Here is a 115,343-nt window from a genome sequence, read left to right as displayed (position 1 = left end):
AAAGCAGCTTCACGGCAGACTTGTGTCGCCTGCTTCGGGCGTCCGGATGTATTGCGGTTTCGGGCGGACTGGAGGTAGCCTCCGACCGGCTTTTGGCGCTGATCAAGAAGGGCGTGACGGTGGCTCAGGTCGCTCAGGTAACCAATCACTTTACCCAATCGGGCATCATGGTGCATGCCTATCTGATGTACGGCTATCCGACTCAGACTGCGCAGGAGACCGTTGATTCAATGGAGATGGTACGGCAGTTGTTTGAGTCAGGCGTACTGCAGTCCGGATTTTGGCATCGTTTTGCAATGACTGCACACAGCCCGGTTGGGCTGGATCCGAAGGCTTTTGGAGTGCAACGAACTGAACTTTCCGTGGGGACTTTTGCCAACAATGAGTTGGAGTTTGATGACCCGGTGGGCCTGGATCACGGGCGTTTTTCAGAAGGGCTCCGGAAATCGCTTTTCAATTACATGCATGGAGTGGGGTTTGATATTCCGCTGAAAGATTGGTTTGACACCAAAATTCCGCCTACTTCCATTCCCAAGAAATATATTGAAAGACAGATCCAAAGTGAGTCAGCGCAAAGCTATAGGGATCAAAACCGCATCGTTTGGATTGGGGCACAACCCGAGCTTATTGAAGCGGATCCGGGACTTTGTGACTTGGTTTTCTCCGGGAAAAAGGAAGATTTTGCCCTCGAACTTCCGATTGAGCTGGGAGAGTGGGTCTGTTGGTTGCTGGCCAAAGTCAGCTACGATCAGGCGCTCAATACACTCAAACCAATCCGCGAAAGCTATGAGGCCGATTTGGGAGAGTTTGATGAAATGCTTGAATCCGAAGTTTGGGAGATCTTGCGGGAACACGGGCTGCTGGTGTTTTAAGATTTGGGATTTAAGGACGAAGCAATATTCCCGATTTTCAACCTGCTGAGGGTACGTTCACCAATACCAGACATCCCAACTATCGACTTTTCATCTGTCTTAATTTTTCTAAATTCCCTAACGGAAAGACCTGTGTTTTGTAGCGCCTCCATTTCTGGTGCGTCTTTTGTCAAACTAGTATTCGAAACTAAACTGAAATCAACATGAAACGAATTCTGATGTTATTCTTTGCGGCGGCGATGGTCTCGCCTCTGGTTGCGCAGCAAGTACAACAAATTCCCCTGATCGAAGTCGAGGGCTATGCGGAGCGAAAGACAGCTCCTGATGAAGCGATTTTCTCCATCTCACTTGAGGAAAAGGCGATGAAAGTCAATGATGCGGTTGATGTCTTGAACAAGAAAACCGACAACCTGTCCAATGCCTTGAAAAAGGGCAAAATCAAAGATTTTAAATTGGTCGCTGACAACTACGCGGTGGACGTCAATCGCATCTATCGGTCAGGGTCTCAACGCGACAGCGGGTATGTGGCTCGGCAAAGCCTTCGGATCGTGACTTCTGCATCTAATGAAGATCTGCATAAGATCGTAGAAGCCATCCAAAGCGCTGGCGACATGAGTTATAACCTGATTTTTGGGGTGTCCGATGCGACTAGAAAATCTCTGGAAAACACCTTGCTGACTGAAGCCTTGCAGGACGCGGAAGCCAGAGCAAATCTGATCGGGTCGACCCTCAATTTGAAAGGACTTCGGGTATTTAATGTGACTTTGGAGCAGAACTATAGTCCTCAACCCATGTACCGGTCAAACGCAAAGATGGCGATGGCAGATTCGGAAGAAATGCTGGTGCAGCCTGATGAGCAGTCCCTGACTAAGAGGGTGTATGTGAAATATACGTATTAAGAAGGAAGCCTGACTTGATCGGGACTAGCTGTTTGAGTTCTTGCCGTGAGCGTCGCTGCTCACGGTTTTTTTGTGCTTCAAGTCAGAATTAATAGACCAAAAAACCTATGAAAATCAAAATTCCGACGGAAAGTCCAAGTAGAAATACCTCGTAGGCTCTTCGGATCAGTTTGTATTTTCGGTTCAGGACTTTGCCCTGATAGTAAAGAGAAATGGCCATATGATCCATGATGGAGGCTTTGTCGCCCAGGATTTGATGAGTTTCGGTCAGGTAGTTCTCCATCGTATATTTTGCACTTTCACCAAAAAACAGCAGACTGGATTTTGGCTTGGCGCCCTCGCTACCTTCCTTGCCAATGATAGATGGCTTGGCGGCCTGTACAGCCAACATCGTAGAAGCTAGGATTACACCCAAAAAAAGAAGCACTGGGCCGATGGTCAGGATGGAATCGATCTCCAACCGATGCGACACGGTGCCATATCCCAAAACTGCAATCGTAGATGAAATCACCAGCGAGTTGATGGTGATGATGATGTTGGCCTTGTTGTCGGCAATTTGAAGCAGATTGCAGTTGTTTTTAAACGCGACACGAAAGTAGGTTTGTTTTTCGCGCTGGGTTTTGTCTTTTTCCTTTTTATGCTGCGTAATCGGAGGTTCCATGGGTAGGGTATTTCCCTTGAATTTAAGGAATAATTTAAATCGTTGTCCTCAAAGATGTCCCGGAAAACATTTAGCCGCCTATTTTCCGGAAATCAAAATTGACTTTCAGATGGGATTTCTTGAAAAACTTTATGATTTTCAGGTCTTTGCCCCATCCATCTCCCGACGCCATGCACCAAGACTCCCTCGCAGTGTCCAAGTTTGGTCTGATTTCATTCCGTTTCGCGTTCATTTATTTCCTGATCTATTTCAATCCGCTCATTTATTTCAATGCGGTGCCGGGATTGTATTGGATTCCTCAGCTCGCCATCCTTCCTTTTGATGCGCTGACTTTTTTTCTCAACGACCACCTGTTTCAGATTCGTCCGCAACTCAATCAGATGGGTGGAGGGAGTGGAGATACCAGTTTTGCCTGGGCTCAGGTAGCGACTTTTCTTACTATAGCTGGGGTTGGAGCATTGATTTGGTCTGTTCTGGAGTGGAAAAAGCGAAACTACCTGACACTTCACTATTGGCTGTGCCTGATCCTGCGCTATAGTCTTGCCGGGATTGCATTCTCGTATGGGATTCTGAAAGTCTTTGCGATGCAAATGTACTTTCCCAATCTCAGCCAGTTGGCGACGCCACTCGGTGATTACTTGCCGATGCGCCTCTCGTGGATGTTTATCGGATACAGTGAACCGTATCAGATTTTTTCCGGGGTCGCCGAGGTGATGGTTGCACTGCTGCTGATTTGGAGACGGACAGCGCTGCTTGGAGCCCTGATGGCCGTCGGCGTCTTTGCCAATGTGGTTATGCTGAACCTCAGCTTCGATATTCCGGTGAAAATCTACTCGATCCATCTCCTGATCGCGAGTATGTTTTTGGTGTGGCAGGAGCGGGAGCGGCTTTTTGCCTTTTTTATCCTGAATAAGTCCGTTTTGCCGGCAACTCTTTATGAAAAGAAAATGGTGGAACGCTGGCAGAAAACCGGCCGGTTTGTGCTCAAAGTGGCATTTTTTCTTTCCAGCTTCTGCTATACCACTTATAATTACTACAACTATTTCGTCCAATACCACACGGATGTTTCCAAAGTTTTGGAGCCGATTCAACCTGGAATCTATCATGTGGAGCTTTTTGTGAAAAATGGCGATACTATTCCCGAAAGCTTAGTAGACTCGCTCCGTTGGCGGGATGTGATCTTTGATTACAACGGTGCCGGAAGCCTCGCTGCCAATGATTCCAGTCTGCGCATGCGGTACGGCAGGGCGTATTTCAATTATCTGCCGGATAGCTTGGGCAAGCAGGTGGAATGGAGAGTCATGAATTGGGACAGCCTGCCTGCTGCAACTTTTGCAATGGATTTTCCATCGGAGGATCGAATGATTTTGAGCGGCGAAAAAGGAGGTGACTCCCTTCATCTGGTTTTGAAAAAATTGAAAAGGCACTTTCCCCTTACCGAGCGGCAGTTTCACTGGATCAGTGAGTCTAATCGGTGACGAGGTGAGGTGGGCTGAAGTATAATTGTTACATCCAGCATCTTCGTGAAATTCCATGTTTCAAAACCAGCAGCTGACTCGGGCGAAAGGCAGGCCATAAGATGTTACGTTACCTAATATGGCATCTTCCTGATATCTCAATTCTATCGGCTACAACTTCCACCAAATCTGTACTGTTAATGACAAAAGTTCCTTCATCCGATTGTTCAAACAATTTGCAGAAAAGTGGTTTATCGAGATAAGTGACCGTTACATCTCTTAACGCTTGCGCATTTTCTATCAGTTTTGAGATTGGCCCGTACTGTATGGCTGTAAATTCAGAGGTTTCCTTTTGCTCCTCATCGTCCAGCTTTATTTCATCTCTTATGTCGGTATACTCTTGCTCGATTGCCTCGATAAACGCCGTCGTTGGTAGCACAATTTTATAATAGCTAACGACTAGCCCTTCGTAGTCAAACCTGCCGAAATTGAGGCCGGTGTTGACGCTCATCAGATTAGCGTCTACTTCCTCTTCATTAATATAAACTTTCATCTATTTCCGCGACTGGATCGGGATGACTTGGTGCCAAACTGTTTGAGGCCGGTCGGGCGGATACCCGTTTTCCAATCTGTATTTTTTCCGCTCTTGGGTAAAGTCCCACCAGTTGAGATCTTGGCGTGGGTTCTTTGCAAAAGCCACAACTAACCGAAACTGATCCTCGACACAGGGATCGGTCGCGTATCCTTTTTTTCGCTCAAAAGCCTCCAGGAGTTTCGCACCATCTTCGCTTTTGAGCTCGTCCAAGGAATAAAATCCCAGAAAAATCAAATCCTCGGCAAACTTAATCCCCACAGAAGGAATCGTTTGAAATTCTGCCAAAGCTCGGATTGTTTTCACCCGCTCTGAGGTTGCATCCAGGATCATTTCCAATTCGTCCAGCGCATAGTCCGAAATTTCTGAGATCTTGATCTTGGCATTTCGCAGCGCCTGGCGTTCGGAGGGATAGAGGTTCAACGTAGGGATTTTGGTTGTTTTCACCTTGAAAAGCTAGTGAAAAAAATTACTAGCAAGGAATTTCCATTGACCGAGGGGCAGTTTCACTGGACTTGAGCGTCGAATAGGTCAATGGATCTGCTGGCCTAAAAGGAAAATGACTTGAGAGCAAGACCTAACACTTGGTGGCTATTACAATTGGAATAGGTTTATCGATCATTCAGGAAGGATTTCAGCAACATTTGAAAGTCTGCTGATGAATTGACCGCGTCGTAGGTGTGCGTTCGTATTTTTAGCAGCGGTAGGAAAAAATTTTGGATGAAGTCATGCTGGTGGATGATCAACGTAGGTTTGCCAAGCGCCATGGCGATAGCGAGCTCCAAGCAGGCATTGGGGTTGAGTAGGGTGATATCGGCGATGATGAAGTGTGAGGCGGTGAGGTCCTTCCAGATGGCCCCCATTATTTCCGGATCTAGGTTATCATAGCCCACCCGGTATTCTATGTTCAATCCACCACAAACCGCTTTGATGACTGCCTCGGTGGCTTTGCTCCAAGTTCGGAAAGCAGTTACATGAAATAGTTGTTTTTTCCCTGTTTGGGTAGGATATGACCCGGCAAAGGGAGGAGAAAAAATCATATGTTTTTCCCCCGGATTGAGGTTAAACAAGGATTTACCAACCAGCTCGAGCAGCGTGGCATCGTCCTCATTTGCATCGATAGCCTGCAGGAGGGCTTTGGTTTTTTCGGTAGGCTGAACCGAAGAAATCCGCTTTAGATAGGCGGACGACTGGTGTAGAATGTTTTCCTTCGAAAGTCTAGGCTTTCCATAGGTAGCGATTTGAATGGCTTCAATGAGTCTAGGTACATCGTCCTCATTACCATAGAGGTAGCAGGGATGGATGTCAATATCGAAGGGGGCAATCTGTCCGGCTTTCAACAGGATGACTATGGGCTTGCCTAGCGCCAACGCCCAGCCGCATTCGAATGCCGCAACGGCAGTTTGGGACGCTGCTTCCAACACGTTGTTTTCCACTTCAATATTCCCCTTTGCCCATCCCTTCGGATCGGACTTTTGAGGATCGTAGTCGCTGAAATCAAAGATCGCCAAGCCGGATTCCCGCAGTTGAATCCATCGGTCATCCAAGCTGGTGGTATTCGATTTTTGCGTAGCCAACTGTAAACCACATTCGGAACAGGATCTTTCCAGAACGTTCTTGGCACCATGCGTTCCGCTGAAGAAAACTTGGTTTACATGCAGGATGACATCGTAAGTCGGAAAAGAACTCGGCGAGAAATAAAGCAGCTTTCTCTGTTCAAACTGCCCGATATCATAAGCAATCTGGCGCAAGCCGAACTGTTGGTGCTGTATCAGTTGCTTAAGCGTGTAAGCCGATCTGAGCAAGTTCATGGTGTCCTCTCGAGCCGCCTGAATACGCTCGAATTCTTTTTTATCTTCTCCCTTCAGGTTTTCATCGAGGGCCATCATGCGTGTAGCCAGTTGCGGAAAGAGCGCTACAAATTGTTTGATCATCCGGTTATTTTCAAATTCGGGAGCAATAGGCAGAAGATTCACAGAACCAATGAATCGCTGATTACTTTCATCCAAACTTTGCATGGCAATTTCCTGTTGCCATTCCGGACCGGCTAGCTGCTCCATGACGACGGTAATCTGAGCGTAAAACTGTTGGAGCTGAGGATAGAAAGGTCGCATCTCTTCCGGAATATTTTTTTCAACAAGCCTCAATACTGCAGGGAGAAATAGTTTGAACAGGTCAGCAATAACAGGCATCTCCATTTCGGATAAGCCTGCGATTCTGAGTGCGACCAAATTAAACTTGTTGAAAAAGCGGGTGAGAACGACATTTATAGAATGCCCCGCTTCCAGCTGAAGGTTCATTTCGGAAATGCCGGTTTCCATTTCCTTTTTTACGTCCTCGGCAGTCACTGATTCCGGAAGATTCTCGAAATAATCCTTCATGTCAAAAAGCCCCTTGACCATTTCATCTAGAGATTCGTTTATCTCCGGGGTCGCATAACTGCGCGAGCTTTCCACTAGGTCTTGAACAAATTGGAGGTAACCATCAAAATCCAAGGATTCATCTTCCAGCTTTTTTTTAATTAAGGAGATCGACTCATAGATGGCATGCTCTGAAAAACCATCTTTCACCAGTCGATCCTTGTAGCGGCCGATGATTTCGGGAATGTCTAAATTCCCGTCTAGCTGGACGGGGCTTAGCTCTTCAGGCTGAATTGAGGCTAGATAGACTTGGATGGAAGTGGCGTGTTCTTCACTCATTTGTTCGAGTGCCGGGGTATAATCCGGGTCAAAGTACAAGACTAATGCAACTAACACATTGAAATAATAAGCATACTCCGGCTCAGAAAAAGACGGTTTTAATTTGCTCAACTCTTCCGCTGTTTTTAGCCAGTCCGCGTGGACAAAGCCGTTTTCCTGAAATTGTATGAATCGGTTTGCCAGCAGTTGTTCGGCTGCATTTTTACCGACGTGGTCCTCCGGATAGGTTTCCGTGAATTGGACCAGCATCTGCAAGCTTTGCAGTTGAAGAATCAGGGTTTCAAATAGGGCATCGTTGACTGGATTAGAGGTGTATTCCCATTTGGCCAAGTCTTGGAATGAATCCGTGATGGTCTTCAAAGCCGCTAGGTATTCTTGTTGGTGGATTCGCTGAGAGACATCCTCCAAAAACTGATGACAGCGCAAGCCCATGGAGTTTGGCGCATATAGGTTTTGATAACCCTGCTGAATATCCTTTCTCAGGGCCATCACTTCAGCTTCATTGGGAAAGTTGAGGTAGTTTTTCAGATAGATTCCGGTCAGCTCCAGAAAAGCGAGCTGGAGTTGAAGCCTGTCCTGACGGCATAGTACGCCATATTTGCCGAGATAATTAATCGTCTGAACGAGCAAAGGTTCATGCTCAGGCAGGGAAAAATCTACCTGACGAGTTTGTTCCAATAAACTCTCAAGTGGCATCGGCTGGTCCATAGGGAAAGATACAAGAAACCGATTTTATTTTTGTCTAACTAGTCAGACCTAAGATGTAAAAGGTTATTGTTTAAGTAGGAATCAATGCCTTCAGATCATCCAGCGTATTTGCATCGCCTATTTTCTTGTCTTTGCGCCAACGCAGAATCCTGGGAAAACGGACAGCCACGCCGCTTTTGTGACGGTTGGAAAAAGCAATTCCTTCAAAAGCCAGCTCAAACACAAGAGTTGGTTCTACGCTACGGACCGGGCCAAACCGCTCTAATGTCGTCCGCTTGATGATGTTGTCTACTTGGGCAAACTCCTTGTCTGTAAGTCCCGAGTAAGCCTTGGCAAAAGTCACCAACTCATTCTCTCCTTTTTCATTCCGCTGCCAGAGCCCAAACGTGTAGTCGGTAAAAAGATTTGTTCGTCTGCCATGACCTCGCATCGCGTACGTCAGTACTGCGTCGATGGTCAGCGGATCGATCTTCCACTTCCACCAGTCTCCCTTTTTTCGACCCACTTGATAGGGAGCAGATTTCTTTTTGAGCATTAGTCCTTCGCTGCGTTTTTCTCTAGCTAGTTCCCGTTCAGCTACGACTTCTTCCCACGAGGTGAAGTTTTTTTGTTCTGAAAGCTGCAAGACCGGATGACTCGTGTCGTTAACCAAAGCCTCCAACAATTCCCTTCGATCCTGATAGCTTAGGTTTCGAATGTCTTTTCCGGCAAACTCCAAGAGGTCATACGCTTTGAAGATCACGGGTACTTTTGCAAGCACGGCTTTGCTGACATTTTTTCTGCCGATTCGGGTTTGTAGGTCGTTGAACAGGCCGACTTGGTTTTCCACAAAGGCTAAAATCTCCCCGTCTAAAACCGTTCCTTCGGGGAGGACATTGGCCAATTGAGCGATTTCAGGATACTTTTCTGTGACCAATTCCTCACCTCTAGACCAAATGAAGATTTCTTTTTTCCTGACAATCACCTGCCCGCGTATCCCGTCCCATTTGTGTTCTACTGCCCAGTCTGAGACGTCACCCAGTTCATGTACTTCATTTTCGAGTGCGTAGGCGAGATAAAAGGGGTAGGGTTTGGAGACGTATGCCTGTTCGTTTCTTCCAAAGACCAACTCATCAAACGTCGTGTCCCCGGGACTCCAGTTGCCCATCAGCCGGTAAGCCAATTCGTCGTCGGGAACTGATGTAACTTGGGAAAGTGCCTTGGTCATCAGCTTCTGACTGATCCCGATCCGGAAGGATCCCGTCAGAAGTTTGGTAAATACAAATCGAGAATAGTAGTCCAGCTGCATCCACATGTCCTGTACATATTCTTTTTTTTCGGGATCGGTTTTGGATTTCAATTGTACCAGCTCTTGGAGAATTTTGCTGAGAGACTTGTCGCTGGTGTGTTCATCGTTTGGCACGACAAGGGCAATTGACTCCGCGAGGTCTCCCACGATATGATAGCTTTCCTCAAACAGCCAAAGCGGAATCTCCGCAAGTTCGGCGGCATAAGTTCGGAGTAACGTCGTGTTCACTGGCCTTGGAGGTCGTCTGTGAGATAGGATTGCGATGGTCCATAGCTTGTCCAGTTCGGATGCTTGCGCAAAGTACCCAGCCAAGGCAGCGACTTTCTGGTTTGTCTTATTGGTAGCATCCAGCTTTTCGATCAGTTCTGCGAAAGATTTCATGCGGATGGGATGGGTTCAGGTGTCGCGATTTCCTCTTTTTCGCCCTCGTAATCCGTGTTTTCTATGCTTGCGTCATAGCCGAGTTCTCGCAGATATCTGCTGAAAATATCGGTATAGCCATGTGTGCAGATGACCCGGCTGGCGTCGCTCGCTTTGATACTTTGCAACAATCCCTGCCAATCGCAATGATCGGAGAGTACGAATCCCTTGTCCGTAGCCCGACGTGATCTCGCACCACGAAAAGCCATCCAGCCGCTGCAGGTGCCTGTTTCGAAAGGGACGAATTTTCTCATCCAGGGAGAGCCGTGGGCACTGGGAGGGGCGACGACGATGTTTCCCCGAATTTCCTTTGCAGAAGTGTTTGGAGTGATCAGCTTGGTTGGGGGCATTTCCAATTGCGGGCGGAGTACCTCCGTCATATTTTCCACTGCACCATGGGTATATATCTCCCCAATCGATGTGTCGAGATACTTCAGAATCCGCTGGGCTTTACCCAGTGTATAGCCAAAGAGGACGGAGGTTTTGCCGTCCTGTTGATTGCTTTGCCACCAGGCATTGATTTCCCCGAAGACCGTAGCTTGGGGCTTCCACTTAAAGGCAGGCAGGCCAAAGGTGCATTCCGTAATCATCGTATTGCATCGGATTGACTCATACGGTGTGGCTACTCCGTCGTCTTCGCTCTTATAGTCCCCTGTGAACACCCATACTTCACCTTTGTACTCCACACGCACCTGAGAGGAGCCAATGATATGCCCCGCCGGATGAAGGCTAAAAGTGACCCCGTTGATCTGAATGGGCTCATTCCAGCCAATTCCCTGAGTATTAATTGCTCCAAGTCGATGGCGGATGATCGGGATGTTACTGTGATGGGTCAGGTAGTTCCTGTGTCCAAATCTAGCGTGATCAGCATGCCCGTGCGTGATGATGGCCCGGTCTACCGGCTTCCATGGATCAAGATATACCTTAGCCCTCGGACAGTAGATTCCCTTGGAATCGAATACTAATAGATCGGAGGAGTTCATTGACAGCTGATTGAGTTTCCGAGGACTGAATACAAGGATTATTCCAGAGACAAGTGTCGGGAGCATTGCCTTTTCCGATCAGTAACAATTCTACCGGCAAAAAGTCTGGAAGCGATGCCTATTTCTCCGGAAGATTGGGGTCTCTTCAAACAAGATTTTGACATAAAACGAACAGAAAGTGGATGGTCATCGCACGTGCAAATTCGAAAGCCATTGATTTTATGTCGGAAGCGACGCTTCTTGGTTTGTATGGTGGATGCTCGGTGGCAAGGTGATATGTTTGGATCAAAAAGTTTCAGATACTGCCAGGTAAAAGCCACTGGATTGCTCTCCAAATCCATAATCGAGTGTCAGGTTTGTTCGGGAATACTTGTCCACCATCACCCGCAAGCCGAGTCCATAGCCTGCTTTTACGGAATCAAAAAGTTTCAAGTCTTGAGCGACATTGTTTGTGGTAGTGCCGTTGACAAATACCACTCCGCTCAATACACCACCACATCTAGAGATGGGGAATCGGTATTCTGTCTCTGCGTACATATAGTCTTTCCCCCTGAAGCGCCCCTGTGTGTAGCCTCGGGAGCTTCTGCCGCGTTGGTCGTAGGCAGTGGAGGGTAAGTTCATATATGGGAAGTCTCCTTCTGGTGTGAAATTTCCCATGGCCCAAATTGCAATGAGGTGTGCAGGGTTTCTTTTGGATAGCCCATGATAGCTTCTCCACTCTCCCATGAACATATTGGCGTTGTTTTTATTTCCGACTACCTTAAAGGCACCGCGATAGCCGAGCGAAAGAAAATGTCCCTTGTACGGCTGAATCATGTTGTCTCGCGTATCGATGATAAAACTGGCAAACAACGCCGAAGAAAAATATTTCTCGGTCGGAAATCCGTATTTGGTGTTGTAGAGATAGTGGGAGGTAAGCCGCATTGAATCACCTTCAGAAAGGTTCAATTTCAGATCCTTGATTTTAGAATAGGAATCAAAATTGTAGCCTAACCCTACATACATATCATCTTTGATTTTTACTCCGACGGACTGATGTAGCCGGCCAAAGTTAAAAGTCATCGGCTGGGTGAGAGAATCCTGTGTGGTCTCGATTCCTGCCAAATTGAATTGATAGTCCAAGATTCCGCCTTCGGGGGCATTGGTACCCAATCCATAGGTGGACTGAGAAAAGATCAGATACCGCCAGTCCCCGGAGTAAAAAAATTTCTCGTTCTTCGAATAGACGTTGTTTTTGAGCATTAAAATATACTGATTCTTGGTAGTAGCCTGAACACTTCCGCTGATCAGCGAATACTGTTCACTGCCATTCATCTTGAAGGCATATTGCCCTCCAACGCCGACCATAAAACCTGTGGCAGGGTTAGAACCGATAATTGGTAGCAAGAGTAGCGAGCTTGCATCTTCTGGTTTTTCTTTGGGAGGTTTGTTCCTTGCCTGTCGGATTAGTTGGGGGAGATCTTTGGTCTCACAGACGGAATCGGCCGAAATTAGCTCCTGAGACCAACCGTCTTTATAGAAAGACAATAAAAACAGCGCAAGAACCAGGAATTTTTTCATAACGTAAAAATAGAAAAAGCGAATTTAAATATTGAAAATAATGCCGTTTGGACAATAATTGACTAAGGTAAAGTTTATCCTTGTTCATCAAATTCTTTTCTGAGGGCAGTGCGTCGATAGGGGGAGTAATTTAATTTACGCTTAAAAAATAATACCTGACAATTCTCAAATGAATCCAGATAGATTTTATCAAGTTAGACTGTAAGAGTTATTGTTTTGCCGCTTGAACCGTGGTTTCTGGCCAATCTTTTTTTGAAGGTTAGGGCATGAAAACACCGATAAAATCATTACTTAATCGAGCTCATGTTGGTCACCAAATTATCCTAAGGACCTTTTTTCAAAGAAATCGCTCCGCGTCCCGGCCTCGCCTCATACATTACAAAAGAGCCTTTTTCGTCGTTTTCAATCTCGAGAACCGTATTTTCCTCATTTTGAAGAAATTGGACGGACTTCCAATCAGCAGAAATATAGGTCTTCAGCGTCAATGGCACGGCGTAAACAGACGGATCAAGATCTGAGGAAAGAGTCAGGGTGATCAGGTCTTTTTCGACTTCGGCGCTGACCTGGGTTGCTTTTCGCTCCCGAAGGTATTTGGTCACATCCCGAAAGGTTGCAATCCAAAGATCTTGCTCATTGGCTTTCATGTAGGAGAAATACTCCACAAGCTCTGGACGGGTCTTTGGCTCCCACCCCAGATTTTCCACGCCGTGAAAGACCAACACGAGCCAGTTGTTGTCGTGAGTCATGACCGTATCGACCCAGGCTTTCATCTGATTGATATCGATGCGGCTGACCGGGCCGCGCTGCCACTGTACGTATTCTTTGGAGGATTCGCCTGGATTCATCTTGCTTCCGCGGTTGATCTCCTCCAGCCAAGGTTCCGGCATGCGATTGCGAAGTGCCGGATAGATTTTGTGCGCATACTCCATGACCCGTTCATTTTCGGTTCCATAGGGCCCTTCGGCGCTGAAGATTGATTCCGGGCCGATGAATTTGAGTAAGTCGGCTTTGCTTTGCTCCAACTCATACAGCATGTTGACCTCATCCAAGGCCGCCAGTCGCGGATGGGTGACCGTGTGCGAGGCGATCTCATGGCCTTGGGCGAAATAGGACTTGTACTGCTCCCAGGTCGTGGTGTCTTCCACATTGTTGTGAAAGACCACGTCGTCGGTGTCCTTCATCGTGCCTTGCCGGATTTTTGCGTAGCCTTCGTCGATCAGCGCATGCGCTTCGGCTATTTTTCCCTGCTCAAAGAGCGAACCTGCCCGGGCATGGTAATCCTCCGCCTCACTGGTGCCGGTATAGGCGATCAGGGATGCCCGCTCAAAAAAGTTGCTCGGATCCGTTTTGATTTGGGCGGTTTCGGCGATGATTTCCTGCGGATCTCTGCCGATGAATTTGCCTGTGCCAGAGCCTTCCACTTTTCCGGTGATGATATAAAAGGTAGCCGGCAGGCCCAAGCTATCCATGATGGGTTTGGCGATGGTGAGTTGGTTGACTATGCCATCGTCGTAAGTCACGGAGATCGCGCCTTTTTTATTCCCCTGAAATTTGGCGATCTCAGTGTGGCCGACCATCGGGTCGACCGGTGAGCATGCCAAAGCAAATAGCGCTAAAGGGATAAAGTTAAAAGCAGGTTTCATGATGGGTCTGGATGATCATCAGGCTAAATTGCTGAAAAAGTGCAAGTAGCATAAGACCGCTGATCAAGTTTTGTGAGGATGTGGTGATCGTATTGCTGGTGGTCTGCGATTGGAAATTCCATCCAGTATTGTGCTAAACGGTAAGGATAGGAGGGTGGAATAGCATTCCGATAAGTATCGGAACCCACCCAGCGTCTTGCGAACTCCAAAGCCAAAATAGAATTGACTAGGCCGAGAGAGGGACAACGCCTTGCACTGAAGTAGAATTCCTCATTTCGAAACGGTTGTTGTTTTGTCCCGAACAATTAGACCCGTCCGCAATATTTTGGGCATCCTATTACTAATTTTGTAATTCTGGCAGAAAAAATGCTTACTACTACTCCTACCTTACTTCACTTATTTACATAAGTTTTCATTTCTTCCCAATTCCTGAAATAGTGCCCAAATTCTCATCCAGAGCCCTTTTTCTATTACTATTGCTTTTGAGCATGCATGTGGATCTTTTTGCCCAAGATGAGAACGACACCTCCAAAATCTCAATAACTAGAAAGGCACTTGATAAAGGAATGGACTTAATCACCAGATCCAATCGAGATACGGTGCTGGTAGAAAATGCAGAAACGAAATTCCTTCCTTTTGGAGGAATGATCATCCGGAATATCTCCGTGGAAACTGTAGGTTTTGATTTTTCCATTTATGGACAGCAGAAGCCAATTGTCCAGAAGGTGGGTAGAATCGCAAATAAGCTACACACCGACACGCGTGAAAAAACTATCCGACAACATCTGTTCATAAAAGAGAACACACCATTAAATCCTTATAAAGTCGGAGATAATGAGAGATTCCTTCGAGATCAACCATTTATTCTAGAAAGTAGAATAATACCCAAACGGGTAGGTGATACTGATTCTGTGGATTTGGTTGTCATTACCCGGGACATTTTCAGCATAGGTGGATCCATCGGAGGCAGTTTTCCTAAAGCCCCGCTGATTAAATTATATGATGCCAATGTAGATGGACGAGCTCAGGGATTTGAGGTTGATTTTCTATATGATATAGACAGAACACCTCGGGCTGGAATAGGCGCTGCCTACACCAAGAGTAGCGTGATGGGAAGTTTGGCGGATTTGGCACTTTATTACACACAGTTGAATTCAGGCCTGAGTTTGGGTGAAGAAAAAGAATATTCCTATGGAATTCTACTTGAAAGACCGCTCGTTTCTCCCTATTCCAAAATGGCAGGAGGAGGCGGATGGAGTCAGAATTGGTCACGCAATGTAGATTCTAGGCCAGACTCACTTTTTCTAAACTATAAATATGATGTGAGCAATCTTTGGGCAGGTTACAATTTTGGATCAGACAAAAAGCTGCAAGACAGAAGCAGGAAATTTGTCGCACTGCGTTTGTTTGATGGCTATTTTACTACTTCCCCCGAGCAGGAAAAAGTAGCAGATGAGGCAAGATACAACAACAGTTCAGGGATTTTGGCTGAGTACACACGCTATCAACAGAATTTCTTCAAGACTCAATATGTTTATGGATTTGGGCGAACTGAAGACATTCCCTATGGATACAATCTATCCACTACGGTAGGATATACTAAGACAATGGGGATAGAAAGACCCTACGCAGGCCTTAATTTAAATTATAAAGGAGCTGCAAAAAGTGGTAGTTTCTACGAAGTGCTGCTGAATGCGGGAGGCTACGTCCGCAACAGAAGTATGGAAGATATAGCTATTCAGACTGGAGGGACTTTCTATACGCAAGCCTATTCCATCGGAAAATATAAAATCAGGAATTCGGCTTCCGGATATTACACCCAGCTATTTGACCGCGTGACTAATGATTGGTTGACGATCGGAGGCAATACCATTCCGGGTCTTCGGGTAGAGGAAGTTGACGCCACTCAGCGGCTATCTCTTGGATTTGAATCCAGCCTATTTACGCCTTGGTCGCTGATAGGATTTCGGATAGCACCATTCAGTTCTTTTTATTGGGCAAAATTGAGATGCTCAACCTGCATAGATAAATACCAAAACTTCACGGGAATAAGTCTAGGTGCACGGATTAGAAATGAAAACCTGATATTTGGAACCATGGAAATAAAGGGCACTTTTATACCAAATGATGACGAAGGAAATTCAAAATTTGCCTTCAGCTTCCGCAAAAATCTACGGTTTAGAAAGACAGATGTCTATGTGACTGCTCCGAGTCTGATTATTTACAATTGATACTTAAACGTTCTTTTCTTACCAAAGAATCGGATGTTGCCAATCTTGGTGTAATTCTTATATGAAGGATTGAATTGACGCAATGACTAGCCTGTCGAAAAGTCGTTTGCCCAGATTAATATCTTGGGTGTAACAGATCTCTGATGAGTTTTTCAGACGTTTTTGCCTTCAGGTTTTCGATTTTTTTCATCTTGAAGTATCCACAACTGTTAGCCAGTTCTCCTGTTTTGAAATCTTCCAGAACAGTTGAGTGTAGCTACAAACTCACCCATCGTCCTCGTGAACTTGAAAAGTTAAAGAGAGTAGACTGTGCCTAGCGGGGGATTTCACGTTTTTCGCCATTTAAAAATTGGTAGCGATAGAAGGGTGGAATTACAAATTTCACCCAGCGTCCTCCTGAACTTCAAAGCGGAAAAGAGTAGACTACGCCGAGGTGGGGGAGAGGTGCATCCTATCGAGGTAACTCGGGTAGGGACCTTTACTCGATTACATACTGCTTATGGATTTGTTTCGTCTGTTGCATGCCAGCCTGCAAAAGGCTTGACTGTCGCACAGTTCGGGCCTCCATCCTTACCTGTTCCTGGAACACTGGTTTGCAGCATCGATTCGCCGGTTAATGAATCAATGTCCTTCCAAGTGATTCCCGTCAAAGGGATTTTAAGCCGTCTCGACCAAGGTGTGTCGGATTGGCCAGCATAGGTTCCGATGTCGATGTATACAAACCTATTATCTCCGGAGCCTTGAACAAAACTGCCCGACAATTTGGGAAATGTATCTTTTGATCTGTCGCCCTTGACTTTAATTGTGAAAGTAAAAGTTAAATCGTTGAATGTGGGGATTTGCTTCTGCATTGTTTCATAGTTATTGCCAGATCCCTTTTGCAGGCCAAAAACTACCGACGACGTGGGTTTAGTAAGAATGATTTGAAGTGTTATCTCAGATTCCATTCTATCAACATGGTTAGTAAAACCCGTCACAGCATCGGTTTTTCATTTAGATGGCTATAACGTCTAGCTATAAGGCGTGGCGGCACACCAAAATATCAAATTATTGTCAAACGGGCCGGCTGCGTTATAGACTTTGTTAGCGGTTGGGCAGCTTACTCAACTCCCAATATTTTTCTAAACTCCTTTTCGAGATCATTAGTTATTTTTTCAATGTCTTTCTCAAGAAAACCATTAACATTGTCTCTTAGGTCTGTAAATCCTTTGTCCTTTGATTTTATTGCTTGAATTTGCTTGTCGACTAATTTAAAAGACTGTAAAAAACTCTGTGTGTCCTTATTAATTTTGTCAAGTTCATTATTCAAATTGTCAATGATTGAGCATAGGTCTTTACTCAAATAAAGTCTATTCCTATGAAAATAGGAACTGAAATCTGGAACAATATTGGACCAACTTGTAATTCTTGATTTTAAATCCGCTTCTTCATGTCCAGCGGCTAATTCAACGTTGAAGAAATGAATTACAGCCATCTTGTAATTAAAAAGTTTGTCATATAGTTCGCGTATTACAATGGCTCTTTCTTTATGTAACGAAGCGTATTGAATTTCATGTGAGATATTTATTCTTTCAAGATTGCTCTTGTGTGTTTCAATACTCTTTGTCAAATAGGTCTCAAATATGCTTTTAGAAAAATACTTGATTAGTCCATACGCAACTGGTGTCGCGAGGGCAAATAGTCCCAGGTATTTCAATAATTCGTCCATGTTTTCTTGTCGAGCTGCCTTACCGCTAACGCCTAGCTATAAGACGTATGCTTTTAAATACCTACATCTTTGTCCCACGTTGCTGACGAAATTTAACAGCACACATGTTAAGAACCTACAATACAGCATATGTTTTATAGCTGATTTTAGCGGCTGCCGTGTTCACCGCTCCGATAATCTTCAGTCCTTTCTATTTGTCCGTCTTTGTCGTAGTAGACCCAAACGCTGTCCTTTAACCAGGTGTCGTCTGCGGGAAAGGGATTCTCATCTGTCACCGTGTCGTCACTTTTGTAGAACTCTCTTCTTTTTGTTATTCCGTCTTTATAGTTGTACGTCACAATTCTGCGTCTATGTCCACCTTTATTGTACTCATATGTTGAACTTGCATTCTCACCTATTGATGAACCAATAAACATGAACAAAAATGTCGGAATCGGTGTCGCGAAAATTAATGTCACCCAGTCCGATTTTGATTTTACTTTTACCTTCTTCCAGTAAAAGAGTCCACCGAGAAGAATTCCTCCAATTATCCAGAACCAAGGAAAGATGAAAACATAACCCATCGATGCACTTTGGTCAGAATAGATATTCCAAAAGAAGAACAGAGTAATTGTAGTGTAAGTAATTGCAAATATTCTCAGTCCCATATTTTCTTGTCTGTCCGTCCCAACACGGTTGCCGCTAACATCCGTATAAGTCCCACTCCTTTCCCGAGTGTCGTGTATATTTATTTTGGGCGAAGGATTTTCCTTCGCTATGGAATAGGGATGGTATTTTTCCCAAGAGGATTTATTTATTCCACTCAATCACTTCCATCTCACTGAGTTCTGGGCCGCCGCCCCGGTTGCCGGAACCGGCTTGGACGTAGATCTTTCCATCCAGAAATACCGTTCCGGTGCCGTGTCTGCCTTGAAGCAGGTTCGGAAGGGTAGACCAGGTGTTGGTGCGGGTGTCGAGGACTTCCACCTCGGAGTGGGCTGGGACTTGGACTCCGCTTTCACCGTTCATCACGACCAGGTAGGGGCCGATGCCCAGGTTCGAGTTCCCGGCACGTTCGGTAGGGATTACCGCATCGATGGTAGTCCAGGTACTTGTCTTGAAGTCATAGTAATCCACTTCTTTGATAGTCGTGTCGATCACCCGGTTGTTTTTGGCATTGGAAGTCCGGCCACCGGCCAGATAGAGACGGTCACCAACCATCGCTGCACTTACGTGATCTCTAGGTCTTGGTGCGTCGGCGAGCGTAATCCATTTTCCTGTCTTGGGATCCAGCTCGTCAAACCAAGACACAAAACCATCCCAGTGTCCATCCTGGATGCCGCAAATAAGGTAGATCTTATCGTCTCTCACGAATACTCCGGCAGAGCCTCGCAGGCGGTCGGTTGGAATAGCGGGGCCTTCTCTCCAGGTCTTGGTTTTTGGATTGAAGATCCAGGCATTTGGAATCGGAGTTTCGTGGGGGTAACCGCCGGTGAAGGCACCGATGACCCAGATTTCGTCCTTGTACGTCACAGCCTGAAAGTGGCTGATTTCCATCGGTGCGTCGGCTACTTTTGTCCAGGTGTTGGTTTTGAGGTCATATTCTTCGACTGGTCTTTCTCCACGTCCACCGAGGGAATAGAGCTTGCCGTCGCATTCCACGAAAGAGTTTTCATGGCGCGGAGTCGCCTCGTTTGTCGGTGTGATGACTGTCCAGGTATCCTGCGAATAGGCGGGAAGGCTGAAAAGAAAGAGAAGGGCGAAGAGTAGGTTTTTCATGGGAAAGATGATTTTGGAAATGGGATTTCGGTGAGTAGAATTCAGATTGGTTTTATGATTGGCAGATTTGTAGAAACTTAAAGAATGATTTCTTTTCCAATTTATCAATTCCAACTTTTTAAAATGGATGTATTGTGAAAGAGCTACTTAAAAATCGATTTAAAAGTTCGCCCTGAGTAAAATCCAACTCTGCGAAACTCTTCCGAGGAAGAGCTATACTTTCACTTTGACTAATCAGATAATTAGATCTTTGACTTCGATGGAAGCCAATTATCGATCGGCTTTAAGAGGTCGCTCTACAGCAGAGTTTTTGGCGAAATTGGGAATTGTAGAAGAGGAATCTGATGAAACTATGTATTGGCTGGAGTTGATTTCTGAATCAGGATTGGCCAATGCTGAATTGGTTGCCCCTCGTTGGAAGGAATGTAATGAGCTTTTGGCCATAGTGGTATCTACAATCAACACAACCCGGAAAAATCAAAAAACCTCAAAATCATAGGGGTATGGTTTGATTTTCGGGAGGGACGTGCCGAAATCCGAAATCAAAAATCCGAGATTGATTACATTCCCAAACCCCTCAAGCTTGGTTGAATTATCCTCCTGATCCTGGGCTATTCCGTTTTTCGAAACGTCATGTTTCGGGTTCGCCCGGCGGAAGCTTTCAGTCCTTCTACCTCTCCGGCGCTGTTGCGGGTGAATTCAGCCCGTCCAAAGAACCAGGTGTCTCCAGAAAACACGTTCTTTTTGATTGGGGTAAAGTAGATCTCATGGTGTCGGGAATGGGTGGCCACCAGGTTGCTGTCAATGATCACGAACTGGTAGGCCGTGGACAATTCGTCGCTGTAGTAGGTGCCAACAAATTCCGAAAGGTCCACTGATCCGGGATCGAAGGCCTCTATTCTTTTGCCCTCGTCGCTGTCATTTTCTGAGTAAGACACCTTTAGAGTTTGGCTGAGAGCGTTTGTCTCTTCGAGAAATTCAAGGGTTATTTCCAGTTCTTCCAATTTGAACTGAGTATCAGAAATTGGGACGAGAGGATAGATTTCCTCTCCCGTGGCTTGGATATGGAGCTGGTCATCTTTTTCTGAGACGGAGAGAATATCCCCATTTTTCATCTCATAGTCTCCAAGGTGTTTGGTTCGAACTTCCGGACTGAGCGTTTTGACAGCAGTCGAATCGGGTTTTTCTTCAGCTGTTTTTTCCTCTTTTTCCGTCAGATTTTCCAGGAAAAGATCAGCCACTTGGTGCGCAAATTTGCCCGACTCGAAGGAAGCATCGTTGCTAAAAACCGATACGGCAAGGTTTTGATCAGGATACCTTGCGAAATAAGTGCGGTAGCCCGCATCTGCACCGCCATGGGAGATCTCGGAGACTCCTTTGTATTCCCCTATAAACTGCCCCATCGCACCTCCGAAGGTTTCTCCGTTGTTTAAATGTGCAAGCGTATTCAGTTTGTCAATGATGCTCTGATCGCCGACTTGGGGATTGGAGAAATTTTCAGCCCATTTGCTCAAGTCCTCTACGGTGGTGAATAAGCTGGTAGCGCCGACATTGGCATAGCTCAGAACGCTTTTCTTATACCCCGAGCTGTCGGGATAATAGGAATAGGCTCGATTGGGGACGATTTTCTCATGGTCATCATAGAAGAGCGTGTGATTCATCTGAAGCGGTTGGAAGATCTTTTCTGAACAAAACTCCGCAAACGTCTGCCCCGAAACTCGGGCGACCACCTCGGCCAGAAGCGTAAAACCGGTGTTGCAATACAGGAATTCTTCTCCCGGATCAAAGTTGAGCTCCTGCTGTTTGCTGATGAGTTTGAGCACCTGTTCTTTAGTGATCACATCGTCGAGTCTCCATCCTGCGATGGCGAGGAGATTCCACTGGTCGCGCAGGCCGCTGGTATGCGTTGCCAGATGTCTCAGCGTGATGGTTTTTCCAAAATCCGGGACTTCCGGAATGTACTTTCGGATGTCGTCATCCATCGAGAGTTTACCTTCTTTTTCCAGCATCAGTGCGGCAAACGCGGTGAATTGTTTCGACACAGAGGCGATGTGAAAGATCGTGCTTGTGGTCACTGGGATTCCGTATTCTAAATTGGCCGAACCGTAACCTTTTTTGAACAGGATCTTTCCATCCTTGACCACCGCCACGGCGACTCCAGGCGTGTCAGAATGATTCCATTTTTCAAAGATCCGGTCGGCTTCTTTTTCCGAAGTCGGTCTACATGCCGAGATGCAGACGAGCAAAATGAGAACGAATCGTAAAGCCATGGAGAAAATTCTGGTTTTAGTTTGCTTTGGAAAAGATTGGAATTGAAAAAAGAGGTTTGTTCGGGTTCTCAGCGAATTATTCCGCCAACGGAGCCAGTTCAATTTCTCGGCAATACTTACAATGGAATCCTATTCAATTGCATCACATAAAATAGTCGATTTCTCACGATTCTGGAAATCAAATCAGCGGATTGCCAAAAATCAAAGCCGGGAAAGCCGATCCTAATTTGCGGGCAGCGATGTCTTCCGCCGAACTGCAGAAATGGAGAATAGTATTTGACCGGTTTGGATTGTTCGGATCCTCAGGCTATCATTAAAACCAAATCCTCACGATCTTCCATGCGCTATCTTACCTCCCTGTTTTTTATCGGTTTCATGTTTTTGGGACTGGTTGGTTTTGCTCAAGAACTCAAACCAAAACGCGTGGTGGTAATAGGCATCGACGGACTCAGCGTCGACGGCTACAAGACCGCCAAGCATCCGAATCTTGACGAACTCATGAAGGACGGCGTGCTCTCGATGGATACGCGTCCCGTGATGCCTTCCGTCACGATGCCAAACTGGACGAGTCATCTGACATCGGGCGGCCCCGAGCAGCACGGCGTCACCGGCAACGAATGGAGGGTTGACAACCAGAAATTTCCGCCGATTGAGATTGATGAGGCTGGGTACTATCCTTCCATTTTCAAATTGCTGAAAGATCAGGTTCCCGGAGTGAAAACCGCCTTTTACTATAATTGGGCCGAACTGATCAATTCCTTCAACAAGGCTTATTTGGATGAAGTCAACTTTGAGGAAAATGACGGCTATGCGGTCAATTACGGCAAAGCGTATGATTTCATCGTGGAAAATGAAGACGATCCAACGCTGGTTTTTCTCTATACTGTGCACGTCGATCATGCCGGACACAGCTACAAATGGATGTCACCGGAATACATCAAAGCAATCGAGGATGCTGACGCAGAAATTGGAAAATTGATCGGTAAGATGAAGGCTTCGGGTCACTACGATGATACCAACTTCCTGCTGATCTCCGACCACGGAGGAAATCCCGCTTCGGGACATGGTGGGTTGAGCATCGAAGAGATGCAGGTGCCTTGGGGGATCACCGGACCTGGAATTGTGAAAAACCGGAAGATGGACGAGCCGAACAGCAATGCCAACACGGCTGCGGTGATTGCGTCAATCTTTGGTTGCAGAGATCTTTCTGTCTCGACGATCGGCAAGGTACCGGGGTCGATCTTTGAGAAAAAGTAACGGATTTTTCTCTCTAAAACTGCTTCGGCTTCTGGCCTTTGGATGCCAATTCGGCGATTTCGTCAATCCGGTTTTGCCGGGTTTCTAGCCGCTTGGCGAAGACGAGCCATGTCAACATCATCTTCCGCACGGACTTGCTGAGGCTTTCGAAAAACTCCTTTGCTCCGGGTTTAGAAACCAACGCTTCCTCCAAATCTCTCGGTACAATTAAATCCTCAACCTGATCCAAGATGGTCCAAGAGCCATTCAGCTTCGCAACCGCCACCGCATCCAATCCTGCCTGAGTCATCAATCCGGACTCCATCAGCTTATCGATCTTGTCCTTGTTGATCTTGGACCAGGTGCTTTTTGCCTTTCGCTTGCTGAAAAACTGGTGGGAAGTCTCGTGGTCGATCTTGATTTTTTTGCTGTCGATCCAGCCATAGCAAAGCGCAGCGTCGACGGCGTCGCTCCAGGTGAGGGAAGGCTTTTGCGTGGCTTTGCTGTAGAAGACAACCCATACCGAAGACTTTGAATTGTGATTCTGTTCCAGCCAAGCCCTCCATTCGGTCGTATTTCTAGGGCAGAATACTTCGGGTTCTTGCATTTGACTAATGTGAGAAAAGTCTGTTAGCTTCGAGCAAAGGGCTAGATTTGTTTTTTTCTCATGAGTTTATTTGACATGAAAAATGCTCCTTCTGGAGAAGCAGTATCACCTCGTTTTTAATTTCAAATCTCAAACTTCGAATCTCAAATCCCCCTTACTTTCCCAAATCCAAAATGTCCCGAATCTTGTTGATTTCGGCCATCTCGTCGAAAAGTCCTTTGCTGTCTTCTGCCGCAATTTTGTCGCGAAAGGCAGTCAGGTTAGCGATGTAACCGTCCATTGCGTTGAGGATATTTTCTTTGTTTTCGGTGAAAATCGGTGCCCACATCGCAGGGCTGGATTTGGCTAGGCGGACGGTTGAGGCGAAGCCCGAACCGGCCATGTCAAAGATGTTTTTATCATCTTCCATCTTTTGCAAGACTGTCTCCCCAAGCATAAAAGAAGAGATATGTGAGAGGTGCGATACAAAGGCGAGATGGCGATCATGCTCCTCGGGATCCATAAACCGGAGTTTCAGATTCAGTGCTTCGAAGAGTTGGTAGGCCTTTTCTTTCAGATGTAAATCTGTCTTTTCCAGCTCGCAGATGATCAGGACTTTTTTGTCCAAGAGGTCAGCGGATGCGGCTTTGGGTCCGGAATATTCCGTGCCCGCAATCGGGTGCGCAGCCAAATATTGGCTCCGCTTCGGGTGATCGGTCAGCAACGCGCAAAGCTTAGCTTTGGTAGATCCGACATCGAAAACCAGTGTATTTTCATTGACCTGTTCAAGTGTTTTCAGCACCAAATCTCCCAAGGTATCCGCTGGCGTAGCCAGGATCACCAAATCCGTATCCGCGTCCGGTTTTTCCTTCGCCTCGGTGATGATGCCCAAAGTCAGGGCCTCGGCCAGATTTTTTTGGTTGGCATCTGTGCCGGTGATGATCAGTTCGGGGAATTTCTGTCGGGCACCAAGGCCAAATGAACCTCCCAGGAGGCCAAGTCCGATGATGTGTAGTTTCTTCATGACAGGGTTTTATTTGATACGGTTGATCGCCTCCAGGATTTTGAACTCGGGCATGCAAAGAGAGAACCTGACGTAGTTTTCTCCCTGCGAGCCGAAGATTTTTCCCGGAGTGATAAAAATGTTCTTTTCGTATAGCATCCAATCGACCAATTCCTCGGCGGATTTTCCCTCGGGCATTTTGCACCAAACGAAAAGCCCGGTGGCCTTAGGGTCGTAGCTCAGTTCCAGCTTTTCGGCAAGCTTCCAAATCAGTTTTCGACGGTTGTCGTAGATCTCGTTCTGGTCGGAAAACCAATTTTTCCCCAAGTTCAAAGCCGCAATAGCTCCTTTTTGGAGGCCGAGAAACATGCCCGAGTCCATGTTTGATTTTACCTTCAAGACAGCTTCGACCCAATCTGCCCTTCCGCAAAGCATTCCCACGCGCCAGCCGGGCATGTTAAAGGTCTTACTAAGTGAATTGAGTTCCAAGGCCACTTCGTTTGCTCCAGGAATCGCCAAAATGCTCAGCGGTTCAGGATTCAGGATATGGCTATAGGGATTGTCATTGATTAGGACGATTTGATGCTTTTGTGCAAAAGCGACAAGTTCGGTCAGGATTTCTCGAGAACCTGGCGCGCCGGTCGGCATGTGCGGATAGTTGATCCACATCAGCTTGACTCTGCTCAAGTCTAGCTGCTCTAACGCCTCCAGATTTGGTTTCCCTTTTCGCAGTAGATCCAAGTCATAATAGATCGGTTCGGCCTGAGCCAAATTAGTTACCGATGAGTAAGTCGGGTAGCCGGGATTGGGAATCAATACCTGATCTCCGGGGTTTAGAAAAGCCATGCTGATGTGCATGATGCCTTCTTTGGAACCCAAAAGAGGTAGGATTTCCTTGCCGGGATTGAGTATAACCCCATACTCTCTGGAGTAAAATCCCGCCATAGCGATCCTCAATTCCGGTATTCCCTGGTAGCTTTGATAACCATGGGCTTGGGGGTGTTCTACGGTGCTTTTCAAGGCATCGATCACTGTACGGTCGGGCGCCCTATCCGGAGACCCGATTCCCAGATTGATTACTGGTTTTCCGTCTGCGATCATTTGATTGACTTCCCGAAGCTTTGCCGAAAAGTAGTATTCTTCGACCGTGTTGATTCTAGTGGCGAATCCCTTCATTATTTCCTTCGTGTGTATTCACCAAAAATTTTCAAGTCCCCAAATTGCTGGGTTGCCGAGTCCATGGCCTCCCGGTATAGGTCATAGTCTGCAAATTCTGCGTCTATGAAGAACGCATATTCCCAAGGTTTTTCAATCACGGGAATGGACTGGATTTTACTCAAATTGAATTGTTTTTCCGATAAATAGGTCAGCAGTTTGGCCAATCCTCCTGCCTCATTGTGAATGGTAATCTTAAAGGAGACCTTGTTCGGAAGGCGTTCGGTTTGAACCTTTTCCTTTTGCAGAATAATAAATCGAGTGAAGTTCTTTTTGACGGTTTGAATATCCCGCGCCAAGATCTCCAACCCATAGATGTCTGCCGCTATTTCGCTGGCGATCCCAGCCAGTCCGGTCAGTTTATTTTCCGAGATCCTTTGGGCCACAGCAGCAGTATCCACGTCGTCAAACTGGCGAATGTGCGGGTACTTGGCTAAGAAAGTCTTGCATTGCAATAGCGCCATTGGATGCGACCGAACTTCGAGGATATCCTCGATTTTCTGTCCGGGAAGCGCCATCAGCTGATGGGCAATCGGCAGGTAATATTCGTCGCGGATATACAGCCCGTAGCGATCAATCAGATCGTAGTTGGGTAAGATGGCTCCTGCAATGGAATTCTCGATTGCCATCACACCGAAGTCAGCATCTCCGTTTGCGACGAATTTAGCCAAAGACTCAAAAGTATTGAAAGGGATGATCTCGCTGTCTGCGCCGAAGTTTTCCAGTGCGACTTTATGGTGAAAAGATCCCGGTACGCCCTGAATGGCTATTTTAAGGCTCATAATTCTGCGAGGTTTTCTGTTTGAATCCCTGCCAAATTACAGTGCTTCCAAAAACTTGGGTAGGACTTGTTGACCACGTCAGGATCTTCGATGATGACTTCGGTTTTGGTGAGCAAGGGCATAAACGCCATCGCCATGCGGTGGTCGTCGTAGGTGTGAATCTGCACTTGGTTGGGCATGGTCACGGATGGAATCACCTGATAGACTTCCGGTTCGATCTCTTTCAGTTCTGCGTTGAACTTCGCCAATTCCTTCTGCAAGGCGAAGATTCGGTCGGTTTCTTTGATCTTCAAACTTTCCACCCCGGTAAAGATTGCGTTTTGTCCGAGGATTGCACAGGTGACGGCGACGGTCTGAGCCAAGTCAGGACAGTGGGTGAAGTCCCAGTTTTTAAGTCCAGTGACTGCTTGTTTTTTTAGCAAAACACCGCCGTTTTCGAAAGTGCTTTTGATCCCAAGATGGCTCATGATCTCGACAATGGCGGAGTCACCTTGCAGGCTGTTTTCTTTTAATCCTTCCAAAAATAGCGCCCCTGAATCCGCACAGGCCAGTAAGCTGAACCAGTAGCTTGCGCCCGACCAGTCACTTTCCACCGCAAAAGCAGTCGGCTGATAGGCTTGAGGAGCGATCTTGATTTTGTTTTCTTCCCAGGTGTAGTTGATGCCAAATTGGGCCATCAACTCCAGAGTCATTTCGATGTAGGTCCGGCTGCCGACTTTTCCTTCCAGCTCGATCTCCAATCCTTGAGGAAGTAGCGGTGCAATCATCGCCATGGCCGAGATGTATTGGCTGGAGACGTCGCCCCGGATTTTCACTTTGTTTGACTTTTGCGCAGGCAAGCCGTGAATCGCAAGGGGAGGATACCCTTCAGCGTTCAGATAATGAATGTCAGCACCGATTTCTCGCAGCGCATTCACGAGCACCCCAATCGGTCGCTCGCACATACGGGCTGTTCCGGTCATGACTTTTTTCTGATTCGTCACCGTGGCAAAAGCCGTCAGAAAACGCATGGTCGTGCCGGCGTCCAATACGTCAAACACGGCCGGATTGCTGCTGAGCAATCGGATCATCGTCTGCGTATCGCGGGCTTCAGCGAGATTGGTGATTTTGTTTTCCCCCTCGGTCAAGGCATCTATCACCAAAGCGCGGTTGGATTCACTTTTGGAAGAGGGAAGGGGTATTGTGGTCGGGTTGAAATCGCTTTTTTGGCTTAGGCGAAGTGAAGTCATGGTGTGCGTAGTCAAGGCTTTGGCCGTTTATAGGTTGTGATAGTGGATGATCGCAGTGCGGATTTCCTCGCGGTTGACTGGGATATTGTACGTACAATCGCCGATGGAAGTCAGCAGTGAAAACATCAAAGTGCTGCCTTCATTTTTTTTGTCCTGCAGACAAAGGTCAAGAATCGGATCAAGTTCATTTACTTCAAAATCCACCTTTCCGTAGATCTGAAGCATCGTTTTCGTCAGCTGATCCAATTCCTCATAGCTGAATCCTACTTTCTGAAAAGAGAGGAATCCTTCGCAGATCATCCCCAGCGCAATGGCTTCGCCGTGGAGCAGATGATTGGAGGTGTCGAGAAAGTAAGACTCGAACGCATGTCCGATGGTATGTCCGAAATTCAGGATTTTGCGCAGCCCGGCTTCTTTTGGGTCGGCTTCTACGACGGCTTTTTTGATGCCGACAGAGTGGTTGATCAGGCTTTCCCAATCTTGACTCTCCCAGTCTTTGATTTTTAGCTTCGAAAAATAGGCCGCATCCCTGATCAATCCATGCTTCAGAATTTCTGCGTAGCCAGATCGGAGTTCCGACTGCGGCAAAGTTGTTAGGAATTCCTGCGCGACGATGACAGTCTCGGGTTCGTTGAAGACTCCCAGGTGATTTTTCAGTCCCTGGAAATCGACGCCGAGTTTGCCGCCTACACTGGCATCGACCTGCGAAAGCAGGGTAGTGGGCATGTTGACGAATCGGACGCCTCTCTTGTATAGGCTGGCGCAAAAGCCCCCCATATCGGTGATCACTCCGCCGCCAAGATTGAGCATCAGAGCCTTACGGTCCAATGCCGCCGCGGTCATTTGACTCCAGATCTGGGAGCAGGTGTCGAGGTTTTTGTTGATTTCTCCCGCTGAGACACTGATGAAAATAGCATCCTGTGGCAGAATCGAGGAAATAATGGGGAGGCAATTGGATTGGGTATTGGAGTCGGTCAGGACTACCAACCTAGAAAAAGACAATTCGGCTAAAACGCTAGCGAGCGTCTGCCGGACTTCTGAGGCAAAAATGACAGGATCCAACGTGCAGCAAGATTTTGATACGAGGTGAAAGGTAAGGAAAGCAGTCGCCAAGCGGGACTGCCTTCCGAGATTTGAGAGCAGATTTATTTTTTGATGGCTTCGCCTTCACGCAGTTGTTTTTCCTGGCGTTTTACAGATTCTTCGTGAATCGTATAAAGCAATTCCTTCATGAATTTTTCACTCAGATGCTTGGCAACGCCCTTTTGGGTACGGCTTTCCATCACGTCTTTCCAGCGGTCAGACTGAAACACTGACAAATGGTGCTCACGCTTGTGCGCGCCGATTTGATCGATGATTGCGAATCTTTCCTGAAGAATATCCAGCAACTGGTCATCCATGTGATCTACCGCTCTGCGGAGATCCTGCAGTTTTTCGTCTGGTTTCATCATTTCCAGTGATTCCTTGAAGTCAATCGAGCTGATTATTTCCTTCAATCTCGCTGGAGTCACCTGCTGCTTGGCATCCGACCAAGCCTTATCGGGATCGTGGTGAGTCTCGATCATCAAGCCGTCCAGTCCGAAATTCATGGCGCTTTGAGCTACTTCGAGCAGACCGTCTCTTCTTCCTACAATATGAGAAGGGTCATTGATGACTTCCATTCCCGTCCACTCACGCTTCAGGTGAATCGGCATTGACCAGTTTGGCTTGTTTCTGAAACGCTTGTCGTACGCATCAGAGAACCCGCGGTGGATTGCCGCCAGTTTGTCGATGCCGACCGCATGCATTCTTTCCAGTGCTCCGATCCAAAGTTCCAGATCCGGATTCATCGGGTTTTTGATCATGACGGGGATATCGACGCCGCGAAGAACTTCAGCGATTTCCTGAACTGCGAAAGGATTGACGGTAGTTCGGGCGCCGATCCAAAGTACATCCACTTTATGCTTGAGTGCGAGTTCAGCATGGGAAGCGTTCCCAACTTCGACGGTGATTGGGATATTGAGGTTGTGACGGACGATTTCCATCCACTTCAGACCCTCTTCACCGACACCTTCAAAAGACCCCGGTCTGGTTCTCGGCTTCCAGACACCGGCTCTGAACAGCTGAGGAATCATGTTTTCTTCCTTCATTTCCTTGCAGATTTGTTCGATCTGTTCCGGAGTTTCGGCGGAGCAAGGCCCTGCGATGATCAGCGGGGTGGTCAATCCTAATCCCCAATCTTTGATTTGTTTGTGCGGCTTCATAGTTCTGAGCGTTTGAAATGAAAAAAGCCCGACTCTTTCGAATCGGGCTTTTGTGTGTTTATTTTCTTTTAGTTTTTGGCTAGGCAATACACAGCTCCGATTCGATTTTGGCTTCGAAAGTAAAAGTAAAAGAAGGTAAAATAGATCGCTGCTGTAAGTAACATGCCTCAAAAATAAACGGTGACTTTTTAAAAACAAAATTAATTTTTCGATCAACTTTTGATGAAATAGCAATGCTGAATCATTTTCCTTGATTTTTTTTCAATTTTCTTAAAAAATCAACCCGAAACAGAATAATGTTCTAAAATTATCTTGATATTATTTATAATATGCTGTTTGAAAAATTTTTAAATTCTTTCATTTTATGCTTTGATCAAATTGAAGAATGAAAATTGGTGGGGTCTCAATTTGGGGGGCGTCCCTGGTTTTCGACAATTAGCTATTTGTATCGGGTTTTGATGGTAGATGCTCGTTAAAGCTCTGTTTGTATTGTGTAGAAAAACGACTGGTATTCTGGACTTTTCTCAGTTCAAATGCCCCGCAAATCCCCTGTCCAAGTTGATTTTTTGATATCTTTGCGACCTTATTTGAGCGCTATGCCCGTTTTGCCCAATATTTCTTTCGAGAATTTAGAAGTAGCATTTGCTTCTAAAAGCACTGCAGAACTCAGGAAAATGTACCTGATTTTTGCCACACTCAACAGTAATCTGATTTCCGATTTGGGCATCGGCTTGGCCAATCTGGCTTTTAAACTCAAGCTTCCCGTCAAGGGAATCATGAAGCGGACGATGTTTGGGCATTTCTGTGGAGGAGAAACGATTGCCGAGAGCTTACATGCCTGCGCACATCTGGCTGATTTCGGAGTAGGTTCTATTCTCGATTTCTCGGTAGAGGGCAAGGGGGATGAAGCGTCTTTTGACAAAACATGTGAAGAGATCTACCACACATTGGTGGAATCTGCCAAGACCAGCTACATGCCGTTTGGGGTTTTCAAGGTGACAGGTTTGGGGGATTACCATATTATGGAGAAAATCCAGGCCGGGGAGAAGTTGACAGAGGCTGAGCAAGCGGCTTTTGAAAGAACGCGCGCACGGGTAGATAGACTTTGCAAAGCCGCTCATGACCTGGGATTGAAAATCCTGTCAGATGCAGAGGAAAGCTGGTTTCAGGATGTGATCGACGATCTCACGTATGAGGCCATGGAGAAATATAACCGCGAGCGCGGTGTAGTTTACAATACCTATCAGATGTACCGGCATGATTCTCTTAAGAGACTGAAAAAGGCGCATGCGGAGGCTTCGGATCGTGGTTATATCTTAGGGGCGAAGCCGGTGCGAGGTGCCTATATGGAAAAGGAACGGGAAAGAGCGCAGGAATTGGGATATACGGATCCGATCCAGCCTAATAAGGCCGCTACCGACCGGGACTATGATGCTGCGATCAACTATTGTGTAGAAAAATCGGTTTGGCTGGTGTGTGCGACTCACAATGAGAAAAGCACTCTCAAGCTCACCGAATTGATGAATTTACATGCGATTGACCCGAATTCTGAACGCATGTATTTCTCCCAACTCTATGGTATGAGTGACAACATTTCATTCAACCTAGCAAAAGCAGGATATAACGTCGCTAAATACATGCCCTATGGTCCGGTGGAAAAAGTAATGCCTTACCTGACCCGAAGAGCATCGGAAAACACCTCGATTGCTGGACAAAGCAGCAGAGAGTTTGAGTTGATCAAGCGGGAAATGAAAAGGAGGAAAGAGAGTAGGGAGTGATCAGTCTCCGTGGGCGGTATTCAGTGGCAGTCTCAGAAGGCAGTGGAACACCCTTCGACTCCGCTCAGGGTGACAATCCCTTCGACTCTGCTCTGGGCTACAATGGTGTCAGGCTGATCGGAGTCGAAGCCTTGGTTAGCAATGATCAATCGCAGGCAATAATAATAGAGTACCAAAAAATGATCTGATTGACTTTATGATTTACGACTTCGGTCTTCTGTCATCGGTCTTCCAGCTCGAATTAAAAAGAACTTCAAATTTCAATTAAATACAATGCAACTTTTGAGCGAACAGGAAATTGAACGCAGAAAAGACCGGGAAGAACTGATGGCCTTGGGGATCAATCCCTATCCGGCCGAGGCATTTCCGATCAATGTCACCGCGGAGGACATCCATAGAAACTACGAAAACAGAAAGACTGACTATAAAGACATCTCCATTGCGGGCCGGCTGATGAGTCGGCGAATTATGGGTTCAGCTTCTTTTGCAGAAATCCAGGATTCCACTGGGATCCTTCAGATCTACGTTCGTCGGGATGATATCTGTCCGGAGGAGGATAAGACGCTTTACAATACTGTTTTCAAAAAGCTCCTGGGTCTAGGCGATTTCGTCGGGGTGAAAGGCTATATTTTTACCACTCAGACAGGCGAAATTTCGCTCCATGTCACGGAAATAAAGATTCTTTCCAAATCAGTGAAGCCACTTCCAGTGGTAAAGCGGGACGAAGATGGAGTTGTTCATGATGGCTTTACCGACCCGGAACTCCGTTATCGTCAGCGTTATGTGGATCTCACGGTCAATCCGGAGGTGAAAAACACGTTCATCACCCGCTCGAAAATCATCTCCCAGATGCGTCGCTATTTCGACGATCACGGCTGGCTGGAAGTGGAAACGCCGATCCTTCAGGCTGTACACGGCGGAGCTGCAGCACGCCCTTTCAATACACATCACAATACGCTGGATATGCCACTTTTCCTCAGGATTGCCAATGAGCTATACCTGAAAAGATTGATCGTCGGCGGCTTTGATGGTGTGTATGAGTTTGGGAAGATGTTCCGAAACGAAGGAATGGACCGCACGCACAACCCCGAATTCACCTCCATGGAGATCTATGTGGCCTACAAGGATTACATCTGGATGATGGAGATGGTGGAGGATTTGTTGGAGAAAGTAACCGAAACGATCCATGGCAAGACCGTGGTTCAGGTAGGTGATCACGAGATTGATTTCGCAGGCCCTTACCGCAGACTTTCTATGTATGACTCCATCAAGGAATACACCGGAGTGGATGTGAGCAAGATGGGCGAGGATGAACTTCGGACCGTTTGCGCAGAAATGGGTATCGCCACCGATGGAACCATGGGAAAAGGTAAATTGGTTGATGAGATCTTCGGTGCCAAAGTTGAGGCTCACCTGATCCAGCCTACCTACATTACAGATTACCCGATAGAAATGACGCCTCTGGCGAAAAAACATAGAACCGAACCAGGTTTGGTGGAGCGCTTTGAGCTGTTCGTGAACGGAAAAGAAATTGCCAATGCATATACCGAGCTCAACGATCCGATCGATCAGCGGGAGCGATTTGAGGATCAGTTGAAGCTGGCAGCACGTGGTGATGATGAAGCCATGGTGATGGATGAGGACTTCCTCAGAGCACTCGAATACGGCATGCCGCCTACTTCAGGTTTGGGTATCGGCATCGATCGATTGACTATGATGTTGACCAATAAAACCACCATTCAGGAAGTGCTGTTCTTTCCTCAGATGAGGCCTGAGAAGAAAGCTGTAGATCTGACCGAGGAGGAAAAAGGAGTTTTGGAGCTATTGAAACTGCAATCACCCGTTGCCCTAGCTGATCTAAAGGCAAAAACTGGCTTAAGCGGTAAGCGTTGGGATGTGTGCATCAAAGGCCTCACTAGCAAAGGAGTCGCTAAAGTGACTAAGGTTGGAGATGCGATCAATGTTTCGTTGGTGGATTAACCTTCACACTATAAAAAGTAAGAAACCGGGCCGTGAGGCTCGGTTTTTTTTGTCAAAAAATCAAATACCAAGTCGGAAAGTCCTTTTTATTGTTGCGTATCTTATTTCAGTTTTTAGCCCTTCAAATCACAAGATGAATAACAGCCCCCGTAGAAAATTCTTCAAAAGACTCGGTTTAGGAGTCTTGTCTTTCTCCTTTCTCGGAAAAATCAGCCTGCCGGCTTGGGCTGGCGGTCTTCCCAAGACCAGCTCGGCAAAGCCTTTGTTTTTCACCACGGGATTCAAGTTGATGGAGGTCAGTTCGGACTCAGTGCTGGTATGGACGCGAGTGTGTGGACAGGAGGTTCCCAATCCGGTCAGGCATGAGCGAAGAGCGGAGGTCTTTAGACACCCCATCGATTTTGATGAAAATATGCCTGTATCGCAAATGGATGGGGGAGTACAAGGTGCCGAAGGGCTGGTGCGTGTGAGCTTGCGCAATGGAGATGAAACCCACACTTCGGAATGGGTGCAGGCATTGGGGGAAAATGACTTTACGGTAAGGTTGCCCTTCAAGGGCTTGAAGCCCGCTACCACGTATGAGGTGGAGCTATTGACAAAGGCGGACGAGAATGCTCCGGCGGGCCGGGCGCTGGGGAGTTTTGTGACTGCGCCGGCTCCAGACCAGGAGGTTCCGGTCTTATTCACCACATCTACCTGCCAATATTTTTGGAGCTTCGACGAGGATGTTCGCGGTTTTCATTCCTACGATAGTATGGCATCGATGCGGCCTGACTTTTTTATCCAAACTGGCGACTATGTCTATTATGACAAGCCGGGGCCGCTTGCGAAAAACATCGAGCAAGCCCGGCACAAATGGCACGCGATGGACGCCTGGCCCAGTTTGAAGGACTTGTTCAAAGATGTCCCCGTCTTCCTGATGAAGGATGACCATGATTTGCTCAAGGACGACTCCAATCCTGCCTCGACGCCTTATGGAGACCGGACCTTTGCGGATGGGATTAGCCTTTGGTACCAAAATGTACCGCTCGAAGACAAGCCCTACCGCAGCATTCGATGGGGTAAGGATCTGCAAATCTGGATGATGGAGGGAAGGGAGTTTCGCTCTCCGAACAATGCGCCCGATGGGCCGGATAAGACGATTTGGGGATCTGAGCAGCTGGCTTGGCTGAAACAGTCCCTGGAGTCCTCCGATGCAAGCTTCAAGATCCTCGTCTCAGCGACTCCAATCGTGGGCCCTGATCGTGATTCCAAGGTGGACAACCATGCCAACAAAGCCTACGAGCAGGAAGGGGAGATGCTTCGATCCTATTTGTCCGGAGTTCCCAATTTGTTTGTCGTAAACGGTGATAGGCATTGGCAATACGTATCCAAGGATCTGGAGACTGGCTTGATGGAGTTCTGTTCCGGCCCGATTAGCGACTGGCATGCCCAAGGCTGGGACGCCGACGATGTCAGGCCCGAGCATGAGTTTCTGCGACTGAAGGGTGGGTTCTTGAGTGTGGAGGTGAAAAGAGAGTCGTCGAAGCCACAGATCACCTTTACTCATCGGGATGTGATGGGAAGGGCGGTGCATGAAGAGCGCATAAATTGGAAAGCGTTGGGCTGAAAAAAAATAGGTCTTTTCGTTCTGGATATTTCTACGAGTGAAAAGAAGTTTGCGGATTTTTATTCCCTCGGCCAGACCCTCTTCTGGATAGTGGTATTTTCATCTATGATGCGAAAGGGGCCTGCAGATGGTCTTTTAGGACTTCTTTCGATTCCGAAGTAATCGAGGTTTATCTGTAGCGGGGAACCATCCGGGTTTTCAAATCGGGCTTTGGAGATCATGCTTGTGCCCAAGTTCGAAGTGCCTATCGGCATGGTTTTGGCGTCTTTAAATGTTTTCGCAGCCAGATTCGTGAGGAGCCACCAGCCATCGGGACGTTTTTCCAAGACCAGCTCAGGCTGCACGGAATCCAAAATCAAGGCATCTTTTTCAGCTCCGCTTGGAAGAGAGTTTCCCAGATATACATTCCCGGCGGCTTGGATGTTTTCGGCATCTTCTTGAAACATGGCAAGTCCTTTATCTCCAGAAAAAAGGTTGTTGTAAAACCTCTCGTCGTCCCCAATTACTTTGGAAAGCGCGATGATATCCGTGCTGTGCGGTTGATGGTAAGGTGTCTCCCGGACTTTTTCGGCTCGTCTTCTAATTTCTCCCGCAAAAAGGTTGTGGACATAGGCTCCGCCTCCGCTGGATTCGCGCAAGGCAAGTTCGGAAAGGAAAATGTTATTGTCCACCAGAAAGGGACCATGGTTTACCTCTACAAAGAGATCGAAAATGTTGTCGTGCATCAGATTTCCCGTGACCCGGGTGCCTTGACTCATCCAGTCGAGCCAGATGCCGTAGGTCCCCGTTTTGTAGATGTGGTTGTGGCTGATTTCCGTGTCAATGGGGCCATGCAGTTTGATCGCAGCCATTTCCAATCCTCCAAATGGCCAATTCAAATAGATGTCGTGGATTTCGTTTTCGGTTATCGTGGAGAACGCTCCCCCCATACTGCCTACGATTCCAGCTTGACCGCAGTGTAGGATGTGGTTTTTTCGGACGATATGGCTGCCGATGTTTTCTTTGGACCAGCCTTTTTGAAGGGCCCGGTCGATTGTTAGGGTGTAGCCATAGGCTGTTGCGGCTAGGTTGTCCCATTCGTCCCCGTGTTTGCCGAGAGTAAGGCCCACTGAGGTGCTATATTGGATGGTATTGTTTTCGATGACCCATCCTTTGGACCAATGGGTTCCGATCAGTCCGATCTGCTCCGCGGTAGGGGGAGCCCAGGGAGTGGCGGCATGTTCGAGTGTAAAGCCCCTGACAGTGATGTAGTTGATTCCCTCTTTCTCCGGATAGAAAACCGCCTGCCGAGCATTGACTTCGACTAACTCCTCATTGGGGTTTTTATCTCCAAAATTCGCCCAAATACTCGTTTCCTTTCCGTCTACGATAGCAAACCACCGGGGATTTTCCGAGCTCGAGGCCAAGACCTCCGCTTTCGTTTCGGCCTCCCTCAGCCAATGCCCGTTGAGATAAACTGCCCCGGTGTGATGTAGTCTTCCCTGGTGGTAAAACCAGTCTCCCCAAAGCGTATCTTCGAACGGATTGAAGTCTCCAAAAAATGAGTTGGGAAGAGTGACTGTCCAAACCCCATTTCCGGTGTGCTCCCAATCGGTGACCACTTCTGATCCTTTGATTTTTACATCTTCACCCACTGCTGCGCGAAAGGCTATTCGGCTACTGTCGGAGGTGCCGCCGCGGGGTGGGTTGATCCTTTCTCTATATATTCCTCCATGTACGATGATCTCATCACCGGGCATGGCTACTTCTGCGGCAGCTTGGATGGACAGAAAGGGTAATTCGAATGTTCCGGGATTGGCGTCGCTTCCAGTTTTGGCGACATGAAGTTCTTTGGCCAAAAGACTGATCGTGACCAATGTCGCCGAAAGCATTAAAATGATTTTGAGCATTTTTTGGGTAGGAGGGATGCTGTTCAGATGAGGAAATCGAATGTAATATTATTAGGGCAAATGGCCAAATAATGAATTTTTTCCATCAAATTGCTTGCTGATCGAAAGTGTTTTTCCAGATGATTGTGAATGGATTTGAAAGCCAGACCTGTGTTAGTCAAAAGGGAATCGAATAATGCTTTTTGGTTGGGATTTGACTGTTGCGAATCGATGTAAACGTATTGACCATGAACATGACCAAGCTTTCCTATTATCTCTTTTTAAGCATGACTTTGAATTGCTATGCATGTCTTTGGACTTGGGGTCAAACGCTAACTCAAAAACCCAATATCGTGGTGATTCTGGCAGATGATTTTGGGGTAGGAGATATCCAGGCTCTTTATCCCCAAAACAAGATTCCCACGCCCCATCTAGATCAGCTGGTGCGAGAAGGGATGACGTTCCAGGATGCCCACAGCAGCTCTGCCGTATGCACCCCGGCGCGGTATGGCTTTCTCACTGGCAGATACAATTGGCGGACCCCCTTGCAGGAGTGGGTGTTGGCCAGCTATGAGCCACCGCTGATTGAAGAAGGACGAAGCACCTTGCCAGAAATGCTTCGGGAAAGTGGCTATGCCACTGCCTGTATTGGGAAATGGCATTTGGGATGGAACTGGCCCGGCGAGCAGACCAGCCAAATGCTGGCAGAGGGAAATGGGTTGCGGAAGTTTCAATGGGACTACAGCAAGCCGATTTTGGGAGGGCCAACAGCGCATGGATTCGACTACTACTTTGGAACCGATGTGCCCAATTTCCCCCCTTTTACTTTTATTGAAAATGAAAGGATTTATATACAGCCGACTGTTCGATATCGAAAAGAGGAGTTTGAGGGGATGTTTTTGCCTCCGATATTTGACGATATGCCCATGGCGCCAAACTGGAAATTTGAGGAGATTTTACCAGAATTGACTCGTCGGGCGGTGGATTACATCCACGAACAGAGCAAAAGCGAAAAACCATTTTTCCTTTATTTCTCCATGACGTCTCCACATGAGCCGGTGGCTCCTTCTGATAGATTTAGAGGGAAAAGCGGCATCGCGCCAATTGCGGACTTCGTGATGGAGACCGATTGGTCGGTAGGAGAAGTGTTGAATGCAATCGAGGAAGCCGGAATATCAGAAAACACGTTGGTGCTGTTCACCGGAGACAATGGACATAATTACTACACCGATTTAGACAAGCTGTTGGAAGCTGGCCATTTCCCCAGTGGGCCTTATCGGGGTTTCAAGGGAGATATTTGGGAAGGCGGGCATCGCGTTCCTTTCGTCGTAAAGTGGGATAAAAAGGTGCAGGCCGGGGCTTCCAGTGATCAGTTGCTGTGCCAGACTGATGTGTATGCGACGCTTCAGGAGCTGATTCGGGGCGACTCCCCGAGCTCTGATGAAGCGGAAGATAGTTTTAGCTTTTTGCCGGTCTTGTTGGGTGAGAAGTCAGGCTCGCAGAGAAGTAGCTTGGTTAGCCATTCCGTACATGGAGAATTTTCGTTCCGAAATGAAGAAGGGTGGAAAATTGTTTACCTGCTGCCGGAGAAAAGCGTACAGCTGTCCAGAGGGAAAGCCGCGAAAGTTGAGCTGTATAACCTGAATGTAGACCCTTCGGAGACCAAGAATCTTTTGGAAGACCATCCTGAAATTGCAGCGAAGTTGGAACAGGAACTGCGCATTGTAGTGGAGCGAGGAACGAGCAGGAATGGGAGGGAACGGGCCAACGACGTAGAAGTTCGTTTTGATACCATACAGCACGCCCGATGGGCTCTCCAATAAGCTGGTTTTCGCAGGGCAGAGCCGGAGGTGAGTCCGGCTTCTCTGCTACCTCATTTTAGGGTTTCTGAGTTTCCGCATAGCCAAAGACCTTTTGAAGCAGGGGAGAAGTCCGCGCTCCCACACTTTCCCGGATCTTAAGCTCTTCCTTGGCGATTTCGATGAACAGTCCGTCGATTGCTTTGCCCGTCACATAAGCGGTGAGGTCGGTGTCGACTTTTTTCACAAAGGGTACCTTATTGTATCGAGTCATGACGTCGCTCCAATACTTGGTGGCATCGACTTTCTTCAAGCTGGTGTCGACAATGGGAGAGAATTTGGCCGAAAGAGAATCCGTCGTGGTGGATTTGAAATAGGTGGTAGCGGCATTTTGCTCCCCTAGCAGGATATTTTGCACATCTTTAAAACTCATCTGCTTGATCGCAGCGGTGAAGATAGGTTTTGCCTCCTGCGCAGCATCTTCTGCTGCACGGTTGACACTCGTGATTACCTGATCACACATCGAGCCTAAACCAAGACTTCTGAGTGTTTTTTCAACCTGTTGGGCTTCTTCAGGGAAGAATATTTTGACGTCCAGATTTTTCAGGTAGCCATCAGTGAGGGAAAGTCGGTCAGCGCTGATTCCTGTCCCTTTTTCCAAGGCTTCTTTGAGGCCCATGGTAATTTCGGAGGTGCTTGGGTTTCCGGTGATTTGACCTGCTTTTTCCAGCAGTTTATTGATTTGAGCCGTGGACTGGCAGGATTGAAGGGAAAGTGATAAAGTCAAAATGCAGCATAGGCCGAGCTTTTGAAATGAGGACATGAAGTTTTTTTTTAGGTGATCAGTAGGACAACGAAATAACTGTGCCATTTGATTTGAAACGGGCGGGTAATTGTGCGGTTCAAGTCATTCTCAATCAAAAACTTTTCATGTCAACCAGAAACCGATTTTTTTTAATAACTTGAATTATTGAAAGAAATGAGTGTTTTATTGTGAATAATTTAAAATACTAAAATTTATATTTTGAATATCTTAAAAAATTATCACTTTTTTTGAAAACATAGAAATCATGAATCTTAGGATGAATTCAGAATTTGGAACCCTCAAGGCGGTGCTGATGCATCGGCCGGGAAAGGAAATCGATCGGTTGACACCTTACAACAAAGAGTTCTTGCTTTTTGAGGATGTTCCGTATTTGGAGGCGCTTCAGCGGGAGCATGATATTTTTTCGAGCCTTATCAGAGATTCGACCGGCGCGCAGGTGTACCAATTGCGGGAGCTGTTGATCCGCGTCCTCTATGACAAGGAAATTATGCTCAGACTGCTGAGGGATTCGTTGAAAAGATCTGGCCTTTCCCACATTGCGGAGGATATTTTAGTGCGTTATTCTACGGCTGAATGTGCGGGTATCTTGACCGCAGGTCTGAAGATTCATGAGTTGAAGCGGAAGCTACCCAAGCTCAATGCCGGCGAGTTGTACGATTTTGCTTTTGCGATCCCGCCCTGCCCAAATCTTTACTTCCAGCGTGATCCGATGGCCTTGACGCCGGGCGGAATTATTTTTTCCTCCATGAAGATGGAAGGCAGACAGCGCGAGGCCGATTTACTTCGGATCATCTTCGAAAACCATCCTGACTTCAAAGATCACATCAATTCGATTTATCCGATTGAGGGGCATGACTCTCCTGCCAGTATAGAGGGAGGAGATGTGATTATCCTTTCCCATGAAGCGGTCGCGATCGGCAACTCTGAGCGGACGGAAGAGAAAGCGATTTATCATGCAGCAAAAGCACTGCTTGCAGAGGGCTCAGTCAAACGGGTCTATGAGGTTCACCTTCCTAAAAAACGTCAGTTCATGCACTTGGATACGGTGTTCACGGTCTTGGACGAAAACCTTGTGCTGACCTATCCCGATGCTTTGAATGCCGTCTTGCAGACCTCACTCTATACATTGAAGGATGCCAATGGCGACAAGGTCAATATCAAACGAGAGGTATTGAAAGAGTCGCTGCTGACCGTTTTGTCCCGTGAAATTCCCCATTTGGAGATCTTGAGTACAGGTGATGGCAACTCTGACTATGCTATGCGAGAGCAATGGTTTGACGGGGCAAACGTCCTTGCTATTGGGCCGAGACGGGTGATTTCCTACAACAGAAATATCCACACCAACCGGGCTCTTCGCAACATGGGGGTGGAGGTGCTGGAGATTCCTTCGTCCGAATTAAGTAGAGGTCTAGGTGGCCCCAGATGCATGACTATGCCGCTGAGCCGGGCAAGGGGTTGATTATCAGGAGGACTTTGTTGATTTTATCTTATATTGTTTAATCGCTTGTTGCCGAAAGACTTGCCCGACTGGGTGAGCAGGTTGTTTTTTGAATAGTGATTTTGGATCGAAAATGGGATATGCTGTATCAAGTCCTTCCGAGTTTTCCCGCAGCAGGATGCTTTTCCTCAAATGCTACGAAGAGCTGTCCAAGTTGGCGCATCAAAAGCTGAGGTATGAGTACCACGCGGCGACATTGGACACCTCTGCGCTCGTCCATGAAGCTTACCTGAAGATGGAGAGCTTCCCGGATGGATTTGAGGACAAAAACCATTTTATGGCTATTGCGGCCATCGTGATGCGCAGGTTTCTGGTGGATTACGCCCGGCAGAAATCGAGGTTAAAACGGGGAGGAGACCAGATTCAATTGACCTATGGTGCGGTAAATCAAGCAGTATATACTACTCCTGAGCAGGTTCTGCAATTGAACGAAGCCCTCAATCGACTCAAGTCGATGAACAACAGGCACTGTAGGGTAGTGGAGTTCCATTTTTTTGGGGGCTACAAGCATGCGGAAATAGCTGAAATGATGGAGGTGTCCATCGATACGGTCAGGCGAGACTGGAGATTGGCCAAAGCCTGGCTGAGCAAAGAACTGAAAAGCTGAGCGTATGAGACTTGGTGAGGCGAGGTGGAAGCAGCTGGAGCAACTCTTCCATGAATTGACGCAACTTTCGAAACCGGAGAAAGCCGAGCGCATGGAGCTTATGTCACGGGATGATCCCGAGATCGTTGGGCACTTGCAGTCACTCCTGGCCGCGGATGAGGAGTCCCATCCGATTTTTCAAAGGGAGCCCGGCGATGTCCTCCAAATCCTGGAAAATGACCATCAACTCCTTGGAAGCAGAATCGGCGCATTTCAACTACTTGAACTTATCGGGCAGGGAGCTATGGGCACTGTGTTCCGCGCCCAGCGGATCGACGGACAATTTGATCAGGCCGTGGCGATCAAGTTGATGAGGCCCTTGCTAATCCATCCGGCTTCCCGAAGTTTTTTTGAGCGGGAGCGGCAGATTCTTGCCAAGCTGAACCATCCCTTCATTGCCCGGCTGTACGATGGGGGATTTACCGAGGACGGACGCCCTTTTTTTACCATGGAGTGGGTTTCGGGTCAAAATCTCCTCGATCACTGCCGGGACAAGGGCTTGGGGCTGTTTGCCAGGCTGAGACTTTTTGGAGAGGTAGCTCAAGCTGTCCGCTACGCCCACCAGTCTCTCATTGCCCATCTGGATCTAAAGCCGCAGAACATCATCGTCAATGACGTCGGGCAGGTGAAGCTGCTGGACTTTGGGGTATCGCAAATGCTGGACGAACGTCCGCAGCAGGAAGGGAGTTTTACCCTAGCCTACGCCGCTCCCGAGCAGATTTTGAGGAATCAGCCCAACACAGCCGCGGATATCTATGCCTTGGGCGTGATCCTTTTCCAACTGCTCAGCAATCACCATCCTTTTCAGCCTCATCTGGAAGATCCCGGACGACTAAAAAATGCCGTTCTAGAGGGGGGAACATTACCTTTTAGGCTTTCGCCAGATTTTGAGAAAGTCCCATTCGCGGCAGATCTGGAGCTGATTTCCAAAAAAGCCATGGAGCCGGATCCCATGGATCGGTACGCTTCGGTGGATGAATTGATCCGTGATTTGAATGATTTTCGCAATGATTATCCTGTCGCTGCACACCCCAAATCCTGGGCCTATCGGTCCCAGAAGTACGTTCGCCGCAACAGAAACGTGGTGGCAGTGGTCAGTTCGGCCATCCTGTTATTTTTTGCAATGGGGGTTTTCTATACCTCTCAGCTTCGGGAGCAGCGCAATATCGCCCAGGCGGAGGCCAAGCGCGCCAACCAGATCACGGTTTTGATCACGGATGTCTTTTCTGCCGCAGATCCAAATATCGGAGGAGCGGATACGCTCACCGCCGTGCAGCTGCTGAATCAAGGCGTCGAAAACCTTTCCAAAAATCTCGGAGATGATCCGGCTCTGTATGCTGATATGCTTTCCCGCATCTCACCTATTTACCTCAGTCTGGGCCAGTATGAGAAAGGGATGGAGCTGGCCCAGGAATCCTATCGAATCAACTTGAAGCTGCCGAGTGCTTCCGTGGAGACGCTTTCCGCCAATGAGGTAAATCTTTCTTCTTCCTACTTTATGTTTGGGGACTTGGACTCGGCGGTATTTTTCTCCCAGAAAGCAGTGAACCGGCTGAAAAATATGGGAGAGGACGTCCGGGCTAGTCTCGTGGATGCTTTGCTCGAATATGGGAGCTGTCTGTATGACAGGGGAGATTTTGATCGCGCTGATTCGGCACTGAGTGCGGGGCTAATCCTCGCCAGAAAGGAGTATGAGCCTCCGCACCTGCAACTGGCGAGTCTGCTGCATATGAAAGGTGCGACGGCCCGAAAGATGGAGGATTGGGAAGATGCTGAGCGCTTTCTCTTGGAGGCTTTGGCGATGAAAAAGCAACTTTTCCAAGAACCTCATCTGGAGATCGCCTATTCCTACAATTACTTCGCGTCTCTCTATCAATCTCTGGGAGATTATGAAAAAGCCCTGGGCTACGTGCAGGAATCGCTGGAACAGCGGCGGGCGATCCTTGGGAAATACCATGTGGAAGTAGTAGCCAGCATGGGAAACCTTGGGAGGACTTACATCGGTTTGGGAAGGCCACTTGAAGCCGTTCCTCTTTATGAAGAAGGGATTGCGATCATCGATTCTATCTTGGGCAAGGAGCATTATTACTACGGTGCGCTGCACGGAAGCGTGGGCAATGCCTATTTTGACGCGGGAGAGTTTGAAAAAGCCCGGTCCGCCTATTTGGTGAGTCTGGAGAGTTTTGACCGACTGCTTCCTGCCGAAGACCCTCGGAGGGTCTCGCCCAGGGAAAAGCTGGGGCTGCTGGCGCAAAAAGAAGGACACTTCGAACTGGCCAAGCGTTATCTGGAGGAGGCCTTGGAAATCCGAGAAGCCCAATTGCCTGCTGGACATCAGGACATCGCCCAAAGCCAACAGGCTCTTGGGGAGTGCCTGCTCGCAATGGGAGATTATCCTACCGCCATAGAATTACTGAAGAAGGCTCGCTCCACCTCGGAGTCCGAGCCCATGCAAAACCCGGAGATGCTTGCCCAAGTAAATCAGAGCCTAGCCCTCGCTTACGAGAAGCTCGACGAACTGAAAGGAGTCTCGGGCGTCGGAGCAACAAGTGCCCCCAAGGATTAGGCGGAAAAACCCTTGGGGCAGATGCTTAATTGCAAGACACTTGTTCCAGGAAGATTTTTGTCCGGGTAATGTTCTGGGTGGTTTCCAGGCAAATTTTCGTCGGCTTGCTGTAGGTCTTGTCTTCGAGAAATTTCCATTTTAGCCCGTCTTGGTATTCGACCGAGAGGCGAATGCCAAAGGCACCGGCAGGGATGGTCCGTACGGCTTTGGTGTTGGTTTTGATGTCGCCGCTTCCGACGTTTCCGCTGGTTTGTTTGCCATCTACCATGATTTTGTAGCTGATGATAAAGCGGACATCCACGCCGAGAAATCCATTTTTGTTGTTCAGTGTGACCTCTTGGGCTGCGTGTTTTCTCTCCTCGCAGGTCTCAGCCTTGTATTCGGTGGTGTAGCCCAGCTTGGCTGTGGTATTGTCTTTCAGAAAATGCAGCTTGTAGGAGATCGGTACTCCGGGATTGTTTCTGGAATAGACCGCATTGTCCCCGGTGATAATGTAGTTGAGATCGGCGAAGTTTTTGGCACTGACGATCTCCGAAGCGACGGAGGCATTGCCGCCTATCGTCACTGCCGTGATGCTGGAGGTGTTTAGGATCTGCTTGTACTTGGATTCCAAGGTTCCGGATACATTGGTGATTCCGGTGGCATAGTTCATTGCCCCTTCGAGCTCGGCATCGGTAGAGCTGGTTGTGGTCGTCATCCGAAACATGATGATGCGGCCGTAATTCACCGACTGGACATAGGCTGGGGGACTGTCTGCCCCAAATTTTTGTTCCACTTCGCTCAGGCTGGCATCCGGACCGAAGACTGCACCGGGGCTGGAAGGTGGATCCATGGACACGGAGTAGAAGACTTGCTTGAATACCATCATTGCGGTTCGCTCCGTGGAATTGGATTCATAGCTGAATTGGGTGGAGACGTCTCCCTGGGCCCATTCCACGTTCATGCCCAGATCCATGCTGACTTGGCGTGAATTGTAGGAGGTGCGGGCGACGTAGCTTGAGTTGGCTGCATTAACATATCCCTCCTCATAGGCGTTGGCGTTCCACCATTCCAGCCCTTCATCTATCTTTTCCTGCACGCTGGAGTTGCTGGCTTTTTCGACTTTCAACGTCCCGTTTTGGCCCATCCCCGGGAGGTCGATGCGCAGCGTCATCGGGGCCCGGTCCACGCTGGCGGGAGTGGGGAGGCCGCCTAGCGTCGCTGCATCGGCTACGACCAATGCCCCCGGGTAGATGATTCCGTTGGTGGGGCGGAGGATGGCGATGTCTTCAAAATTGTTTTTGAGGTCGTAGGTGACTACCCTGCATTCTTTGGTTCCTCCATTGATGGGAGTGCTGCTGACCCGATTGCCTGTTTCCGTCCTGAGGGAGGAGCCGGCAATATCCTGGACATTTAGGATGTCGTTCGTTCCCGAGTTGAAGTTTTGCAGGTAGTCGGAGATGCTTTCTGCATCTGGTGAGATCAAGACGGGATCCTCTTTGTCTCCCTGCATATCGCAGGCTACGACAAAAAGCGAGAGAGCGAAGACTAAAAAAAACTTCCTGCTGGATTGGTGTGAAGTATTCATGGCGAATAGAATTTTGGTTGTAATTCTATAGGCGACAAAGTCCTCCCAAAGTGGTAATCGGAAATTGTTTTTTTTTCAAAAGCCCGATTTGGGGCTTTCAGGACGGTTTAAAAATCGTAGAAGGATCTCCTTCTGGATACTTTAAGGTCTTGGAGGAGGCTGGATTTTACCCGGATATCGATGCTGTAAGAGGTGAACTTTCCGAAGGGAACCCAGTTTACATTCATCTGCCAGCAGTGGAGGTCTCGCGCGATACCGATCATGGTCTGCGTGATCTCTGCTGCCTGGAAATCAAATCCGGTGTTGAAGTTGACCTTCCATTTTTCCGATAGGGACAAATCCCCACTCAAATTCATGGATTGCGTGATATTCTGGTTGTTGTTGATCTGCTTGGTGTAGGCTAGATTGTACCCGACCGACAGGTTCCAGGGGATCTCCCAATCGATGTATTGGCTCGGATCAGAGACGATCCGGTTGATTTCGTTCTGTGCAAATTCATTCATCACCCCACCTCGCTGGATGAAGTCTTGAGTGATTTCGTCCCTAACCTCGCCGGGAGTCTGTCCGCTGCGGGGATTGATCGAAGCGTTCATGTTGAGTGAGGCATTTCTGATCATCCCGATGCCCTGACCCTGCGTCCATGCAAATTTGTTAACTCGGTCATAGAGCTCTAAGCCGCTTTCTCCCTGGCTGGTTTCCACGGCATAAGGATCAATGGTACTGGTCAGGTTGACAGAGACTTTGCGCTCAAAAAAACTAGTTCTGGCAGAAATCTGGAATGGAGCAAGCTTAAAGGAATCTGCTGCAAAATTGTAGGCCGTGTTGAGGTTGAAGGATTCCAGAAGCGGGATTTTTTTCGTCGCGTTTTCGGAGGTGCTGTCTTTCAGGTTCAGGATTTTTGCCTCCAAGACGTTTCGTATGCCTATACTCAATGCACGGGATTCTCCCAATGGCGCACCCCCATACACAAATCCCTGATGTCTGGAAAACCGCTGTACATCTCCCTCTTCATTTACCTGCACCTCTTGATAGTATCCATAGGCAGGGTCGGAAAAATCAGGGGTATAGTTGAAGGCGAAAGTCGGTGCAATGTGATGTCGGATGGTTTGGATCTTGTTGCCCGGCTTGAAATTGTAGAAGCCGTAGAAGTTGGTATTCATCGCAAACGAACTGTTGTAGAATCCGACCCTGTTAAAACCATCTTCGACGATTCGATCTACGCGTTCCTCGGTAGGGTTGTAGTAGTAGTTGATCCGCTGGAGGTACCAAAGTTCGTTGTAGTTGACCGAGGCGGTGCCGGTGAAATAGTTGAAAAGTGTGAAGTTGGAAGAAAGAGGGATCGTGTTTCTTGCGCCGTTGTTGGCGTTTTTCAGGAGCAAACCTAAGTTATCTACCGTAAAATCGATGATCTCCGGCCCTGTGCCGATCTCGGGGTTGTTAACTCCAAGCTGCTGCTGAATCCTATTGGAGATCGTGTTTTGCATGTTAAAATTATAGGCCACATTCAGTGTTTTGAGCGGCTCAAATTTCAGGTTTTTGAACGGACTTTGTCGGTTCATATTCACTGCGATGGTCGGCAAGTCTAATCTTACCTCTCCGGTTTGCACACTTTGGGAATGTCTGAAGTTGGCCGACATGGAAAAAGGCGTGCCCGAAAAGGTCTTGGAGAAGGAGACGTTTGAGTTGAGGTCAGCCGTCACGTTGTTGTTGAAGTTGTTTTGGCTCGCTACATTGTTAAAATAGCTGGTCGAACCTGCATTCACCGATGCTGAAAATCGACTAGTGCCCCGGCTAACAGGAGTATGGTTCCACTGCACTCGGAAGGTGTTGTAATCGACGGGGTTGAGTTCCGTTTCCGGGCTTTTGAACTTCTGAAAATCCACATTGAAACCACCGCTAAATCGATAGCGTTTGGTGTAAACCGCTTGAGACTTCAATCCCCAACCTCCTTTGGAGTAGATGTCTCCAGTGACCCTGGCGTGGATGTAATCGTTGATCGCAAAGTAATACCCCAAGTCCTGCAGGAATATTCCACGGGTTTGTTCCTTTCCATAGCGGGGGAAGATCACTCCGGAGGCTTTCTCTTCTGGGGTGTCTGGGATCAATCCAAAAGGAAGTCCAAGTGGCGTCGGAATTCCATTGAAATATAGGTTGAAAGGCCCGGATACGACTTGGCTGCCGGGAACTGCCTTGATTTTTCTGGAAGAAATATGCCAGTGTGGGTCAGTCAGCTTACAGGTGGTGTAATAGCCGTGGTCGAGATAGATACTGCCATCCTCGGTTTTTTTGATTGTTTCTCCACGTAGGATGCCATCCTGTTGTTCGGTGACCACATCCTTGATGATCGCTTTTTGGGTCTTGAAGTTGTACCGCATCTCCTTTCGGATCTCATAGGATGTTCCCTGGTCGGTGAAAAACGGATTGCCCGTGACGGCCCCCACGCTGTCGGTAACACCGGTAGCATAGAGTTCCGAGTTTTTCCAGTCGATTACGATCCGATCCGCCTCGAGTTTCATCTGACCATATTCAAACCAAGCGTTTTTGTAGAGGTACACTTTGTTTTCCAAGAAATCTGTGACGATGCTATCTTCAGCGAAATACAGAATCTCTGTTTGGATATCGCTTGTGGGCATAATTTTTGCCGAATCCAAGTTGATCAAAGTGTCAGCCTTGGAAACGAGACTGTCGGGAAGAAGGAGACTAGGGGGCGGAGGAGTCAGCGTATCAGGAAGGACTAGTGCCTTCTCCCTCTTGGGCTGAGCAGGTCGCTGCGCCAGTGCCAATTGCGGGAAAATCCAAAGCCCTGAGATAATTAGAAAAAGGATTCTGAAACCCGACACTGCTGCTTGCGCTTTGTTTAATTTTGTTGAAATTTTGCGTAAAGTTAATTCGATTGCCCTCATGGAACGGTTCAATAACAAAAAAATTCTCTTAAGTTTTCTTATTGCGATTCCCTTTCTCTTCGGTGGATTTGTCTCCAATGAAACGATGATGCCGGCGTTTCGGATGAAAAAAATCGTTTTAGATGCGGGACATGGAGGAAAAGATCCCGGCAATATCGGTTCCAAATCCCGTGAAAAAGACATCAACCTGGCAGTTACGCTTCTGGTTGGTAAATACATCAAGGAAAATTTGCCCGACGTGGAGGTGATTTACACCCGAGACGATGACAGTTTTCCGACTGTTCAAGAACGACCTCGAATTGCAAACATCAACAAAGCAGATTTATTTGTTTCTATCCATTCCAATTCAGCGGCCAACAAATCTGCCTATGGAACCGAGACATTTGTGATGGGGACCAAACATTTCGAAGCCAATTTTGACATCGTCAAAAGAGAAAACTCGGTGATTCTTTTGGAAGAAAACTACCAGGAAAATTACGAAGGTTTCGACCCGACTTCCCCGGAATCATATATGATGTTTAACCTCATGTCCAAAGCCTATATTGGCAACAGTCTGACTCTGGCGGATCATATCGAAACACAATTCAGAGACCGGGTTGGACGCAAAAGCAGGGGCGTGAAGCAAGGACCATTTTATGTCCTTTGGACGCCGTCGATGCCCAGTGTGTTGGTAGAGCTCGGTTTTCTTTCAAATACCGAAGAAGAGAAATTCCTGATGAGCCAAGCCGGAAAAGAATACATGGCGTCGGCAATCTACCGATCCATCAAAGAATATAAAGAGCAGATCGAGATCAATTGATATTCGATTTATTTGTGCGCCAAGCATTTCAGCCCTTTTCTGCGAAGAAAAGGGCTTTTCTGTATCTTAGCTTTCTAACTTTTCGGACGTACTCGGAGTTAAATTCTCAAACACCCAAAATAGACTAATCAACTAAAGCATGGAAAAAACCAGTTCGACTTGGAAGGAATTACTCGACCGACTACAGCAGAAAACCGCTATTGTGGAGTTGGGAGGAGGAGAAAAGCGAATTGCTTCTCAGCATAAAAAGGGGAAACTGAGTGCGCGGGAGCGAATTGGATACTTGATAGATTCAGAATCCAGGTTTCTGGAGATCGGCTCCTTTGCTGCGGATGGAATGTACGAGGACGAGGGAGGCTGTCCTTCAGCAGGAGTAGTCACGGGTGTAGGCTACGTCTGCGGAAGGATGTGTGTGATCGTGGCCAACGATGCCACTGTGAAGGCAGGAGCTTGGTTTCCCATGACAGCCAAGAAGAGCCTAAGAGCGCAAGAAGTTTCTATGGAAAACCACCTTCCCATCATTTATCTGGTTGACAGTGCCGGAGTGTACCTTCCGATGCAGGACGAGATTTTTCCGGACAAGGAGCATTTTGGCCGTCAGTTTCGAAACAATTCGAAGATGTCAGCGATGGGCATCGTACAGGTAGCGGCGATCATGGGCAGTTGTGTGGCCGGCGGTGCTTACTTGCCGATTATGTCTGACGAGGCGCTGATAGTGGATAAAACAGGCTCCATCTTTCTTGCGGGGTCATATCTCGTCAAGGCGGCGATTGGCGAAACAGTGGATAACGAAACACTCGGAGGAGCGACCACCCACTGCGAGATCTCCGGTGTCACCGACAATAAATACGATTCCGATCAGGATTGCTTGGATGCGATTCGGAGGATTTTTGCAACGCTTGGGGAGAATCCCAAGGCCGGGTTTGATCGGATCGAAGCTCAAAAGTCTGGGATTACCGGTGATCAGATGCTGGAGATTTTTCCACTGGAAAGAGTCAAACCCTACGATATGTTAGAGGTTATTGCCGGATTGGTGGACGAAGGAGCGCTGGATGAATACAAAAAAGACTACGGCAAGACTCTCATCTGCGGCACTGCCAGGATCGAAGGCTGGGCAGTTGGGATTGTGGCCAATCAACGAAAAGTTGTAAAAACCGCTAAAGGCGAGATGCAGATGGGCGGCGTGATCTATTCGGATTCAGCAGACAAGGCTGCGCGGTTTATTATGAACTGCAATCAGCGGAAGATTCCGCTCGTTTTCCTGCAAGACGTGAGTGGCTTCATGGTTGGTTCCAAAGCGGAACATGGCGGCATCATCAAAGACGGCGCGAAGATGGTCAACGCCATGGCCAATTCAGTGGTACCAAAATTCACCTTTATCCTCGGAAATTCTTACGGAGCAGGCAACTATGCGATGTGCGGCAAGGCCTACGATCCAAGACTGATATTCTCCTGGCCCTCGGCACAGATGGCCGTCATGTCCGGCGTATCCGCAGCCAAGACTTTGCTTCAGATCAAAGTTTCCTCTCTTAAAAAGTCGGGGAAACTGATTTCAGAGGAAGAGGAGAATCAGCTTTTCGAAGAGATTACTCAAAAGTATGAGGAGCAACTGAGTCCTTATTATGCTGCCGCCCGACTTTGGGTTGATGGGGTGATCGACCCTCGTGAGACTCGAAAGGTGATCAGCATGGGAATCGAAGCGGCAAACCATGCTCAGATTACGGAGAGGTTTAACGTTGGCGTCATTCAGACCTGAAAGGGTTGAGAGCAAAAAACCTGAAGGAAGTTTTTAGATCCGATGGCTGAAGACTGTTGTCGTTTTTGACTTTTTTCGTATAGATGGCTTAAGATCGAGCAAGGAGAAAATACATATTTTAGTAACTTAAACCACACCAATCAGACAGGTATGAGTGAATTGACTACAGCCCAGCTAGACGCGTTGGTGTCTCTATTGGATGACCCTGATTACGAGGTGAAAAGCCACGTGCGGGATAAGATCATCTCTTTGGGCGCGGAGATTATTCCCTTTCTGGAGGAAAAGTGGGAGGCCAGTTTCAACCCTGAAGTCCAAAAGGAAATCGAGGAGCTGGTTCACGACTTGCAGTTTTCGCTGGTGAAAAGTCGGTTGGAAGAGTGGAGAGACACCGAAGACCGGGACCTGTTGACTGGACTTTGGATCATCAACACCTATCAATATCCGGATTTGGACTTTGCGAAGCTCAATGCCGAGATGCATCAGATCTACTTTGAAATGTGGACTTCTTTCAAAAATGACTTGCAGCCGTACGATCAGATCCGCATCATCAACAACGTGTTGTTCAATACCCTGCGTTTTTCGGCCAACACAAAAAATTTCCACTCGCCGGGCAATAGCATGCTTTCCACGGTTTTGGATACCAAAAGGGGGAATCCGATCAGCCTCTGCGCTATCTATCTACTGGTGGCTAAGAAGCTTGGTCTGCCGATCTACGGAGTGAATCTTCCCAACCTTTTCGTGCTTACATATAAGTCAGCCGACATTACATTTTACATCAACGCCTTTAATAAGGGCTTGATTTTTAGCAGACAAGATATTTTCAACTACTTGGAGCACCTGAAAATTGAGCCGATGGACTATTTTTTTGAGCCGTGTGCCCACTTGGATATTGTCCTCAGAGCATTAAGAAATCTGGGGAATGCCTTCGAAAAGCTCGGCGAAGCCAACAAGGTAGAGGAGATACGCGAGATGATTGCGATTCTCGAAAATCAGTAAGTTCGCAGGTTGCAACCCACGGCTCGAACTTGAGACGGAGTGGCCGCCTCACCCTTCAAAATCTGATTTAAAGCCCGCTCCAAGTATTTTTCACTTACTGCAGTTTCAGCTTGGGCATTGTTGTCAATCGCGCCTCGGTAGGCGATTTCCAAACCGGTGGCACCCTTGATCAGAACAATGACTTCCGGTATTTTGGTGATCATCAGCTGCTTGGCCCAGGCCTGATCCGCGTCGATGAGGTAGGACATGTTGAGCCCGCTTTGATCGATGAAGCTTCTCAGGGGAGTCTGTTCCGCTGCGGTGGTACCCACCTCCGGATTGACGAGCGCGAAGTTGAATCCTTGGTTTTGGAAGGAGGATTTTAGTGCTTTTAGCCTGCCCTCATACATCTTGGTAAATGGACATTCCAAGCTGTGAAATACCAAAACGATTCCTCTGCCGCTGGCTAGATCTCTGAGATTTTTCTGAGAACCGGTGACTGCGTCGATGGCAGTGAGTTCGTTGAGGTTTTGAGCGGAACTCGAAAAGGTCACGTACAAAATCAGAAAGAACGCTATTGCGGGGTTTTTCATGGATTACCAAATCGTATAGGTCAAAATTACATTTTCCAATTTTCTCACTTCCACTTTATAATGATGGTCTGCAAAATCCGTCCCCATGATTCTGCCCTTGATTTTGCTTGCAGAAATGTCAAAAGGATCGAGCAGAATATTATCGCGAAAAGAAACACCCCTTCGACCCTGACACTTGAAGATGGATTCTTTTGCGGACCAGGCCATAGTATAATGGGCGGGATCCTGTTCCAAAAAATCCAGTTCAGACTTGTCTAAAAAGCGGAAGCCGATTTTTAGGATTTTTTCGCGTACTAGATCCATGTCTATCCCCACGGGCTGCTCCCGGTGGAAGATCGCACCGGCAAATCCTGGTGTATGTGTGAGCGAAACATAACCCTGTCCATTCATCGTGTGGGATTTTCCATGTTCGTCTTTGTAGAAACCGGGATAGGGTATATGGAGTGCTTCGAGGGCGTCGTGGATTGCGATTCGGGCTGTCGCCCATTCTCTCTTTTTTTCAGGGTGCGAGATGTTGGCTAGCGAAAGTTTTTCCCGAAAACTCAAGAAATCCAGTGGCTGGTTTTCCTGTGCTTCGATAATCTTCAACGCCAAGGCTGACGAAGAATCAATTTTTTCTATTTTTGTTTGCATAGGCCAAAAGGGCGCTGCCGAGTGATCGTCCAATATATGTCAAAAATTCAAGTAAATAAATCACATACGCTGACCGGTCACAACGACTGCATTTACGCCCTGACAGAGGGGAGTGATCCCAGATTTTTTTATACCGGTGCCGGTGATGGCATGGTGGTAGAGTGGGATCTAGATCAACCAAAAAACGGCAAACTCATCGCTCGATTACCCCATTCCGTATATGCTCTGGCCATAGACCGTGAGCGAAATCTGCTGATCATCGGGCATAATTTTGAAGGGATTCACGCCATAGACCTCAGCGAAAGCAAGGAAATCTGGAACTTGAAATTGACTGACCAGGCGATCTTTGATATCAAGGTATTTGGCACTGAGATCCTGATCGGAACCGGTGATGGAGTGATGATCGTGGTGGACGCCGAAAAACGTGCGATTAAAAAACATATCAAGCTCAGCACCAAGAGTATTCGTGTGATGGCGATCGCGACGGGGAAAAAACACCTTGCGATCGGTCTGAGTGATCACTCGATTAAGATCTTAGACCTAGCCAACGACTATCAGCCGCTGGCCAGCCTTGTGGGGCATACCAATTCGGTCTTTGCGCTTGGGTATTCCCCAGATGAGCAGTGCCTCGTGTCTGGAGGCCGTGATGCGCAGATGAAGTTTTGGGATTCCGAGCATTACAGTCTGACCGAAAATGTCGTGGCACATATGTATGCCATTAATTTTTTATCTTTCAAAGACGACGGGAAATATCTGGCCTCCTGCTCCATGGACAAGTCTATCAAGGTGTGGGACGCTGTCGATCATAAATTGTTGAAGGTTATTGACAAAGCTAGAAATGCAGGGCACGGTACCTCAATCAACAAAGTATTATGGAGCTCCTATTCCGGTGAGGTCGTGTCTATCTCTGACGACCGGACTATTTCTATCTGGCAAATTGAAGCTGAAAATCCATGAAATCGAGCATTTCTAGGCCTGTACACAGTGGAATAATGATCTCCCATGCGAGATTCTCCCGATACTCATCGGGACGGTAATTAAAAAAAATGACATTTTCATGAAGATATCCCCAACCGCCATCCGGCAAAAAGCATTTGAAACGGCCTTTAGAGGTTTTGAAAAAAAAGAAGTTGCCGCATTTCTGGAGGAAATGAGTGTGGCAATGGAGCAGATCAATCAAGAGAATCTGGATCTCCGGTCTAAACTTCAGCAAGTCGAAGGAGAAGCTAAAAGACTCAAGGATGTAGAAGATTCACTTTTTCGTACGCTGAAGACTGCTGAAGACACCGGTGCAAGTATGATTACAGAAGCCTCCGAAGCTGCGGATCAGATCATCTCCGAGGCCAATTCCATCGCCGAGCAATTGACCAAAGAGTCAACTCACTACGCACAGCAGGTGCAGAAGCACGCGGATGATCAGGCCAAGATTATAATTTCTGCGGCGGAACTGAAGGCCAAATCCACTATCAAGGAAATCCGCGAAAGTATGCAGAGCTTGGTCAGAAGTTACGAGGGACTGCTGGAGCAGCGGGACGCAATGGTAAAAAGTCTAAGGAGACTCTCTCAAGACGCACTTAATCAGATAGATCTTTCGGATGCTCATTTTGCGAGAATTGATGGCAAAGCCTATCAGCGCGCGGTGGACGAATTGAGCCATTCCAATCACTTTACGCTGGCAAATATTGCAGCACTATCTCCTGAGGAGACAACAGCCTCAGAGTCATCCAGCCAGGACATGACTACTGCCAGGCTGGATGACGAGACACAGGAGACCGTAGCCGCAATGCAGCACGAGCTGGAGGAAGAAGGCGAAATACTGCCCGAAGTGCTTAAGAGGGAAGCAATGAAGGAGGAAATTGCCGAGGAAGAAATGAGCGAGGCAGATGAGGAAGAGATAGAAGAGGAGGAAGATCTGGAGATCCGAGAGGAGATTCCAGTGAAGATCGAAGCTGAAGTCCAACCGAATCCCCCAAAGCAAGAGGCTCCGAAAAATACCTCCGGATCTTTCTTTGACCAATTTGACTGATGGGAAAGGTCGCGCTTGAGGGAATAGAATTTCATGCCTATCATGGTGCCTACCCAGAGGAATCTGTTCTGGGGAATCGATTTACCTTGGATTTGGAGCTGGAAACGGAGTTTAGGGAAGCCATGCTTCACGATAGCCTCAAGGATACCGTGGACTACGCCAAGCTGTACCAGGTGATCAAAGCCCGGATGGATGTGAAAGTAAAGTTGCTGGAGCACCTCGGACATCGGATCATTACAGACATTTTGGAAGTCTATCCCCATGTGAAAGCCGTACGACTGACATTAAAAAAACATCATCCAGCACTCGGGGGAATCGTTCAATACTCCGCTGTGACGGTTTGCTACCCCGAGGATTTTGCCTGAATTTTTCGATGTACACTAAAGCTGAAGCCTCTAAGGTCCGGACAGAATTTTGGATCACCTTTGGACAATACATGAAGCCAGTTCCCAATGCCCAGGGTAGGAGGATCAACTGGCCCAACTATCGCACGGGAATCAAGGATATCTATTTTCGGATGAAAGCCGAGCGAGACTTTGCCTCGATTGGTATCGAACTTGGGCACGCGGACGAGGAGATGCAGGAGTTGTTTTTTGACCAGCTAGCTCAGATGAAAAAGATGCTCTTCGCGAGCGTCGGAGAGGAGTGGGATTGGAAGCTTCACGCCAGGAATGAATTTGGGCAGACTGTCACCAAGATCGAAAAAGTGCTCCCCGGCGTCAATGTGATGGAGTCGGGCGATTGGCCGAAAATCATTTCCTTTCTCAAGCCGAGGATCATCGCTTTGGATGAGTTTTGGGATCAGGTGAAGCCGGGGTTTGAGGAGTAGATTTCAGTGCTCAGTGGTCATTGCCGATTTACCGAAGAATCATTTCGACCGTAGGGAGAAATCTTAAAAAGTGGAGTCGCAATGATGATGAAACTTCTCCCAACGTCGAGGTGACTGTTTCCTTTTTCTGTAGACTGCGACTAGTCACTAGACACTGATCACAGCGCTTTGCTGTCAAACTTAATCTATTCGATTCTCCGTTCTCTTTTTCGGTTAGAGCTAGAAAGCTGAGCAATTCATCGCCATTTTGCTCGTGAGTGATTCCTTGAATTCATGCCGTATTAACACAAAAAATCGAAGCCTTTGAAAGACGTCGATTTTTGACTTAGTGCTGTGTGGGTTCTATTTTGTCCTACCTCAGATCTGCGATCAAGTTATCCAAGGCGTTTTGGATGTCTTTTTTTGCGATTAATCCGTTTTCGGATAAGATACCCGTGCCTGTTCCCATCCAAAGGACTTCATTCGTTTTGGCATCTTGGATCAAGAAAATGACTTTTCCGTACTCTCCGGTTTCCTTTTTCACAGGAGAGTAGGCTGAATTGTCCGTCAAACCGACAGAACTTGAAAAACCCACTACTTCTTTTTCAAATTGCACAGACGAAATGACCGCCTGAACTAACAGGTCCGGATTTTCTGAGACAGGAGTAAACCCTTCGTCCATCAAGCTTTTTTCAAAAATCTGGTTTACGTGAATGATATTTTTTGGAGCGTCATCTTGACTTATGACTTGGTAGGTCCTCAATCCCTCCAACCCCGATGACTTACTAACCTGATCAACTGAGAAATTTTCGGAGCTCTTGCAGGAAACTAGGAAGCCTAGCAATCCAGCCACTAAAAGAAGGTTCTTCATCGATAAAAGAAGTTTGGTTGAAACTAAAACAATTGACGGATAGTATCAACTTTTTGTCTGAAAGAAATATCAGTCAAGTTGTTGGTAGCTAGTTTTTTGATTTGCTTTTCAGATGGCCTTTTAGGAATGAAACGGCTCGATCTTTTTATCAAACTTTTACAGCCCTTTTCGGAAAAACCGAAACTCCTCAATAGTCCTTTTGCCGTTTTCGGTCAGAGCCAGATAGATCACCAATTCATCGCCTTTTCGCTCGTAAGTGATCCCATGAAACCAAGCGGTATTCGGGCCGAGCTCGATCAACTCAAAAGTTGTCCATTTTTCTTTTTCTTCCCATCCCGTGAGATCAGGATTGAAATGTTTGAGCTTGAGTGAGATGCTTTCTCCCTCTTGGACGAAGTTCATGAATTCGGAGAAAACCAGCTTTCCCTCATTCCAAAAGCGGAACGTCCCGATCATGTGTCCGTCTTTTGCCGGAAGCCACACCTCTTCGCACTCACCGCCAAATCCAGTCCCCATCCAGTAGCCATTGAGCCAGCTGAGCTCTTCGACCTTACCTTTTCCGGGTGGCTGGTTTTCCTCAAGTTGGCGAACCTGTGCGCCGGCGAAATGACTAATTGTCAGAAAAATCGCGAATGATAGTATGATCTTCATAAGAGCTGTCTGAAAGCAATGAAGATAGGAAAAATCAGAGATCGTGTCGCTTAGGAATGTCGGGATTGATAAAAGTAAAGCCTCTTGCTTCGTCCCCATCGAAGAAATCAATCTGCATTCCCATCAGAAACATGTAGTGCTTTTTCTCAATCAACACCTGAATTCCGTCCAGTTCAAACTGTTGATCCTCAGGCTTTGGTTTGTCAAATCCCAGCGCATAGGACATCCCTCCGCAGCCACCACCTTTGACGCCGACGCGCAGCGAATAGTCGGCGGGGATGTTTTTGTTAGCGATGATGTGCTTGATTTCAGCCTCGGCTTTCTCGGTGATGGAAATGGGAATCAGCATGGCGGGGGAATCAATTTTCTGAGAATTTGGTTCGCAAGTTGGTTCAAAATTATCGAATCGGCCGGTTTTTTGACAAGTCCTAATTGCTGATATTCGGATTCTATAAAAATACAATGGACTATTTACTTGACTTGTTAAAAATCATCTTGCCCGCTGGTATTGTATTGTATGGGATGTACTTGGTGGTCGTTTCTTTTCTTTCGAAGGAAAGAGAAAAACTGCTCGTGGATCTAAAAACCCAAAATACCCAGGTGGTACTGCCGATCAGACTGCAGGCTGCCGAGCGCTTGTGTCTGCTGCTGGAACGAATCACTCCCAACAATCTGGTGCGACGATCAAATCCGAGTCAGCTAAGTGCAGCGGAGCTTCATCCGATGCTTTTGGCGGAGGTACGGGAGGAGTTTAATCACAACCTCAGCCAGCAAGTTTACTTCTCAGAAGAAACCTGGGAAGCTGTCAGACGTGCGATAGAGGATGTGATCACCCTGCTTAATATCAGCAGGCAAAATCTCTCCGCCGAGGCTAGTGGTATGGATTTGGCCAAGGCCATTTTCGCCAATTCCCTCGAACAAAAAAACGACGCAGTCTCCTTTGCGCTCCGCAAAGTAAAATCTGAAATCCAACTTTATTTCTAAGCTCATGGAATCAAGCAGCAAGACTACAGAACTCATAGAGAAGGCAAAAATGCTTTTTGGAAAGCAAGTCGATGCAATCATACGACAGGAGCGAAAAGTAGTGGAGCTGGTCCAAAATGCTGGCAGTAAGCTGGCCAAACTCGCTGAAAACCCAAAGGTCAAACTCCTAACCAATCCAGTGCAGATCTTTATCCGGATGATCAAGGCCCATTTTAAGGGTGAGTATAAGATTGCTTTTGGTACCTTGGGACTGATCGTATTGGCGATGGTTTATTTTGTTTCTCCTATTGATTTTATCCCGGATTTTCTGGGCTTTTTTGGCTTTGCGGATGACCTTTCCATCGTCTTGGCGGTGTATGCCAAGGTCAAAGATGAGGTAGAGGGTTTCTTGGAATGGGAGCAAAGTAAAATCTGAGCCGTCATACTTTTGTCGGACGCGATAAGATTCTTTTCAGAGTCGACTAAGGGAGAAAAGAAGATCTAATTTTGCCTAAAAAAATAATCGTCATTAAAAATTACCGTAGTGTTGTAGAGACGCAAATTGCGTTTGCAGGAAGATTTTGGATACGAGCAAAAAAATAGAAATATGGAACATGTGCTGGGGCCAATTACCCATGATATCCTCAAAAAAGGGCTGACTTATCCTGAGTTTAGAATCCTGACGGAGAAGTTGGTTGCCGAGGGCAAGACGACCGGAGCCAATCAAAGTGAAGCCTACCTGGAGTACACCCGCCTCAACCATCAGCGGATGAAGCGCTGGGACAAAACACTGAAAATATCAACCGAAATGACAGCATTGGTTCAATCTATTTCCGAACCGCAAGTCTGGACGGTGATCACGGAAGCATGGTGCGGAGACGGCGCACAGTCGATTCCCTTTTTGGCGGCGGTGGCTGATCTGAATCCGGTTATTGATTTTCGTATTCTCATGCGGGACGAATACCCCGAGGTGATGGACGAATACCTCACCAACGGGGCCCGATCGATTCCCAAGCTAATCTCTATGACGGCAGATTTGACCTGTGAGTTATTCATCTGGGGGCCAAAACCCGACTATTTGATCACAAGGCTGAAGGAATACAAACATGACGCCAAAGGCTTATCCTATCAAGACTACTCCACCGAAGTTCACCTGTGGTATGCCAGAAATAGGAATCATGATTTGGAACAGGAGCTGATTCCTTTGATTCAATCAACATTGATCGTATGAAATTGAGTCTGATTGCGCGGAGTGCTGCCCGATTCAATTGAGCGAAATTCCTCCCGATCGTTATCAAGAAAACCTTTTAAAGCTAACTACAAACACATGAAAATCGCTTTGATTTCCGGAACATCAGGTTTGGTGGGAATGCAGCTGCTGCACCAGCTTTTGCGAAGTACAGAATATGATCTCGTGTTGAGTGTTGGTAGACGAAAGCTTGCGCTGAAAGACAGAAAATTGATTCAGATAGAAGGCGACCTTGCAAAGATTGCGTCTTGGGACTGGGAACAAAAGGTCAGCGAACAATCGCTTAGCGGGGAGTATCATCGCTTTCTCAGTGCCATTTTGGAGAAAACCGCCGAAATCCATTCGTTTTCGAGTTTGGGTACTACGATCAAAACAGCTGGATCCAAAGAGAATTTTTATACGGTTGACCATGATTTGGTCATTGCTTTCGCCAATTGGGCAAGGAAACTCGGAGCTTCAAAATTTCTCTATGTCTCTTCGATGAGTGCCGATCCTTCGTCGGCGATCTTCTACAATAAAGTCAAAGGAGAAACTGAAGAGGATCTCAAATTGCTTCAGTTTGGCTATTTGGGAATTTTTCAGCCATCCTTGCTTCTTGGGAATAGGAATGAATTCAGACTTGGAGAGCAGGTAGCGACCATCCTGACGAAGCCCCTGGTCTGGCTGAAACTGGCCAAAAGCATCCGACCAATCTATGATTACCAAGTTGCCAAAGCGATGGTGAGGACGGCGAATCAACCCAAATCCATCCCGGTTGAAGTTATCACTTCCGGACAAATGCAAGACTTCAGCCAATGATCGTAGTCATCCAGCGTGTTTCAGAATCTTTCGTGAAAATCGACGGAAAAGTCAAAGCCCAAATCGGTGTTGGTCTGATGATTTTGCTCGGGATCGAAGAAGCCGATGGCCAAGATGACATCGACTGGCTGTCCAAAAAGATCGTAAACTTGCGGATTTTTCCGGATGAAAACGACGTGATGAACCGGAGTGTGTTGGAAGTGGGAGGCGAAATATTGCTGATTTCGCAATTTACTCTTCACGCAAGCACTAAAAAGGGAAATCGCCCATCTTACATCCGAGCGGCCAAGCCGGATATTTCGGTTCCGTTGTACGAAAAAATGATCACCACTTTGGAAGCAGAAATAGGCAAACCCATCGGAACGGGTGTGTTTGGAGCCGATATGAAAGTCAGCCTGATCAATGACGGCCCGGTGACTATCGTGATGGATTCGAAGAATAGGGTATAAAAAACCGGCCTAGCAATGCTAGACCGGCCTGGTCGCGTAATACCTATTTTATTATTTGGTAACTATCACACCAATCGGCGCAAGTAGTATCTCCCCGTTTTCGATATCGACTCCACCTGTATTTATTCTATAGTTCTCTACCCCGGGTGTATTGCGCGGCAGGTCGTACTTTTCACCGGTTGGGATGGCGAGGTATCCCAGATCCCTTACCGAGGCTGAAGTAATTCTACTCAGTGGATTGATCCCCAGATTAATATACCCGGTCATCAACTCATTGTCTAGGATAGACTCTTTCCAGTGCGAAAGTGCCGTGCCGGGCCCGCCTTGATCCTCGATAGGCAATAGATTTCTTCCTCCTTCAAACCACCAGAGTAAATTGGCTAATTTTCCGTTGAAAAACGGCGCTCCCTGTGGGTTAAATTCCCGGAGCGTTCGATTGACATTCCATAACGTTCCCACCCCAAGCACGTGACCCATTTCGTGGACAATCACATCATCGAAGAGTTCATATTCATCCAGTAGCGCTAAATCATCCACATCAAAAAACATCACTCCGGATACCGGCAGATTGTCAACATCTCTGATAAATGTTGGCCCTGCCTGTCCCAAGATCTGACCTGGGCCATCGATGGCAGCGATCGCCACTTCGATGATGATATCATCGATCGTTTCATTGTGTGCTACAGGAGGTAATCCAACAAATGCAGAAGGTATTGTGCCGGTGATTGACGGGACGTCCCCGATGATGATTCGCTCCCATCGACCTGCGGCCTCGTCGAAAACCTGAAGCTGTCGGTCTGTCACTGGAGTGATGAATTTCAGAGTGATGTTGAATCTCCCCCTGTCTGGCCCGCCCTTTTTCGTCGCACGCCGATCGTTGACGGTCGGAGCAAAATCGTCATCCAAGCGTCCTTCAAGGGTTAACAATTTGTCGCTCGTCTGAAGAGTGAGCTCCTCTTCCACATGCGTAGTGACATCCACAGGAATCGGCTCCAGGCTCGTTGGATCTGTACAGGCGCTCATCGTCAATGCCCCTGCCAGGATCGCTGCTCCAAGCTTGATGACGTTGTTTTGGTTTCGGGGAGAAAAAAGACTTTCCCCGGTTTTGTAGAAATTTGATCTCATGATAAAATAATTGAATTGAAAATAAAAAGGTATTGAAAAACGTAATTCCGAATAAGATAGAAAGACTCTCGTAAAAATTGTCAACTGAAAAACGGAAAAATTGTCAAATAAAAAAAAGAACTTAGTACAAAAGTTCGGCGGAGCGTTGGCACGGATAGGAAAGGATGCCTGTCGATTCCTTCTGCCTATTTTTAGGGTATTTCAAGTCCTAAATTTTCGATCTATGCCTGATTTTAAACGTCCTATTCTAATATTTTTTGGAGGGCTATTGTTGCTCGCGGGGTACATGTATCAAGTTGAAATCGATGTTTCGTCTTTAATCGGAAGCGAATCCACCGCTTCGACAGCACCAATTTTAACTGATCGCATACCTGATTCTAAACCCAATCTCGTCTTCGTCCTCGCAGATCAGTGGCGTGCGCAGGAGATCGGCTATGCCAGTAATACGCAGATCATCACTCCGAATCTGGACAAGCTTTCGGCGCAAAGCCTCATTTTCCAAAATGCCGTCGCGACCATGGCCGTCTGTGCTCCCTGGCGTGCGAGTTTCTTGACGGGGCAGTATCCTCTTACTCATGGGATATTTTACAACGACAAGCCATTGGCAACCAAAGCTGTGACTTTGGGCAAGATTTACAAAGAAGCAGGTTACCAAACTGGATACATCGGAAAGTGGCATCTTAACGGACATGCCCGAGGCGAGAATTCATCTGCCGGAAGAAATCTTCCGGTGCCCAAAGAACGCCGGCAGGGTTTTGATTATTGGAAAGTTAGAGAGGTCACACACGACTATAACAACAGCTACTATTTCGACGAGGAAAACAGGAAGCAAACCTGGTCGGGCTACGATGCTTTTCCGCAGACCGATAGCGCGATTTCATTTATTTCCAGAAACAAGAAAAATCCCTTCGTTTTGGTCTTGTCCTATGGGCCTCCTCATGACCCGTATTTTTCTGCTCCTAAAGAATACCAAGCACTATACGTTGCCAAAAAACTGGTGCTCAGACCAAACGTAGCGGTGGAATTTCAAGACAGTGCGCGGCGGGTGCTCGCGGGATATTATGCGCATGCCACGGCCTTGGATCATGCTATTGGGGATTTACTCGAAGCTATTGAGCTGGCGGGGATTGCCGACAATACGATCTTTGTCTTCACCTCGGAGCACGGCGATATGCTGATGTCAAAGGGAGCTTTGAAAAAACAGCGGCCCTGGGATGAAGCGATTAAAGTCCCTATGCTGATGAGATACCCAGCTAAACTAAAACCAGGCATCGTCGAAAACCCCATCGGAACGCCCGATCTCCTGCCTACGCTGTTGGGCTTGAGTGGAATCAAAATTCCCAAATCGGTCGAGGGAGAAGATTTTTCTAAAGACCTTGTTCCTGGCCGAGACCTAGGCAATCATGCTGCTTTGATTGAGTTAATTGTGCCTTTTCACGAGTGGAAATTCCTGAATGGTGGCCGCGAATACCGTGGGATTCGCACGGTTCGCTATACTTACGTCAAGGATTTGAAAGGGCCATGGTTGCTGTATGACAATCAGACTGATCCCTATCAGATGAAGAATCTGGTCAACGATCCCGCCCACGCAGACTTGCAGAAGGAACTGGAAGCCATGCTACAGGCGAAGCTCCGCAAAACGAAAGATGAGTTTCTGCCAGCAGATGCCTATATGACGCAGTGGAATTACCTCTATGATCCAAGGGACAGCCTCCGGCCGAAAGACTATTTGATGATCAATCGGGACTTTTGAGGGGGTTGGTGTTAAAAAAACTATGCCACAGATGTACAGATTTTTCTGCGCAACTGTGGCATTTGAAATCAAGAATTCTTCAAGAGTGAATTTGGCTGTAATTTTATCAAAAATGCTTCCAGCCCTGTGCTTTCAACTGTACAGCCGTTCCGCTTTTTGTGACCAGAAACTTCCCTTCTTCCGCTTTGGTCATGTGGCCAATGAAGTGGATGTCGGGGTGTTTTTCCAGCTTCGCAAAATCTTTTTGATCAATCGTAAAGAGCAATTCGTAATCCTCACCCCCGTTGAGCACGCAGGTGATCGGATCGAGATTGAGTTCAACGGCCGTGTCAAAGGTCTGCTTGTCGATCGGAAGTTTGTCTTCGTAGATTAATGCGCCAACATTGGATGCTTTGCAGATGTGGAAGATCTCGGAAGCCAAACCGTCAGAAACGTCCATCATGCTCGTGGGTACGATGTCCATTTCTCTCAGTTCGTGGATGATATCCATCCGCGCATCTGGTTTCAGCTGTCGGCCCGTCACTACGTCATATTTTTCCAGGTCAGGTTTCATGTCTGGATTTGCCAGGTAGACTTGCTTTTCCCTTTCCAGGATTTGCAAACCGATCAAAGCTGAGCCCAAGTCGCCTGTGACGCAGAGGATGTCGTTGACTTTGGCTCCGGACCGGTAGGAAACTTGGTCTTTTTGTGCTTCGCCAATGGCCGTGACCGAGATCACCAATCCACCTCTTGAGGCGGTGGTGTCACCACCGACCAAGTCGACACCATAATGCTCACAAGCTGCGTTGATTCCCGCATATAGATCCTCGACTGCCTCGACCGAAAAACGATTGGACAACGCGATGCTTACCGTGATTTGAGTTGGAATGGCGTTCATCGCGGCAATGTCCGAAACATTCACGGCCACAGCCTTGAACCCGACGTGGGTCAAAGGCGCATAGGAAAGATCAAAATGAACGCCCTCGATCAGCAAATCTGTAGTCACGACTTTGACGTGATCTCCGGCTTCAATCACCGCAGCATCGTCGCCGATTCCTTTGAGGGTAGAGGGATTTCTGAGGATGACATCTTGGTTGAGACGTTCGATCAGGCCAAACTCACCCAATTCACTGATTTCTGTTCTATTTTCAGGCATTTTGATTTACGATTTTTTGATGTACGATTTACGAGCCGTTGCTCAAAGTATTGTCAGTGCTTCGACTCCGCTCAGCCTGACAACACTACTTGTTTTCACTGGTCAATAGAATGTAACTATGTTTTAGACCATTACAGTCTGCCTACTGATCACTGAAAACTCCCTACTCACCTTGGCACAACTCGACCAGCACGCCGTTCGTGCTTCGGGGATGCAAAAATACCACTAATTTATTGTCGGCGCCTTGTTTTGGTGTTTCATTCAGGATTTCGAAGCCGGCTTCTTTCAGTCTGCCGACTTCGGCGTGGATGTCCTCGACGTCGAAGGCAATGTGGTGTACGCCTTCTGATTTTTTCTCCAAATACTTGGCAATCGGACTGTCGGGACGCGTGGCTTGCAGGAGTTCGATCTTGGTTTCTCCAACTTGGAAAAAGCTGGTTTCGACACCTTCACCTTCCACAGTTTCAGTTTTGAAATTCGCTTTTCCCAAAAGCTTTTCAAAAAGTGCGTTTGATTTTTCAAGGTCTGCGACAGCTATTCCGATGTGTTCGATTTTCCTCATCCCTTTATTTTGTATCTTTGTGGCTGAATCTTTTTCGAAGAAAGCCTGTTGCAGTCTTATCTTCACTCCATCTAAAGTAAAGGTAAAATTTATGATAGTCGTTTCTGATAAGGCCAAAGAGAGAATTCTCGAACTCAGACAAGAGGAAGGCCGCACCGAAAATGAAAATATTCGCGTCTCCGTCAAAGGTGGAGGCTGCTCCGGATTGATGTACGACTTGGGCTTCGATGACAAGGTGGTCGAGACCGATCATGTATTTGAAGACAAGGGGGTGAAAATTCTGGTGGATCGCAAGAGCCTGCTGTATTTGGCTGGGACGGTTCTCGAATTTTCCGATGGACTGAATGGCAAAGGTTTCCAGTTTATCAATCCCAATGCTAGCCGTACTTGCGGATGCGGGGAAAGCTTCTCTGTATAACTCCAGTCATTTTGGAACTCTAGAAAGCAGCCTGATAGGTTGCTTTTTTTTGTAAACTTTTTCACCACCGAGAGGGCAGAGGTTGTTGCGCAACGCGGTTGTCTTGCTTCTCCAGAAGCTGGCGTTGGCTTATTCTTTTCGTCCCTTTTTTTGAACCCTCAATTCGCAGCGTTTTTTCACAGATCTTTTTAGAATCCTGAATTGGGTAAGTAAGTTCTGACAGGCCTCAAAAACCTGGTGGATCGAAAGAGGGGGGAGCTTCACACTGCCAAAAAAACTAAAATCTCTCTCCTAAATTGCGACCAATCCTTACCTTTGCGACCTATAAAAACTACCCGAATATGGAAGCCCAAATCAAAAATGTCCCTCTTAATGACCTGCACATTTCCCTTGGTGGAAAGATGGTGCCATTCGCCGGATTCAATATGCCTGTGCGCTATAGTTCCGACAACGAAGAGCATCTCTGTGTGAGAAATGGAGTTGGAGTTTTTGATGTTTCCCACATGGGCGAGTTCATGGTGGAGGGCCCTGAGGCACTCAACCTAATCCAAAAAGTAACTTCCAACGATGCGTCCAAGTTGGTCGTTGGTCAGGCACAGTACTCTTGCTTTCCCAACGAGACAGGCGGAATTGTGGATGATCTGATCGTCTACAAGTTTGGGGAGGAAAAGTACATGCTGGTCGTCAATGCATCCAACATTGACAAGGACTGGGCTTGGGTGAGCAATTCTAATACGATGGGAGCGGAGCTGACGAACGTGTCTGACCAATATTCACTTTTTGCCATCCAAGGCCCCAAGGCAATCGAGGCAGTTCAATCGCTGACTTCAGTCAATCTCTCCGAGGTTAAGTTTTACCATTTCACCGTCGGCGATTTTGCGGGCGTGCAGGATGTCATCATCTCCGGTACTGGGTATACCGGGGCTGGTGGATTTGAGATCTATGTGAAAAATGCAGACGCTGAGCACGTTTGGAAGGCCATTTTCGAGGCTGGAAAAGACTTTGATATCAAGCCAATCGGCCTAGGAGCAAGAGATACATTGAGGTTGGAAATGGGCTATTGCCTCTACGGCAATGACATCACGGATACCACTTCGCCGATCGAAGCGGGTCTCGGCTGGATCACCAAATTCACCAAAGACTTTACCAATTCTGAGTCCTTGAAAGCTCAAAAAGAAGCTGGCGTTACCCGCAAGCTGGTCGGTTTTGTGATGCAGGAACGGGGTATTCCAAGAGGACATTACCCAATCGTCGATGCCGCTGGAGAAGTGATTGGTGAGGTGACTTCCGGTACCCATTCTCCAAGCATGGGAGTTGGAATCGGGATGGGCTATGTGAAGACCGAATTCAGCAAGCCCGGAACGGAGATTTTTATCCAAGTCAGAAACAAAAACCTGAAAGCTCAGGTCGAGAAACTTCCACTCTTGAAAGCTTAATGAGACACGTTGAGATTTGCTTCAGCCCTGAGCTGATTCATCTGCATGAGTTGACAGGCAAAATCGTGGTCGTGGTGGACATTTTTCGCGCCACTTCCACAATGGTTGCGGCGATTGCAAATGGTGTGAAAGAGATTCTTCCTTTTCCGGATTTGGAAAGCTGCCAACAGATGCAGGAAAAAGGTTTCCTGATCGGAGGGGAGCGAAATGGGATTACTGCGCCAGGTTTTGAGATGGGTAATTCGCCCGTCGCTTACCTTAAGGGTGAATTCTCTGGACGTTCTTTGGCCATGACGACCACTAATGGAACTCAGGCAATCGACAAATCCAGAGGTGCTGAGCAGATTCTGATTGGTGCTTTTCCAAATCTCGAAGCCACGGTTTCCTACATTCAGGCTCAGGACAATGATCTCCTGATTCATTGCGCCGGATGGAAGGGGCATTTTAATCTGGAGGATTCGCTCTATGCCGGAGCTTTGGTCAAAGCGCTGGAATCCACACACCGGGCGGAGGAAGACGGAGCGCTGGCAATGGGGTCACTTTTTGAAAAAGAGGGTCACAACCTCAAAGGTTTTTTGTCTCAGGCATCACATGCCAAGCGGCTTCAAAATCACGGGATCGAGTCGGATATTGACTTTTGCTTAACCTTGGATCTTTATGAGATCGTGGTGAAAGCGGATGCGAGAGGTTTTTTGGTGGAAGCATAGGCGCGGTCTAAAAAATTCCCCGTTTTATTATTGAGGTTCACCCTTCAAACCTGCTCGTTTGCGTGGTGAATTTCGAGTGTTTTGTATTTTCGGTAGTCATTTTTAACGATGTATCAATGTTCGATCTTTTTTGGAGTATTCTCAACTTGATTTTGTTAGTCGGCTTTGTCTATTTCTTTTTCAAGGTTTTTAAAATAGGGCTTCGGAATCTGCCTGCGAGACAGCGCCTCTATGCAGCACCTTTTTTGGTGTTTGGATTATTAGGGTTGCTTGCGGGCCGAAGTAAGCCTGAAACTTCGAGCAAAATAATCGGCGGGGAGTATTTTTTGGAGCGGAAGCAGGTCAAGATGTCAGTAGTCAATACGCTGGACATCGTCCTGGTGAAAAGGAAGGCCGACGGACGAGTTGACCCAACCCTTTCAGATTCGAATATCTCGGGGTTTTTGCTAGGTCGAAAGTGGATATATACCGGCATCAGAGAAGAAAACGATCAGTTGTTTACCAGTGGATCTATGAGGTACAATATCTTGGGATTGGAGATTATGAGCTTTTCCAGAGAAGTACCCTTTGAGGACTGATCTTTTTGATTCTGACCTTTACGCCAGCCGATTTTTTTCGAATAACACCGCAAAGAATTTCTGCTGCAAACATAGCCCAGCTGATTTGGCCTTCGCCCTAAGCCTTTTCTATTACAATATCCGCTCAATTATGTCGAAACTTAGATGATAAACTATTTTTAGTTATCGAGTTGATTATTTTTATAGAGATTAGTTTATTTTTTGATCAAACCATCAAACGATTTTAGCGTTTACCGATAAGCTAAACCAAAAAACCAAGCGATTTTTAGTATGAAAAACGGAACAATGTTTCAATTTTTCCACTGGTATTCCCCTGAAGACACCATCTGGAAAGAAGTAAAAGAAAAGGCAGAATATCTCGGCTATCTCGGCATTACCAGTGTATGGTTGCCCCCCGCATCCAAAGGTGAAATGGGCGGGATGAGCAATGGATATGATGCCTATGATTTGTTCGATCTCGGTGAATTTGACCAAAAAGGATCGGTAAGAACAAAGTATGGCACCAAGGACGAATTCATCGAAGCGACGCAGGCACTTCATGATCGGGGAGTTCAGGTCATCGTGGATTTGGTGTTCAATCACAAGGCTGGTGGCGATGAATCAGAAATCATCCAAGCAGTCAAGGTCAATGAAGAAAACCGACTGGAAAACATCTCCGAGCCGTACGACATAGAGGCGTTTACCCGATTTACTTTTCCCGGAAGAAATGGCCAATATTCGGATTTCATTTGGGATTATCGCTGCTTCAGTGGAGTCGATTATGACCATCGAAATCAGGAAGGAGGGATCTACAATTTGATGAATGAGCATGGAAATGATTGGGATACAGTCATCGACGACGAAAAAGGGAACTATGATTTCTTGATGTATTGCGACATTGAGGTTAGAAATCCTGCCGTCCGTGAAGAACTGCTCAAGCATACGCTGTGGCTTCACGAGCTGACCTACTATGATGGCATGAGACTGGACGCTGTCAAGCATATCTCTCCCGACTTTTTTAAAGAATTGGTGTACTTCGTCAGAGAAAAGACAGGTAAGGAGATTTTCGCGGTGGGCGAATACTGGGCTCCGGGACAGGTCGAGCTACTCACTAGGTACATCGATGCCACCGAAGGTTGCATGAGTTTGTTTGATTCAGCCTTGCAGGAGAATTTACACCGTGCCTCTAATGCCGGAAGCGCATATGATCTACGGACAATCTTTGACAACACCCTGCTGGTGCAAAGACCAGACCTCGCGGTAACCGTCGTGGATAACCATGATACTCAGCCAATGCAGGCGCTTGAAGCACCTGTGGAGGCTTGGTTTAAGCCGCTGGCCTATGCTTTGATTTTGCTTCGCAAAGATGGATATCCCTGCGTTTTCTATCCTGATTTGTTTGGAGCGAGCTATTGGGATAAGGGTGAAGATGGACAGGATTACGAGATCTTCCTCAATCACGTGGACGAGCTGGAGAATCTGCTATATGCTCGCAAGGACTTCGCCTATGGTATTCAGCGAGATTATTTCGACAGCCCCAATGTATTGGGCTGGACGCGTGAGGGAGATGAGAATCACAGCGGCTGCGCAGTCGTCCTGTCAAATGCCGATGGAGCGACGATTTCGATGGAAATAGGTGCCCGCTACGCGGGTCGAAGCTTTAAAGACATGCTCGGCAAAATTCCCGATGAAATTTGGGTAAATGAATCCGGCTGGGCAGAGTTTCACTGTGCACCCGGTTCAGTTTCGGTTTGGACAGAGGTGAATTAGAAAATGATAGCTAGCCCAAAAGGCTGGCTATTTTAGTTTTTCGTTGTCCCGATGTCGGTCTATATCGCGGATATTCTTCTTTTCCAGATTCTTCTTCAAAGCTTCGGTCAGATCCACCCCCGTCTGATTGGCCAGGCACATCAATACCCAAAGGACGTCGGCCATTTCGTCACCCAAATCCCGGCCTTTGTCGGACTCTTTGAAGGACTGCTCGCCGTAGGTTCGCGACATAATCCGCGCGAGTTCGCCCACTTCCTCCATCAGGATGGCCATGTTGGTGAGCTCGTTGAAATAGCGGACCCCGACGGTTTTGATCCATTGATCGACCTGAGCTTGGGCTTCGGATAGGGTGATTTCGGATTTCATTTGAGGTTGTTGCTGGTTTTTGTCAATTTCGTGAAAGCAGAATTATGCCTCTGATCAAAGGATTGGAGGATATTCCGTTTTAAACTTACAAATTATCAATTCAGAACCTCCGATTTTCTAACACACCAAACTCTTGCAAAACGAACTTATCGCCTTTACGCTTTCCGTTTTTACGGGATTTTTTGCGATTATGAATCCCATCGCAAATGTTCCGATTTTTGCCTCCTTGGTAGAAAATGCCGACAAAGAAACAAAACGGAAAATCAGCCGAAAAGCCACTGCGATTGCGTTTGTGATTGTTTTCCTGTTTGTTTTGTTGGGAAAATCGATCTTTCTCCTCTTCGGAATAACGATTCCGGCATTCAAAATCGCCGGAGGAATCTTGATTTTCTTCGTGGGCTTCGAAATGCTCCAATCCAAAAAATCCAGCGTCGAGCACCTAAAGGTTACCGCCTTTGATGAAAATATCGCAGTCTCACCGCTTGCCATCCCGATTTTGGCAGGCCCCGGCACTATCGTCACCGCGATGAATTTCGTGTCGTCTGGCAGCTACCCCCGAATGGCTATTGTGATTGCGGTCTTTGCGTTCATGTGTGTTTTGACGCATTGGGCATTTCTGTTGGGTGACAAATTAGTTCTTCGTATTGGCAAAAACGTCATCACCGTGATCGGTAAAATTATGGGTTTGATCATTGCCATCATCGGCACCACCATGATTATAGAAGGGATCAAGGTTTCTTTTGATCTATGATTTCTAATTGCTTAGCCACCACCACCTTTTAAACGATAGTCTAAATGAAAAACCTATTTCTTGCATTTCTCGCGCTATGGACGATTTCCTGCGCAACCAAAGAAGAATCAAAATCGCTTCCCCGAATCGCGATTGCCGGATTGGCGATCGAGTCCAGCACCTTCTCGCCGGCCACCAGCGATGTGGCAGCTTTCCGAACCAGGGAAGGGGCAGACATTTTTAGCTATTACCCATTTCTGGATTCCGCTTCGGTGGACAGAGGTCGCGCAGAATGGTTTCCTGCCCTGCGAGGTCATGCTATTCCGGGAGGAATAGTGACCCGAGAAGCATATGAGGAATTGGTTGGCAAAACTCTGGACATGCTGAAAGCAAATTTGCCATACGATGGACTTTTCTTTGACATTCACGGAGCCATGAGTGTGGTGGGTTTGGATGATCCCGAAGGCGATTTTATCATCCGCGTGCGCGAGGTAGTTGGCTACGAGACGCTCATATCTACCTCAATGGACCTGCACGGGAATGTGTCTTGGAGACTGGCAGAAAACAGTGATCTGATCACCTGCTACCGAATGGCTCCGCACGAAGATGCTTTGGAATCTAAGCAAAGAGCGGTAGAAAATCTGCTGGATCGGCTGGAAAGTGGAAAGGGAAAGCCTGCCTACAAAGCCTGGATACCGGTTCCGATCTTACTCCCCGGTGAAAAGACCAGTACACGTATTGAGCCTGGAAAAGGATTGTATGCAAAGGTCGACCCTGTGACAAAAAATGAAGGAGTTGTGGATGCGGCAATTTGGATCGGCTATGCCTGGGCTGATGAACCGCGAAATCACGCGGTCGTCATGGTTACCGGTGACGATCAGACAGCCGTAAAGGAATCCGCAGAATACCTGGCCAAGAGTTTTTGGGACGTTCGGAATGAGTTCGAATTCGTAGCACCTGTGGCGACGTTAGATGAAAGCTTAAATATGGCGCTGGCAAGTGACAAGAAGCCATTTATGATCAGTGATATGGGAGACAACCCAACCGCAGGAGGCGCTGGGGATGTGACCTGGACATTGACGGAGATTCTCAAAAGACCTGAGTTTAAGTCTGCAAATGGGCCAACACTGATCTATGCCTCTATTCCAGGGCCTGAGTTGGTGGAGAAAGCAATTGCCGCAGGTGTCGGAGGAACAGTAGAAGGAATCGCCGGGGCTGCAATCGACAATCGCTTTGCACCGCCCGTCATGTTAAAAGGAACTGTGGAGGCCGTCAAAGAAGGTGACGGCGCCGCGGACGTAGAAGTCGTAGTCAAAGTCGGTTCCGTGCATGTGATTGTGACCAAGAAGCGCAAACCCTATCACAATGAAAAGGATTTTACGGACTTGGGACTGAAACCAAGGGAAGCGGATGTTGTGGTGGTAAAAATTGGCTACCTCGTGCCCGAATTGTACGACATGCGTGGAGACTGGATCATGGCGCAGACCCCGGGTGGTGTAGATCAGGATTTAGAACGGTTGGGCTACAAGAGAATTCGTCGCCCGATGTATCCTTTGGACAAGGACATGGCCGATCCGGATTTGACGGCGAAGTTTGTGCCGCTTTCGGGATCGAAAAAGTAGGAATATATCGTTACGTTTTTCTGACAATAGTAAAATTCTCTTTGTTAGTTGGGCAGGAAGACCGAATACCGATGCAACGTTCTCGACACTGTTTAGCGGATCAGCTATTAATTTTGAGTTGTTACGGGCATAGAAATATGCATTCTAAAAAATAAAAACCAAAATCGCCGGAGATCGATCTCCGGCGATTTTGGTTTGTTAATGTTTTTACAACCAGGAGGAACTGCCATGAAATAGGCCCAACACTGCTTGACAGCCATTTCAGTGTTCTGTCTCCCGTCATCCTACTTTTTCTCCTTGTGCTTCACAGGCAGCTTCATGAAAATATTCCTTACCGCCATTTTCAGATCAGCCTCTATGTCGGTTTCGAAGGAAATTTCCTCCTGAGCCCAACCTCTCCAGACCAGTTTTCCGGTCTTAGGTTCAAACATCTCAACACTTAAAACCCCTTCCTCATAGCTGGATTGGGTGATCTGCCCACCAGATACCGGCATCGCACCTCCAACATAGTAGCCTGGCCCCCCGAAACCCACTCCTACACTTACCGTAGGAGACTGGCTGTACTGTATTTTATTTTCGATTTTGGTATCAAATTGAAATACGGCGTCGGGGTTTTCCACGTCCAGCACAAATCCTTTTTTCACTAGCTCCGCATTGGCCAGCTCTAAGATATAGCGTGCGTAGCGTTTCTCTCCCTCTTTATTTTCATCCACAAAGTGCTCTAGATTCACCCAGGCATAGGTTTTATAGGTGTCCAAATCGACGCCTTTGGCTTTGTAGGAGTAGGTCTGCATGATTGTGCCACAGGAGAATAGCAGGAGACTAACGGATACTAAAAGCGCGGTATATTTCAGAAGTTTCATTTTTAATAAGAAATGGGGTAGAAAAAAGTAAAGGATGGCAATCGACCATCCTTTACAAATTAGCTATCAGACAAGAATCAATTGCCCATGAATACGTAACCGATGTTGAAGGATAGGTAAGACTGGCCTTTGTCAAAATCACCAGCTGCAAGACCCATATTATACTTTGCAGATACAGATATGCCCGCATAGCGGTTTAATGAATACAAAAAACCGACTTGTGGGGTGAAAGCAAAGCTCCAAGCATCCTCCGTGAATCTGTAGATACCCATGTCAGTCGCTCGTTCTGTATAGATCGTGCCCACGCCCAGTCCGACATAAGGATTGAAATCCTCACCTGGTTTCAGGTAATAATCAGCCGCAATCATCATTGGAGCACTGTTAACGTATCTATATTGCTTGCCTGATACGGTTCGATTGTCGACCGTGTAGGAGTCGAATGGTCGTTCGTCATAGAATACATTCCAACCGCCGTAGAATCCCACGCCGATATTAGGCTGTACCATTTTACGATAATCCAATGTAAAACCTCTTCCACTAAAGGTTGAAGCATATTCTCCAAGATCACCGGTAGCCAGTCCCATGGAATAAGATACGGTGGTCATGCTTTGGGAATTAGCATTTGACGCCAAGATCAAGACCAAAAATGCTGATAGGATTAGAAATTTTTTCATCGCTTTGTCTTTGATTAATTGGTTTTCAAATAAGGTGATTGCTCAAAAGCCTGGTCAATTGCGTCAGTCATTCTGGTGACGTTATTGGCCCCAGAAGCTAGTCCATTGCCCACCATCAGCCAAGCTGCTCCGGCTCTGTCGATCGGGTTGTCGATGTTAGGATCCGCCATCGTGATGATCATAGAACCGGTAGTAATACTGGAGATGGTGTAGTAAGGAGGATAATACCAGCCCCATCCGCCATACCAACCGCCATACCACCAATCGTACCAATAGCTGTAGAAGAATGTGGTGTTTTTCATCGCAGCAGGAGTGATCAATACATCCGGGGTTGCGCTGATCGCAACTTTAGTCCAGCCGTAGTTCGACATATTGGACTCAATCGACTGGAGGATTGGAGTAGCATAAATATCTCTCATGTAAACAAAAGTGGTGTCTCCGTCTTTGATTTCAACGTCAACCACGATCTTGTCCGGTATCGCGTAAGTCTGTCTGGAGGCAAAATCAAATTCAGCGTCAAACTGAGTCAGCGTAATATCGGTGTCCTCATAATAATCTGGACCATCTGGGTAGCAGCCCCATAGTCCAAGCCCGCCTGCGAGAACGAGCAATAACTTCGAAAATTTTCTTTTCATCGTTTTGTAGTTTAGTTTTTTCAAATAGAATAAGTTGGAAAATTGAACATAAAGTAACCAAGAGTCTCCAGCTCTTTTCATGATTTAAATCACTCCAAGGAAGTTTTTTGGTTGGAAATAATTAATTTTTCGGTGTTTGAAAAAGATATGAAAAGCTGTTGAACGTGTAATTTGAAAGGCTTACCCAAACAACGAATCGGAAGCTTGATCGGCTACACTTCCGGCAAAAATAGGTCGGTTAAATTTTAAAAACAAAATCCAAAAAGATGAATTCGTACCTGCCATGATGAATCCAAAACCTGAATCCGTCGACCAATACTTTTCTTGGTTTACCGGAGAAGTTCGCCAACGACTGGAGCTGATCAGAGAATTGTTGCAAAGGGAAATTCCCGAAGCGACTGAAGTGGTCAGCTATAGCATGCCAGCACTCAAAACGACCGAAGTGTTGGTCTACTACGCTGTCGCAAAAAAGCACATCGGGTTTTACCCGACCAACAGCGGGGTGAGTGAATTCAAAAAAGAACTGGAATCCTATCAGACCAGCAAAGGTGCGATTCAATTCCCGCACGATAAACCTCTGCCCCTTGGCTTAATCGCTGAGATAGCCAAATTCCGTTTTTTGGAAGTGCAGGCGAAGCCTGGGAAAAAGAAGAAAACCTAACCAAGCGTTTCTGGAAGCACCTTGAGAAATTGGTCAATCTCAAGCTTCGAATTATAAATATGAGTGGAAACCCGTATACCGTCGACTCTCCCTTCAGGCACCTGACGTATCCTAAATCCGCGTTTTCCCAATTCCAACCCGGTCGCTTGGTAGCTCGTGTTTTTTGGGCGAAAGGTCAGCATCGATATTCTGGATTCAGCCTGCAAAGGTGTAAGTATCTCGATTTTGTCCCGCAAGCTGAGGAGTCCATCGAGTAAGTATTGATTCAGTTCTCGCACTCGGGCTTCGATTTTTTCTTTTCCGATTTCGACGTGAAAGGCTGTAGCGGCCGAAACCCCTTTCATGAGGGAAGTACTTTGCGTGCCGTAGTCAAAGCGATGGGCAGTAGTCGTATAGCCAGACAGGGTAGGTGGACTGCTGAATAAATCCCAGCCAGTGTCGCCACCCGCTCCAATATGGATGGGTTGCATCCTTTCCAACATTTCTTCCCTAACATACAGAAAAGCCGTTCCACTTGGCCCCAGCAGCCACTTGTGGCAACACCCTGCATATAGATCGCACCCGAGCTGCTTCAAGTCTAAGTCAAAAATCCCAGCGCCGTGTGCTCCATCGATAGCGGTTACAATGTCTTTGCTTCGGGCAAACTCGGAAATTTCCTTGATCGGAAAAACGAGTCCCGTCGTGCAGGTGACGTGGGGAACTGCAATGACTTTGGTCTTAGGGGTGACCAGCGACTTGATGAGCTGGAGATTTTCTTCCTGAGTCGTTGCGGGTGAAAAAACTTTCAGAACGACACCGTCAAGTTTAGCCCGATTAAGCCACGGCATGGCGTTGCCGACATGCTCGTGATTGGTGAGGATGACTTCGTCTCCTTTTTTTAAAGTAAGTCCCCAAGCCATAATGTTGATGCCTTCGGTAGTATTGTGGGTCAGGCTGAGTTCTTCGGTTTTGATTCCAAGGAAAGCTGCCAATATTTTCCTTTCAGGATCGGTGCTTCCATATTCTCCGGAGGTATTGATTTCCGTGAGAGAGGATTCCAACGCATTTTGAACAGGGTAGGGAGCGGGGCCAAATGTGCCGTTGTTCATGTACACCCGTTCTTTGGTCAGCGGAAACTGCCGTCGCACCTGATCCCAGAACTCTTCTCCGGATAGTCGATGATCGATCTTCAGATTCAGCCATTTTTCCGTAGAAGTAAACCCCACCAAACCTGGAAGTGCAACCCCCGCGGAGAGTTTTTGGATAAAATTCCGTCTACTTGTCATCTTGAAATGTTCGTTTTAAGTAGTTAGGAAAACTTTCCCGGAAAGTAAAAAGTAATTGATGTGGACGGCGATAAAATTATTGTTCGAGCTCTTTCAATTGAGTTACTGCATTCGGAATATCTTCGGCGTAATGACTGACATAGATCAGCGTGATGGAGCTCGATTCGCAGATTTTTTGGACAGTTTCCCTGAAAAGGTTTCGCTGCAAGTCATCCAGCCCCTGAGCTGCTTCGTCCAAGATCAAGACTTTGGGTTGCTTGATCAATGCACGAGCTAAAAGCGTCCAACGCTGCTGAGCGAGCGTGAGCCGCTGGATCGGAATATTTTTTACTGCTTCCAGCTCAAACAGTTTTAACCACTGGCCCGCAACAGACTCTTGGTCAGGACTGACTTTTTTAAACAGTCCCATGGTATCAAAATATCCCGAGAGGATCACTTTGTGACAGGTTTGGTTTGCTGGGAAAAAGCGGGGTAACTCTGGCGCAACAAATCCAATCGGTCTTTTTACATCCCAGATACTTTCGCCTGTTCCTCTTTTTCTCCCAAAAAGGAAGATCTTCTGGGAATAAGCCTGCGGATTTTCGCCAATCAAAAGGCTGATCAAGGTGGACTTTCCCGAGCCATTTGGGCCTTTCAGCAGCCAGCGTTCTCCTGATCTGATCTTCCAGGAAAGATTTTTGAGGATTTGCTTTTCCCCGTAGCTGATGCAGACATCCTCCAAAGCAATCGGCATCTCTCCCGAAGGAGTTGAGCAGGGGATCAATTTTTCCAACAGCTCCCAGTCCCAGTCTAGCTTCAGCGGAGCCATTTGCCGATGTGGGAAGTATTCTCGAGTCCAGGTTTGGGTGATTCCTGAAGCGTTTAAATGGGCGATATGCGTAATCCCTTCCGGTATTTCATCAGGAGAGGTCGTTATCACGACATGAATGCCGGCGTGGATCATCTCCTGGAGGATTTCCCCAAACTCCTCCCTGGTCTTGGCATCCAAGCCGGTGAGCGGCTGATCCATAAGGTAGATCAACGGCTGTCGCATCAGTCCAAGCGCCAACACCAATCGGCGCGTCTCTCCATTGGACAACTTCAACAAGGAGCGATCCAGCAGATGATCTAGGGTCAAAATCTGACTGACTTTTTCGACCGTCCACGATCCGTCATGGCTGGTTTGAGCTTTTGAGAGATACTCAGAGACGGTTTCGGTTTTTTCTGCTTCCGAGGAATTGAACCGCTGCTGAAAATAGAAATTCTGCTGATTTGAGCGATTTTTCAATTCATATCGCTGAGAGACGTAAGCAATCAGATCGCGGTAGCTGTGAACTTGCCCGTCGGACTTCTTTTGCAGTGAATATTCCTGGGCAAAAGGGCGTAGGATTTCACCGGATCTCACGACCGTGTGCCCTCTGAGTGTTTCCAAAAATGCGGTAAGTTCCTTGCCGGAATTCCCTACAATTGCCCAATGTTGGCCTTTTTCCCAACAAAAAATAAGATTTTCAAAGAATTGGGTTCCGCCGTGGAGAATCTTGGCGGATTGGATTTTAATTAAATGATCGTTGGTCACCGGAGACTTTGTTTTGCGAAAAATAGAAAACTCAGAGGAATCGATACGCCTAATTTTCCAGGAAAGCCAAAATATGACTTAAATCATTCAATCAGAACGAAATGGAATTCGTGGAATTGCAGATAAAAAGCGAAATTCGGGATCTGACTAACCAACTTATTTTTATGCCTGGCCTATGAAAACTATCCTATTTGCACTGCTCGCCACCTTTTATATCCCAGCCGCTTTTGCGCAGGATAGCGTGGAAGTTGGCTCCCGAATGAACACCTTCAAGCTGGATTTGACCCATAGCCTGCTTTATCGCAACGCCTATAACCTGTCTTGGGAACGATTGACTAAGCAAAATCAATCATTAGGCATTACTGTCGGCATTCAGGAATTTCCAAAAGTTTTCAACTTGGGAGAGAACATCGAAGGGAAAAGATCAGACGATAGTGGGGGATTTAAGCTGGGTGCTGAGTACCGCTTTTATCTCAAAAAGGAGAACAAATTTGCGGCTCCCAGAGGAGTCTATATTGGTCCGTATTTTTCTGCACTCAACTTCAATACGTCTCGGGATATCATCTATACAGGTGAGGGAGACACTCGGGAGGCAAGGTACAATGCAAAGTTTAATCTCTACAGCTTAGGCGCACAGCTGGGATACCAGTTTGTGTTCAATGACCGATGGACACTGGATCTGGTTGTAGTTGGCCCCTCTATCACTCGGTACAATGCAAAGATGAGATTGGAGGGAGACTTTGAGTTTGATTCAGAGGATGTACAAAATGAAATCTTAGATGCCTTGATCGACAAGTTTCCGGGATTGGATGATTTGCTTGAGGATAAAGAGCTTGATTCCTCTGGCCGCTTGAATGTCGTGGGGATCGGATATCGGTACCAATTTTTAATCGGTTATCGTTTTGGGAAAAAATTCAAAAAGAACTGAGCACGAGCGAGGATCCGAGACGCTAGTTTAAAATGCATAAAGCCTTTATCTGGACTCAGATAAAGGCTTTATGCATATCAATCGTTGGGGTAAGGGATATACACAAAACTGGTGAATGACCCATCCATGACAAACAAGCAACAGAATTCATCAGGATCTTTGTAGGATTTTTTGAATTCATCTAGCGCCTCTTCAGCAATCAGCGTTCGTTGGACAAATTCATCGACGTAGGTGATAAAGTAATTCCAGTCCAAGTCTTTTTCCACCCGTCCCAGAAAAATCTTCCCGATGGGTTGTGTCTCTTTGGAGATCGGAAAAATGGGGAAATCGGAAAATCCCCGAGTACGGATCTGATACGATGCTTCCTTGAGCAGGTCGGATATTTTGACGAAATCACTGGTGATCGTGCCCAGATATTTGCCACTGAGCTCAGGATCGTTGAAGTCTGAAATCATTTTTTTAGCGTTAAGAGTACGACATTTTCAACGTGAAAGGTCTGCGGAAACATGTCCACAGGCTGAATCTTTTCCACCTGATACTTCTCTCCCAGCAATGCCAAATCTCTGGCTTGAGTTGCCGGATTGCACGAGACGTAAACTATTTTCGGAGCTTCCAGTCTCAGAAGCATCTGTACTACTTTTTCATCCATACCGGCGCGTGGCGGATCGGTGATGATGAGATCCGGTGCCGCGTGACTGGAGATGAATTCATCGTTTAAGATATCCTTCATGTCTCCGGCATAGAAGAGCGTGTTCTCGATGCCGTTAAGTTGGGAGTTGAGCTTGGCATCCTCGATAGCCGCTTCGACATACTCGACACCGATGACCTGTTTGGCTTTTTTTGCCACAAAATTGGCAATCGTCCCCGTGCCGGTGTAGAGATCGTAGACGACTTCATCACCCTGCAGATCGGCGAAATCCCGAGCGACCTTGTACAGTTCATAGGCTTGTGCCGAATTGGTCTGATAGAAAGACTTGGGGCCGATACGGAACCGGAGCCCTTCCATTTCCTCCTCGATATAAGGAAGACCGGAATAGGTCACTAGCTCCAAGTCATTGTAAGTCTCGTTTCCTTTGGTATTGATCACGTAGATCAGGGAAGTTATTTCGGGGAATTTTTGCTTCAAAAACTCCATGACCAATTGAATAGACTCTGGGTTATTTTCTCCAAACTGAACAATGACCATCGTCTGGTCGGTGCTCGTGGAGCGTATGATTAGATTTCGGAGCAGGCCTGATTGGCCTTTAATGTCATAGAAACTCAGGTTGTTTTGCAAAGCAAAAATCCGCAACTCATTTCGAACGTCATTTGAGATTCCGCCTTGGAGATAGCAATGGTCGATGTCGATGATCTTGTCAAACATCTTTGGGATATGAAAACCCAAGGCACTTCGGTCAAAATCTTCCTCTGAGCGGATTTGCTCCAAGGTCAGCCACTTTTTGTTGGAAAAAGTAAAATCCAGCTTGTTGCGGTAGTATTGGGTCTTGGCGGAGCCGAGGGTGGGCCATACTTCTGGGATCGGCACTTTGGCGATTCGCTCAAACTGATCTACCACCTGCTGTCGCTTATAATCTTTTTGAAGATCATAGTGAATATGCTGCCATTTGCAGCCGCCGCAAGTGCCGAAATGCGAGCAAAATGGCTCGATTCGGTCTTTGGAATATTCATGGAAATAGATGGGCTCACCTTCCATGAAGGAACTCTTTCCTTTGGTAATCCGTACATCCACCACGTCACCAGGAGCTACATTTGCGACAAAGACCACTTTTCCGTCATGATGCCCAACACATTTTCCTTCGGATGCGATCCGCTCAATCTTGAGGTTTGTCACAACCTTATTTTTCATTTTTCGCGACATGGCCGCAAAATTAGGGAAAAAAGAGAAGACCTCATTTCCGGTTTTGAAATCGTTAGATTCTGCCGGGATTGCGCGCCTATATTTTCGGTCAATAAAAATTCAATTTCCTATCTTAGCCCATGAAAGTAGACCCATGAAACTCAAAGGTAAAGTAGTAATCATTACGGGCGCCACCTCTGGTATAGGCGAGGCTTGTGCCGTTATTTTTGGAAAAGAGGGCGCCAAGATTGTCGTTACGGGGCGTAGCAAAGAAAAACTCGCTCGTACTTCGCGGGTGTTAGAGGACAACGAAATTGAGTTTTTGGCGATTTTGGCGGATGCATCTTGCGAAGCAGACAATCGACGTATGGCGGATGAGGCGCTGAAGGCCTTTGGTAGGATCGATATTCTAATCAACAACGCCGGAATCTCGATGCGCGCACTTTTTCAGGAGTTGGATTTGGAGGTTTTCAAAAAAGTAATGGACACCAACTTTTGGGGAACAATCTACGCGACAAAATATTGTCTGCCTGCCATTATCGAGGCGAAAGGTTCGGTCATCGGAATATCTTCCATCAATGGCTTCCGTGGTACTCCCGCCCGCACCGCCTATACAGCCAGCAAGTATGCGATGAACGGTTTTTTTGAGGCGCTTCGTACTGAAGTGATGCACGAAGGCGTTCATGTGATGGTCGCCGCACCTGGTTTTACCGCTTCCAATATTCGCAACAACGCGCTGACTGCTCACGGAGAAACTCAGGGCGAATCTCCGCGTGATGAGGCAAAGATGATGACTCCTGGCCAGGTGGCCGAAGAAATATTGAAAGCAACCCAACGGAGAAAAAGGGATCTAGTCCTGACTGCGCAGGGAAAAGTGGTGGTTTTTCTAAACAAATGGATTCCCGGAATCATGGACGGGATGGTGTTTCGTGAAATGGCCAAAGAGAAGGATTCACCATTTCATTAAATGGGCGAATCGATCTTCCAAACCTATCTCAACCGACTTACTGACCTGTCTTCCAAAAACAGGTCGATTTATTTACCGAAGTTGGATGGATCAGGATTGATCGATGTCCGCGATTTTGATTTTTTGAATGGGGAGCCTGCTTTTGAAATCCTGAGGAAACTGATCCAAGGCAAAAAAAAGATCCAACTCATCCCCGAGGTGGATCCTAGGATCGGAGAAACAAATCAGTTGTCTAAAAGACTTTCCAAGATTGCGTTTCGCGATCAGCTGACCCGGGAGGAGACAGGCGAGGAGAGCTTGTATTTGGCTTGGCCCTTTGTGGAGGGAAGGCTGATAAACGGGCAGATCGTCAGGGCGCCAATCCTGCTGATGCCCGTGTCCCTGGAGTCAAAAAACGACAAATGGAGCCTCATTCCTGAAAATTCCTGGGAATGGAATCCCGCGCTGCTGCTCGCTTATCGGCATGCCTGTGGCAAAGGGATTGATCAGGAGCGGTTGGGAGAATCTTTACAGAATTGCCCGGAGGATTCTACTGAGTTCAGGGTTCATCTCAACAGGATTCTTTCAGAAAATTTTCCAATTCAGTTAAGCTCAGCGCTTTTTGAGGATCAAATCACCGCTTTCCCTTCTTCCCAGATCGCTCTGGATCAAGGCCGATTTGTGGACGGAAAGCTGGCGCTGAAGACCTATGCGGTACTCGGACAGTTTTCCCAAAAGAGCAGCTTTCTGTTTCGGGATTACGAAGAGCTGATGACCGCGTATGGAGAGTTGTCCTTGGAGGAATTGTTTCTGAAGTTTTTTGCCCCAGCGGAGAAAATGCCGATTCCGAGGGAAGAACAGCTGTTCCCGGTTTTCCCGTTGGATGCCTCGCAGGAAAATGTGCTGGTTAAAGTTCGCCAGGGGAACAGTTTGGTGGTCGAGGGGCCTCCCGGCACAGGCAAATCCCAGTTGATTGCCAATTTGGTTTCGGATTACATCGCCCGAGGCAGAAAGGTGCTGGTTGTTTCTCAAAAACGAGCAGCATTGGATGTGGTGTTTGAACGGATGCAACAGGTGGGATTTGGGGATTTTTTGGCTCTGGTGCATGACTTTCGTGGTGATCAGCGGCCATTGTTTGAGAAACTCCGAAAGCAGATCGAGGCCATCGAGTCCTATCAGGAGCAAAACCGCGGAATTGATTCCATGCAGCTGGAGCGGGAGATTTCTAGGCTTTCCGGGAAGATCAGTCTTTTTTCCGAAAAATTCGAAGAGCTGAGAAAAGGGCTGTTTGATGATTCGCTGGCGGGAATTCCCATCAAGGCGATGTATCTGAAGGCGGAGCTGGATATGGCTGCATTGAACTCGAGATCCCGCTTGGTGAAACTGGATTATTGGCAAGCGCTGGAATTCGAGTCGAATTTCAGGATTTTCGATTCTTATCAGCAAAAAATCGGCGATAGTTTTTGGGAGCGCCGTGTGCCTTTCGACCGGGTCGAGCCTGCTGATTTTGGGAGAATACATGAGGCTCTGAAGGCTGTAGAAGAGTTTCGAGAGTCCATTCCAATTGGATTCGATAAGGAGACCTGGGAGGAGTTGGTAGAGGACGTTCTCGAATCGGGGCCGATTTCGGATCGGATTTTTTCGTTCCAAAGATCCTTCGCGGGGCTTCCGGATCGGGAGGAAGCGTTCCGTTTATTTTTCCAAGCCAAAGAAATCAAAAGCTTGCGCAAGACTCAAAAGTGGCTTGTGACGGCTGTTGAAAAAGCTTCGGGGTTGCAATTGAGGCTTTTCGAGGATGTTAAGCTGCTTGAGGCACTAATGGCGGAGCTGGCAGTCTTGATTCCAAAGGCAGGTTCATTTCTTGGAGCTTTTGCAGCGAAGTGGAATAAAGGTAAATATCCACTGGTCTTTAGGTCCTTGGAAGAAAATGGGTTGAGATTCGGGCTGGATTCGCTTGGCCTGCTGGAAAGGCAGGGCAAAACCTTGCTTGGGTTGAAGACTGGGTATCAATCGCTTTCGAGTACAGGAGGATTCCTTCCCCCGGACTTCGTTCTGGATGCTCTTGATTCGCAGTTGGAAACAGTCTCCCGTATCTTGGATGGTGTTAAGGATTGGGAAGGTTGCTCACAAATTCACGGTTTGACTGATTGGCAAGACTTCGGTCCGGAGGGATTTGGGGATCGACTTTCTGAGGTTGGAAATTGGTTTCGGGATTTTGAACAAGCATTGCCACGATTGAGACTTTGGCTCGATCCGAAGCAACTCCTTGGGATTCTGAGTGAAGGTCTGTCGGAGCTCTCTCTCGACCAAGAATCGAGGCTGAACAGTACCTTGGTCGATTTGATTGGTTTTGACCGTTTTCTCAAAGATTGGGGATTTGCAAATCGGGAGTTGGCAGAGGAGATGGAAGTGGAGTTTTCGGGATTGACACTGGAAGCCAAGCTTGCTGCGTTTCGAAATGGCTGGTATCTGGCCTGGATAGGGGAGATAGAGCGAAGAAATCCGGTCGTTGCGGAGGCGGGAACTGTGAGGCTAGCCCAGGAAATGGAGGAGTTGAAGACTGCGATTCTGGAGAAAAGGAAGATTTCAAAACATATGGCCTTGCTCCGGCTCCGTGAGCAGGTGGGCAGTCATCTGGAGTTTAATCGACTGGGCAATCGCGTGACCTACCGCGAGCTTCACCACCAAGTAAGCAAAAAGCGTCTGCGTTGGCCAATCCGAAGACTGATGGAAGAAATGGGTGCGGAGGTTTTTCGTCTTTTGCCCTGTTGGCTGGCAAGTCCGGAGACGGTTTCGGCGCTGTTTCCGATCGGGGAGATGTTTGATCTGGTCATCTTTGACGAGGCTTCGCAGTGTCAGGTGGAGCGTGGGTTGCCGGCGATGCTTCGGGGCAAACAGGTGGTTGTGGCTGGAGATTCGATGCAGCTTCGTCCTTCGGATTTTTATCGGATTCGCTGGGAAAGTGACGAGGAAGGCTTGGAGTACGAGTCAGAGTCTTTGTTAGAGTTGACGGGATATTTCTTCGAAAAATGCCAACTCAAAGGCCATTATCGGTCTGCCGACCCCGCCCTGATCCATTTTTCAAATTCCCACTTTTATGGCAATCAGTTGGAAACATTGCCGGATTATCGGACTGTACGGTTGGGAAGGAGTCCTTTTTCTTGGATTAAAACTGAGGGTATTTGGGAAAGTCAGATGAATAAGACCGATGCGGATGCAGTCGTTGAACAGGTGAAAGTAATCCGAACCCAATTTCCGGAGGACTCCATTGGTATTGTGACGGGGAATTACTTTCAAATGGAACTCATCCGTGATAGGCTCTGGAATGCGGGCATCCAAGAGGATAAAGTCAATGTCAGAAATATTGAAAATGTGCAGGGGGACGAGTTTGATCAGGTGGTTTTGTCACTTGGCTATGCACCCAATCGAGAGGGTAGGCTGGTGACCAACTTTGGCTTATTGGGTAAATCGGGAGCCGAAAACCGACTAAATGTCGCGATCACCCGAGCGAGGAAGAAGATGTATGTCATCAGCAGTGTCGATCCGGAGGATTTCCGTCCCCGGCAAATAGAGAATCGCGGCTTGGCTTTGCTTCGGGAGTTTTTGGCATTTGTGCGGAGTCAAAGTTTGGGGGTTGATATTCCCGTGCCTGAAGTGGAGAGTTCTGGGTTTGAAATCGGATGGAGTTTGAAAAATAGACTTTTGGAAATAAGGGATGGTTTGTCCAAAGATATACCTTCCTCGGTTATGGACTTGGTCGAGACAAGAAGGGGGGCTCAGGTTGCTGTTTTGACAGATGACCAGCGTTTTTTCAATGCTTCGACAGCCAAGGGAGCGATGGCCTATCACCCGATCTTGCTTGAGGAAAAGGGCTGGAAATGGAGGTCGATATGGAGTAGAAGTTGTTTCATTAATGAATGAGAAGTCATTCGTAAAATGAATATTACGTACATTAAGAATGATAAATCATTCGTAATTTGAATATCGTAAGAAACATTTGAAGATTGAGAAATTTGTATGAAAATTCATTCAATAATGGTATATTTGAGTGTTAATGAATGAAAATAAAGTCATGAACATCGCTCAATTATCCGATGCTGCTATTATCCATAAGATCGGGGGCTTCGTCAAAAAGAAGCGAATCGATCTCAATAAGACCCAAGATACTTTGGCGTATGAGGCGGGGATCAGCCGATCCACGTTGAGTCTGTTGGAGCGCGGTGAAAAGGTGAATCTGATCACGCTGATCCAAGTTCTGCGGGTGTTGGATGAGTTGGCGATTTTTGAGGCTTTCGAGGTGGGGCAGCGGATCAGTCCTCTCGAGTACATTAAGCTCCAAAAGAAGCATGAGCGCCAGCGCGTCCGCAATACAGATATGGCTGCCGAAAATCCTCGTTCCGAATGGTAGTCTCTGCCGAGATCTGGCTTTGGGACAAGCTGGCTGGAGGTGTGTTGTGGGATGAATCACAGCAACTGGCCAGTTTTGAGTTTGACCGGGGTTTTCTGCGTTCGGGCTTGGATATATCGCCCGCGCTGATGCCCTTGGCGCAGGGGGGGCGTTTGTATTCTTTTCCCGAGACCCGGAGGGGAAGGAGCGATGCTTTTAATACCTTCAAGGGGCTTCCGGGGCTTTTAGCTGATATGCTGCCAGATAAGTACGGCAATCAGCTGATCAATGCATGGCTGGTTCAGAATGGTCGGCCAGCTGACAGTCTGAATCCGGTTGAATTACTTTGCTTTATCGGGACAAGAGGCGTTGGCGCATTGGAAATCAAGCCGTCTTTGCGACCGGAATCTTCCGGAGCAAGTACGTTGGAGATGGAAAGCCTCGTGGAAATAGCCTCCAAAGTGCTGAACTCCAAAGAAGGCTTCACGAGTGATCTATCCCACGATGAGGAGTCAGCTCTGGCGGATATCCTCAAGATTGGCACTTCTGCGGGTGGAGCTAGAGCCAAAGCGGTCATTGCTTTCAATCCTGCGACTGGCGAGGTGAAAAGTGGCCAGGTGCAGGCTCCGGAGGGTTTCTCCTATTGGATCATCAAGTTCGACGGGGTACACGATTCGCAGTTTGGAGCGACAGCCGGCTACGGTCGAGTGGAAATGGCCTACTACCTGATGGCGAGGGAGGCAGGGATAGAGATGAATGAGTGCCGCATTCTGGAAGAAAACGGTCGGGCGCACTTCATGACCAAGCGTTTCGACCGGACGGATGCGGGGGACAAGATCCACATGCAGAGCCTCTGCGGACTACGGCATTTTGACTTCAACCAAGTCGGCTACTATAGCTACGAGCAGGTGTTCGAGACCATGCGAATGCTTCGTTTGCCTTACCCGGAGGCAGAGCAGATGTTTGTCAGGATGGTGTTCAATGTTCTGGCTCGCAATTGCGACGACCATACCAAAAACTTTGCTTTTCTCATGGACCGCGACGGGAAGTGGCGGCTTTCACCGGCCTACGATATCTGCCATGCTTATCGGCCGGGCAGTCTGTGGGTGAGCGCGCAGTCGCTGATGGTCAACGGCAAGCGAGAAGGGATCGCCGATGCCGACTTTTTGGAAGTAGCCCAAAAGATGAATATCAAAAAGCCCCAAGACAAAATCACCCAAGTGCGATCCGCCGTACAGCGGTGGGCGGACTTTGCCGAGGAAGTGCATGTCGAAGTTTCCCTGCGAGACTCGATCAAGAAGACCCTACTGGCCTAACCGATCAGTGAAGCAAGTTTGACGGATCGTTCGGGATCCGCAGCGTCAGTCCGAGTCGCTCGTTGATCTTTTTGACAAAATGGGCGGATAGCAGCGGAGAGGCTTCCTCGATGTTTTGGTGGACAAAGAAATAGAGCTTCTGAAGTCCCTGCTCTTTCCAATCGGCAATGCGGTCCACCCAATCATCCAGCCTTGTATAATCGCTGGCGACATTGGCTCCCACAAACCTCACAAAAGCCTCCTCGCTCGACAGGCGCATGTGCAGCATGTCCCGACGGCCGGCGGTATCCACGATGATATTGGAGACGTGATAGCTCTGAAGGATCTTGTAAAACTCGTCTGCAGCTTTGCCCTCAAACCAAGTCTTGTTTCTGACTTCGATAGCCAGCGGGACATCCTTTGGGAATTCCGAAACGAAACGCTCCACCCGGCTCATGTCCTTGGGCTGGAAATTGTCATGGACCTGCAGGAAGATCATTCCGAGCTTTTCGTCCAGGTGGCTCATGGTGGCGACAAAATTGTCTACCTCGGTCTTCACTTCGATCAGACGTTTGAAATGGCTGATTGTCTGTGGGATTTTTGGGAAAAACTTGAAGTCTGCCGGCGTCTTTTCCTTCCAAATGACGACCTGCTCGTTTTTTGGCACCCCGTAGTGTGTCGAGTTGAGTTCGATGGAGTTAAACTGCTGGGAATAATAGGCGAGTTCATCTTTGGTGCCCTTTGGGTAAAATCCCTTGAGGTCGGTTTTGTTCCATTTGGCACAGCCGACAAAGACCTCAAAGGGAGCATCGACCGATTTGTACTCGGAGAGCACCCGTTTGGTGTCAGGATGGTCTGCGGGCAGTGTAAAATCAATGGCTTCTGGGTTATCGACGGCTCCGAATTTCATTTTTTGGAAGGTTAAAAGTTGTCCTCAAATATATCCAGCGACTTGGTACATCGCAATTCCAAGCCATTCTTTGAAGAGTTTTGTCCAATATTCCAAGGAAAATGGATCTGGGAAAAGCAAAGAGGGAAGGTCGTACTTTACATCGTGGGAGTAGTAATCCGTGGGAAAAGTCAGGGTTTTTAAGCCCACTTTGTCAAAACATCCCTTGGCCCGATACATGTGAAAAGCCGAGGTGATCAGAATAAATTCCTGATCTGTGTCGATTCCCTTTTTTTCCAAAAAAGCCTTGGTGAATTGGGCGTTTTGCGGGGTGTTTTTGCTTTGGTCTTCGATCAAAATATCGGCTTGGGGCACTCCTGCCATGAGTAGGAAACGCTCGAGCAGCTCTGCTTCAGATTGTGGATTGACTGGATTGAGGCCCTGACCGCCCGTGATGAGGATTTTTTTGATCTTGCCCATGCGGTAAAGCTGGAGTGCATGGGTGATGCGATCGGCTCCTTTGTTGAAAAAAGTCCGATCGAAGGCGGTTTTGTCCAGGTTGGTCACGCCGGTGAGGACAATGCCGATTTCGTGTGTTTTGATTTCTTCGAAAGATTTGAAATTGGGTTCCCAAGCCAGCAGTGCGAGATTGGAAAGGAAGGGGTTGGTGAAGAAGAACAGTAGTCCGATTCCTGCCCACAGACTTTTCTTTCCCCATTTCCTTTTGATAAAAAATGCTCCAGCCACGATCAGCACCAGAACGATAGTCAGCGGCATGGCCAGAAAGCTCAGAAATTGGGAAAGGTAGAAGAACATGAGGTGGATGGGCTTTTTGGGGCGAGTGGGACTTAGCGTATCGCCTGTTTGATAAGTCTCGGATCGAGTAGAAAGGCTTTTCGTTCAAGAATTTTTACTTCGGCGTATTTCGGGTGCTGGCAGTTGAGTATCAATATCGATGAGGTTTTGACGATGCAACTTGGGACTTGGAGAGCTAGTTGTTTTCCATTTTCAATCCATTGCTGGCCAATTTCTGAAAGGACGGTAGGTGCTGGATAAGTTGACCAATTGGCAGGAAGATCCGAGTCCTGAAGTGTCAGTGTTGAATTGTCGGGAATTTCCAGCGTAAGCATGTCCAAAGGGGGGGAAAGCATGGGCGGGAGGTGTACAATGGTCTCCAGAAGAGCGATTTCTGGATTGACGCCTGTATACAATACCGGACTGCCTTTTCTGTTCCACCTTCCGGGATGGATGGCGGCACCCGTTCCTGAGATGTCTCCTGCGTATTTTGATTTTGTAAGCCTATAGACTACCATCTCAATCAACTGAACACGCCATGGTCGATGCGTCCCAGAAGGTCCCGCACCTTCGAAAGGCCTCCGGGAATTTCTAAAATTTCCCTCGGTTCAAATCCTCCCAAGGCCATATTCGGCATTTCCAGCCACTGGAAAAAATTATGCTGGCTTTCGAATACTTCCTGACCATACAAGAAAAGGTCAGTGAGTTCAAAAATCTGTATCGAATAATTTCGATCTAGCTTTTTCCCTGATTTTGTCCAGCGATAGATGGTCGGCTCGGATATGTTTAGAAGTTTGGAGGTTTCAGCCTTGGACAATTCGAAGTGTGTCCAGAAATTCTCGATAATTTGCGCATCTACTCCGTCGGTGGCTATGGCTATGAAGTCAAATGAGTTTCGGATTTGCCATTGCATTGCCCTTTTTCCGAGGATTTGAACCAGCTTTTTGTAGTGGGCTGAGGTCTGATAATCTTCCGTTTCGAGTATCATTTGATAGTATATTTTATCAATTGATACGAATGTAGCAAAAATGGGGCTGGAATCAATGCTGTTTTTCGAGCCTTTGGATCTTTTGTTTCCATAAAATAGACTTCCCAAATTGAAATTGGACGAAGGATTGCCTGTTTGCCCAGCCGTTTTTAAGTAAAAATTCTTTTCCCGTGACTTTTCCTTAATCTGGTGGGGAAAGCTATTTTTGGGCATGAGTTCAAGCCAGCCTGACCTATTGCCTTTGTTGCAGACCCTGTCCACCCAACTGGAAGGAAAGCTCCATGTGGATCGATTGACCAAAACCCTGTACGCCACCGATGCCTCCGTGTACCGCGAGATGCCGCTGGCTGTGGCTTTCCCCCAATCGGTTGCCGATATCCAGAAGTTGATCCAATTTGCCAATGAAAACGGCACTTCGCTGATTCCTCGGACGGCTGGCACTTCGCTCGCAGGGCAATGCGTCGGTAATGGCATCGTCGTGGATGTCTCCAAGACTTTCACCCAAATCCTCGAATTCAACAAAGAAGAACGCTGGGTGCGCGTGCAGCCGGGAGTGGTGCGAGATGAACTCAATCGATACTTAAAACCTCACGGCTTATTCTTCAGCCCGATCACTTCTACCGCCAACCGCGCGATGATCGGTGGGATGGTGGGAAATAATTCCTCTGGAACCACATCGATTGTCTACGGCGTCACCCGGGACAAGGTGATCTCCCTCAATACCATTTTGAGTGACGGCAGCGAAGTTGTTTTTGGGGAAATCACACAGGATGTCTTTGACCGGAAATGCGGTCAGCAAAATCTCGAAGGACAGCTGTATCGACAGCTCTTTGACGAACTCAACAACCCGGAAACCCGGGGGGAGATCCATGCGCAGTTTCCGAAAAAATCGATTCACCGTCGAAATACGGGCTATGCGGTAGATGAACTGCTGAAGTCCGAGCTGTTTGAAGGCAAGGAGAAATTCAACTTTTGCAAGCTGCTGACCGGTTCGGAGGGGACTTTAGCTTTCACCACAGAAATCAAAATCAGCCTCGATCCGCTTCCCGATCCGGTGGAGATTGTGGTGGCAGCGCATTTTCATACCATCCATGAGAGTATGAAGTCTTCCCAAGTCGCGATGAAGCATCCAGCCACCGCAGTGGAATTGATGGACAAGATCATCCTGGACTGTACCAAAGAAAGCATCGAATACTCCAAAAACCGCTACTTCGTCGAGGGGGATCCCGAGGCGCTGCTGATGATTGAGTTTCGGGGAAAAACCCTGGAGGAAGCGATGGCGAAAGGAGAGGCGCTGGTTGCAGATCTAAAGGCTGGAGGATATGGCTATGCCTATCCGATCATCGAGCCTGCAAAGGTTGCCTCTGCTTGGGCACTTCGAGCGGCAGGTCTGGGGCTTTTGGGAAATATCCCCGGCGATCCCAAAGCGGTAGCTTGTATCGAAGATACGGCGGTTGACATAGAGGATTTGGCTGACTACATCGACGATGTGGATGAAATGATGGCTGGATTTAAGCAGAAGCCTGTTCACTATGCCCACGCCGGTGCCGGTGAGATCCACCTGCGCCCGATTCTGGATTTGAAAAAGGCGGAAGACGTAGAAGAGTTTTATCAGATCTCTTTGGCTTCGGCCAAATTGGTCAAGAAATATCAGGGATCGCTTTCCGGCGAACATGGAGACGGACGCGTTCGTGCGGCTTTTATCCCGCTGATGGTCGGAGAAAAAAACTATGAGCTTTTCCGAAGAATCAAGTACACCTGGGATCCCAAAAATATCTTCAATCCCGGAAAGATCGTGGATGCCGCTCCGATGAATAAATTCCTGCGCTATGAGCCGGAAATGAAGACGCCGGAGCATAAAACGATGATAGACTTTTCATCCGTCGGCGGAATTCTTCGCTTGGCTGAAAAGTGTAACGGTTCCGGCGATTGCCGCAAATTGCCAGGTTCTGGCGGGACGATGTGTCCTTCTTACATGGCGACGAGAAACGAGCGCGATGCAGTACGTGGGCGGGCCAATACACTTCGGGAGTTTTTGACTTTGGACAATAAGGAAAATGCCTTTGACCATCCGGAGATCAAGGAGGCGATGGATCTTTGCCTCAGCTGCAAAGGCTGTACGGCCGAGTGTCCGTCCAACGTGGACATGGCCAGCATGAAGGCGGAGTTCCTCTATCAGTACCAAAAAACCAACGGCGTACCATTGCGCTCCAAGGCTTTTGCCTACATCAATGAGCTGAATGAATTCGGGGCTATGATGCCAGGGGTGTCTAATTTCTTCCTGAACAATTCGCTCACCGGCGGCTGGATGAAGTCAATCCTTAATGTGGCTCCAGACCGGAATTTGCCGGAAATCAGCCCGATCAGTCTACGGAAATGGTACAAACGAAATTATGAGACTTTGCCGGGTGCAGCCAAACCAATCAAGTCGGTCTATTTCTTCGTTGATGAATTTACCAACCACAACGATACCCAAATAGGCATCAAAGCCATTTCACTTCTGAAGAAATTGGGTTACGAGGTGAAGATCGTGGATCATGAGGAAAGTGGTCGATCTGCCCTCTCCAAAGGCCTATTGCCAAAAGCCAAAAAGCATGCGGAAGCCAATGTGAAGATCTTTGCCAAATTGATTGATGGAAATACCCCATTGATTGGCTTGGAGCCTTCGGCAATTCTAAGTTTCCGGGATGAATATCCGAGGATTGTCGGCACGGAACTGGTCGAAGCAGCGAAGAAGCTTAAATTTCATGTGAAGCTGATCGACGAGTTTTTGGCCCAAGAGGCTGCTGCCGGCAATATCAAAGCAGAACAGTTTACCTCGAAGCCCCAGAAAATCAAGCTGCACGGACATTGCCACCAAAAAGCGCTTTCGTCTGTGATCTGGACTCAAAAAATCCTATCGCTTCCAGTGAATTACAGCGTGGAAAATATCCCGAGTGGTTGCTGTGGCATGGCCGGAAGCTTTGGCTATGAGGCCGAGCACTATGAGGTCTCCCAGCAGGTCGGGGAACTGGTGCTGTTCCCGGAGGTGAGAAAAGCAGAAGCGGACACCCTGATTGCGGCTCCTGGAACTTCCTGTCGTCACCAGATTGCCGACGGCACAGGCCGAAAGGCGAAACATCCGGTGGAGATTCTCTGGGAAGCGCTGAATGTTTAGAGGATTTGAGGGTTGAAATTCGAGGTTTGAAATTGCGCTGTCGGCTATTGGAGGGATGAGATCAGTTCGAGAGGCGTGACGATGGGGAGATGGGGCTTAGCCATTTTGAGAAATTCCTTATCGCTTGTGACGATTCATTGGATGCCATTTGAAAGGCAGGTGAAAAAATGGATGGCATCCTCGATATCGTCATGCGATGATTCCACGGCGCTCATTACGTCCATTTTTGTCCCCTCGATCAGCTGAAATTTACGACAGATGATTCCGACGATTTCCTTGGTAACTTGAGTTCCTTTGGCTTGCGCTAAATAGTAGGAGCAGGTCTGGATCACTGAAATTGTTATAAAACCTGTGATTTTGCCTTGGTCTAATTTTTCGAAAAGTGAGTTTACGACCGATTGATTGGGGCTTCTTTCGAGGAAAAAGTCGAGGATCGTATTGACATCAAAGAAGATCCTCATAACCCCATTTTTTTGCTTTCGCCTTGTAGTACTCTTCCTTCCAGTCATAATCCTCGGGGAATTCTACCTTGGATTTTGGCAAAGACTTCATGTAGTCTACCAGCGTCATGCCATTTGGCAAGGTAGCGGGGGGCTTGAGTAGAGTGCGAAAGTGGTCTTGAACCAAGTCAGAAACGCTTCTTTCCTTGGTTTCAGCGTATTCCTTGATTTTCTCCAGTAAGTCTTCCTCGATCGTGATGTTGAGCCGCTTCTTCATGGTATGCGCATTGTGTCTTGAATATACGCATAGTTCGCTGTTTTTGGTTCCGGCTCGCAGGGCCACGAAACTGAATGTGTGAGGCGGAAATCAAAAGAAATCCGACAAAACGAGTCTCAGTTCCTTGCCTCAGAGCGACAAGATTTCTTTGCTCGATTTTGAAGAAAGGTACGGTGCATTTGATTTATAGTTAAATTCGGGAGAAGAGGTTAACCAGAAGAGTTCGGCCATGAAAGAATATAGAATCCCCCAGAAGGAAAAGTTCAATTTGGATACGTTCGAGGAGTCAGAGCGGGCAGCCTATTCCTATGCGGATTACCTCAGATGGGACTTTGAAGAAATCGTCGAATTGATCAAAGGGAAAGTTTTTAGAAAAGCTGCCGCTCCTAGTCGCCGGCATCAGGAGGTTTCCGTCAACTTAACATCAAAGATTTGGGGTTTTCTAAACGGACATCCCTGCAAGGTTTATCCAGCTCCCTTCGACGTCAGGTTTTCAAGAAATCCTGAGTTTGCAAAGATCGATTCTGTCGTCCAGCCCGATATTTCTGTGATCTGCGATCCTTCCAAACTGGATGACAGGGGCTGTTTTGGTGCTCCGGATTTGATCGTGGAGATCATTTCGCCGGGAAATAGCCGGGTCGAGCTCCAAAACAAATACGACTTGTACGAGGAGTTTGGCGTGCGTGAGTACTGGATCGTACATCCTACGGATTGCACTCTTTTGATCTACACCTTGGTCGAAGGGAGATTTCAGCCTTCCCGACTTTTTACCTCCGGCGACCGGGTTACCTCCACGGTACTGCCCGGCTTTTCACTGGATTTAGAGGAGATTTTTTAGGGTCGGAACAAGGCGGGTTTCCGGAGACGAGCTGGCTTTTTGGTATTTTACAATGCAAAAAATGAAACCTGTCTTTTTAAAAAGAAAAGTTTCTAGTAGATTCAGGGCATACTACGGGGATTGAGCAATTGCACCTATTTTATGTTTTGGTAGCAAACGTGTAGACACGTAACGTAAATAATAAATCAAGACAAAATGGCAAAAGCATTTTTATCTCATAGCAGCAAAGACAAGGAGCTAGTCGAGAAAATTGCAACTCAACTTGGAAAAAACAATTGTCACTACGATAAATTTACATTCGAAGCAGGAAAACTTACATTAGACGAAATCTTTAAGGGGTTAGCTGATACAGATGTTTTTGTCCTTTTTATTTCTGAAACTGCTTTAAAATCTGAATGGATTGAAAGAGAGATTATTCAAGCTAAAATCCTATCGACGGACAAAAGAATTGATAGAATATTCCCACTAATAATTGATAAATCAATTCACCATTCGGACGAGCGTATACCGGACTGGATTAGAAAACCATATAATTTAAGATATTTTGATAATGAGGTTATTATCCTTAAAAAAATTAGACAGTTATTACGAGAAAGTAATTTCAAGCAGTTTGCTCACCTAAGAGAAATTAATGACTTGTTTGTCGGGCGTAACGACATTATGCAAGAGTTTGAAAGAAAAATGATCAATATTGAAAATACTAAACCAACTTGTATCATTGCATCAAGCTTCTTTGAAGGAATGGGTCGACGGACTTTCTTAAAAAATGGATTAAATAAAACACGGATTATAGATAAATGGTATGAGCCAATTCCACTTTCAATTGGTACAAAAGAGAGTATTGAAGACTTTCTCTATAAACTCAATTTTGTTGAGCTAACTCCTGAGATTTTTGAAAAGAATTTTGCAAATGAAAGTCTACAGTCAAAAATTGAGCTTGGCCGAGAATATATAAAAAAATTCGTAGAGACTGGTGAAATACTATTTGTAATAGATGAAGGGAGTATTGTTCTGCCAAATCATACATTAGTTGGATGGTTTAAGGATATAATTTCTGCGCCGGAATTGAAAAACCAAGTCTGTATTTGTTTAATTTCAAAATTTAAGCCATACGGACCAAATATTAAAAAACTCGGAAATGTGCTTAATTTTCAAGTAAATGAGCTTTCCCAAGAGGATACACAAACATTTTTTATTCAATATCTAAGCATTATAAGACAAAGTATTAAGTCTGAGGATATTAAGTTTTTTCTACAATATCTCAAAGGGATTCCCGGGCAAATTATTTATGCGGCAAACTTAATAGATAGCATCGGTGTTATAGACGCGAAAACTTATGTTAATGACATTGAAGAGTTTGATGAACTTAGGGCGTTGTCCATCTTAGAATTTTTGAAAGACGATTTGTTAAGTAGGCAAATGTTAATAGCGCTTTCTAAATTTGAAATAATTAGTTACGACTTGGTTTTTAAAATATTTGGCGAAAGAGAGGCTGTTTACAAATCCATTCAGCGTCTTTTTGATTTAACATTGTTTTTTTCCGTTAGCTCGACTCACGATTATTTAAAGCTAAATACATCTATTTCGGATTACATAAACAGGTCTAAATTGGAGCTTGATAAATCCACTAGTGAAAGAATTAGAGAAGTCGCAAAGGAAGCTATTCAGAAGCCACTTGAGTTGACAGAAAGTTCCGATTATTCTGAGTTTTTATTTACTTTGGAAACAATGATTAAAGAAGGAAGAAGTATACCGTCCAAATATCTTATTCCATCCTTTGTTCTCAAGTCAATTGTTAAAGAGTATAATGATCGACAATATAAAACTGTAGTCCAGCTTTGCGTTAAGCTGCTTGAAAACGAAGATAAATTTGATTTTCAAATTATTCGAGAGACTAGAATATGGCTTTGCCTTGCGTATTGTCGAAAACAGAATGAGAAATTATTTGATGAGATTAAATATTTTAACAACCAAGATGATGAGTCTCAAATTGATTATCATTTTCTTTTAGGATTTTATTATAGAAATGGGGATAAGATGGATGAGGCAGAAAGTCATTTTCTCGAAGTTTTAGATATTGATGAAAATCACTCAAGGACTAAGCGGGAGCTTGTGAATGTATATCTGAGAAAAGGTGAATATATGAAAGCTCTTGGATGGGCAAAAGATAATTACAATCGTTTCAGAACAAATATTCTTCATATTCAAGCTTATTTTACATGCTTAATTAAGAAAATTGAAAAGACTGAATTCGATTTAAATAAAATTAATGAGCTTCTTGAGAATGCTTCTAAAAGTTTGGATAAAAAAGCAGCAGATGTCTATAGACAAATGCAGGCTGAATTTGACTTTTATATAAGGAATGATTCACAAAAAGCTATAACTTCATTAACTGAATCCTTAAAAATTAATTCTAATAATTATTTTGCATTTAGAGCACTTTTTGAAATATACAAAAGAAAAAATATGATGTTCGAAATTGAGGAGTTGATGAAGAAGTATCCCGACTTGATTGAATTTGAATAAATAAATGCCAACCGCTACTAGTGGCTACAGAGAGTGGCTGGTAGTGGTCAAATTAAGCTTTTGAGGCAATCAATGCCATTGAAGTGCTTCTAAATCACCACCTATGGTTAAGCGAAAAACAGTTACTCAAGACTAGAAAGACCGGACGATCAATCGTCCGTTTTTTTTAGACACTCCCGATTCGTCGTTTAGAATCTTGTTCCCTGAATCGCTTGCCTCAACTCGGATCCACATCCACCACCCACCTTACTGACCGGAATTCTGGTCGTGATTGAAGCTCTTCCAGGATCTTGGCCAGGTTTTCTTTGAAGATAGCCAGAGTATTCCCGCCTCGATCTAGCTTGATCATACTCTCATATTGATACTGGTTTTTGATCCGGGCGATGATTCCTTTCTCCGGTCCCAAGACGATTTTCTTGGCCTGAATCGTTGCCATCTCCCGATGTAGTGCATGGGCGGCTTTTTCAGCGACCTTGAAGTCGGCGTGGCGGGTGGTGATCTTGACCAGCTTGACGTAAGGAGGATAGTAAAATTTCTTCCGGTCAAACATTTCCTGTCGGAAAAACTCATAGTATTCGCCCCGAATCACCTTTTCGAAAAGCTCGTTGTCGGGGTTTCTGGATTGGATCACGACTTGGCCTTTGATATCCCGTCGTCCGGCTCGACCGGCGACTTGGGTGATCTGTTGATAGGCTCTTTCTCCGGCCCGGAAGTCAGGGAAATTCAAGATCCGGTCCCCATCCCAGATGCCCACGACGGTGACTTTGCCAAAGTCCAAGCCTTTGGTGATCATCTGTGTTCCCACCAAGATATCGATCTGCCCGGCTCCAAACTCGTCCAGAAGCCGCTGGTAGCCGTATTTGTTTCGGGTCGTGTCCAGATCCATCCTACCCATGCGGGCTTCCGGGAAAAGCAAGCTCAAGCATTCTTCGATCCGTTCGGTGCCCATTCCCATCGTGGTGAGCTGTGTGCTCCCGCAAGCAGGACAGGATTGAGGCACTTTCTCCTTGTACCCACAGTAATGGCAGCGCATCTCCTCCGCAAATTGGTGATAGGTAAGGCTAACGTCACATTGCACGCACTGTCCTGTCCAACCGCAGTCTTCGCATTGGATATAGGGGGAGTAGCCGCGGCGGTTTTGGAAGATCAAAACTTGTTGTTGCTTGTCCAGTGCCGCCTGGATTTTCTCACGCATCATGCGGGTAGAGTCCAGTTTGAGCAGGTTTTTCTTTCTATCTGCCGAGAGATCGGCTAAATGGTATTCCGGCATGCGGGCATCACCAAATCGATGGTTGATCTCCACATAGCCATACTTGCCCTGAGTGGCATTGAAATAGGATTCAAACGAGGGCGTGGCCGAGCCCAAAAGTGTGCGGGCTTGATGAAAATACGCCAGCATCGTCGCCGCATCCCGTGCATGAAACCTAGGCGCCGGATCAAACTGCTTGTAGCTGGGCTCATGCTCTTCGTCCACGATGAGCAAGCCGAGGCTGTCAAAAGGCAGAAAGATGGAAGATCGAACGCCAACTACAAATGAAAACCGGCCACTCAAAACCCCGTTCCAAACCTCAACCCGTTCGTTGTCGGAATATTTGGAGTGATAGACACCCATCTGTGAGCCGAAGACTTTTTTGAGGCGACTGACGATCTGTGTGGTCAGAGCGATCTCAGGCAATAGAAGCAAAACCTGTGAGCCACTTTCCATCACTTCTTGGATCAGCTTGATGTAGATTTCCGTTTTGCCGCTGCCGGTGACGCCATGCAGCAGGACGCTTTGCTTGCTTTCGAAGTGGGTTTTGATTTCTTCGAAAGCCGTCGCTTGGGAACTGGAGAGCTCGTAGGCTTCCCGGACGGCCTTTTCATCATCTATACGGTTTACGACATGCTTGAAGGACTCAAATACGCCGTTTTTAATCAGGGTTTTAAGCGAGCTTTCGGAGTCACCCTCTTCCAAAAGCGTGGCCTTATCGACTCCTTTTTCGTTCAGTTTCGGTTTTTGAAAAACAGGAACGTCCCGCAGAAATTTCAGGAGTATGGACTCCTGTTTGGGTTTTCCTGCGACTCCTTCAAAGACCGCTTCCAAGGCGGATTTGCTCTCCGAAATCTCTTTGGTCAGTCTGATTCTCGTCTCGACCTTTGGTGTGTATTTTTCCTGAACTTTCTCGAAAATCAGGATGGCTTCTTTGGCTACCAGACTTTTTAGGATGGGATGGATGGTCTTTACACCCAGAATCTTTTCGCAATCCTCGTAGCTGAGCTCCGGCTTATGTTCGAGCGCCTCGAGGATTTTTTCCTCGCGTACGTCCAGCGGATACTTGCTGGTTTCGGTGTCAAAATTGGGGTTGAGCTGGATTTTGCTTTCGGAGGAAAGCCGAAGTCCAGAAGGTAAAGCTGCAAACATCACCTCGCCGATGTGGCAGAAGTAGTAGGCTGCCATCCACACCCAAAAGCGGATTTGCAGCGGATTGACGCTGGGTTGATCGTCGAGAATGTCGAGGATGGGCTTGGCCTCGTAGGCCTGAGGCGGCTTGTTGTGCACCTTGCCGACGATGCCGGTGAGGACTTTTTTCTTCCCAAACTGCACGATCACCCGCTGGCCGATCTGGATCTGCGGCTTCAGCAGGGGAGGAATCTGGTAGGTGAACATCCGCGGAATCGGCACGGGCAGGATGATGTCGGCGAAGTTGTTTCCGCTGTTTTTCTCCAAAAAATCCTGTTCTGCAAAGAGACTTTCCACCAATTCAGGCCAAATAAGGTAATTGAGCTACCGCTTCGCTGAGGGTGCTAACCGGGCGGCGACATGCTCTGTCAAAACAAACATAAATTAAAGCATTTCCCGCCGAATCGGGCGTTTTGCCTTGGGAAAGCGGGACATTTTCTGTCGCAGTCTCAGACCACGCAATCACCGAATTGGGGACATAGGCTTGTTGAAGCCTTTTTGCCATCGCCTCGGCACCGGTGCCGACGATCGCAATTTCCGCAGTTGGCGCGACCAGTTCCAGCAGCAAATGCGCCCAATTGCAAAGGAAGCCCGGCTCCCGAAGTACGAGTTCCTTCATGCCTCCGAGCATCTTCCGAGCTACTTCCGCATAGCGCTCTTCGTAGGTGAGAAGCGAAAGCCTATGAAGATTCCGTGCCATAATCGAATTGGAAGCGGGAATCACGTTGTCGAAAAGCTCTTTTTTATTGGCGATCAGTTTTTCGGCTCTGGGGTTGTTGAAAAAGAAAAAGCCATCGCTTTCATCATAAAATTGAGCTAGGCAGAAGTCGGTTTGCTCTTTTGCGAAGTTCATCCAAGCGGCGTCTCCGGTAGCTTCACAGGCCATCAAAGCAGCGCGAATGACCGCCGCATAGTCTTCCAAAAAGGCCGGGGTATAGGCCTGGCCGTTTTTGTAGGAGCGATGTAGGATGCCCTCGACGAGCATCCTTTTCCGGATAAAGGCCAAATTGTCCAAGGCCAGCTTCAGCATGCGTTTCTCGCCCGTCGCATGGTAGGCCTGAATCAATCCAGCGGACATCAGTCCGTTCCATCCAGCAAGGATCTTGTCATCCTTTCCGGGGAAAATCCGCTGATTCCTGACTTGAAGCAGCTTGCTTTTGACTTCATTCAGCTTTTCGATCAGCTCGCTTTCTTTCCTATTGAACTCGGAAGCGACCTCGGCGTAGGATTGGGTTTGGAAGAGGATGTTTACCCCATCTTCCCAGTTTCCGCCCGGTTTCAGATTATAGAGTTTGCTTAGCCAAGGCAATTCATCAGCAACTAAGTCCTGCAGCTCGGCATACGTCCAAGTGTAGAATTTCCCTTCGACACCCTCACTGTCGGCATCCTGGGCTGCGTGGAAGCCGCCTTCCTCCTGGAGCATTTCCGCTTCCAGCCAGTTGACGGTTTCCGTGATTTTTTCCAGAAAAAGCGGGTCCTTGCTGACTTGGTAGGCCTTTGCGTAGAGTTCGAGGAGCTGCCCATTGTCGTAAAGCATTTTCTCAAAGTGTGGTGCAAACCATTCTCCATCGACCGAATACCGTGCGAAGCCACCGCGAAGGTGGTCGTAAATCCCGCCCATGCCGATCTTTTTCAGGGTGAAAAGTACCTTTTCCTGCAAGCCGGAATTTTTGGAAAGCAGGGCAAGATCCAGCACAAAGTCCCAGATAGTCGGCATGGGAAATTTGGGTGCCCGGTTCATGCCACCCCATTCGGAGTCAAATTGCGTGGAGAGCTTTGCGATGACCTCGGCCAGATCATCGGGATCCAAGTCGGCGGGCTCACCCGAGATCCCGTATTTCTCGGTTTCCTTGCGGCTCAGCGTCCTGCCAAATCCCTCGGCGCTTTCGGCCAGCTGATCCTCATGGTTTTCAAAAGCATTCGCGATGTTGGCGAGCAATTGTTTCCATTGGGTATTTGGGAAATAGGTTCCTCCATAAAAAGGCTTCTGGTTGGGCATCAGGAAGACATTGAGCGGCCATCCGCCCTGCAAGCCCATGGCCTGCACCGCATCCATGTAGATGTTGTCGATGTCGGGGCGCTCCTCCCGGTCGAGCTTGATGCAGACAAAATGCGCATTCATGAGTTCGGCCGTCGCCTGGTCTTCAAAGCTCTCGCGCTCCATCACATGGCACCAGTGACAGGCCGAATAGCCAATCGAAACCAGGATCGGTTTGTTTTCGGATTCGGCTTTGCTCAAGGCTTCCGGGCCCCAAGGAAACCAGTCCACGGGATTGTGGGCATGCTGCAGGAGGTAGGGGCTTTGGCTATTGGAGAGACGGTTCATTGGATTGAAAAATTGGAAGATTTTAAAATTGCCCTTCGACAAGCTCAGGGATCGGGTGGAAAACTAGATAAATCGATAAGGTTGTTTTAAGCAAGCTCCTCCTTTTCCAAAGGGGGCAGGGGATTTATTTACGAAGTTGACGATTGACTTCTTCGATCTCCTTAGAAAAATCAAATTCGGCATTCAATCGTTCCAGTTTGGCCAGGAGGTTTTGGAGAAATTTGCGGTGGGCTTCGGTAGCTGGGTTGAAAGGACGGTGTGAAAGTTCGAGCTTGATTTTCTCGATTTTGGCGACGCTCTTTTGGGTTTCGGGAGAAAAGTGAACCGCCTGCCAGCGCTCCCAGATGTAGTTTTCGGCTTCCTCGGTCGGGTGGATCAGATCGGACTTGTAAAAGCGATAGTCCCGCAATTCGTCCATCAGGATCTCGTAAGCGGGAAAGTAGCTGACTTGCTCGAATTTCGATTCCAGTCGGCCGCAGAGCACGCGCAGGAGACTTTTGCTCAGCTGGTTTTCCGCGACGCCGTCCTTGATATGGCGAACGGGGCTGAGGGTGAGGATGACCTGAAGCTTGGGGTTTTGGGCCTGGATTTTTTCCAAAACAGCTTCCATCTCCGCCTGCATTTCTTTCAGCTCTGTGAGTCTTTTGGTGAAAAGCTTCTGCGGCTGCTTGTGGCAATTGGCCACGCGACCCAGGGTCTGGTGCTCGTAGATCCAGGCGGTTCCGAGGGTCAAGATCAGCAGTTCGCCGGATAGGAGAGTGGCTTGGACTTCTTGGAGTTTTGTATGAAAGCTCCCGATCAGTGCATCTCTCGACTTTTCACGGTTGTCGGAATGCGCCAGATAGTGTAGGTATAAGCCGTCCCGTTCCAGAATTTTCGCTGCATCGACCGGCTCGGCGGATAGGCTCAGGCTGATCAAGTCCACGAGATTGAGCGGATGAAAGATCGTTCCGAAGGGATTGACGAGGATGGCAAACTTGCTGTCCTGCATCTTTTGCCCGATCGTCTGAGCAAAGCAGGAACCCATGCTCAGGATTTTGCTTTCGTGAGAAATCTTACTTGCAGAAACAGGAATCGGAAAATCTATCGTCCAGCGCATGGTCAACTTTGGGGAGTTCTGAGCTTGAAATTGGCTATTTCTGGGTAGTTTTTGAAAAATATTTTGGAGAGGTTGTGATTTTTTACCCGGACAAAAGACTAATACCACAAAACCAAATCAATGACCAAGGAGGAAGAATTTGTGCATCTCATCCAAACCAACCAGGGGTTGATCTATAAGATCACGACTATCTATTCCAGCGACCGTGAGGAGCAGAAAGATCTTTATCAAGAGGTCGTGTACCAAACGTGGAAGTCTTTTGACTACTTCAAAAAAGCCGCAAAGCCGAGTACTTGGCTATATCGGGTTGGGATGAACACGGCAATCACACACTTAAACAAGAAACATAAGCGACCGATTGGTGTCTCGATTTCGGACTCCAAGCTGGATTTTGCCGAGGAGATGAGTTCGGACGAGGAGGAGAAACTAGAGCAACTGTATGCTGAAATCCGCAAACTGAATCTCCTGGATCGGGGGATTATTTTCCTTTTTCTGGAAGGCAAAGCCTACGAGGAAATCGCTGAAATCACCGGGATCAGTGTCAGTAATGTCGGAACCCGAATGTCCCGAATCCGGGAAAAGCTCAAAAAGGGAGTGCAAACCAACTAAACTATCACAGAAATGGAACTCGATGAAATGAAATCGCTCTGGCAAAATCTGAGCGTCAAAGTGGAAAATCAAGATAGGATTCAAAAAGACATCCTTTTGGAAATGACCAAAACCAAGTTCAGAAGAAAGATGAACGGGATCCGAATTCCGGAACTGTTTGGAAGTCTGTTTTGCTTTGGCTACGCAGGCTATCTTATATTCCAATTTGACAAGATCGACTTGCGGCTTCTTCAGGTACTTGGCATCTTGGATATTGTGTTTTTGGTGCTGATACCTGTGGCCAGTTTGATTACAGTTTACCGGTTGAGATCGCTGCAAATCAATCATCTCTCGACGGCGGAGATGCTTGAGGCATTTGGACGGGCTAAGCGAAACTTTTGGAGGGTCCAACAGGTAGGTGTGTGGCTGGCTGGCATGATGGTGCTGACTCTGGTGCCGATCTTGGGGGACATTCAGGACAGGTTGGATGAGTTAATGGAAGTCGAATTTTGGATGATTTTCCTTCCCTTTGTGCTTGCGTTTATGTTCTTTTTCTCCAGATATGTATTGAGAAGATACCGGAAAGTAATGGATCAATCGGAGGATCTTTTGAAAGATATCTAGGCCACAATTTGCTGGGATATTAAGGTGTGGGTTGCTACTTTTTGTCATCCACCAGCTCTACGATCACTTCGATCTCGACTGCCATATTGTTTGGGAGAGAGCCCACGCCCACAGCGGATCTGGCATGCTTACCCTTCTCTCCAAACACGGCGACCATCAGATCCGAGAAGCCGTTGATCACCGCAGGCTGGGCGGTGAAGTCGGGAGTGCAGTTGACCATTCCCAGTACTTTCACAAACTGCTTGACGCGGCTGAGATCTCCACCCGTGGCAGCTTTCAAGACTGCGATGATACCCAATCCGGTTTCTTTTGCCGCTTCGTACCCTTGCTCAGTGGTCAGGTCGGTGCCTACTTTGCCCAGGATCTTGGGGCCGCTCCCGGACAAGTAGAGCATGTTGCCCACCTGTTTCCATTTCACATAGTTGGCGATGGGCAGACTGACCTCCGGGATTTCCAGGCCGAGTTCTTTGATTTTTTCTTCGGGAGTCTGTGCATTTGCAAAAAAGAAGAATACGCCGACTAGCAGGACGAGGGAAGTCAGAAGTGATTTTTTCATAGCTGATGGTGTGATGGATGGCTTTTCTAAGCTAGTCTATTCTTGCTATTTTTGGTAGTTCTTTTAAATCACTTTTATGTCATCCGTTGAAATAATCCCCTTTTCGTCCGACCTGAAGCCTTATTTTGAGTCAATCAACAAAGCTTGGGTCAGTCATTATTTTTCCTTGGAACCCTTTGATATAGACCAGTTGGAGCATCCGGAGGAGACGATTTTGGCAAAGGGTGGAGCGATACTTTTTGTAAAATTAGAGAATGAAATAATAGGAACAGTCGGCCTGATCCCGAAGGGTGAATTAACCTGTGAGATGGTGAAAATGGGCGTGAATCCGGCGGCTCAGGGAAAGGGCGCTGGCCAGGCGCTGGGAAATGCGATTATGGCTGTCGCAAAGGCGATGGGATATAAAAGGATGGTGCTGTATTCCAGTACCAAACTGCTGCCTGCATTAATCGTGTATGAACGACTTGGTTTTCAAAAAGTCACCCTAGAATGTGGAGCATACGGACGCTGCGATATCAAAATGGAGAGATCTCTTTGAGTTGTAGTTTGGTTCCTAATTTTTATCAGGTTTTTACCTGACAAATTACCAATTGTTTTTCAAGAAGGAATTGGGAAATTGAAAACTAAACCCTGTCAATTTTATGAAAGTAATTTTAGTTCCATTCGATTTTTCTCCCCATTCCCTGGCGGCGCTTCAGACTGCCAGGCGCATCAGTGCCAAAAACCAAGCGAAGATCATATGTGTATCTGTGATCCCCTCGGAAGTGGATTGGGACTTACTTTCTGAGGAGGCCAAAGCGAGACATCCCGAGTTGAGAGAGGAGCAACAAGAAGCGGAGGATGTACTGCCGGGGTACATCAAATCGGTCGCTCCGGTCAAGTCTCAGTTTGAGCAAATTGTGAAAATCGGAGTGCCCTACGAGCAAATAATTCGAATTGCGAACAAAATGGAGGTGAACTTGATTGTCATTGGTGCTCACGGTAAGGGCTATACCGAAGGGAGTTTTGTTGGATCTACGCTTCAGAGAGTTATCCGTTTAGCCCATTGTCCGGTATTGGCGGTGAAAGAGCCTTTAGACGGGAACGCTTTTCGCAAGATAGCTTTTGCCTCTGAGTTCAATTCTGCCGGAAAAGCTGCATTTGAAAAGATCCTGCCGCTTGCCAGAATTTTTAAATCGTCTATCCATTTGCTCTATGTGAACACACCTGAGCATTTTACCACTTCGACCCTATCAGACCAAGAAATGGCAGAATATGGCAGAGGGAATGAGCAGTTTGTAATACATCGACACGTATTCAATGATGTTGATGCTGAGCATGGGATCCGTGCTTTCTGCGAAAAAAACAACATTAATTTGGTTGGCATTGCATCCGGATCTCATCTCCACTCCGCTGCCTACCAGATCGGAACCACCGAGACGCTGATTTACAAATCAGAACTTGGGGTATTGAGTTTGAAGGCTTGACTACCAGAATCTAAACCGCTTTTCGTTTACTCTGTTTCGGAAGATCCAGTTGTCCCAGATATCCGGAGCGAGGTAGATTTCGAGTCCCAGACTAAGCGTCATGTATCCGTCATAGCGGTGATCGAGTCCCGATCCGCGTCTCACTCTACCATTGTTTCTAAGGATGGCATCCACGTCCGGTTCGCCGTTGTCGAGGATAAATTGCGGATTTCGAATTGCCAAGCGCAAGCGGTCAGGATTTGTCCCGCTGGTATAATCATCCACTAAGTCCAGGTAGAATTCGTTGACGTTATAAGCTGAGATATCATCCATGTAGTCCGTGAGGGTAAAACGGTAATTTCCCTCAACCTTCAAGTCCATGTACACATTCAGCTTGTATTTGAAGCCAAGTCCCATCGGGAAAACCATGATATATTCCTCATAGGGGTTGTTTTCCAGTTGGAGCGGTCGTAAATCTACCCAGGTACCGTTAAGTTCGGCCTGAGGATTATTGGTGGACAAGCCCACACCTGCAAAAATGTAGGGATTCCATAGACTGCGGGTGATGTTGTTTACTTTTACCGGATACCAATAATATTCTACCAGTGCTGCCACTTCTATGTTAGAGGCTCTGAAATGTAGGTTTCGCGGAGTTCGATTGGCTCTGGGGTCGGAGGGCGGATCTGAACCAGACATCTTATAGTAGGTCCCCTCAAGTCTAGCTTTTAAGTGAGTTCCAAAGATGTAGTTCACTGCAAGATTGGCATTCCATTCAGGTTGTATTCCCTCGCTGTATTTCCAAAAGGAATAGAGCTCGCCAAAATATTGAGTAGGCCCAACTCCCGCTGAAATAGACCAAGGCTCCTCGAAGCGATAGCGATAAAAGCTTTGAGAGGAGGCTTCCCAACTGATTAAAAACAAAATTGCGAGTAGAAATTTTTTCATTTCAGCCTAGAATTCAAACCAAAAAAGGCCAAATCTTCTGGAAAAATAGCCTAATTTCCCAATTTTTCAAATCCGGATTTTATGTGCAAATCGCGCTGTGGAAAAGGGATTTCAATATCTTCTTCTGTAAATCGCTTAAAAATCTCGTAGTAAAGTTCGCTTTTCAATACATTTGGTTTATTCACATATTCAGAAGTCCATACCCTTAAATTGAAATTCAAGCTGCTATCGCCATAACTGCCAAAGAGAACGTCACTGGCAGGATTCTTCAAAATTCCAGAATTTGCATTGGCAACTTCCAGCAAAATCTTCTTTATTTTTTCCGGGTTTTCTTTATAAGCTACTCCTACAGGGATATTAAATCGGATTCTTCGCTCATTATGAGACCAATTGATGACAGAGTTGTCAATAAATTGGCTGTTGGGAACGATGATGCTGATGTTGTCGTTCGTCAGGATTGTGGTGGATCGGCCAGAAATTCGAATCACATCTCCAGTCACATCGCCTACCTCGATTCGGTCTCCTACTTTGATCGGTTGCTCAAAGAGGATGACAAGCCCGGAGATGAAATTGTTGGTGATGTTTTGTAAACCGAATCCAATTCCGACGCCTATTGCGCCAGCTAGAACTCCAAATGCTGTCAGGTCGATCCCGTTAGTTTGAAGAATGGAAAAAATACCAGCCAAAACCAAGGCATATTTTACAATCGTACCGATGGATTCCCGAGTCCCGATTTCCATTTGGCCGTTGTGGAGAATTTTCCGGACTAGGAGTTTTCTGATCCATTCAGACACTATGAACAGAAGCGTGAATGAAACTAGTAAGGTCAGAATCAAACCAACTGTTAACTTTGAGTCACCGAGGGAAAATAGACTTTGGTTGAGAATTTTGTCCAACCATTCTAGGAATTCATTTTGATCTTTCATCGTAATCAAAGAAACAAAAATGTCTACAAATATTCATTTTGGAATTTATTCAAAATTAAAGCGAACCTCGGTCAAATGATTGGATTAAATTGAATAAGATGATTACTCAGAATTTAATTCTGAAATTTAATCTAGTAAAATTGGTTTTTAGAACAATTGATTGAATTCTTTTAAATTTGTACTATGAGCAAACAACGGGAGGAACTAGAGCACCGGCTTAGACTTAGGAATATAAAGCTGTCTGACTACGATGATATACGGGATATTATGGTGTCAATCTACCGAAACCAAGGCGGTGCCTGGACTAAAGCAGAACTAAAAAACCAATTAAAAGCTTTTCCCGAAGGGCAAATCTGCATCGAGGACAACGGCAAAGTCATCGCAGCAGCACTCAGTATTGTCGTCGATTACGCCAAGTTTGGTGATAATCATACCTACGATCAGATTACAGGATTTGGAAAATTTGACACGCACGACGATGATGGGGATACGCTCTATGGAACAGACGTATTTGTTCATTCGGACTACCGTGGCATGCGCCTTGGGCGTCGACTGTATGATGCGCGCAAGGAACTCTGCGAAAACCTAAACCTGCGCTCTATCATCGCGGGAGGCAGAATCCCTGGCTACTCGAAATACGCCGATGAAATGACCCCGAGGAAGTACATCGATCTGGTCAAAAACAGAGAGGTTTTCGATCCGGTGCTGTCTTTTCAGCTGGCCAATGAGTTTCACGTACGTAAAGTGATCACCAAATATTTGCCGTCGGATCTGGATTCCCGAGCCTATGCGACCTTGCTGGAGTGGATCAATATCTACTATGAAAAGGATGAAAAACTAATTGGCAACAAAAAGTCCATCGTGCGCCTCGGCTTGGTACAGTGGAAGATGCGGCGCTTCTCCAATGTCGATGATTTGATGCAGCAGGTGGAATTTTTTGTGGACACTGTATCAGGATACAAATCGGACTTTTGTCTGCTTCCTGAGTTTTTCAACGCACCGCTATTGGCGGCGTTCAACGACATGGATGCTTCGGAAGCGATCCGTAATCTGGCGGACTATACGGATGAGATCGTCGGCCGAATGAGTGAGCTTGCGGTCTCCTACAATGTCAACATAGTCGCGGGCTCCATGCCTGAATATGACGGGAAAAAGCTGCGAAACGTCAGCTACCTATGTCGTCGGGACGGCACGCAGGACAAGCAGTATAAGCTCCATATCACACCCGATGAAGCTTCCTATTGGGGCTTGCAGGGAGGCAATGGCATTCACGTGTTTGACACAGATGCGGGCAGGGTTGGGATTTTGATCTGCTACGACGTGGAATTTCCCGAGTTGGGGAGAATACTCGCCGAGCAGGAGATGGACATCCTTTTTGTTCCGTTTTGGACCGATACCAAAAACGCCTTCCTTCGCGTCAATACCTGTGCAAGATCCCGTGCAATCGAAAACGAATGCTATGTGGCGATTACCGGCTCGGTAGGCAATCTGCCGAAAGTCGAGAATATGGACATTCAATATTCTCAGGCTGCAATCTTTTCTCCCTCCGATTTCTCCTTTCCCCACGACGCAATCGTGGCACAGGCCTCTGAAAACGAGGAGACCATCATCGTGGCCGATGTCGACCTCGATCTACTCACCAAGCAGCGCAAAGCAGGAAGTGTCCGAAATCTGGAGCAGCGAAGACTTGACCTTTACTCAGTACAATGGAAACAGAAAAAATAATCAACGAATACTTCGCTCACGTGCCGGAGGCAGTTTTTGAAAGAGCAAAATCAATCAAAGTCCTGATTACGGACATCGATGGCGTGATGACCGACGGAGGTATTATTTACGATGACCTCGGTACAGAGCATAAGAAATTTAATGTCAAGGACGGTCAGATTGTGCAGCACCTCCGAAAAGCAAAATTCTTGGTCGGAGCGATCACCGGAAGAAACTCTCCCGTCGTGGAAAACCGCTGTGAAGAGCTCAAGTTTGATTTTCACTACCACGGGGTCAAAGACAAGGGAAGGAAACTCGCGGAAGTCTTGGAGATCATGGAGGTTGCTGTCGAAGAGGTGGCATTTATCGGAGACGATCTGAACGATTTGCCGATTCTGGCGAAAGTCGGGCTGGCCATATCACCCGCTGACGCCCTTCCGTATGTGAGAATGCATGCGCACTACGTTTCTCCTTTTTCTGGAGGTAAAGGCGTTTTTCGTGAAGTGGCGGATATTCTCCTTCACTCTAAAGGTCGGTTAATCCCCTTGATCGAATCCCTATCCCAAAAAGAACTATGAAGCGTCACACCCAACCCATGCAGATACGAGAAGGAATTGTATTGGGGTCAGATAAACCGGTACTTTTCTCGGGCCCTTGCGCTGTGGAGAGCTATGATATCTGTATAGAAATCGGTACCAAAGTCAAAGAATGGGCCGCTGAACATGGCTTTTCGTACGTCTTTAAGGCCTCTTTTGACAAAGCAAACCGCACGTCCTCGGGTTCTTTCCGAAGCATCGGCATGGACAAGTCGCTGGAAGTTTTGCAACGGGTCGGAAAGGCACTCGAGGTTCCATTGGTGACCGATATTCACGAAAGCTATCAAGCGGCTGAGGTGGCCGAAGTGGTGGATGTGTTGCAGATTCCTGCATTTCTTTGTCGCCAAACTGATTTGCTTTTGGCAGCGGGAAATACCGGAAAAGCGGTCAAGATCAAGCGGGGTCAATTCATGGCGCCAGAGGATATGCAGTATGCCGTGACCAAAGTAAGATCTACTGGTAATGAAAACGTCTGTCTGACTGAGCGCGGATTTGCTTTAGGTTACCACAATCTGGTGGTGGACATGCGTGGCTTGCCGATCATGCGTCAATTTGCCCCGGTGGTTTTTGACATCACGCATTCTGTCCAGCAGCCGGGTGGTCAGGGAGGCACCAGTGGAGGACAACGGGAATTTGCACCGATCTTGGCCAGGGCAGCAGCGGCCACCGGAATTGACGGCTTCTTCATCGAAACGCACCCCGAGCCTACCAAAGCGCTAAGCGACGGGCCTAATTTGATCCCTTTGCATCGAATGGGAGACTTCCTTGGCATGCTCAAAGAGGCTTGGACCTTGGGAAGAAAATACGAGGATTTCAACGTTTTATAAGCGAATGGTTTTATGAAAAAATTATTTTTTGGGATGCTTTTCTGGGTACTCTCGACATCTGTTTTTGCATTTCAGACCCCTTCAGATTCCGTTTTTACCTTGCTAAGGACAAAACTGGAAGTGGAAAGCCCCACAGAAAAGCCCAGCGTCTCAGGCAATGAATTGGGGAATTCAAATCTGATCCATAAGTTTTATGCCAATCGGAATTTTGCGTCGATTTGGTCGCAAAAAGGAGTCCTTTTAGAACTTGCCTATGAGATGCGCTTTGAAATCCGGCAGTCGAAATTCGACGGATTGGCTCCCCAAGACTATCACCTTGCGCTTGTCGATGCGTATTTTCAGACTTTTGAAGCAAATAAAACAGCAAAAAAGGCCAATGAACCTGCGGACCTGGCAAATTTGGAACTGCTGTTGACTGATGCGTTTTTCGGACTTTCCGAAGATCTCGAGCGGGGTAAGGTAGATCCCGGTAGCCTAAAGGGGGATTGGGAGATCGAACGAAAAGCAGGTTCTGCAGACTACATGAAGCTGCTAGGAGATGCGGTCGCAGCAAACAACATTCGTAAAAACCTGGAAAGTCTGTATCCCAAATTTGCCATCTATAAAAAAGGACGGGAAGTACTGAGGGCTATGGATGAGCGAGCCAAGACGGACACGTTGGATTGGAAACCGATCAAATTGGAAAAATCCATCAAAGTGGGGGATTCCCACACAGCGATTCCCGCGCTGCGAGAGCGACTTAATTATTGGGGATATGCCAAAGAATACCCCCTGTCGGATCCCAAGCTTTATGATTCCGCGATGTTTTTAGGTGTCAGGGCATTTCAATTGAGAAACGGCATGGAACCGGATGGGGTGATCGGGAAAAACACTGCTCTTGGGCTGAACGCATCTCCGACGGCGCTCAGAGAAAAGGCGGCTGTCAATCTGGAGCGGCTGCGTTGGCTTCCCGACACGGTACAAAAGCTGGAGTTAATCCTGGTAAACATCGCCAACTACCAGTTGGACTATGTGAACAAGCTGGACACACTCCTCTCAGCGAGGGTGATCGTTGGTAAACTCTACCACGAATCTCCGGTTTTTACTGCCCAGATGAGTTACATTGTGTTCAGCCCTTATTGGAATATTCCGCCATCGATAGCCAAGAAGGAGATCATTCCAGCGGTGCGAAAAAATCCAAACTACCTTAGCCAAAAGAATATGGATGTAGTCACTTTTTCAGGAAAGCAGGTGAATCCTGCGAGTATCAATTGGTCTGCGAAATCCTTCCCCTACATGGTCCGTCAAAAACCCGGCGGTAGCAATTCTCTGGGATTGGTGAAATTCATGTTTCCAAATGAGCACAACGTTTATATCCATGATACGCCTGCGCGAAGCCTTTTTAGAAAGGAAGACCGTGCCATGAGCCATGGGTGTATTCGGGTAGAAAATCCTGCAAAACTGGCCGAAACACTGCTGAGATCTGACGCAAGCTGGACATCCGAGCGAATCGACATGGCGATGCACCAGGATTCGGAAGTCATAGTCAACCTGCCCCGAAAGATCCCGGTAGTCTTACTCTATCTGACATTTTGGGCAGATTCCAAGGGTGAAGCACATTTCCGACAGGATATCTATGATCGGGACGAGGAGGTCTTGGCGCTACTGAAGAAGTGAGATTTGGGTCAAGAGATATTCAGTACGGTAGGGAGTCGGTCGTTGGGGAAGGTTGGATTTGATTAGATCCAGGGGTTTGCATCTTGATCGATGTGGAATTTCCTCAATTTGGGCAAGCCCTGACTCTATTCCTGAGGTTTGTTTTCCTTCCTTTTGATTCGATTTTCTGCTAATAGCCTGAAAATTAAATGAATGGTTTTTGCTGCTGCGCGCTTTTTTCGATGAGTAAAAAAGCGTACGGACTTTGGGAGTAAAAGGCGAGATACCAAACAGCCTTTTATGAATAAGAAAATATTTATCCCGGTTGCGGCAGTTCTTGTACTTGCCCTTGGCGTAATCTGGTTTTTCAATCAACGCCGATCCGATATTTCTGATGCGCTGGAGCAAAGCCTAACCAGCCAGGAATCAGACGTACTGGCAAGATCAAACTATTCAGCGGAGATTAAATCCATTTATTCCGAAAGAGACTATCTGGAAATTTGGTTGCTGAATGGCCGCCTGTCCAAAGACGGCAAGGAAATGCTTTCTCAAATCGAAGAGTCGAAGTATGATGGCCTGCAGCCGACTGATTACAATCTAGAGCAGATCGTTGCACTTTCTTCCAATCCCGAAAAAGAGAACAAGAAGTTTCGCAATCTTTCATCAGACGAGAAAGTCGAGTTGGAACTCCTTCTTACTGAGGCATTTTTTAATTTGGCTCATGACCTTGAAAAAGGCAAAGTCAATCCTGCTACGCTGGATCCCGAATGGAAATTTGAAGCCAAAGCGACAGATGTCGATTATTCACAATTGCTCAGGGAGGTCGCTGGAGGCGCTTCAG

Annotated in this window: 103 protein-coding genes and 1 pseudogene (2 of these 104 cut by a window edge); 51 read left to right on the top strand and 53 right to left on the bottom strand. The window is 47.2% G+C overall.

Annotated features, from left to right (window positions below):
• Positions 1 to 872, top strand: the end of a protein-coding gene (locus ABD031_RS08630) for a B12-binding domain-containing radical SAM protein (protein WP_343850375.1). 1,300 nt of this gene lie to the left of the window's left edge; 872 of the gene's 2,172 nt are visible here — the last part of the coding sequence; its start codon lies beyond the left edge, outside the window; its stop codon occupies positions 870 to 872.
• A gap of 203 nt (positions 873 to 1,075) precedes the next feature.
• Positions 1,076 to 1,771, top strand: a complete 696-nt coding sequence (locus ABD031_RS08625; protein ID WP_343850373.1) for an SIMPL domain-containing protein — start codon at positions 1,076 to 1,078, stop codon at positions 1,769 to 1,771.
• Between the two features lie 88 nt (positions 1,772 to 1,859).
• Here ABD031_RS08625 and ABD031_RS08620 read toward each other — a convergent pair whose 3' ends face one another.
• Entirely contained in the window at positions 1,860 to 2,432 is a 573-nt protein-coding gene (locus tag ABD031_RS08620) for a Pycsar system effector family protein (RefSeq protein ID WP_343850371.1), read from the bottom strand.
• Positions 2,433 to 2,563: 131 nt separating this feature from the next.
• On the opposite strand from ABD031_RS08620, the gene ABD031_RS08615 reads away from it, so the two are divergent.
• A complete protein-coding gene (locus tag ABD031_RS08615; RefSeq protein ID WP_343850369.1) occupies positions 2,564 to 3,910 on the top strand; it encodes a hypothetical protein in 1,347 nt (448 codons plus the stop codon).
• A 109-nt stretch (positions 3,911 to 4,019) separates the two neighbouring features.
• Here ABD031_RS08615 and ABD031_RS08610 read toward each other — a convergent pair whose 3' ends face one another.
• From ABD031_RS08610 to ABD031_RS08580, 7 genes are all read right to left on the bottom strand, one after another.
• A complete protein-coding gene (locus ABD031_RS08610) occupies positions 4,020 to 4,442 on the bottom strand; it encodes a hypothetical protein (protein ID WP_343850367.1) in 423 nt (140 codons plus the stop codon).
• Entirely contained in the window at positions 4,443 to 4,928 is a 486-nt protein-coding gene (locus ABD031_RS08605; protein WP_343850365.1) for a helix-hairpin-helix domain-containing protein, read from the bottom strand.
• 164 nt (positions 4,929 to 5,092) lie between these two features.
• Positions 5,093 to 7,888, bottom strand: coding sequence for a hypothetical protein (locus ABD031_RS08600; protein WP_343850363.1), 2,796 nt, complete (start codon positions 7,886 to 7,888; stop codon positions 5,093 to 5,095).
• Between the two features lie 70 nt (positions 7,889 to 7,958).
• On the bottom strand, positions 7,959 to 9,557 hold the full coding sequence (locus ABD031_RS08595; protein ID WP_343850362.1) for an ATP-dependent DNA ligase: 1,599 nt from the start codon (positions 9,555 to 9,557) through the stop codon (positions 7,959 to 7,961).
• Positions 9,554 to 10,579: a ligase-associated DNA damage response exonuclease gene (locus ABD031_RS08590; protein ID WP_343850360.1), complete on the bottom strand. Its 1,026-nt coding sequence runs from the start codon at positions 10,577 to 10,579 to the stop codon at positions 9,554 to 9,556. Before ABD031_RS08590 ends, ABD031_RS08595 begins: the two co-directional genes overlap by 4 nt.
• A gap of 285 nt (positions 10,580 to 10,864) precedes the next feature.
• Entirely contained in the window at positions 10,865 to 12,139 is a 1,275-nt protein-coding gene (locus ABD031_RS08585; RefSeq protein ID WP_343850358.1) for a BamA/TamA family outer membrane protein, read from the bottom strand.
• Positions 12,140 to 12,462: 323 nt separating this feature from the next.
• On the bottom strand, positions 12,463 to 13,782 hold the full coding sequence (locus ABD031_RS08580; RefSeq protein ID WP_343850356.1) for a polysaccharide deacetylase family protein: 1,320 nt from the start codon (positions 13,780 to 13,782) through the stop codon (positions 12,463 to 12,465).
• Positions 13,783 to 14,219: 437 nt separating this feature from the next.
• Here ABD031_RS08580 and ABD031_RS08575 point away from each other — a divergent pair, with 437 nt between their 5' ends.
• Positions 14,220 to 16,013: a BamA/TamA family outer membrane protein gene (locus ABD031_RS08575; protein WP_343850354.1), complete on the top strand. Its 1,794-nt coding sequence runs from the start codon at positions 14,220 to 14,222 to the stop codon at positions 16,011 to 16,013.
• Between the two features lie 127 nt (positions 16,014 to 16,140).
• Here the strand turns inward: ABD031_RS08575 and ABD031_RS08570 are convergent.
• The 5 genes and pseudogenes from ABD031_RS08570 to ABD031_RS08550 all read right to left on the bottom strand — a co-directional run.
• A pseudogene (locus ABD031_RS08570) lies at positions 16,141 to 16,263 on the bottom strand (IS1595 family transposase); the annotation flags it as partial.
• A gap of 247 nt (positions 16,264 to 16,510) precedes the next feature.
• Entirely contained in the window at positions 16,511 to 16,960 is a 450-nt protein-coding gene (locus tag ABD031_RS08565; protein WP_343850352.1) for a DUF5990 family protein, read from the bottom strand.
• A gap of 152 nt (positions 16,961 to 17,112) precedes the next feature.
• The gene (locus ABD031_RS08560) at positions 17,113 to 17,721 is read right to left on the bottom strand and encodes a hypothetical protein (protein ID WP_343850350.1); all 609 of its coding nucleotides are present in this window, start codon (positions 17,719 to 17,721) and stop codon (positions 17,113 to 17,115) included.
• A 146-nt stretch (positions 17,722 to 17,867) separates the two neighbouring features.
• Positions 17,868 to 18,527 carry a hypothetical protein gene (locus ABD031_RS08555; protein ID WP_343850348.1) on the bottom strand — a complete coding sequence of 220 codons (660 nt, stop codon included), beginning with the start codon at positions 18,525 to 18,527 and terminating at the stop codon, positions 17,868 to 17,870.
• Positions 18,511 to 19,479 carry a Kelch repeat-containing protein gene (locus ABD031_RS08550; RefSeq protein ID WP_343850346.1) on the bottom strand — a complete coding sequence of 323 codons (969 nt, stop codon included), beginning with the start codon at positions 19,477 to 19,479 and terminating at the stop codon, positions 18,511 to 18,513. The genes ABD031_RS08555 and ABD031_RS08550 overlap by 17 nt, the downstream gene beginning before the upstream one ends.
• 226 nt (positions 19,480 to 19,705) lie before the next feature.
• Between ABD031_RS08550 and ABD031_RS08545 the strand changes: the two genes are divergently transcribed.
• The gene (locus tag ABD031_RS08545; protein ID WP_343850344.1) at positions 19,706 to 19,978 is read left to right on the top strand and encodes a four helix bundle protein; all 273 of its coding nucleotides are present in this window, start codon (positions 19,706 to 19,708) and stop codon (positions 19,976 to 19,978) included.
• Between the two features lie 112 nt (positions 19,979 to 20,090).
• Here ABD031_RS08545 and ABD031_RS08540 read toward each other — a convergent pair whose 3' ends face one another.
• Positions 20,091 to 21,749: a serine hydrolase domain-containing protein gene (locus ABD031_RS08540; protein WP_343850342.1), complete on the bottom strand. Its 1,659-nt coding sequence runs from the start codon at positions 21,747 to 21,749 to the stop codon at positions 20,091 to 20,093.
• A gap of 339 nt (positions 21,750 to 22,088) precedes the next feature.
• Here ABD031_RS08540 and ABD031_RS08535 point away from each other — a divergent pair, with 339 nt between their 5' ends.
• Entirely contained in the window at positions 22,089 to 23,006 is a 918-nt protein-coding gene (locus ABD031_RS08535; RefSeq protein ID WP_343850340.1) for an alkaline phosphatase family protein, read from the top strand.
• Positions 23,007 to 23,019: 13 nt separating this feature from the next.
• Here ABD031_RS08535 and ABD031_RS08530 read toward each other — a convergent pair whose 3' ends face one another.
• From ABD031_RS08530 to ABD031_RS08500, 7 genes are all read right to left on the bottom strand, one after another.
• Positions 23,020 to 23,592, bottom strand: coding sequence for a YdeI/OmpD-associated family protein (locus ABD031_RS08530; RefSeq protein ID WP_343850338.1), 573 nt, complete (start codon positions 23,590 to 23,592; stop codon positions 23,020 to 23,022).
• Between the two features lie 154 nt (positions 23,593 to 23,746).
• Complete coding sequence (locus ABD031_RS08525; RefSeq protein ID WP_343850336.1) at positions 23,747 to 24,595, bottom strand: prephenate dehydrogenase; 849 nt, start codon at positions 24,593 to 24,595, stop codon at positions 23,747 to 23,749.
• A 9-nt stretch (positions 24,596 to 24,604) separates the two neighbouring features.
• On the bottom strand, positions 24,605 to 25,750 hold the full coding sequence (locus tag ABD031_RS08520; RefSeq protein WP_343850334.1) for a pyridoxal phosphate-dependent aminotransferase: 1,146 nt from the start codon (positions 25,748 to 25,750) through the stop codon (positions 24,605 to 24,607).
• Positions 25,750 to 26,571 (bottom strand): prephenate dehydratase, encoded by an 822-nt coding sequence (locus ABD031_RS08515; RefSeq protein ID WP_343850332.1) that lies wholly within the window; start codon positions 26,569 to 26,571, stop codon positions 25,750 to 25,752. Before ABD031_RS08515 ends, ABD031_RS08520 begins: the two co-directional genes overlap by 1 nt.
• Complete coding sequence (locus ABD031_RS08510) at positions 26,568 to 27,800, bottom strand: 3-phosphoshikimate 1-carboxyvinyltransferase (protein WP_343850730.1); 1,233 nt, start codon at positions 27,798 to 27,800, stop codon at positions 26,568 to 26,570. Before ABD031_RS08510 ends, ABD031_RS08515 begins: the two co-directional genes overlap by 4 nt.
• Before the next feature lie 27 nt (positions 27,801 to 27,827).
• Entirely contained in the window at positions 27,828 to 28,862 is a 1,035-nt protein-coding gene (gene aroB / locus ABD031_RS08505) for a 3-dehydroquinate synthase (RefSeq protein WP_343850330.1), read from the bottom strand.
• A gap of 83 nt (positions 28,863 to 28,945) precedes the next feature.
• A complete protein-coding gene (locus tag ABD031_RS08500; protein ID WP_343850328.1) occupies positions 28,946 to 30,043 on the bottom strand; it encodes a chorismate mutase in 1,098 nt (365 codons plus the stop codon).
• Positions 30,044 to 30,639: 596 nt separating this feature from the next.
• Here ABD031_RS08500 and ABD031_RS08495 point away from each other — a divergent pair.
• The 3 genes from ABD031_RS08495 (at position 30,640) to ABD031_RS08485 (ending at position 35,410) form a co-directional block, all read left to right on the top strand.
• Positions 30,640 to 31,821, top strand: a complete 1,182-nt coding sequence (locus ABD031_RS08495; RefSeq protein WP_343850326.1) for a proline dehydrogenase family protein — start codon at positions 30,640 to 30,642, stop codon at positions 31,819 to 31,821.
• A gap of 273 nt (positions 31,822 to 32,094) precedes the next feature.
• A complete protein-coding gene (lysS, locus tag ABD031_RS08490) occupies positions 32,095 to 33,801 on the top strand; it encodes a lysine--tRNA ligase (protein WP_343850324.1) in 1,707 nt (568 codons plus the stop codon).
• A 133-nt stretch (positions 33,802 to 33,934) separates the two neighbouring features.
• On the top strand, positions 33,935 to 35,410 hold the full coding sequence (locus tag ABD031_RS08485) for an alkaline phosphatase D family protein (protein ID WP_343850322.1): 1,476 nt from the start codon (positions 33,935 to 33,937) through the stop codon (positions 35,408 to 35,410).
• A 59-nt stretch (positions 35,411 to 35,469) separates the two neighbouring features.
• Here the strand turns inward: ABD031_RS08485 and ABD031_RS08480 are convergent, their stop codons facing one another.
• Positions 35,470 to 37,299, bottom strand: a complete 1,830-nt coding sequence (locus ABD031_RS08480) for a right-handed parallel beta-helix repeat-containing protein (protein WP_343850320.1) — start codon at positions 37,297 to 37,299, stop codon at positions 35,470 to 35,472.
• Positions 37,300 to 37,526: 227 nt separating this feature from the next.
• Between ABD031_RS08480 and ABD031_RS08475 the strand changes: the two genes are divergently transcribed.
• Complete coding sequence (locus tag ABD031_RS08475; RefSeq protein ID WP_343850318.1) at positions 37,527 to 39,101, top strand: sulfatase family protein; 1,575 nt, start codon at positions 37,527 to 37,529, stop codon at positions 39,099 to 39,101.
• A gap of 55 nt (positions 39,102 to 39,156) precedes the next feature.
• On the opposite strand, the gene ABD031_RS08470 is transcribed toward ABD031_RS08475, so the two are convergent.
• On the bottom strand, positions 39,157 to 39,900 hold the full coding sequence (locus tag ABD031_RS08470) for a DUF4197 domain-containing protein (protein WP_343850316.1): 744 nt from the start codon (positions 39,898 to 39,900) through the stop codon (positions 39,157 to 39,159).
• A gap of 247 nt (positions 39,901 to 40,147) precedes the next feature.
• Between ABD031_RS08470 and ABD031_RS08465 the strand changes: the two genes are divergently transcribed.
• The 3 genes from ABD031_RS08465 to ABD031_RS08455 all read left to right on the top strand — a co-directional run bounded on the left by ABD031_RS08465 (position 40,148) and on the right by ABD031_RS08455 (position 44,613).
• Positions 40,148 to 41,362 carry an arginine deiminase gene (locus tag ABD031_RS08465; protein WP_343850314.1) on the top strand — a complete coding sequence of 405 codons (1,215 nt, stop codon included), beginning with the start codon at positions 40,148 to 40,150 and terminating at the stop codon, positions 41,360 to 41,362.
• A gap of 112 nt (positions 41,363 to 41,474) precedes the next feature.
• Positions 41,475 to 42,008 carry an ECF-type sigma factor gene (locus tag ABD031_RS08460; protein ID WP_343850312.1) on the top strand — a complete coding sequence of 178 codons (534 nt, stop codon included), beginning with the start codon at positions 41,475 to 41,477 and terminating at the stop codon, positions 42,006 to 42,008.
• A gap of 4 nt (positions 42,009 to 42,012) precedes the next feature.
• Positions 42,013 to 44,613, top strand: a complete 2,601-nt coding sequence (locus tag ABD031_RS08455) for a tetratricopeptide repeat protein (protein ID WP_343850310.1) — start codon at positions 42,013 to 42,015, stop codon at positions 44,611 to 44,613.
• Positions 44,614 to 44,638: 25 nt separating this feature from the next.
• Here ABD031_RS08455 and ABD031_RS08450 read toward each other — a convergent pair whose 3' ends face one another.
• Complete coding sequence (locus tag ABD031_RS08450) at positions 44,639 to 46,180, bottom strand: thiol-activated cytolysin family protein (protein WP_343850308.1); 1,542 nt, start codon at positions 46,178 to 46,180, stop codon at positions 44,639 to 44,641.
• Between the two features lie 107 nt (positions 46,181 to 46,287).
• A complete protein-coding gene (locus ABD031_RS08445; protein WP_343850306.1) occupies positions 46,288 to 49,020 on the bottom strand; it encodes a putative LPS assembly protein LptD in 2,733 nt (910 codons plus the stop codon).
• Positions 49,021 to 49,081: 61 nt separating this feature from the next.
• Between ABD031_RS08445 and ABD031_RS08440 the strand changes: the two genes are divergently transcribed.
• From ABD031_RS08440 to ABD031_RS08430, 3 genes are all read left to right on the top strand, one after another.
• Positions 49,082 to 49,882 (top strand): N-acetylmuramoyl-L-alanine amidase family protein, encoded by an 801-nt coding sequence (locus tag ABD031_RS08440; protein ID WP_343850304.1) that lies wholly within the window; start codon positions 49,082 to 49,084, stop codon positions 49,880 to 49,882.
• 139 nt (positions 49,883 to 50,021) lie between these two features.
• Positions 50,022 to 51,638 carry an acyl-CoA carboxylase subunit beta gene (locus tag ABD031_RS08435; RefSeq protein WP_343850302.1) on the top strand — a complete coding sequence of 539 codons (1,617 nt, stop codon included), beginning with the start codon at positions 50,022 to 50,024 and terminating at the stop codon, positions 51,636 to 51,638.
• A gap of 150 nt (positions 51,639 to 51,788) precedes the next feature.
• Positions 51,789 to 52,634 carry a transglutaminase-like domain-containing protein gene (locus ABD031_RS08430; protein ID WP_343850300.1) on the top strand — a complete coding sequence of 282 codons (846 nt, stop codon included), beginning with the start codon at positions 51,789 to 51,791 and terminating at the stop codon, positions 52,632 to 52,634.
• Here ABD031_RS08430 and ABD031_RS08425 read toward each other — a convergent pair.
• Positions 52,628 to 53,206 (bottom strand): redoxin domain-containing protein, encoded by a 579-nt coding sequence (locus tag ABD031_RS08425; RefSeq protein ID WP_343850299.1) that lies wholly within the window; start codon positions 53,204 to 53,206, stop codon positions 52,628 to 52,630. The genes ABD031_RS08430 and ABD031_RS08425 overlap by 7 nt on opposite strands.
• 3 nt (positions 53,207 to 53,209) lie before the next feature.
• Positions 53,210 to 53,839: a 4'-phosphopantetheinyl transferase family protein gene (locus tag ABD031_RS08420; protein WP_343850298.1), complete on the bottom strand. Its 630-nt coding sequence runs from the start codon at positions 53,837 to 53,839 to the stop codon at positions 53,210 to 53,212.
• Positions 53,840 to 53,875: 36 nt separating this feature from the next.
• Between ABD031_RS08420 and ABD031_RS08415 the strand changes: the two genes are divergently transcribed.
• The 4 genes from ABD031_RS08415 (at position 53,876) to ABD031_RS08400 (ending at position 56,694) form a co-directional block, all read left to right on the top strand.
• On the top strand, positions 53,876 to 54,796 hold the full coding sequence (locus tag ABD031_RS08415; protein ID WP_343850296.1) for a WD40 repeat domain-containing protein: 921 nt from the start codon (positions 53,876 to 53,878) through the stop codon (positions 54,794 to 54,796).
• Positions 54,797 to 54,896: 100 nt separating this feature from the next.
• Positions 54,897 to 55,865, top strand: coding sequence for a DivIVA domain-containing protein (locus ABD031_RS08410; protein ID WP_343850294.1), 969 nt, complete (start codon positions 54,897 to 54,899; stop codon positions 55,863 to 55,865).
• A complete protein-coding gene (gene folB / locus ABD031_RS08405; protein WP_343850293.1) occupies positions 55,865 to 56,230 on the top strand; it encodes a dihydroneopterin aldolase in 366 nt (121 codons plus the stop codon). Before ABD031_RS08410 ends, folB begins: the two co-directional genes overlap by 1 nt.
• Positions 56,231 to 56,238: 8 nt before the next feature.
• A complete protein-coding gene (locus tag ABD031_RS08400) occupies positions 56,239 to 56,694 on the top strand; it encodes a DUF4268 domain-containing protein (protein WP_343850291.1) in 456 nt (151 codons plus the stop codon).
• Between the two features lie 352 nt (positions 56,695 to 57,046).
• Here the strand turns inward: ABD031_RS08400 and ABD031_RS08395 are convergent, their stop codons facing one another.
• From ABD031_RS08395 to ABD031_RS08385, 3 genes are all read right to left on the bottom strand, one after another.
• Positions 57,047 to 57,544 (bottom strand): DUF4136 domain-containing protein, encoded by a 498-nt coding sequence (locus ABD031_RS08395; RefSeq protein WP_343850289.1) that lies wholly within the window; start codon positions 57,542 to 57,544, stop codon positions 57,047 to 57,049.
• Positions 57,545 to 57,700: 156 nt separating this feature from the next.
• The gene (locus ABD031_RS08390; RefSeq protein WP_343850287.1) at positions 57,701 to 58,195 is read right to left on the bottom strand and encodes a DUF6265 family protein; all 495 of its coding nucleotides are present in this window, start codon (positions 58,193 to 58,195) and stop codon (positions 57,701 to 57,703) included.
• 34 nt (positions 58,196 to 58,229) lie between these two features.
• Entirely contained in the window at positions 58,230 to 58,544 is a 315-nt protein-coding gene (locus ABD031_RS08385) for a HesB/IscA family protein (protein WP_343850285.1), read from the bottom strand.
• Positions 58,545 to 58,657: 113 nt separating this feature from the next.
• Between ABD031_RS08385 and ABD031_RS08380 the strand changes: the two genes are divergently transcribed.
• The 5 genes from ABD031_RS08380 to dtd all read left to right on the top strand — a co-directional run bounded on the left by ABD031_RS08380 (position 58,658) and on the right by dtd (position 61,654).
• A complete protein-coding gene (locus ABD031_RS08380; RefSeq protein WP_343850283.1) occupies positions 58,658 to 59,179 on the top strand; it encodes a DUF7935 family protein in 522 nt (173 codons plus the stop codon).
• Between the two features lie 4 nt (positions 59,180 to 59,183).
• Positions 59,184 to 59,594 (top strand): YkvA family protein, encoded by a 411-nt coding sequence (locus ABD031_RS08375; RefSeq protein ID WP_343850281.1) that lies wholly within the window; start codon positions 59,184 to 59,186, stop codon positions 59,592 to 59,594.
• A gap of 171 nt (positions 59,595 to 59,765) precedes the next feature.
• Positions 59,766 to 60,389 (top strand): thioredoxin family protein, encoded by a 624-nt coding sequence (locus ABD031_RS08370; protein ID WP_343850279.1) that lies wholly within the window; start codon positions 59,766 to 59,768, stop codon positions 60,387 to 60,389.
• 96 nt (positions 60,390 to 60,485) lie between these two features.
• Positions 60,486 to 61,205, top strand: coding sequence for an NAD-dependent epimerase/dehydratase family protein (locus ABD031_RS08365; RefSeq protein ID WP_343850277.1), 720 nt, complete (start codon positions 60,486 to 60,488; stop codon positions 61,203 to 61,205).
• Positions 61,202 to 61,654, top strand: coding sequence for a D-aminoacyl-tRNA deacylase (gene dtd, locus ABD031_RS08360; RefSeq protein ID WP_343850274.1), 453 nt, complete (start codon positions 61,202 to 61,204; stop codon positions 61,652 to 61,654). Before ABD031_RS08365 ends, dtd begins: the two co-directional genes overlap by 4 nt.
• 51 nt (positions 61,655 to 61,705) lie before the next feature.
• Here the strand turns inward: dtd and ABD031_RS08355 are convergent, their stop codons facing one another.
• Entirely contained in the window at positions 61,706 to 62,779 is a 1,074-nt protein-coding gene (locus ABD031_RS08355) for a leishmanolysin-related zinc metalloendopeptidase (protein ID WP_343850272.1), read from the bottom strand.
• Between the two features lie 223 nt (positions 62,780 to 63,002).
• On the opposite strand from ABD031_RS08355, the gene ABD031_RS08350 reads away from it, so the two are divergent.
• On the top strand, positions 63,003 to 64,532 hold the full coding sequence (locus ABD031_RS08350) for a sulfatase family protein (RefSeq protein WP_343850270.1): 1,530 nt from the start codon (positions 63,003 to 63,005) through the stop codon (positions 64,530 to 64,532).
• 106 nt (positions 64,533 to 64,638) lie between these two features.
• Here the strand turns inward: ABD031_RS08350 and thiL are convergent, their stop codons facing one another.
• The gene (gene thiL / locus ABD031_RS08345) at positions 64,639 to 65,667 is read right to left on the bottom strand and encodes a thiamine-phosphate kinase (protein WP_343850268.1); all 1,029 of its coding nucleotides are present in this window, start codon (positions 65,665 to 65,667) and stop codon (positions 64,639 to 64,641) included.
• Between the two features lie 163 nt (positions 65,668 to 65,830).
• Complete coding sequence (mce, locus tag ABD031_RS08340; RefSeq protein WP_343850266.1) at positions 65,831 to 66,229, bottom strand: methylmalonyl-CoA epimerase; 399 nt, start codon at positions 66,227 to 66,229, stop codon at positions 65,831 to 65,833.
• A gap of 91 nt (positions 66,230 to 66,320) precedes the next feature.
• Between mce and ABD031_RS08335 the strand changes: the two genes are divergently transcribed.
• The 5 genes from ABD031_RS08335 to ABD031_RS08315 all read left to right on the top strand — a co-directional run bounded on the left by ABD031_RS08335 (position 66,321) and on the right by ABD031_RS08315 (position 71,117).
• Positions 66,321 to 66,647, top strand: a complete 327-nt coding sequence (locus ABD031_RS08335) for a HesB/IscA family protein (protein ID WP_343850264.1) — start codon at positions 66,321 to 66,323, stop codon at positions 66,645 to 66,647.
• A gap of 341 nt (positions 66,648 to 66,988) precedes the next feature.
• On the top strand, positions 66,989 to 68,083 hold the full coding sequence (gene gcvT / locus ABD031_RS08330; RefSeq protein ID WP_343850262.1) for a glycine cleavage system aminomethyltransferase GcvT: 1,095 nt from the start codon (positions 66,989 to 66,991) through the stop codon (positions 68,081 to 68,083).
• Positions 68,083 to 68,790 (top strand): 2-phosphosulfolactate phosphatase, encoded by a 708-nt coding sequence (locus ABD031_RS08325; RefSeq protein ID WP_343850260.1) that lies wholly within the window; start codon positions 68,083 to 68,085, stop codon positions 68,788 to 68,790. The genes gcvT and ABD031_RS08325 overlap by 1 nt, the downstream gene beginning before the upstream one ends.
• A 116-nt stretch (positions 68,791 to 68,906) precedes the next feature.
• A complete protein-coding gene (locus ABD031_RS08320) occupies positions 68,907 to 69,368 on the top strand; it encodes a hypothetical protein (RefSeq protein WP_343850258.1) in 462 nt (153 codons plus the stop codon).
• A gap of 270 nt (positions 69,369 to 69,638) precedes the next feature.
• Positions 69,639 to 71,117, top strand: coding sequence for an alpha-amylase (locus ABD031_RS08315; RefSeq protein ID WP_343850256.1), 1,479 nt, complete (start codon positions 69,639 to 69,641; stop codon positions 71,115 to 71,117).
• A gap of 27 nt (positions 71,118 to 71,144) precedes the next feature.
• Here ABD031_RS08315 and ABD031_RS08310 read toward each other — a convergent pair whose 3' ends face one another.
• The gene (locus ABD031_RS08310; RefSeq protein WP_343850254.1) at positions 71,145 to 71,483 is read right to left on the bottom strand and encodes a nucleotide pyrophosphohydrolase; all 339 of its coding nucleotides are present in this window, start codon (positions 71,481 to 71,483) and stop codon (positions 71,145 to 71,147) included.
• A 133-nt stretch (positions 71,484 to 71,616) separates the two neighbouring features.
• On the opposite strand from ABD031_RS08310, the gene ABD031_RS08305 reads away from it, so the two are divergent.
• Both ABD031_RS08305 and ABD031_RS08300 read left to right on the top strand, forming a co-directional pair.
• On the top strand, positions 71,617 to 72,234 hold the full coding sequence (locus ABD031_RS08305; RefSeq protein WP_343850252.1) for a MarC family protein: 618 nt from the start codon (positions 71,617 to 71,619) through the stop codon (positions 72,232 to 72,234).
• A gap of 44 nt (positions 72,235 to 72,278) precedes the next feature.
• Positions 72,279 to 73,835, top strand: coding sequence for a M81 family metallopeptidase (locus tag ABD031_RS08300; protein ID WP_343850250.1), 1,557 nt, complete (start codon positions 72,279 to 72,281; stop codon positions 73,833 to 73,835).
• 284 nt (positions 73,836 to 74,119) lie between these two features.
• On the opposite strand, the gene ABD031_RS08295 is transcribed toward ABD031_RS08300, so the two are convergent.
• The 3 genes from ABD031_RS08295 to ABD031_RS08285 form a co-directional block, all read right to left on the bottom strand.
• Positions 74,120 to 74,698 carry a DUF4136 domain-containing protein gene (locus ABD031_RS08295; protein WP_343850248.1) on the bottom strand — a complete coding sequence of 193 codons (579 nt, stop codon included), beginning with the start codon at positions 74,696 to 74,698 and terminating at the stop codon, positions 74,120 to 74,122.
• Between the two features lie 77 nt (positions 74,699 to 74,775).
• The gene (locus ABD031_RS08290; RefSeq protein ID WP_343850246.1) at positions 74,776 to 75,372 is read right to left on the bottom strand and encodes an outer membrane beta-barrel protein; all 597 of its coding nucleotides are present in this window, start codon (positions 75,370 to 75,372) and stop codon (positions 74,776 to 74,778) included.
• Positions 75,373 to 75,386: 14 nt separating this feature from the next.
• The gene (locus tag ABD031_RS08285; protein WP_343850244.1) at positions 75,387 to 76,007 is read right to left on the bottom strand and encodes a DUF4136 domain-containing protein; all 621 of its coding nucleotides are present in this window, start codon (positions 76,005 to 76,007) and stop codon (positions 75,387 to 75,389) included.
• A 283-nt stretch (positions 76,008 to 76,290) separates the two neighbouring features.
• On the opposite strand from ABD031_RS08285, the gene ABD031_RS08280 reads away from it, so the two are divergent.
• Positions 76,291 to 76,668 carry an iron chaperone gene (locus ABD031_RS08280; RefSeq protein WP_343850243.1) on the top strand — a complete coding sequence of 126 codons (378 nt, stop codon included), beginning with the start codon at positions 76,291 to 76,293 and terminating at the stop codon, positions 76,666 to 76,668.
• Here the strand turns inward: ABD031_RS08280 and ABD031_RS08275 are convergent.
• Both ABD031_RS08275 and ABD031_RS08270 read right to left on the bottom strand, forming a co-directional pair.
• Positions 76,665 to 77,933 (bottom strand): aminotransferase class V-fold PLP-dependent enzyme, encoded by a 1,269-nt coding sequence (locus tag ABD031_RS08275; RefSeq protein ID WP_343850241.1) that lies wholly within the window; start codon positions 77,931 to 77,933, stop codon positions 76,665 to 76,667. The two genes, ABD031_RS08280 and ABD031_RS08275, sit on opposite strands and share 4 nt — an antisense overlap.
• 76 nt (positions 77,934 to 78,009) lie before the next feature.
• Complete coding sequence (locus ABD031_RS08270) at positions 78,010 to 79,488, bottom strand: ATP-binding cassette domain-containing protein (protein ID WP_343850239.1); 1,479 nt, start codon at positions 79,486 to 79,488, stop codon at positions 78,010 to 78,012.
• 175 nt (positions 79,489 to 79,663) lie between these two features.
• Here ABD031_RS08270 and ABD031_RS08265 point away from each other — a divergent pair, with 175 nt between their 5' ends.
• The gene (locus tag ABD031_RS08265) at positions 79,664 to 80,416 is read left to right on the top strand and encodes a DUF3575 domain-containing protein (RefSeq protein WP_343850237.1); all 753 of its coding nucleotides are present in this window, start codon (positions 79,664 to 79,666) and stop codon (positions 80,414 to 80,416) included.
• A 77-nt stretch (positions 80,417 to 80,493) separates the two neighbouring features.
• Here ABD031_RS08265 and ABD031_RS08260 read toward each other — a convergent pair whose 3' ends face one another.
• Positions 80,494 to 80,871, bottom strand: a complete 378-nt coding sequence (locus tag ABD031_RS08260; protein ID WP_343850235.1) for a hypothetical protein — start codon at positions 80,869 to 80,871, stop codon at positions 80,494 to 80,496.
• Positions 80,868 to 82,274: a 23S rRNA (uracil(1939)-C(5))-methyltransferase RlmD gene (gene rlmD, locus ABD031_RS08255; protein ID WP_343850233.1), complete on the bottom strand. Its 1,407-nt coding sequence runs from the start codon at positions 82,272 to 82,274 to the stop codon at positions 80,868 to 80,870. The genes ABD031_RS08260 and rlmD overlap by 4 nt, the downstream gene beginning before the upstream one ends.
• A 133-nt stretch (positions 82,275 to 82,407) precedes the next feature.
• Here rlmD and ABD031_RS08250 point away from each other — a divergent pair, with 133 nt between their 5' ends.
• The 4 genes from ABD031_RS08250 to ABD031_RS08235 all read left to right on the top strand — a co-directional run bounded on the left by ABD031_RS08250 (position 82,408) and on the right by ABD031_RS08235 (position 88,902).
• On the top strand, positions 82,408 to 83,220 hold the full coding sequence (locus ABD031_RS08250) for an SDR family oxidoreductase (protein WP_343850231.1): 813 nt from the start codon (positions 82,408 to 82,410) through the stop codon (positions 83,218 to 83,220).
• Positions 83,221 to 87,120, top strand: a complete 3,900-nt coding sequence (locus ABD031_RS08245; protein ID WP_343850229.1) for an AAA domain-containing protein — start codon at positions 83,221 to 83,223, stop codon at positions 87,118 to 87,120.
• A gap of 133 nt (positions 87,121 to 87,253) precedes the next feature.
• Positions 87,254 to 87,607 (top strand): helix-turn-helix domain-containing protein, encoded by a 354-nt coding sequence (locus ABD031_RS08240; protein WP_343850227.1) that lies wholly within the window; start codon positions 87,254 to 87,256, stop codon positions 87,605 to 87,607.
• Positions 87,601 to 88,902 (top strand): type II toxin-antitoxin system HipA family toxin, encoded by a 1,302-nt coding sequence (locus ABD031_RS08235; RefSeq protein WP_343850225.1) that lies wholly within the window; start codon positions 87,601 to 87,603, stop codon positions 88,900 to 88,902. The genes ABD031_RS08240 and ABD031_RS08235 overlap by 7 nt, the downstream gene beginning before the upstream one ends.
• A gap of 4 nt (positions 88,903 to 88,906) precedes the next feature.
• Here the strand turns inward: ABD031_RS08235 and ABD031_RS08230 are convergent, their stop codons facing one another.
• The 4 genes from ABD031_RS08230 to parS are packed head-to-tail and all read right to left on the bottom strand — an operon-like array spanning position 88,907 to position 91,553.
• Positions 88,907 to 89,791 carry a DUF72 domain-containing protein gene (locus tag ABD031_RS08230; RefSeq protein ID WP_343850223.1) on the bottom strand — a complete coding sequence of 295 codons (885 nt, stop codon included), beginning with the start codon at positions 89,789 to 89,791 and terminating at the stop codon, positions 88,907 to 88,909.
• Between the two features lie 24 nt (positions 89,792 to 89,815).
• Positions 89,816 to 90,586 carry a YdcF family protein gene (locus ABD031_RS08225; protein WP_343850221.1) on the bottom strand — a complete coding sequence of 257 codons (771 nt, stop codon included), beginning with the start codon at positions 90,584 to 90,586 and terminating at the stop codon, positions 89,816 to 89,818.
• Positions 90,587 to 90,618: 32 nt separating this feature from the next.
• Entirely contained in the window at positions 90,619 to 91,083 is a 465-nt protein-coding gene (locus tag ABD031_RS08220; protein ID WP_343850219.1) for an RES family NAD+ phosphorylase, read from the bottom strand.
• A gap of 5 nt (positions 91,084 to 91,088) precedes the next feature.
• Positions 91,089 to 91,553 (bottom strand): type II RES/Xre toxin-antitoxin system antitoxin, encoded by a 465-nt coding sequence (gene parS, locus ABD031_RS08215; RefSeq protein ID WP_343850217.1) that lies wholly within the window; start codon positions 91,551 to 91,553, stop codon positions 91,089 to 91,091.
• Between the two features lie 211 nt (positions 91,554 to 91,764).
• On the opposite strand from parS, the gene ABD031_RS08210 reads away from it, so the two are divergent.
• On the top strand, positions 91,765 to 94,710 hold the full coding sequence (locus ABD031_RS08210) for an FAD-binding and (Fe-S)-binding domain-containing protein (protein WP_343850215.1): 2,946 nt from the start codon (positions 91,765 to 91,767) through the stop codon (positions 94,708 to 94,710).
• 134 nt (positions 94,711 to 94,844) lie between these two features.
• On the opposite strand, the gene ABD031_RS08205 is transcribed toward ABD031_RS08210, so the two are convergent.
• The gene (locus ABD031_RS08205; protein ID WP_343850213.1) at positions 94,845 to 95,171 is read right to left on the bottom strand and encodes a type II toxin-antitoxin system VapC family toxin; all 327 of its coding nucleotides are present in this window, start codon (positions 95,169 to 95,171) and stop codon (positions 94,845 to 94,847) included.
• A complete protein-coding gene (locus ABD031_RS08200) occupies positions 95,155 to 95,427 on the bottom strand; it encodes a DUF6364 family protein (protein WP_343850211.1) in 273 nt (90 codons plus the stop codon). Before ABD031_RS08200 ends, ABD031_RS08205 begins: the two co-directional genes overlap by 17 nt.
• Positions 95,428 to 95,656: 229 nt before the next feature.
• Between ABD031_RS08200 and ABD031_RS08195 the strand changes: the two genes are divergently transcribed.
• Both ABD031_RS08195 and ABD031_RS08190 read left to right on the top strand, forming a co-directional pair.
• Positions 95,657 to 96,265, top strand: coding sequence for a Uma2 family endonuclease (locus ABD031_RS08195; RefSeq protein ID WP_343850209.1), 609 nt, complete (start codon positions 95,657 to 95,659; stop codon positions 96,263 to 96,265).
• A 195-nt stretch (positions 96,266 to 96,460) separates the two neighbouring features.
• Positions 96,461 to 98,791 carry a TIR domain-containing protein gene (locus ABD031_RS08190; protein ID WP_343850207.1) on the top strand — a complete coding sequence of 777 codons (2,331 nt, stop codon included), beginning with the start codon at positions 96,461 to 96,463 and terminating at the stop codon, positions 98,789 to 98,791.
• A gap of 217 nt (positions 98,792 to 99,008) precedes the next feature.
• On the opposite strand, the gene priA is transcribed toward ABD031_RS08190, so the two are convergent.
• The 3 genes from priA to ABD031_RS08175 form a co-directional block, all read right to left on the bottom strand.
• The gene (gene priA, locus ABD031_RS08185; RefSeq protein ID WP_343850205.1) at positions 99,009 to 101,528 is read right to left on the bottom strand and encodes a replication restart helicase PriA; all 2,520 of its coding nucleotides are present in this window, start codon (positions 101,526 to 101,528) and stop codon (positions 99,009 to 99,011) included.
• A 4-nt stretch (positions 101,529 to 101,532) separates the two neighbouring features.
• Entirely contained in the window at positions 101,533 to 103,557 is a 2,025-nt protein-coding gene (locus ABD031_RS08180; protein ID WP_343850203.1) for a thioredoxin domain-containing protein, read from the bottom strand.
• A gap of 124 nt (positions 103,558 to 103,681) precedes the next feature.
• Entirely contained in the window at positions 103,682 to 104,656 is a 975-nt protein-coding gene (locus ABD031_RS08175; RefSeq protein ID WP_343850201.1) for a GSCFA domain-containing protein, read from the bottom strand.
• Between the two features lie 120 nt (positions 104,657 to 104,776).
• Here ABD031_RS08175 and ABD031_RS08170 point away from each other — a divergent pair, with 120 nt between their 5' ends.
• A complete protein-coding gene (locus tag ABD031_RS08170) occupies positions 104,777 to 105,265 on the top strand; it encodes an RNA polymerase sigma factor (protein WP_343850199.1) in 489 nt (162 codons plus the stop codon).
• Between the two features lie 12 nt (positions 105,266 to 105,277).
• The gene (locus ABD031_RS08165; protein WP_343850197.1) at positions 105,278 to 105,868 is read left to right on the top strand and encodes a hypothetical protein; all 591 of its coding nucleotides are present in this window, start codon (positions 105,278 to 105,280) and stop codon (positions 105,866 to 105,868) included.
• A gap of 34 nt (positions 105,869 to 105,902) precedes the next feature.
• On the opposite strand, the gene ABD031_RS08160 is transcribed toward ABD031_RS08165, so the two are convergent.
• Entirely contained in the window at positions 105,903 to 106,424 is a 522-nt protein-coding gene (locus tag ABD031_RS08160) for a RidA family protein (RefSeq protein WP_343850195.1), read from the bottom strand.
• 76 nt (positions 106,425 to 106,500) lie between these two features.
• On the opposite strand from ABD031_RS08160, the gene ABD031_RS08155 reads away from it, so the two are divergent.
• Positions 106,501 to 106,962: a GNAT family N-acetyltransferase gene (locus tag ABD031_RS08155; protein WP_343850194.1), complete on the top strand. Its 462-nt coding sequence runs from the start codon at positions 106,501 to 106,503 to the stop codon at positions 106,960 to 106,962.
• 103 nt (positions 106,963 to 107,065) lie between these two features.
• The gene (locus tag ABD031_RS08150; protein ID WP_343850193.1) at positions 107,066 to 107,890 is read left to right on the top strand and encodes a universal stress protein; all 825 of its coding nucleotides are present in this window, start codon (positions 107,066 to 107,068) and stop codon (positions 107,888 to 107,890) included.
• Here ABD031_RS08150 and ABD031_RS08145 read toward each other — a convergent pair whose 3' ends face one another.
• Together ABD031_RS08145 and ABD031_RS08140 are read right to left on the bottom strand one after the other, a co-directional pair.
• Complete coding sequence (locus tag ABD031_RS08145; RefSeq protein WP_343850191.1) at positions 107,891 to 108,814, bottom strand: DUF6089 family protein; 924 nt, start codon at positions 108,812 to 108,814, stop codon at positions 107,891 to 107,893.
• Between the two features lie 50 nt (positions 108,815 to 108,864).
• Complete coding sequence (locus tag ABD031_RS08140) at positions 108,865 to 109,740, bottom strand: mechanosensitive ion channel family protein (RefSeq protein ID WP_343850190.1); 876 nt, start codon at positions 109,738 to 109,740, stop codon at positions 108,865 to 108,867.
• A gap of 183 nt (positions 109,741 to 109,923) precedes the next feature.
• Between ABD031_RS08140 and ABD031_RS08135 the strand changes: the two genes are divergently transcribed.
• The 5 genes from ABD031_RS08135 to ABD031_RS08115 form a co-directional block, all read left to right on the top strand.
• Positions 109,924 to 111,465 (top strand): GNAT family N-acetyltransferase, encoded by a 1,542-nt coding sequence (locus ABD031_RS08135; protein ID WP_343850188.1) that lies wholly within the window; start codon positions 109,924 to 109,926, stop codon positions 111,463 to 111,465.
• On the top strand, positions 111,447 to 112,022 hold the full coding sequence (locus tag ABD031_RS08130) for a KdsC family phosphatase (RefSeq protein WP_343850186.1): 576 nt from the start codon (positions 111,447 to 111,449) through the stop codon (positions 112,020 to 112,022). The genes ABD031_RS08135 and ABD031_RS08130 overlap by 19 nt, the downstream gene beginning before the upstream one ends.
• Complete coding sequence (gene kdsA, locus ABD031_RS08125) at positions 112,019 to 112,867, top strand: 3-deoxy-8-phosphooctulonate synthase (protein ID WP_343850184.1); 849 nt, start codon at positions 112,019 to 112,021, stop codon at positions 112,865 to 112,867. Before ABD031_RS08130 ends, kdsA begins: the two co-directional genes overlap by 4 nt.
• Positions 112,868 to 112,879: 12 nt before the next feature.
• On the top strand, positions 112,880 to 114,523 hold the full coding sequence (locus tag ABD031_RS08120) for a L,D-transpeptidase family protein (RefSeq protein WP_343850183.1): 1,644 nt from the start codon (positions 112,880 to 112,882) through the stop codon (positions 114,521 to 114,523).
• Between the two features lie 279 nt (positions 114,524 to 114,802).
• On the top strand, positions 114,803 to 115,343 hold the start of the coding sequence (locus ABD031_RS08115; RefSeq protein WP_343850182.1) for a L,D-transpeptidase family protein. It continues 1,115 nt past the right edge of the window; only the first 541 of its 1,656 coding nucleotides appear in the window; its start codon is at positions 114,803 to 114,805; the stop codon falls past the right edge of the window.

This window comes from Algoriphagus jejuensis, assembly GCF_039523455.1.
GTDB classification, from domain to species: Bacteria; Bacteroidota; Bacteroidia; order Cytophagales; family Cyclobacteriaceae; genus Algoriphagus; species Algoriphagus jejuensis.
The sequence above is the reverse complement of the archived record's forward strand: the minus strand, read 5'-3'. Positions and strand labels throughout refer to the sequence as shown.

Excerpts from the sequence above, each read along its gene's own strand:
- ABD031_RS08625 (WP_343850373.1), top strand. The coding sequence starts at position 1,076 with ATGAAACGAATTCTGATGTTATTCTTTGCGGCGGCGATGGTCTCGCCT.
- ABD031_RS08620 (WP_343850371.1), bottom strand. The coding sequence starts at position 2,432 with ATGGAACCTCCGATTACGCAGCATAAAAAGGAAAAAGACAAAACCCAG.
- ABD031_RS08615 (WP_343850369.1), top strand. The coding sequence starts at position 2,564 with ATGATTTTCAGGTCTTTGCCCCATCCATCTCCCGACGCCATGCACCAA.
- ABD031_RS08610 (WP_343850367.1), bottom strand. The coding sequence starts at position 4,442 with ATGAAAGTTTATATTAATGAAGAGGAAGTAGACGCTAATCTGATGAGC.
- ABD031_RS08600 (WP_343850363.1), bottom strand. The coding sequence starts at position 7,888 with ATGGACCAGCCGATGCCACTTGAGAGTTTATTGGAACAAACTCGTCAG.
- ABD031_RS08595 (WP_343850362.1), bottom strand. The coding sequence starts at position 9,557 with ATGAAATCTTTCGCAGAACTGATCGAAAAGCTGGATGCTACCAATAAG.
- ABD031_RS08590 (WP_343850360.1), bottom strand. The coding sequence starts at position 10,579 with ATGAACTCCTCCGATCTATTAGTATTCGATTCCAAGGGAATCTACTGT.
- ABD031_RS08585 (WP_343850358.1), bottom strand. The coding sequence starts at position 12,139 with ATGAAAAAATTCCTGGTTCTTGCGCTGTTTTTATTGTCTTTCTATAAA.
- ABD031_RS08580 (WP_343850356.1), bottom strand. The coding sequence starts at position 13,782 with ATGAAACCTGCTTTTAACTTTATCCCTTTAGCGCTATTTGCTTTGGCA.
- ABD031_RS08565 (WP_343850352.1), bottom strand. The coding sequence starts at position 16,960 with ATGGAATCTGAGATAACACTTCAAATCATTCTTACTAAACCCACGTCG.
- ABD031_RS08560 (WP_343850350.1), bottom strand. The coding sequence starts at position 17,721 with ATGGACGAATTATTGAAATACCTGGGACTATTTGCCCTCGCGACACCA.
- ABD031_RS08550 (WP_343850346.1), bottom strand. The coding sequence starts at position 19,479 with ATGAAAAACCTACTCTTCGCCCTTCTCTTTCTTTTCAGCCTTCCCGCC.
- ABD031_RS08540 (WP_343850342.1), bottom strand. The coding sequence starts at position 21,749 with ATGGCTTTACGATTCGTTCTCATTTTGCTCGTCTGCATCTCGGCATGT.
- ABD031_RS08535 (WP_343850340.1), top strand. The coding sequence starts at position 22,089 with ATGCGCTATCTTACCTCCCTGTTTTTTATCGGTTTCATGTTTTTGGGA.
- ABD031_RS08530 (WP_343850338.1), bottom strand. The coding sequence starts at position 23,592 with ATGCAAGAACCCGAAGTATTCTGCCCTAGAAATACGACCGAATGGAGG.
- ABD031_RS08525 (WP_343850336.1), bottom strand. The coding sequence starts at position 24,595 with ATGAAGAAACTACACATCATCGGACTTGGCCTCCTGGGAGGTTCATTT.
- ABD031_RS08520 (WP_343850334.1), bottom strand. The coding sequence starts at position 25,750 with ATGAAGGGATTCGCCACTAGAATCAACACGGTCGAAGAATACTACTTT.
- ABD031_RS08515 (WP_343850332.1), bottom strand. The coding sequence starts at position 26,571 with ATGAGCCTTAAAATAGCCATTCAGGGCGTACCGGGATCTTTTCACCAT.
- ABD031_RS08510 (WP_343850730.1), bottom strand. The coding sequence starts at position 27,800 with ATGACTTCACTTCGCCTAAGCCAAAAAAGCGATTTCAACCCGACCACA.
- ABD031_RS08500 (WP_343850328.1), bottom strand. The coding sequence starts at position 30,043 with ATGAAGCCGCACAAACAAATCAAAGATTGGGGATTAGGATTGACCACC.
- ABD031_RS08495 (WP_343850326.1), top strand. The coding sequence starts at position 30,640 with ATGCCCGTTTTGCCCAATATTTCTTTCGAGAATTTAGAAGTAGCATTT.
- lysS (WP_343850324.1), top strand. The coding sequence starts at position 32,095 with ATGCAACTTTTGAGCGAACAGGAAATTGAACGCAGAAAAGACCGGGAA.
- ABD031_RS08485 (WP_343850322.1), top strand. The coding sequence starts at position 33,935 with ATGAATAACAGCCCCCGTAGAAAATTCTTCAAAAGACTCGGTTTAGGA.
- ABD031_RS08480 (WP_343850320.1), bottom strand. The coding sequence starts at position 37,299 with ATGCTCAAAATCATTTTAATGCTTTCGGCGACATTGGTCACGATCAGT.
- ABD031_RS08475 (WP_343850318.1), top strand. The coding sequence starts at position 37,527 with ATGAACATGACCAAGCTTTCCTATTATCTCTTTTTAAGCATGACTTTG.
- ABD031_RS08470 (WP_343850316.1), bottom strand. The coding sequence starts at position 39,900 with ATGTCCTCATTTCAAAAGCTCGGCCTATGCTGCATTTTGACTTTATCA.
- ABD031_RS08465 (WP_343850314.1), top strand. The coding sequence starts at position 40,148 with ATGAATCTTAGGATGAATTCAGAATTTGGAACCCTCAAGGCGGTGCTG.
- ABD031_RS08460 (WP_343850312.1), top strand. The coding sequence starts at position 41,475 with ATGGGATATGCTGTATCAAGTCCTTCCGAGTTTTCCCGCAGCAGGATG.
- ABD031_RS08455 (WP_343850310.1), top strand. The coding sequence starts at position 42,013 with ATGAGACTTGGTGAGGCGAGGTGGAAGCAGCTGGAGCAACTCTTCCAT.
- ABD031_RS08450 (WP_343850308.1), bottom strand. The coding sequence starts at position 46,180 with ATGAATACTTCACACCAATCCAGCAGGAAGTTTTTTTTAGTCTTCGCT.
- ABD031_RS08440 (WP_343850304.1), top strand. The coding sequence starts at position 49,082 with ATGGAACGGTTCAATAACAAAAAAATTCTCTTAAGTTTTCTTATTGCG.
- ABD031_RS08435 (WP_343850302.1), top strand. The coding sequence starts at position 50,022 with ATGGAAAAAACCAGTTCGACTTGGAAGGAATTACTCGACCGACTACAG.
- ABD031_RS08430 (WP_343850300.1), top strand. The coding sequence starts at position 51,789 with ATGAGTGAATTGACTACAGCCCAGCTAGACGCGTTGGTGTCTCTATTG.
- ABD031_RS08425 (WP_343850299.1), bottom strand. The coding sequence starts at position 53,206 with ATGAAAAACCCCGCAATAGCGTTCTTTCTGATTTTGTACGTGACCTTT.
- ABD031_RS08420 (WP_343850298.1), bottom strand. The coding sequence starts at position 53,839 with ATGCAAACAAAAATAGAAAAAATTGATTCTTCGTCAGCCTTGGCGTTG.
- ABD031_RS08415 (WP_343850296.1), top strand. The coding sequence starts at position 53,876 with ATGTCAAAAATTCAAGTAAATAAATCACATACGCTGACCGGTCACAAC.
- ABD031_RS08410 (WP_343850294.1), top strand. The coding sequence starts at position 54,897 with ATGAAGATATCCCCAACCGCCATCCGGCAAAAAGCATTTGAAACGGCC.
- folB (WP_343850293.1), top strand. The coding sequence starts at position 55,865 with ATGGGAAAGGTCGCGCTTGAGGGAATAGAATTTCATGCCTATCATGGT.
- ABD031_RS08400 (WP_343850291.1), top strand. The coding sequence starts at position 56,239 with ATGTACACTAAAGCTGAAGCCTCTAAGGTCCGGACAGAATTTTGGATC.
- ABD031_RS08395 (WP_343850289.1), bottom strand. The coding sequence starts at position 57,544 with ATGAAGAACCTTCTTTTAGTGGCTGGATTGCTAGGCTTCCTAGTTTCC.
- ABD031_RS08390 (WP_343850287.1), bottom strand. The coding sequence starts at position 58,195 with ATGAAGATCATACTATCATTCGCGATTTTTCTGACAATTAGTCATTTC.
- ABD031_RS08385 (WP_343850285.1), bottom strand. The coding sequence starts at position 58,544 with ATGCTGATTCCCATTTCCATCACCGAGAAAGCCGAGGCTGAAATCAAG.
- ABD031_RS08380 (WP_343850283.1), top strand. The coding sequence starts at position 58,658 with ATGGACTATTTACTTGACTTGTTAAAAATCATCTTGCCCGCTGGTATT.
- ABD031_RS08375 (WP_343850281.1), top strand. The coding sequence starts at position 59,184 with ATGGAATCAAGCAGCAAGACTACAGAACTCATAGAGAAGGCAAAAATG.
- ABD031_RS08370 (WP_343850279.1), top strand. The coding sequence starts at position 59,766 with ATGGAACATGTGCTGGGGCCAATTACCCATGATATCCTCAAAAAAGGG.
- ABD031_RS08365 (WP_343850277.1), top strand. The coding sequence starts at position 60,486 with ATGAAAATCGCTTTGATTTCCGGAACATCAGGTTTGGTGGGAATGCAG.
- dtd (WP_343850274.1), top strand. The coding sequence starts at position 61,202 with ATGATCGTAGTCATCCAGCGTGTTTCAGAATCTTTCGTGAAAATCGAC.
- ABD031_RS08355 (WP_343850272.1), bottom strand. The coding sequence starts at position 62,779 with ATGAGATCAAATTTCTACAAAACCGGGGAAAGTCTTTTTTCTCCCCGA.
- ABD031_RS08350 (WP_343850270.1), top strand. The coding sequence starts at position 63,003 with ATGCCTGATTTTAAACGTCCTATTCTAATATTTTTTGGAGGGCTATTG.
- thiL (WP_343850268.1), bottom strand. The coding sequence starts at position 65,667 with ATGCCTGAAAATAGAACAGAAATCAGTGAATTGGGTGAGTTTGGCCTG.
- mce (WP_343850266.1), bottom strand. The coding sequence starts at position 66,229 with ATGAGGAAAATCGAACACATCGGAATAGCTGTCGCAGACCTTGAAAAA.
- ABD031_RS08335 (WP_343850264.1), top strand. The coding sequence starts at position 66,321 with ATGATAGTCGTTTCTGATAAGGCCAAAGAGAGAATTCTCGAACTCAGA.
- gcvT (WP_343850262.1), top strand. The coding sequence starts at position 66,989 with ATGGAAGCCCAAATCAAAAATGTCCCTCTTAATGACCTGCACATTTCC.
- ABD031_RS08325 (WP_343850260.1), top strand. The coding sequence starts at position 68,083 with ATGAGACACGTTGAGATTTGCTTCAGCCCTGAGCTGATTCATCTGCAT.
- ABD031_RS08320 (WP_343850258.1), top strand. The coding sequence starts at position 68,907 with ATGTTCGATCTTTTTTGGAGTATTCTCAACTTGATTTTGTTAGTCGGC.
- ABD031_RS08315 (WP_343850256.1), top strand. The coding sequence starts at position 69,639 with ATGAAAAACGGAACAATGTTTCAATTTTTCCACTGGTATTCCCCTGAA.
- ABD031_RS08310 (WP_343850254.1), bottom strand. The coding sequence starts at position 71,483 with ATGAAATCCGAAATCACCCTATCCGAAGCCCAAGCTCAGGTCGATCAA.
- ABD031_RS08300 (WP_343850250.1), top strand. The coding sequence starts at position 72,279 with ATGAAAAACCTATTTCTTGCATTTCTCGCGCTATGGACGATTTCCTGC.
- ABD031_RS08295 (WP_343850248.1), bottom strand. The coding sequence starts at position 74,698 with ATGAAACTTCTGAAATATACCGCGCTTTTAGTATCCGTTAGTCTCCTG.
- ABD031_RS08290 (WP_343850246.1), bottom strand. The coding sequence starts at position 75,372 with ATGAAAAAATTTCTAATCCTATCAGCATTTTTGGTCTTGATCTTGGCG.
- ABD031_RS08285 (WP_343850244.1), bottom strand. The coding sequence starts at position 76,007 with ATGAAAAGAAAATTTTCGAAGTTATTGCTCGTTCTCGCAGGCGGGCTT.
- ABD031_RS08280 (WP_343850243.1), top strand. The coding sequence starts at position 76,291 with ATGATGAATCCAAAACCTGAATCCGTCGACCAATACTTTTCTTGGTTT.
- ABD031_RS08275 (WP_343850241.1), bottom strand. The coding sequence starts at position 77,933 with ATGACAAGTAGACGGAATTTTATCCAAAAACTCTCCGCGGGGGTTGCA.
- ABD031_RS08265 (WP_343850237.1), top strand. The coding sequence starts at position 79,664 with ATGAAAACTATCCTATTTGCACTGCTCGCCACCTTTTATATCCCAGCC.
- ABD031_RS08260 (WP_343850235.1), bottom strand. The coding sequence starts at position 80,871 with ATGATTTCAGACTTCAACGATCCTGAGCTCAGTGGCAAATATCTGGGC.
- rlmD (WP_343850233.1), bottom strand. The coding sequence starts at position 82,274 with ATGTCGCGAAAAATGAAAAATAAGGTTGTGACAAACCTCAAGATTGAG.
- ABD031_RS08250 (WP_343850231.1), top strand. The coding sequence starts at position 82,408 with ATGAAACTCAAAGGTAAAGTAGTAATCATTACGGGCGCCACCTCTGGT.
- ABD031_RS08245 (WP_343850229.1), top strand. The coding sequence starts at position 83,221 with ATGGGCGAATCGATCTTCCAAACCTATCTCAACCGACTTACTGACCTG.
- ABD031_RS08240 (WP_343850227.1), top strand. The coding sequence starts at position 87,254 with ATGAATGAAAATAAAGTCATGAACATCGCTCAATTATCCGATGCTGCT.
- ABD031_RS08235 (WP_343850225.1), top strand. The coding sequence starts at position 87,601 with ATGGTAGTCTCTGCCGAGATCTGGCTTTGGGACAAGCTGGCTGGAGGT.
- ABD031_RS08230 (WP_343850223.1), bottom strand. The coding sequence starts at position 89,791 with ATGAAATTCGGAGCCGTCGATAACCCAGAAGCCATTGATTTTACACTG.
- ABD031_RS08225 (WP_343850221.1), bottom strand. The coding sequence starts at position 90,586 with ATGTTCTTCTACCTTTCCCAATTTCTGAGCTTTCTGGCCATGCCGCTG.
- ABD031_RS08220 (WP_343850219.1), bottom strand. The coding sequence starts at position 91,083 with ATGGTAGTCTATAGGCTTACAAAATCAAAATACGCAGGAGACATCTCA.
- parS (WP_343850217.1), bottom strand. The coding sequence starts at position 91,553 with ATGATACTCGAAACGGAAGATTATCAGACCTCAGCCCACTACAAAAAG.
- ABD031_RS08210 (WP_343850215.1), top strand. The coding sequence starts at position 91,765 with ATGAGTTCAAGCCAGCCTGACCTATTGCCTTTGTTGCAGACCCTGTCC.
- ABD031_RS08205 (WP_343850213.1), bottom strand. The coding sequence starts at position 95,171 with ATGAGGATCTTCTTTGATGTCAATACGATCCTCGACTTTTTCCTCGAA.
- ABD031_RS08200 (WP_343850211.1), bottom strand. The coding sequence starts at position 95,427 with ATGAAGAAGCGGCTCAACATCACGATCGAGGAAGACTTACTGGAGAAA.
- ABD031_RS08195 (WP_343850209.1), top strand. The coding sequence starts at position 95,657 with ATGAAAGAATATAGAATCCCCCAGAAGGAAAAGTTCAATTTGGATACG.
- ABD031_RS08190 (WP_343850207.1), top strand. The coding sequence starts at position 96,461 with ATGGCAAAAGCATTTTTATCTCATAGCAGCAAAGACAAGGAGCTAGTC.
- ABD031_RS08180 (WP_343850203.1), bottom strand. The coding sequence starts at position 103,557 with ATGAACCGTCTCTCCAATAGCCAAAGCCCCTACCTCCTGCAGCATGCC.
- ABD031_RS08175 (WP_343850201.1), bottom strand. The coding sequence starts at position 104,656 with ATGCGCTGGACGATAGATTTTCCGATTCCTGTTTCTGCAAGTAAGATT.
- ABD031_RS08170 (WP_343850199.1), top strand. The coding sequence starts at position 104,777 with ATGACCAAGGAGGAAGAATTTGTGCATCTCATCCAAACCAACCAGGGG.
- ABD031_RS08165 (WP_343850197.1), top strand. The coding sequence starts at position 105,278 with ATGGAACTCGATGAAATGAAATCGCTCTGGCAAAATCTGAGCGTCAAA.
- ABD031_RS08160 (WP_343850195.1), bottom strand. The coding sequence starts at position 106,424 with ATGAAAAAATCACTTCTGACTTCCCTCGTCCTGCTAGTCGGCGTATTC.
- ABD031_RS08155 (WP_343850194.1), top strand. The coding sequence starts at position 106,501 with ATGTCATCCGTTGAAATAATCCCCTTTTCGTCCGACCTGAAGCCTTAT.
- ABD031_RS08150 (WP_343850193.1), top strand. The coding sequence starts at position 107,066 with ATGAAAGTAATTTTAGTTCCATTCGATTTTTCTCCCCATTCCCTGGCG.
- ABD031_RS08145 (WP_343850191.1), bottom strand. The coding sequence starts at position 108,814 with ATGAAAAAATTTCTACTCGCAATTTTGTTTTTAATCAGTTGGGAAGCC.
- ABD031_RS08140 (WP_343850190.1), bottom strand. The coding sequence starts at position 109,740 with ATGAAAGATCAAAATGAATTCCTAGAATGGTTGGACAAAATTCTCAAC.
- ABD031_RS08135 (WP_343850188.1), top strand. The coding sequence starts at position 109,924 with ATGAGCAAACAACGGGAGGAACTAGAGCACCGGCTTAGACTTAGGAAT.
- ABD031_RS08130 (WP_343850186.1), top strand. The coding sequence starts at position 111,447 with ATGGAAACAGAAAAAATAATCAACGAATACTTCGCTCACGTGCCGGAG.
- kdsA (WP_343850184.1), top strand. The coding sequence starts at position 112,019 with ATGAAGCGTCACACCCAACCCATGCAGATACGAGAAGGAATTGTATTG.
- ABD031_RS08120 (WP_343850183.1), top strand. The coding sequence starts at position 112,880 with ATGAAAAAATTATTTTTTGGGATGCTTTTCTGGGTACTCTCGACATCT.